111 protein-coding genes, 4 tRNA genes and 1 riboswitch (2 of these 116 only partly in view) are annotated in these 110,874 nt (G+C 68.8%); of the genes, 53 read left to right on the forward strand and 62 right to left on the reverse strand.

Annotation, left to right across the window (positions count from 1 at the left end; all coding sequences use genetic code 11):
- The 5 genes from Pmi06nite_RS09175 to Pmi06nite_RS09195 all read right to left on the reverse strand — a co-directional run.
- On the reverse strand, positions 1-806 hold the 5' portion of the coding sequence (locus Pmi06nite_RS09175; RefSeq protein WP_203952472.1) for a M48 family metallopeptidase. It extends 661 nt beyond the left edge of the window; the window shows 806 of its 1,467 coding nt (coding positions 1-806); its start codon is at positions 804-806; its stop codon lies off the left edge, out of view.
- Between the two features lie 231 nt (positions 807-1,037).
- Entirely contained in the window at positions 1,038-1,778 is a 741-nt protein-coding gene (locus Pmi06nite_RS09180; protein ID WP_203952473.1) for a hypothetical protein, read from the reverse strand.
- Between the two features lie 47 nt (positions 1,779-1,825).
- Positions 1,826-2,485: an RNA polymerase sigma factor gene (locus Pmi06nite_RS09185; RefSeq protein WP_239113775.1), complete on the reverse strand. Its 660-nt coding sequence runs from the start codon at positions 2,483-2,485 to the stop codon at positions 1,826-1,828.
- A gap of 413 nt (positions 2,486-2,898) precedes the next feature.
- Positions 2,899-2,971: transfer RNA gene (locus Pmi06nite_RS09190), tRNA-Arg, on the reverse strand.
- 163 nt (positions 2,972-3,134) lie between these two features.
- The gene (locus Pmi06nite_RS09195; RefSeq protein WP_203952475.1) at positions 3,135-3,593 is read right to left on the reverse strand and encodes a MaoC family dehydratase; all 459 of its coding nucleotides are present in this window, start codon (positions 3,591-3,593) and stop codon (positions 3,135-3,137) included.
- Between the two features lie 96 nt (positions 3,594-3,689).
- Between Pmi06nite_RS09195 and Pmi06nite_RS09200 the strand changes: the two genes are divergently transcribed.
- The gene (locus Pmi06nite_RS09200; RefSeq protein ID WP_239113776.1) at positions 3,690-4,883 is read left to right on the forward strand and encodes an esterase-like activity of phytase family protein; all 1,194 of its coding nucleotides are present in this window, start codon (positions 3,690-3,692) and stop codon (positions 4,881-4,883) included.
- A 311-nt stretch (positions 4,884-5,194) separates the two neighbouring features.
- Positions 5,195-5,317 (forward strand): hypothetical protein, encoded by a 123-nt coding sequence (locus Pmi06nite_RS42555; protein ID WP_275409553.1) that lies wholly within the window; start codon positions 5,195-5,197, stop codon positions 5,315-5,317.
- Between the two features lie 43 nt (positions 5,318-5,360).
- Here Pmi06nite_RS42555 and Pmi06nite_RS09205 read toward each other — a convergent pair whose 3' ends face one another.
- Both Pmi06nite_RS09205 and Pmi06nite_RS09210 read right to left on the reverse strand, forming a co-directional pair.
- Positions 5,361-5,897 (reverse strand): DUF6886 family protein, encoded by a 537-nt coding sequence (locus tag Pmi06nite_RS09205; protein WP_203952476.1) that lies wholly within the window; start codon positions 5,895-5,897, stop codon positions 5,361-5,363.
- Between the two features lie 67 nt (positions 5,898-5,964).
- A complete protein-coding gene (locus tag Pmi06nite_RS09210; protein ID WP_203952477.1) occupies positions 5,965-7,512 on the reverse strand; it encodes a long-chain-fatty-acid--CoA ligase in 1,548 nt (515 codons plus the stop codon).
- Between the two features lie 337 nt (positions 7,513-7,849).
- Between Pmi06nite_RS09210 and Pmi06nite_RS09215 the strand changes: the two genes are divergently transcribed.
- Both Pmi06nite_RS09215 and Pmi06nite_RS09220 read left to right on the forward strand, forming a co-directional pair.
- Positions 7,850-8,263, forward strand: coding sequence for a ribonuclease domain-containing protein (locus Pmi06nite_RS09215; protein WP_203952478.1), 414 nt, complete (start codon positions 7,850-7,852; stop codon positions 8,261-8,263).
- A 7-nt stretch (positions 8,264-8,270) separates the two neighbouring features.
- On the forward strand, positions 8,271-8,648 hold the full coding sequence (locus Pmi06nite_RS09220) for a barstar family protein (protein ID WP_203952479.1): 378 nt from the start codon (positions 8,271-8,273) through the stop codon (positions 8,646-8,648).
- A 129-nt stretch (positions 8,649-8,777) separates the two neighbouring features.
- Here Pmi06nite_RS09220 and Pmi06nite_RS09225 read toward each other — a convergent pair whose 3' ends face one another.
- From Pmi06nite_RS09225 to Pmi06nite_RS09260, 8 genes are all read right to left on the reverse strand, one after another.
- Positions 8,778-12,422: a CARDB domain-containing protein gene (locus Pmi06nite_RS09225; protein ID WP_203952480.1), complete on the reverse strand. Its 3,645-nt coding sequence runs from the start codon at positions 12,420-12,422 to the stop codon at positions 8,778-8,780.
- Between the two features lie 396 nt (positions 12,423-12,818).
- A complete protein-coding gene (locus Pmi06nite_RS09230) occupies positions 12,819-13,271 on the reverse strand; it encodes a hypothetical protein (RefSeq protein ID WP_203952481.1) in 453 nt (150 codons plus the stop codon).
- Positions 13,272-13,412: 141 nt separating this feature from the next.
- Positions 13,413-14,441, reverse strand: a complete 1,029-nt coding sequence (locus Pmi06nite_RS09235) for a CU044_5270 family protein (protein ID WP_203952482.1) — start codon at positions 14,439-14,441, stop codon at positions 13,413-13,415.
- Positions 14,438-15,055, reverse strand: a complete 618-nt coding sequence (locus Pmi06nite_RS09240; RefSeq protein WP_239113777.1) for an RNA polymerase sigma factor — start codon at positions 15,053-15,055, stop codon at positions 14,438-14,440. Before Pmi06nite_RS09240 ends, Pmi06nite_RS09235 begins: the two co-directional genes overlap by 4 nt.
- A 293-nt stretch (positions 15,056-15,348) precedes the next feature.
- The gene (katG, locus tag Pmi06nite_RS09245) at positions 15,349-17,580 is read right to left on the reverse strand and encodes a catalase/peroxidase HPI (RefSeq protein WP_203952483.1); all 2,232 of its coding nucleotides are present in this window, start codon (positions 17,578-17,580) and stop codon (positions 15,349-15,351) included.
- 24 nt (positions 17,581-17,604) lie between these two features.
- On the reverse strand, positions 17,605-18,051 hold the full coding sequence (locus Pmi06nite_RS09250) for a Fur family transcriptional regulator (RefSeq protein WP_203952484.1): 447 nt from the start codon (positions 18,049-18,051) through the stop codon (positions 17,605-17,607).
- A 192-nt stretch (positions 18,052-18,243) separates the two neighbouring features.
- Positions 18,244-18,852 carry an HAD family hydrolase gene (locus Pmi06nite_RS09255; protein ID WP_203952485.1) on the reverse strand — a complete coding sequence of 203 codons (609 nt, stop codon included), beginning with the start codon at positions 18,850-18,852 and terminating at the stop codon, positions 18,244-18,246.
- 157 nt (positions 18,853-19,009) lie between these two features.
- Entirely contained in the window at positions 19,010-19,618 is a 609-nt protein-coding gene (locus tag Pmi06nite_RS09260; protein ID WP_203952486.1) for an SIMPL domain-containing protein, read from the reverse strand.
- Between the two features lie 92 nt (positions 19,619-19,710).
- Here Pmi06nite_RS09260 and Pmi06nite_RS09265 point away from each other — a divergent pair, with 92 nt between their 5' ends.
- The 4 genes from Pmi06nite_RS09265 (at position 19,711) to Pmi06nite_RS09280 (ending at position 23,718) form a co-directional block, all read left to right on the forward strand.
- Positions 19,711-20,907, forward strand: a complete 1,197-nt coding sequence (locus Pmi06nite_RS09265) for a hypothetical protein (protein WP_203952487.1) — start codon at positions 19,711-19,713, stop codon at positions 20,905-20,907.
- A gap of 95 nt (positions 20,908-21,002) precedes the next feature.
- Positions 21,003-21,437: a hypothetical protein gene (locus Pmi06nite_RS09270; RefSeq protein WP_203952488.1), complete on the forward strand. Its 435-nt coding sequence runs from the start codon at positions 21,003-21,005 to the stop codon at positions 21,435-21,437.
- Between the two features lie 266 nt (positions 21,438-21,703).
- The gene (locus tag Pmi06nite_RS09275; RefSeq protein ID WP_203952489.1) at positions 21,704-22,297 is read left to right on the forward strand and encodes an ArsR/SmtB family transcription factor; all 594 of its coding nucleotides are present in this window, start codon (positions 21,704-21,706) and stop codon (positions 22,295-22,297) included.
- Positions 22,294-23,718, forward strand: a complete 1,425-nt coding sequence (locus Pmi06nite_RS09280; RefSeq protein WP_203952490.1) for an MFS transporter — start codon at positions 22,294-22,296, stop codon at positions 23,716-23,718. The genes Pmi06nite_RS09275 and Pmi06nite_RS09280 overlap by 4 nt, the downstream gene beginning before the upstream one ends.
- 321 nt (positions 23,719-24,039) lie before the next feature.
- Here the strand turns inward: Pmi06nite_RS09280 and Pmi06nite_RS09285 are convergent, their stop codons facing one another.
- Entirely contained in the window at positions 24,040-24,963 is a 924-nt protein-coding gene (locus tag Pmi06nite_RS09285; protein ID WP_203952491.1) for an RNA polymerase sigma-70 factor, read from the reverse strand.
- Positions 24,964-25,120: 157 nt separating this feature from the next.
- A complete protein-coding gene (locus tag Pmi06nite_RS09290; protein WP_203952492.1) occupies positions 25,121-25,594 on the reverse strand; it encodes a carboxymuconolactone decarboxylase family protein in 474 nt (157 codons plus the stop codon).
- A 108-nt stretch (positions 25,595-25,702) separates the two neighbouring features.
- On the opposite strand from Pmi06nite_RS09290, the gene Pmi06nite_RS09295 reads away from it, so the two are divergent.
- Together Pmi06nite_RS09295 and Pmi06nite_RS09300 are read left to right on the forward strand one after the other, a co-directional pair.
- Positions 25,703-25,939 (forward strand): tyrosine-type recombinase/integrase, encoded by a 237-nt coding sequence (locus Pmi06nite_RS09295; protein ID WP_275409558.1) that lies wholly within the window; start codon positions 25,703-25,705, stop codon positions 25,937-25,939.
- 51 nt (positions 25,940-25,990) lie between these two features.
- On the forward strand, positions 25,991-26,254 hold the full coding sequence (locus tag Pmi06nite_RS09300; protein WP_203952494.1) for a hypothetical protein: 264 nt from the start codon (positions 25,991-25,993) through the stop codon (positions 26,252-26,254).
- Between the two features lie 51 nt (positions 26,255-26,305).
- Here Pmi06nite_RS09300 and Pmi06nite_RS09305 read toward each other — a convergent pair whose 3' ends face one another.
- Positions 26,306-26,797, reverse strand: a complete 492-nt coding sequence (locus tag Pmi06nite_RS09305; protein ID WP_203952495.1) for a hypothetical protein — start codon at positions 26,795-26,797, stop codon at positions 26,306-26,308.
- 337 nt (positions 26,798-27,134) lie between these two features.
- Here Pmi06nite_RS09305 and Pmi06nite_RS09310 point away from each other — a divergent pair, with 337 nt between their 5' ends.
- Positions 27,135-27,338: a hypothetical protein gene (locus tag Pmi06nite_RS09310; protein ID WP_203952496.1), complete on the forward strand. Its 204-nt coding sequence runs from the start codon at positions 27,135-27,137 to the stop codon at positions 27,336-27,338.
- A gap of 361 nt (positions 27,339-27,699) precedes the next feature.
- Positions 27,700-28,245, forward strand: a complete 546-nt coding sequence (locus tag Pmi06nite_RS09315) for a dihydrofolate reductase family protein (RefSeq protein WP_203952497.1) — start codon at positions 27,700-27,702, stop codon at positions 28,243-28,245.
- 319 nt (positions 28,246-28,564) lie between these two features.
- Here the strand turns inward: Pmi06nite_RS09315 and Pmi06nite_RS09320 are convergent, their stop codons facing one another.
- Entirely contained in the window at positions 28,565-29,302 is a 738-nt protein-coding gene (locus Pmi06nite_RS09320) for a Pr6Pr family membrane protein (protein WP_203952498.1), read from the reverse strand.
- Positions 29,303-29,497: 195 nt separating this feature from the next.
- On the opposite strand from Pmi06nite_RS09320, the gene Pmi06nite_RS09325 reads away from it, so the two are divergent.
- Both Pmi06nite_RS09325 and Pmi06nite_RS09330 read left to right on the forward strand, forming a co-directional pair.
- Entirely contained in the window at positions 29,498-30,925 is a 1,428-nt protein-coding gene (locus Pmi06nite_RS09325; protein WP_203952499.1) for a helix-turn-helix domain-containing protein, read from the forward strand.
- Between the two features lie 321 nt (positions 30,926-31,246).
- Entirely contained in the window at positions 31,247-31,486 is a 240-nt protein-coding gene (locus Pmi06nite_RS09330) for a site-specific integrase (RefSeq protein ID WP_203952500.1), read from the forward strand.
- A gap of 201 nt (positions 31,487-31,687) precedes the next feature.
- Here Pmi06nite_RS09330 and Pmi06nite_RS09335 read toward each other — a convergent pair.
- A tRNA-Ser gene (locus tag Pmi06nite_RS09335) sits at positions 31,688-31,779 on the reverse strand.
- Between the two features lie 240 nt (positions 31,780-32,019).
- Entirely contained in the window at positions 32,020-32,583 is a 564-nt protein-coding gene (locus Pmi06nite_RS09340; protein ID WP_203952501.1) for a YceI family protein, read from the reverse strand.
- A gap of 100 nt (positions 32,584-32,683) precedes the next feature.
- On the opposite strand from Pmi06nite_RS09340, the gene Pmi06nite_RS09345 reads away from it, so the two are divergent.
- Positions 32,684-33,163, forward strand: coding sequence for a MarR family winged helix-turn-helix transcriptional regulator (locus Pmi06nite_RS09345; RefSeq protein WP_203952502.1), 480 nt, complete (start codon positions 32,684-32,686; stop codon positions 33,161-33,163).
- A gap of 71 nt (positions 33,164-33,234) precedes the next feature.
- Here Pmi06nite_RS09345 and Pmi06nite_RS09350 read toward each other — a convergent pair whose 3' ends face one another.
- Entirely contained in the window at positions 33,235-33,732 is a 498-nt protein-coding gene (locus Pmi06nite_RS09350; RefSeq protein ID WP_203952503.1) for a SigE family RNA polymerase sigma factor, read from the reverse strand.
- A 300-nt stretch (positions 33,733-34,032) separates the two neighbouring features.
- On the opposite strand from Pmi06nite_RS09350, the gene Pmi06nite_RS09355 reads away from it, so the two are divergent.
- Together Pmi06nite_RS09355 and Pmi06nite_RS09360 are read left to right on the forward strand one after the other, a co-directional pair.
- Entirely contained in the window at positions 34,033-34,971 is a 939-nt protein-coding gene (locus Pmi06nite_RS09355; protein WP_203952504.1) for a hypothetical protein, read from the forward strand.
- Between the two features lie 3 nt (positions 34,972-34,974).
- On the forward strand, positions 34,975-35,793 hold the full coding sequence (locus Pmi06nite_RS09360) for a MauE/DoxX family redox-associated membrane protein (RefSeq protein WP_203952505.1): 819 nt from the start codon (positions 34,975-34,977) through the stop codon (positions 35,791-35,793).
- A 105-nt stretch (positions 35,794-35,898) separates the two neighbouring features.
- On the opposite strand, the gene Pmi06nite_RS09365 is transcribed toward Pmi06nite_RS09360, so the two are convergent.
- Positions 35,899-37,080, reverse strand: coding sequence for an ATP-binding protein (locus Pmi06nite_RS09365; protein ID WP_203952506.1), 1,182 nt, complete (start codon positions 37,078-37,080; stop codon positions 35,899-35,901).
- A gap of 368 nt (positions 37,081-37,448) precedes the next feature.
- Between Pmi06nite_RS09365 and Pmi06nite_RS09370 the strand changes: the two genes are divergently transcribed.
- From Pmi06nite_RS09370 to Pmi06nite_RS09395, 6 genes are all read left to right on the forward strand, one after another.
- On the forward strand, positions 37,449-38,201 hold the full coding sequence (locus tag Pmi06nite_RS09370; protein ID WP_203952507.1) for a M15 family metallopeptidase: 753 nt from the start codon (positions 37,449-37,451) through the stop codon (positions 38,199-38,201).
- A 740-nt stretch (positions 38,202-38,941) separates the two neighbouring features.
- Entirely contained in the window at positions 38,942-39,193 is a 252-nt protein-coding gene (locus tag Pmi06nite_RS09375) for a hypothetical protein (RefSeq protein ID WP_203952508.1), read from the forward strand.
- A gap of 39 nt (positions 39,194-39,232) precedes the next feature.
- Positions 39,233-40,105: an NUDIX hydrolase gene (locus Pmi06nite_RS09380; protein ID WP_203952509.1), complete on the forward strand. Its 873-nt coding sequence runs from the start codon at positions 39,233-39,235 to the stop codon at positions 40,103-40,105.
- Positions 40,106-40,301: 196 nt separating this feature from the next.
- Positions 40,302-41,315: a permease gene (locus tag Pmi06nite_RS09385; RefSeq protein WP_203952510.1), complete on the forward strand. Its 1,014-nt coding sequence runs from the start codon at positions 40,302-40,304 to the stop codon at positions 41,313-41,315.
- Positions 41,316-41,320: 5 nt separating this feature from the next.
- Complete coding sequence (locus Pmi06nite_RS09390; protein ID WP_203952511.1) at positions 41,321-42,100, forward strand: TIGR03943 family putative permease subunit; 780 nt, start codon at positions 41,321-41,323, stop codon at positions 42,098-42,100.
- A 123-nt stretch (positions 42,101-42,223) separates the two neighbouring features.
- Entirely contained in the window at positions 42,224-43,297 is a 1,074-nt protein-coding gene (locus Pmi06nite_RS09395) for an MFS transporter (RefSeq protein ID WP_239113778.1), read from the forward strand.
- Positions 43,298-43,300: 3 nt separating this feature from the next.
- Here Pmi06nite_RS09395 and Pmi06nite_RS09400 read toward each other — a convergent pair whose 3' ends face one another.
- The 6 genes from Pmi06nite_RS09400 to Pmi06nite_RS09425 all read right to left on the reverse strand — a co-directional run bounded on the left by Pmi06nite_RS09400 (position 43,301) and on the right by Pmi06nite_RS09425 (position 47,456).
- Positions 43,301-44,143 (reverse strand): MBL fold metallo-hydrolase, encoded by an 843-nt coding sequence (locus Pmi06nite_RS09400; RefSeq protein ID WP_239113779.1) that lies wholly within the window; start codon positions 44,141-44,143, stop codon positions 43,301-43,303.
- Positions 44,144-44,262: 119 nt separating this feature from the next.
- Positions 44,263-44,892 (reverse strand): DUF305 domain-containing protein, encoded by a 630-nt coding sequence (locus Pmi06nite_RS09405; RefSeq protein ID WP_203952512.1) that lies wholly within the window; start codon positions 44,890-44,892, stop codon positions 44,263-44,265.
- 216 nt (positions 44,893-45,108) lie between these two features.
- Positions 45,109-45,384: a putative quinol monooxygenase gene (locus Pmi06nite_RS09410; RefSeq protein ID WP_239113795.1), complete on the reverse strand. Its 276-nt coding sequence runs from the start codon at positions 45,382-45,384 to the stop codon at positions 45,109-45,111.
- Positions 45,385-45,541: 157 nt separating this feature from the next.
- Positions 45,542-46,453, reverse strand: coding sequence for a CHAP domain-containing protein (locus tag Pmi06nite_RS41825; protein WP_239113780.1), 912 nt, complete (start codon positions 46,451-46,453; stop codon positions 45,542-45,544).
- Positions 46,450-46,620 (reverse strand): hypothetical protein, encoded by a 171-nt coding sequence (locus Pmi06nite_RS09420; protein WP_203952514.1) that lies wholly within the window; start codon positions 46,618-46,620, stop codon positions 46,450-46,452. The genes Pmi06nite_RS41825 and Pmi06nite_RS09420 overlap by 4 nt, the downstream gene beginning before the upstream one ends.
- A gap of 143 nt (positions 46,621-46,763) precedes the next feature.
- Positions 46,764-47,456, reverse strand: a complete 693-nt coding sequence (locus Pmi06nite_RS09425; protein WP_203952515.1) for a class I SAM-dependent methyltransferase — start codon at positions 47,454-47,456, stop codon at positions 46,764-46,766.
- 366 nt (positions 47,457-47,822) lie between these two features.
- On the opposite strand from Pmi06nite_RS09425, the gene Pmi06nite_RS09430 reads away from it, so the two are divergent.
- Positions 47,823-48,929, forward strand: coding sequence for a DUF5919 domain-containing protein (locus Pmi06nite_RS09430; RefSeq protein WP_505881100.1), 1,107 nt, complete (start codon positions 47,823-47,825; stop codon positions 48,927-48,929).
- Here the strand turns inward: Pmi06nite_RS09430 and Pmi06nite_RS09435 are convergent.
- From Pmi06nite_RS09435 to Pmi06nite_RS09455, 5 genes are all read right to left on the reverse strand, one after another.
- Entirely contained in the window at positions 48,919-50,778 is a 1,860-nt protein-coding gene (locus Pmi06nite_RS09435; protein ID WP_203952517.1) for an AfsR/SARP family transcriptional regulator, read from the reverse strand. The genes Pmi06nite_RS09430 and Pmi06nite_RS09435 overlap by 11 nt on opposite strands.
- A gap of 70 nt (positions 50,779-50,848) precedes the next feature.
- On the reverse strand, positions 50,849-51,466 hold the full coding sequence (locus Pmi06nite_RS09440; RefSeq protein WP_203952518.1) for an FMN reductase: 618 nt from the start codon (positions 51,464-51,466) through the stop codon (positions 50,849-50,851).
- A complete protein-coding gene (locus Pmi06nite_RS09445) occupies positions 51,463-52,539 on the reverse strand; it encodes an LLM class flavin-dependent oxidoreductase (protein WP_203952519.1) in 1,077 nt (358 codons plus the stop codon). The genes Pmi06nite_RS09440 and Pmi06nite_RS09445 overlap by 4 nt, the downstream gene beginning before the upstream one ends.
- Before the next feature lie 110 nt (positions 52,540-52,649).
- A complete protein-coding gene (locus Pmi06nite_RS09450) occupies positions 52,650-53,660 on the reverse strand; it encodes an aldo/keto reductase (protein WP_203952520.1) in 1,011 nt (336 codons plus the stop codon).
- Positions 53,661-53,834: 174 nt separating this feature from the next.
- Complete coding sequence (locus Pmi06nite_RS09455) at positions 53,835-54,281, reverse strand: MarR family winged helix-turn-helix transcriptional regulator (RefSeq protein WP_239113781.1); 447 nt, start codon at positions 54,279-54,281, stop codon at positions 53,835-53,837.
- A gap of 60 nt (positions 54,282-54,341) precedes the next feature.
- Between Pmi06nite_RS09455 and Pmi06nite_RS09460 the strand changes: the two genes are divergently transcribed.
- Complete coding sequence (locus tag Pmi06nite_RS09460) at positions 54,342-54,716, forward strand: hypothetical protein (RefSeq protein ID WP_203952521.1); 375 nt, start codon at positions 54,342-54,344, stop codon at positions 54,714-54,716.
- Between the two features lie 19 nt (positions 54,717-54,735).
- Complete coding sequence (locus Pmi06nite_RS09465) at positions 54,736-55,071, forward strand: YrdB family protein (RefSeq protein ID WP_203952522.1); 336 nt, start codon at positions 54,736-54,738, stop codon at positions 55,069-55,071.
- 52 nt (positions 55,072-55,123) lie between these two features.
- Here the strand turns inward: Pmi06nite_RS09465 and Pmi06nite_RS09470 are convergent, their stop codons facing one another.
- Positions 55,124-56,032: a tetratricopeptide repeat protein gene (locus Pmi06nite_RS09470; RefSeq protein WP_203952523.1), complete on the reverse strand. Its 909-nt coding sequence runs from the start codon at positions 56,030-56,032 to the stop codon at positions 55,124-55,126.
- 199 nt (positions 56,033-56,231) lie between these two features.
- On the opposite strand from Pmi06nite_RS09470, the gene Pmi06nite_RS09475 reads away from it, so the two are divergent.
- On the forward strand, positions 56,232-57,905 hold the full coding sequence (locus Pmi06nite_RS09475; RefSeq protein ID WP_203952524.1) for a M16 family metallopeptidase: 1,674 nt from the start codon (positions 56,232-56,234) through the stop codon (positions 57,903-57,905).
- Here the strand turns inward: Pmi06nite_RS09475 and Pmi06nite_RS42560 are convergent.
- From Pmi06nite_RS42560 to Pmi06nite_RS09485, 3 genes are all read right to left on the reverse strand, one after another.
- Positions 57,877-58,002 (reverse strand): hypothetical protein, encoded by a 126-nt coding sequence (locus Pmi06nite_RS42560; protein WP_275409554.1) that lies wholly within the window; start codon positions 58,000-58,002, stop codon positions 57,877-57,879. The two genes, Pmi06nite_RS09475 and Pmi06nite_RS42560, sit on opposite strands and share 29 nt — an antisense overlap.
- A 29-nt stretch (positions 58,003-58,031) precedes the next feature.
- Positions 58,032-58,322: a hypothetical protein gene (locus Pmi06nite_RS09480; protein WP_203952525.1), complete on the reverse strand. Its 291-nt coding sequence runs from the start codon at positions 58,320-58,322 to the stop codon at positions 58,032-58,034.
- Between the two features lie 89 nt (positions 58,323-58,411).
- Positions 58,412-58,864 (reverse strand): carboxymuconolactone decarboxylase family protein, encoded by a 453-nt coding sequence (locus Pmi06nite_RS09485; protein ID WP_203952526.1) that lies wholly within the window; start codon positions 58,862-58,864, stop codon positions 58,412-58,414.
- A gap of 94 nt (positions 58,865-58,958) precedes the next feature.
- On the opposite strand from Pmi06nite_RS09485, the gene Pmi06nite_RS09490 reads away from it, so the two are divergent.
- The 8 genes from Pmi06nite_RS09490 to Pmi06nite_RS09525 all read left to right on the forward strand — a co-directional run bounded on the left by Pmi06nite_RS09490 (position 58,959) and on the right by Pmi06nite_RS09525 (position 68,409).
- Positions 58,959-61,775, forward strand: a complete 2,817-nt coding sequence (locus Pmi06nite_RS09490) for an AfsR/SARP family transcriptional regulator (protein ID WP_203952527.1) — start codon at positions 58,959-58,961, stop codon at positions 61,773-61,775.
- A gap of 196 nt (positions 61,776-61,971) precedes the next feature.
- Entirely contained in the window at positions 61,972-62,868 is an 897-nt protein-coding gene (locus Pmi06nite_RS09495) for an ABC transporter ATP-binding protein (protein ID WP_203952528.1), read from the forward strand.
- Positions 62,865-63,854, forward strand: a complete 990-nt coding sequence (locus Pmi06nite_RS09500; protein ID WP_203952529.1) for an ABC-2 membrane transporter-related protein — start codon at positions 62,865-62,867, stop codon at positions 63,852-63,854. Before Pmi06nite_RS09495 ends, Pmi06nite_RS09500 begins: the two co-directional genes overlap by 4 nt.
- A gap of 119 nt (positions 63,855-63,973) precedes the next feature.
- On the forward strand, positions 63,974-65,218 hold the full coding sequence (locus Pmi06nite_RS09505) for a VWA domain-containing protein (protein ID WP_203952530.1): 1,245 nt from the start codon (positions 63,974-63,976) through the stop codon (positions 65,216-65,218).
- 2 nt (positions 65,219-65,220) lie between these two features.
- Positions 65,221-66,099 (forward strand): hypothetical protein, encoded by an 879-nt coding sequence (locus Pmi06nite_RS09510; protein ID WP_203952531.1) that lies wholly within the window; start codon positions 65,221-65,223, stop codon positions 66,097-66,099.
- 543 nt (positions 66,100-66,642) lie between these two features.
- A complete protein-coding gene (locus tag Pmi06nite_RS09515) occupies positions 66,643-67,656 on the forward strand; it encodes an RNA polymerase subunit sigma-70 (protein ID WP_203952532.1) in 1,014 nt (337 codons plus the stop codon).
- Positions 67,657-67,661: 5 nt separating this feature from the next.
- Positions 67,662-67,970 carry a hypothetical protein gene (locus Pmi06nite_RS09520; RefSeq protein WP_203952533.1) on the forward strand — a complete coding sequence of 103 codons (309 nt, stop codon included), beginning with the start codon at positions 67,662-67,664 and terminating at the stop codon, positions 67,968-67,970.
- Complete coding sequence (locus tag Pmi06nite_RS09525; protein WP_203952534.1) at positions 67,954-68,409, forward strand: DUF6069 family protein; 456 nt, start codon at positions 67,954-67,956, stop codon at positions 68,407-68,409. Before Pmi06nite_RS09520 ends, Pmi06nite_RS09525 begins: the two co-directional genes overlap by 17 nt.
- Before the next feature lie 207 nt (positions 68,410-68,616).
- On the opposite strand, the gene Pmi06nite_RS09530 is transcribed toward Pmi06nite_RS09525, so the two are convergent.
- A tRNA-Ser gene (locus Pmi06nite_RS09530) sits at positions 68,617-68,705 on the reverse strand.
- Positions 68,706-68,816: 111 nt separating this feature from the next.
- On the reverse strand, positions 68,817-71,219 hold the full coding sequence (locus tag Pmi06nite_RS09535) for a MinD/ParA family ATP-binding protein (protein WP_239113782.1): 2,403 nt from the start codon (positions 71,217-71,219) through the stop codon (positions 68,817-68,819).
- Positions 71,220-71,334: 115 nt separating this feature from the next.
- Here Pmi06nite_RS09535 and Pmi06nite_RS09540 point away from each other — a divergent pair, with 115 nt between their 5' ends.
- Both Pmi06nite_RS09540 and Pmi06nite_RS09545 read left to right on the forward strand, forming a co-directional pair.
- Positions 71,335-72,297 carry an NAD(P)H-quinone oxidoreductase gene (locus Pmi06nite_RS09540; protein WP_203952535.1) on the forward strand — a complete coding sequence of 321 codons (963 nt, stop codon included), beginning with the start codon at positions 71,335-71,337 and terminating at the stop codon, positions 72,295-72,297.
- Positions 72,298-72,413: 116 nt separating this feature from the next.
- Positions 72,414-72,941: a bacterial proteasome activator family protein gene (locus tag Pmi06nite_RS09545; protein ID WP_203952536.1), complete on the forward strand. Its 528-nt coding sequence runs from the start codon at positions 72,414-72,416 to the stop codon at positions 72,939-72,941.
- A gap of 27 nt (positions 72,942-72,968) precedes the next feature.
- Here Pmi06nite_RS09545 and Pmi06nite_RS09550 read toward each other — a convergent pair whose 3' ends face one another.
- Positions 72,969-73,763 (reverse strand): HAD family hydrolase, encoded by a 795-nt coding sequence (locus tag Pmi06nite_RS09550; RefSeq protein WP_203952537.1) that lies wholly within the window; start codon positions 73,761-73,763, stop codon positions 72,969-72,971.
- A 242-nt stretch (positions 73,764-74,005) separates the two neighbouring features.
- On the opposite strand from Pmi06nite_RS09550, the gene Pmi06nite_RS09555 reads away from it, so the two are divergent.
- A complete protein-coding gene (locus Pmi06nite_RS09555; RefSeq protein ID WP_203952538.1) occupies positions 74,006-74,209 on the forward strand; it encodes a cold-shock protein in 204 nt (67 codons plus the stop codon).
- Between the two features lie 224 nt (positions 74,210-74,433).
- Here Pmi06nite_RS09555 and serS read toward each other — a convergent pair whose 3' ends face one another.
- The 4 genes from serS to Pmi06nite_RS09575 form a co-directional block, all read right to left on the reverse strand.
- Complete coding sequence (gene serS, locus Pmi06nite_RS09560) at positions 74,434-75,711, reverse strand: serine--tRNA ligase (RefSeq protein ID WP_203952539.1); 1,278 nt, start codon at positions 75,709-75,711, stop codon at positions 74,434-74,436.
- Between the two features lie 80 nt (positions 75,712-75,791).
- Positions 75,792-76,712 carry a prephenate dehydratase gene (gene pheA / locus Pmi06nite_RS09565; protein WP_203952540.1) on the reverse strand — a complete coding sequence of 307 codons (921 nt, stop codon included), beginning with the start codon at positions 76,710-76,712 and terminating at the stop codon, positions 75,792-75,794.
- Positions 76,713-76,780: 68 nt separating this feature from the next.
- A complete protein-coding gene (locus Pmi06nite_RS09570; protein WP_203952541.1) occupies positions 76,781-77,221 on the reverse strand; it encodes a DUF4446 family protein in 441 nt (146 codons plus the stop codon).
- A 22-nt stretch (positions 77,222-77,243) separates the two neighbouring features.
- On the reverse strand, positions 77,244-78,518 hold the full coding sequence (locus tag Pmi06nite_RS09575; protein ID WP_203952542.1) for a glycosyltransferase 87 family protein: 1,275 nt from the start codon (positions 78,516-78,518) through the stop codon (positions 77,244-77,246).
- Positions 78,519-78,715: 197 nt separating this feature from the next.
- Between Pmi06nite_RS09575 and Pmi06nite_RS09580 the strand changes: the two genes are divergently transcribed.
- A complete protein-coding gene (locus Pmi06nite_RS09580; RefSeq protein WP_203952543.1) occupies positions 78,716-80,926 on the forward strand; it encodes a hypothetical protein in 2,211 nt (736 codons plus the stop codon).
- Here Pmi06nite_RS09580 and mptB read toward each other — a convergent pair.
- From mptB to Pmi06nite_RS09595, 3 genes are all read right to left on the reverse strand, one after another.
- Positions 80,817-82,226, reverse strand: coding sequence for a polyprenol phosphomannose-dependent alpha 1,6 mannosyltransferase MptB (mptB, locus tag Pmi06nite_RS09585; protein ID WP_203952544.1), 1,410 nt, complete (start codon positions 82,224-82,226; stop codon positions 80,817-80,819). The two genes, Pmi06nite_RS09580 and mptB, sit on opposite strands and share 110 nt — an antisense overlap.
- 509 nt (positions 82,227-82,735) lie before the next feature.
- Positions 82,736-83,500, reverse strand: a complete 765-nt coding sequence (locus Pmi06nite_RS09590; protein ID WP_203952545.1) for a glycosyltransferase family 2 protein — start codon at positions 83,498-83,500, stop codon at positions 82,736-82,738.
- 6 nt (positions 83,501-83,506) lie between these two features.
- Entirely contained in the window at positions 83,507-83,857 is a 351-nt protein-coding gene (locus Pmi06nite_RS09595; RefSeq protein WP_203884330.1) for an STAS domain-containing protein, read from the reverse strand.
- A gap of 291 nt (positions 83,858-84,148) precedes the next feature.
- On the opposite strand from Pmi06nite_RS09595, the gene Pmi06nite_RS09600 reads away from it, so the two are divergent.
- Positions 84,149-84,535 (forward strand): hypothetical protein, encoded by a 387-nt coding sequence (locus Pmi06nite_RS09600; protein WP_239113783.1) that lies wholly within the window; start codon positions 84,149-84,151, stop codon positions 84,533-84,535.
- On the opposite strand, the gene Pmi06nite_RS09605 is transcribed toward Pmi06nite_RS09600, so the two are convergent.
- Positions 84,527-85,645, reverse strand: a complete 1,119-nt coding sequence (locus Pmi06nite_RS09605) for a sensor histidine kinase (RefSeq protein WP_203952546.1) — start codon at positions 85,643-85,645, stop codon at positions 84,527-84,529. The two genes, Pmi06nite_RS09600 and Pmi06nite_RS09605, sit on opposite strands and share 9 nt — an antisense overlap.
- A complete protein-coding gene (locus tag Pmi06nite_RS09610) occupies positions 85,642-86,340 on the reverse strand; it encodes a response regulator transcription factor (RefSeq protein WP_203952547.1) in 699 nt (232 codons plus the stop codon). The genes Pmi06nite_RS09605 and Pmi06nite_RS09610 overlap by 4 nt, the downstream gene beginning before the upstream one ends.
- 768 nt (positions 86,341-87,108) lie before the next feature.
- On the opposite strand from Pmi06nite_RS09610, the gene Pmi06nite_RS09615 reads away from it, so the two are divergent.
- The gene (locus Pmi06nite_RS09615) at positions 87,109-87,276 is read left to right on the forward strand and encodes a hypothetical protein (protein WP_203952548.1); all 168 of its coding nucleotides are present in this window, start codon (positions 87,109-87,111) and stop codon (positions 87,274-87,276) included.
- A gap of 5 nt (positions 87,277-87,281) precedes the next feature.
- On the opposite strand, the gene Pmi06nite_RS09620 is transcribed toward Pmi06nite_RS09615, so the two are convergent.
- Together Pmi06nite_RS09620 and Pmi06nite_RS09625 are read right to left on the reverse strand one after the other, a co-directional pair.
- Positions 87,282-87,734, reverse strand: coding sequence for an ATP-binding protein (locus tag Pmi06nite_RS09620; protein ID WP_239113784.1), 453 nt, complete (start codon positions 87,732-87,734; stop codon positions 87,282-87,284).
- Between the two features lie 122 nt (positions 87,735-87,856).
- Entirely contained in the window at positions 87,857-89,758 is a 1,902-nt protein-coding gene (locus Pmi06nite_RS09625; RefSeq protein ID WP_203952549.1) for a PAS domain S-box protein, read from the reverse strand.
- 100 nt (positions 89,759-89,858) lie between these two features.
- Between Pmi06nite_RS09625 and Pmi06nite_RS09630 the strand changes: the two genes are divergently transcribed.
- Positions 89,859-90,455 (forward strand): methylated-DNA--[protein]-cysteine S-methyltransferase, encoded by a 597-nt coding sequence (locus Pmi06nite_RS09630; protein ID WP_203952550.1) that lies wholly within the window; start codon positions 89,859-89,861, stop codon positions 90,453-90,455.
- Between the two features lie 65 nt (positions 90,456-90,520).
- Here Pmi06nite_RS09630 and Pmi06nite_RS09635 read toward each other — a convergent pair whose 3' ends face one another.
- Entirely contained in the window at positions 90,521-91,078 is a 558-nt protein-coding gene (locus Pmi06nite_RS09635) for a CGNR zinc finger domain-containing protein (protein WP_203952551.1), read from the reverse strand.
- A gap of 81 nt (positions 91,079-91,159) precedes the next feature.
- Here Pmi06nite_RS09635 and Pmi06nite_RS09640 point away from each other — a divergent pair, with 81 nt between their 5' ends.
- Complete coding sequence (locus tag Pmi06nite_RS09640; RefSeq protein ID WP_203952552.1) at positions 91,160-92,086, forward strand: DMT family transporter; 927 nt, start codon at positions 91,160-91,162, stop codon at positions 92,084-92,086.
- Here the strand turns inward: Pmi06nite_RS09640 and Pmi06nite_RS09645 are convergent.
- From Pmi06nite_RS09645 to Pmi06nite_RS09665, 5 genes are all read right to left on the reverse strand, one after another.
- Positions 92,016-93,377 (reverse strand): purine-cytosine permease family protein, encoded by a 1,362-nt coding sequence (locus Pmi06nite_RS09645; protein WP_203952553.1) that lies wholly within the window; start codon positions 93,375-93,377, stop codon positions 92,016-92,018. The two genes, Pmi06nite_RS09640 and Pmi06nite_RS09645, sit on opposite strands and share 71 nt — an antisense overlap.
- Positions 93,367-93,489: riboswitch (TPP riboswitch) on the reverse strand. (Overlaps the previous gene by 11 nt.)
- Positions 93,490-93,535: 46 nt before the next feature.
- Positions 93,536-93,859 carry a rhodanese-like domain-containing protein gene (locus tag Pmi06nite_RS09650; RefSeq protein ID WP_203952554.1) on the reverse strand — a complete coding sequence of 108 codons (324 nt, stop codon included), beginning with the start codon at positions 93,857-93,859 and terminating at the stop codon, positions 93,536-93,538.
- Positions 93,860-94,060: 201 nt separating this feature from the next.
- Entirely contained in the window at positions 94,061-94,939 is an 879-nt protein-coding gene (locus Pmi06nite_RS09655) for an Fpg/Nei family DNA glycosylase (RefSeq protein WP_203952555.1), read from the reverse strand.
- 91 nt (positions 94,940-95,030) lie between these two features.
- Positions 95,031-95,636 carry a TenA family protein gene (locus Pmi06nite_RS09660; protein ID WP_203952556.1) on the reverse strand — a complete coding sequence of 202 codons (606 nt, stop codon included), beginning with the start codon at positions 95,634-95,636 and terminating at the stop codon, positions 95,031-95,033.
- Positions 95,637-95,727: 91 nt separating this feature from the next.
- On the reverse strand, positions 95,728-97,209 hold the full coding sequence (locus Pmi06nite_RS09665; protein WP_239113785.1) for an LCP family protein: 1,482 nt from the start codon (positions 97,207-97,209) through the stop codon (positions 95,728-95,730).
- Positions 97,210-97,502: 293 nt separating this feature from the next.
- On the opposite strand from Pmi06nite_RS09665, the gene Pmi06nite_RS09670 reads away from it, so the two are divergent.
- Both Pmi06nite_RS09670 and Pmi06nite_RS09675 read left to right on the forward strand, forming a co-directional pair.
- Entirely contained in the window at positions 97,503-98,948 is a 1,446-nt protein-coding gene (locus Pmi06nite_RS09670; protein ID WP_203952557.1) for a hemolysin family protein, read from the forward strand.
- A complete protein-coding gene (locus Pmi06nite_RS09675; RefSeq protein WP_203952558.1) occupies positions 98,945-99,949 on the forward strand; it encodes a hemolysin family protein in 1,005 nt (334 codons plus the stop codon). The genes Pmi06nite_RS09670 and Pmi06nite_RS09675 overlap by 4 nt, the downstream gene beginning before the upstream one ends.
- Here Pmi06nite_RS09675 and Pmi06nite_RS09680 read toward each other — a convergent pair.
- On the reverse strand, positions 99,909-101,102 hold the full coding sequence (locus Pmi06nite_RS09680; protein WP_203952559.1) for an MFS transporter: 1,194 nt from the start codon (positions 101,100-101,102) through the stop codon (positions 99,909-99,911). The genes Pmi06nite_RS09675 and Pmi06nite_RS09680 overlap by 41 nt on opposite strands.
- Before the next feature lie 371 nt (positions 101,103-101,473).
- Positions 101,474-101,556 (reverse strand) — tRNA-Leu (locus tag Pmi06nite_RS09685).
- A 158-nt stretch (positions 101,557-101,714) separates the two neighbouring features.
- Here Pmi06nite_RS09685 and Pmi06nite_RS09690 point away from each other — a divergent pair.
- From Pmi06nite_RS09690 to pknB, 7 genes are all read left to right on the forward strand, one after another.
- On the forward strand, positions 101,715-102,455 hold the full coding sequence (locus Pmi06nite_RS09690) for an FHA domain-containing protein (protein ID WP_203884345.1): 741 nt from the start codon (positions 101,715-101,717) through the stop codon (positions 102,453-102,455).
- A gap of 17 nt (positions 102,456-102,472) precedes the next feature.
- Positions 102,473-102,937 carry an FHA domain-containing protein FhaB/FipA gene (locus Pmi06nite_RS09695; RefSeq protein ID WP_203952560.1) on the forward strand — a complete coding sequence of 155 codons (465 nt, stop codon included), beginning with the start codon at positions 102,473-102,475 and terminating at the stop codon, positions 102,935-102,937.
- Complete coding sequence (locus Pmi06nite_RS09700; protein ID WP_203952561.1) at positions 102,934-104,217, forward strand: Stp1/IreP family PP2C-type Ser/Thr phosphatase; 1,284 nt, start codon at positions 102,934-102,936, stop codon at positions 104,215-104,217. Before Pmi06nite_RS09695 ends, Pmi06nite_RS09700 begins: the two co-directional genes overlap by 4 nt.
- A 26-nt stretch (positions 104,218-104,243) precedes the next feature.
- Entirely contained in the window at positions 104,244-105,587 is a 1,344-nt protein-coding gene (locus tag Pmi06nite_RS09705) for an FtsW/RodA/SpoVE family cell cycle protein (protein ID WP_203952698.1), read from the forward strand.
- Positions 105,584-107,041 carry a peptidoglycan D,D-transpeptidase FtsI family protein gene (locus Pmi06nite_RS09710; protein ID WP_203952562.1) on the forward strand — a complete coding sequence of 486 codons (1,458 nt, stop codon included), beginning with the start codon at positions 105,584-105,586 and terminating at the stop codon, positions 107,039-107,041. The genes Pmi06nite_RS09705 and Pmi06nite_RS09710 overlap by 4 nt, the downstream gene beginning before the upstream one ends.
- A 40-nt stretch (positions 107,042-107,081) precedes the next feature.
- A complete protein-coding gene (locus Pmi06nite_RS09715; RefSeq protein ID WP_203952563.1) occupies positions 107,082-107,225 on the forward strand; it encodes a hypothetical protein in 144 nt (47 codons plus the stop codon).
- Between the two features lie 125 nt (positions 107,226-107,350).
- On the forward strand, positions 107,351-109,201 hold the full coding sequence (pknB, locus tag Pmi06nite_RS09720) for a Stk1 family PASTA domain-containing Ser/Thr kinase (RefSeq protein WP_203952564.1): 1,851 nt from the start codon (positions 107,351-107,353) through the stop codon (positions 109,199-109,201).
- Between the two features lie 239 nt (positions 109,202-109,440).
- On the opposite strand, the gene Pmi06nite_RS09725 is transcribed toward pknB, so the two are convergent.
- Positions 109,441-110,019: an anthranilate synthase component II gene (locus Pmi06nite_RS09725; protein ID WP_203952565.1), complete on the reverse strand. Its 579-nt coding sequence runs from the start codon at positions 110,017-110,019 to the stop codon at positions 109,441-109,443.
- 224 nt (positions 110,020-110,243) lie between these two features.
- Here Pmi06nite_RS09725 and Pmi06nite_RS09730 point away from each other — a divergent pair, with 224 nt between their 5' ends.
- Positions 110,244-110,489, forward strand: a complete 246-nt coding sequence (locus tag Pmi06nite_RS09730; protein ID WP_203952566.1) for a cell division protein CrgA — start codon at positions 110,244-110,246, stop codon at positions 110,487-110,489.
- A gap of 151 nt (positions 110,490-110,640) precedes the next feature.
- On the opposite strand, the gene Pmi06nite_RS09735 is transcribed toward Pmi06nite_RS09730, so the two are convergent.
- On the reverse strand, positions 110,641-110,874 hold the 3' portion of the coding sequence (locus tag Pmi06nite_RS09735; protein ID WP_203952567.1) for a rhomboid family intramembrane serine protease. Its footprint extends 657 nt past the window's final position; 234 of the gene's 891 nt are visible here — the last part of the coding sequence; its start codon lies off the right edge, out of view; its stop codon occupies positions 110,641-110,643.

The following is a 110,874-nucleotide window of genomic DNA, read 5'->3' on the forward strand; positions in this document are numbered from 1 at the left end:
ACGTGGGCGTCGACGAGGGCGTGGAAGCCGCCGAACAGGTTCGCCGGACGGCTTGCCGCCATGCCGGTCATGCCGACGTACCGGTCGATGAACAGGTTCCACACGTCGGCCGTGCCGTGCACCTTGCGCAGGGCGTTCCCAGCGGCCTCACGTCCCGCGATAGCGACGGCGAATTCGTCGGCCTCCAGTTCCTGGTTACGCGAGACGGTCTGGGAGACGCGCAGGAAGAGCTTGGCGTAAGCGAAGAAGATCTTCTGGATCCAGGCGTGGTTGCCGAGCGATTGGACCGCCGCGAGCACGGCGATGCGACCCCGGTACACCGGCGCCCCCAGACGGGTGTGCGCACCGCTGTAGTGGCCGAGTTCGTGCCCCAGCACCGCGCGCATCTCGTCCGCGGTGAGCGTCATCAGCAGAGGCATGCCGATGTACATACGGCGGCGGCCCGCCCGCAACCCGAGCCAGCTCGTGTCCTCACTCACCGCCGCGTTCACCTCGGCCACAAACCGGATCTCGTCCGGAGGACGGGTGCGCACCACCGCCGCCAGTTCCTCGACCGTACGCCAGAGCACCGGCTCCTGCTCACGGATTACGGCGACGCCCGGCTCCGCGTGCGACCTGCGCCTGTTGACCAGGATGAGGCCGCGCAGCAACGCCAGAGCGGCCAGCGTGAGAACAATGGCGATCTTCAACGCACCGGAGGAGAGGTGCTGGACGGCGAGGACGTCGAATACCGCAGCGACTCCGAGGACGGCGGCGACGAGCACGTAGAACCCGGCCAGAAGGCCGAATGCCAGCGCTGCTCGCATCGCGGTGACCATGTCAAAGCTCCCTTGAAGGACGTTAAGAAGCGTCCGAAATAATAGGTTTGATACACGTTGGACCGGAGTCCGGCTGTTCAGAGCAGTACGGCTCGATCCGGTAGGGCCGGAGTGCCCGAAGGCACGGGTTCGGGGATGTATCCCATGCTTCAGGAACGTCGGCCTTGGCCGGATGGCGGCGGCCGAAACGAGGAGGCCGATGCCCGTCCGTGGTACGGGCTAATGGCCGGGGCGGGTGGACGGCGCGCCGGTCGGGTGGGTCTTGGGCGCCCCGGTCGGGTGGATCTTGGGCGCCCCGGTCGGGTGGGTCTTGGGCGCCCCGGTCGGGTGGGAGGCCGGAGCCTTGCCGGCACGGGTCTTGAGACGGTCCGCGCAATAGGCCGCGACCTTGTCCTTGCCGCCGGCGACGGTGATCAGGTGGGTGAAGGCCGGGTTGTCGAGGGCCTTGCCAGGGTTGTCGCCGGCACCGGCCTGGTAAGCGCGGCAGAGGCCGACCAGAGACGGGGACGGCGACGGCGACGGCGACGAGGACGAGGACGAGGACGAGGAAGCGCTGGGGTGTTTGTCGCCAGCCGTAGGGGCCTTACCGGTGTCGTGAGTTGCAGTCGGCCGGACGCTCGGCGCGGGGCCGCCCAGAGATTCGGGCAGGTGACCGGTGCCGGCGGCGAGCGCGACGCCGCCCACGGCGGTGGCGCTGAGCGCCGCGGCGGCCACCTTGAGCGTGACGAATTTCAGCAATGCCGTCTTGATCATTGATCGTTTCCTTGGCTGAAGGGCAGGGACGAGATGGGCCTCCCGGAAGGCCGCCACGGCCGCCTCCTCGCCGGCCAGCTCGCCACGCTCGGCCGGGGCGGCCGCGGCGGCGAGCAACTTGGCCAGCTGATCCGGACCGGCCGTTTCACCGCGCAGCAGGCGCTCTGCGGTGAAACGGTCGATTCGGTGGGATCGGTGAGTGCTCATCTCATGTCCTTCAGCGTCGAAGCCCTCGTTTGTGTCACTCCTCCCGTTCACTGCGTCGTGTCGCCTTCTCCATCGGCTCCAGTGACGCCCCAGCCGGACCCCTCCGGACGGGCCGTACCGGAGCGTTCAAGGAGTTTGGCGAGCTTGCGGAGCCCGCGGTAGGCCGCCGTCCGAACCGCCCCGGCCCGCTTGCCCAGCACCTGCCCGGCCGTCTGCGCGTCCAGCCCCATCACCACGCGCAGGAGCACCGCCTCGGCCTGGTCACGAGGCAACCGCGCGATCAGCGCGAGCGCCGCGTCGGACGCCAACGCGTCGAGCGCGGACCTAGCGGTGTCGTTGTCGCTTGGTCGGTCCGCCATCTGCTCGATCGGCACGCTCAGGCCGGACCTGCGACGCTCACGGCGCAGATGGTCCAGGGCGCGGTGACGGGCGATCGTCGCCGCCCAACCGCGGAACCCGTCGGAGTCCCCCCGGAACGACCCGAGGTCGCGGGCGATCTGCAGCCATGCCTCGGACGCCACGTCCTCAGCGTCCTCGCCCACCAGGACCCGCAGATATCGCAGCAGGCCAGGTTGGACGACCTGGTAGATCACGCGGAAGGCACCCTCGTCGCCGCGCTGCGCGGCGACCACCGCAGCCGACACGTCGACCGGGTCCGCCCAGAGTCGCTGAACCCCGGTCGGTTCCTTCGCCGACTCGAATACCACGAGTCCCTGTCGCCGCGAATCGACGCCGGTAGCCAGAGCATCGCTCTCACCTGACCCGACTGCATCACGCACCGGCGAAATAATGGGGCATACAGGCTCGTAACGGAAGTCATACGCGCCAATTCGTGGCGGCGGCAGCCCCCTGGTAGTCGGCGCCTGCTCGAAGGTGCCGATGCCTTCCAGCGCCTTGCCCTCGTGCCGCTTCCGGATACCCGCCTTCCTCATCCCCCTGCGGGCCCATGATTCCCAGCGGCCGGGCTCGGGCCCACAGCCTCCATGCCGAACGGCTTCGCGTGTCGTAGACACCGCAAGCCACCCCTGTTAGCAAGGGTGTTAGCAAACTGCCCAAATGATCTAACGCACAAGAAGGCCCCTGACGGCGTATTGCCTGTTCAGGGGCCTTCTTTGCTGGGTGCGGCCGGAGGTACTCGAAACCCCAACCTTCTGATCCGTAGTCAGATGCTCTATCCATTGAGCTACGGCCGCGTGTCTCGATGCCCTGACCTGCAAGGCAGTGCGACGACAAGAACTCTACCAGACCCCGTACCCCTGCCAGAGCCAATAACTTTGCCGTCCGGCAACCCCCGGGCCGGCCCAACTCAAGATCCTTCCGGCTCCCAAGCCCCCGATCGAGCAGGAGGCGAAGCGGTCAGGACTCCGCGACGAGCAGGGAGAGGGTCTCGGCGATACATGCGGGTTTGTCGAGGCCCTCGACCTCGATGACGACCCGCAAGCTCGCCAGCGTCCCGGAGGGGGTGCCCTTCACGTCGATGATCTCCGCGCCCGCCCGGATCCGCGAGCCGACCGGCACGGGCCGGGCGAACCTGACCTTGTTCAGCCCGTAGTTGATCCCCATCTTCAGTCCGTCGACGCGGAACAGTTCGCTGGTGAACGAGGGGATCAGCGCGAGCGACAGGTACCCGTGGGCGATCGTCGAGCCGAAGAGACCCTCCTTGGCGCGGTCGACGTCCACGTGGATCCACTGGTGATCATCGGTGGCGTCGGCGAAGCCGTTCACCCGCTCCTGCGTGATCTCCCGCCAGCCCGTGTATCCCAGATGTTCGCCCTTTGCCGCCTTCAGTTCGGCGAGGTCATTGAAGATCCGCATACTTCCGTACCCTAACCGCGACGGCCGGGCCACGGTTCGGCCTCCCGTCGCCTCATGTTGGAGCGCCCGTCATCCGGCCTTTCTAACGTGCGCCACATGAAACGAATCTCGATCATGTTTGGCGCCCTCGCGCTGGCTGCCGGGCTCGCCACCCCCGCCGTGGCGGACTCCTCTCACACGGCGCACGGCCGGGCCACGCTGACCGGTTTCGCATCGCTCCCGGCGCAGACCTACGTCCCCGGCAGCCTGCCCTCCGGCGCGCTCGCCGGACCGGGGCCGGTCAACGGCGTCCCCGTGCCCTTCCCCGGGCAGCCTGTTCAGGGCTTCAGCGGGGTCATCGACAACCACGACGGCACGTACAACGTGCTGTCGGACAACGGCTACGGCAACAAGGCCAACAGCGCCGACTTCCTCCTCCGCGTCCACCACATCAAGCCCGACACCAGGACCGGCAAGGTCAAGGTGCTCGGCGGCTTCAACCTGAGCGACCCCGACCACAAGGTGCCCTTCGCGCTCACCCGGTCCGACCGGGTGCTGACCGGCTCCGACTTCGACGTCGAGTCGATCGTGCGCGCCTTCGACGGCACGTACTGGATCGGTGACGAGTTCGGGCCGTTCCTCCTGCACTTCTCGCGGACCGGCAAGCTCCTCCAGGCCCCGATCCCCCTCGAGGGTGTGAAGGCTCCGGAGAACCCGTACCTGAACGGCGGGCAGCCGAACCTCAACAGCAGCAAGGGCTACGAGGGCATGGCCCGCGGGATCGACGGCCACTACCTCTACCCGCTCCTCGAGGGCACGGTGGCCGGCGACACCCCCGGCGACCTGCGGATGAACCAGTTCGACCTGCGCAAGGGCCGCTACACCGGCAAGCGCTTCATCTACCGCCTCGAGGCTCCCGGCAACTCCATCGGCGACGCCATCTCCATCGACGACCACCGGTTCCTGATCATCGAGCGGGACAACGAGCAGGGCGACGCCGCCAAGCTCAAGCGCCTGTACGTGGCCGACACCCGTGACCGTGACCACGACGGCGTCATGGACAAGACCCTGGTCGCGGACCTGCTCGACCTCGCCAACCCGAAGGGCCTCGGCGGCTTCGGCAAGACGTTCCGGTTCCCGTTCCAGACCATCGAGGACGTGACCCTGCTCGACGACCAGACCGTGGCCGTCCTGAACGACAACAACTTCCCGTTCTCCTCCGGCCGCACGCCGGGCCAGGCGGACAACGACGAGTTCATCACCGTACGGCTCTCGCAGCGTCTGCACGCCGACCGTCGCGCGTTCCTGTGAGCACCACTCGGTAAACGGTTCCTCAGGCGTCCGCTCCGACGCCGACAGGCTCCCCGCGCCCCCCGGCGTACGGCATGTGCCCGTACGCCGGGGGGCGCTCGCGCGTCACGCCGCGATCCGGCACTCGGCTCCGGCTCCGGCTCCGGCTCCGGCTCCGACAAGAACGTTTTCGCACGTCCGATCGGGTGCTGCGGCGATCCAGACCTGACCGATACACCTTCATGCATTTGTGCCGTCGCGCGTCACCGAGGATCACGGAGGGGTATCAGGCAGTCACAAGGATCGACCCACTGCCCTGCCGTGGAGCATGAGTGAGCAACGAGTCCGACCCACCCGGCAAGCGATACCGCCTCCGCGGTCTCATCGCCGTCACCCTCGCGGGGATCGCCTCCTGGGTGCTCATCATCTGGGTCGTCGTGAAGCTCTTCAGCTGACCGTGGCCGGTTCGCGTCTCGGGAACGCGGCTGGGCGATCGGGTCAGGGACGTGGCCGCCCGTTGCGCATCCGGATCGCGCTGAAGCCGAGAGAGGTGGTGGTGACGGCGTCCCAGAACGGCCAGAGATTGTTGAGCACGCGTAGTTGGATGCCCGCCTCCTCGTGCAGTCGAAGCAGGTCGCCGACCGGCTCGGCCGGCCCGAGTGGTCGAACCGGCCGGGTGGCGACGTGAGCGTGTGGCACGGGGGTGCCGAACGGCTCGAAAACGGCCGCGGGAAGCCGATAGGCGAACAACTCCACCGTCTGGAACGCCTTGAGCCAGCCGTACTCGATGGCGTGCACCCGGTCTCCGCCACCGGGGCCGAGAACGCGTTCCCGGTCTGCGTCGGTCGTCGACGTTGTCGCCCAGGCCATCGCTCTGGGGCAGTCGCGCGGAAACCAGTAGTCAGGCGCCCGTTCCGCGTTCACCGCCCAGACGTAGGCCTCCGGCTGCCTCGCACTGGCCGCGACGTGCGGGACGAAGCGCGCGATCGTCGGATCCTCCGAGAAGTGCAGCACCTGACCCGGTCTCGGTCGCATGCCACCTGTCTAGCAGGCCCGCCCCCGGAACGGGAGCGGGCCGTCGCTCGGCTGTGGACCTCGTCGCCTACGACGAGTACCTGGCGACGAGTTCGCGCTTGAGCACCTTGCCGCTCGGCCCGAGCGGAAGGGTCTCCACGATCTCGAGGCGACGCGGGTACTTGTAGGCGGCGAGCTGCTCCTTCGCGTACGCGGCGAGTGTCGCGGAATCGACGTCGGCGCCCGGTGCGAGCACGACGCAGGCCATGATCTCTTCTCCGTGGACCTCGTCCGCGACGCCGAACACGGCGGCGGTCGAGACGGCCGGATGGGCGGTCAGCAACTCCTCCACCTCGCGCGGGTACACGTTGTAGCCGTTGCGGAGGATCATGTCCTTCTTACGGTCGACGATCCAGAGGTATCCGTCGGCGTCCTTCCTCCCGAGGTCGCCGCTGCGGAACCAGCCGTCGACGATGGCCTTCGCCGTCTCCTCGGGCAGGTGCAGGTAGCCCTTCATGATGTTGTGGCCGCGAATCACGATCTCGCCCAGTTCGTCGACGCCGAGCAGTTCGATGTGGTCGTCGACGTCCGCCTTGGCGATCTCCAGGTCCACTCCCCAGATCGGGGTGCCGATGCTGCCGGCTCGGGGCGTGCGGCCGATGTGGTTGAAGCATGCGACCGGCGAGGTCTCGGTGAGTCCGTACCCTTCGTAGATCTCGACGCCGAACTCCTTGCGGAATCGCTCGATGACGGCGAGCGGGATGGACGCGCCGCCCGAGATGGCGTACCGCAGTCTCGGTCGCTCGGGGATGGTCTTGGCGGCCTCGAGCAGCGCGACGTACATCGTCGGGACGCCCATCATGATCGTGCACTCGTTGTCGATGAGGCTGCGCAGCGCGGTCTCGCCGTCGAACCGGGGCAGCAGGACGACCTTCGCCTGCGCCCGGAAGCCGGCGTTGAGCGTGCAGGTCTGGCCGAAGGTGTGGAACAGCGGAAGAGCGCCGAACACCACGTCGTCCGGTCCCATGTCGAAGGTGCTGAGCAGCAGGGTGTTGGTCTGCTCGACCAGGGCGAAGTGGGAGCCCATCGCCCCCTTGGGCTTGCCCGTCGTCCCGCTCGTGTAGAGGATGGTCGCGGTCGCGTCCGGCAGGCACGGCTCGTAGGTGATGATCGGCTCGGCCTCCGCGGCGAGCTTCTCGAGTTGCGGGATGCCCTCGACGGGCTCGGGGGAGAGCACCGAGATCACGGGGATGCCGGCCTGCTCCGCGCCCTTCGCCCCCTCGCCGAGCAGCGGCGCCGCGCAGACGAGGACGGTGGCCCCCGAATCCCTGAGCACGTACTCGATCTCGCCGGCCTTCAGCAACGCGTGGACGGGGACGACGATGCCGCCGAGGCTCAAGATCGCGTAATACACCCGCGGGAAGTCGGCGACGTTCGGGATGAGGATCGCGACCGCGTCACCGGACTTCACGCCCTGCGCCCTGAGAGCGCCCGCGTAACGGCGCGTCTGATCCCACAACTCCGCGTAGGTCAGCGTGGAGGAGCCGACGACGATCGCGGTCTTGTCGGGCGCGCGGTCGGCGGTCTCTTTGAGGATCGCGGCGACGGAGAGGGTGGCGTTGCTGGGGGCGCTCATGGGTTTTCCTCATCTCGCAGGCGGCGAACTTCAGCCGGTCCTGCGCCTCTCCCCCCGGCCAGCGCGCAGACCGTGGATCACCAGAATGCCAGCGATGACGCCCGGGAAGAAGCCCTCCGCCTGGCGAGATCGGCTCCGATTCCGGGACAGGAACGGGGCCGGCATGGTCGCCGGTCCGCCCGTGTGGCCGACGACTCGAAGACGGGCCCGCGCAAGGGCCCGGTGCCGCGAAGAGTTCACCGGAGCTTTGGCGATCTTCCCCTATATCTGACCCGAGTTGACGGTGATCCTGACAAGTGTTCGTCCCTCTCCGGCAGTCCCCCCAATAGGAGGCTTCGTGCACACCCTGCAACGCCCCCGCGCCTCGTGGCCGGCACGGCTCATCGTCATGCTCGCCGCCCTCACGTCCCTGATCGGCCTCGTCGGCATCACCCCCGCCAACGCGTCGGTCTACAACTCCTGCACCATCTCGCGGTGCGCCGACGCGCGCTCGGCCGACGCGATCTGGGAGTCCAAGGGCTACCCCACCACCGCCGGCTGGTACACCTGGTCGGGCGGCAAGTACAACTACACTGGCGGACGCTTCCAGAACCGTGAGGGCCAGCTCCCCAGCGGGGGCACCTACTACGAGTACGACGTGTACTCCCGGGCACGAGGCGCGGCACGTGACGCGTACCGGATCGTCGTCAACCGCAGCACCGGCGTGACCTGGTTCTCCCCGAACCACTACACCGACTTCTACCGGCTCTAGGAACTCCATGACATCCGCCGCACGTCCGCTGCCGCCATGGCTGACGGTGTCCACCGGCCTGGCGCCGGCGGTCGTCGACGGGAGCGCATGCCGGACCCGCGCCGCCTTCTTCGAGGAGGCGGCGCGGGCTCTGCGCCTTCCCGGCTACTTCGGCCGCAACTGGGACGCGCTCACCGACTCGCTGCGCGATGTGATCCGTACCGGGATCGTCGCCCTGATCGTGGAGCACGCCGAGGAACTCCTGAGCGACGAGCCCCCCGAGCAGTTCGCCACCTTGCTGGCCGTCCTGGCCGGCGCAGCCGACGCCGGGCTGACCGTGACCCTGTGCACCGAGCCCGGCCAGGAAACCCTGCTCCGCCGTCGGGTCGCCGCCGCCCTGGCCTGACCCCCGGACGGCATCGGCGATCTGACCCCTGCACACAGAAGCGATACGGCCGGCCACGAGCGTGCTCCGGTTCCCCGGAGCACGCCACCTGGCCGGCCGTTCACACGCCGGACCGCGTCCGGGCCTCGATCAGGGGCCCGTGATCGTGAACTGCGATCCCGGTTGTTTCACGATGTCGCCGTCGGCCGAGTTGGTGATGGTCACGTTCGTCAGCGTCGCGTTGCCGCGGGCTCCGCTCATGGCCAGGATGCCGGCGCCGTTGTTGGATTTGTCGATCTTCACATTGGTGATCGCGACGTTCGGCATGTTGCCGCCGCCCGTCTTGAACTGGATGCCGTCATAGGTCGAGTCGGAGATGTCGGTGTCGCGGATGGTGACGCCGGTGATGTCCCTGCTCGACGGGAACAGCGTGATGGCGCCGAACTCCTGGTCCTCGTTCCAGAAGACGCCGCCGCTGCGGTAGATCCCGTTGTTGGCGATCAACGTGGTCCCCGAGAAGGGCAGGGGGCTGTGGTCGGTCGCCAGCATGATGCCCGGGTAGTTCATGGTGTCGTAGATCAGGTTGTTCTCGATCGAGTTGTCGTAGCCGCCGTAGATCGCGATGCCGTTCGCGCGCCAGGGCAACTGGACGGTGTTGTTGATGAAGTGGTTGTCGTGCGTGTTGTCGACGACCTGGTCCTTCACGGCCTGGTTGGCCCAGACCGCGAGGGCGTCGTCGCCGGTGGTGCGGAACGAGGAGTTGAACACCTTCGAGTTGCGTGTGCCGTTGGTGAAGTTGATCCCGTCGGCGTAGGTGTCGCGGACGCGCATGCCGCTGAACTCGAGCCCGTCGGCGGGTCCCCAGAGGGCGGGGATGTTGTCGTAGTCACGACCGACCCAGACGCCCACGTTGGCATGCTCGATCCAGACGTTGGAGATCTTGGTGTTCTTGCCGAACCGCCCGTTCAGGCCGACGCCGCCCTCGTCGTTGCCGTCACCGCCACGGATACGGCCTGAGCCGAAGATGGCGATGTCGGAGATCTGGACGTTGTCGTCGATGTCGAAGCCGAAGTTGCCCTCGTGCGGGTGGTTGATGCCGCCCACCACGTCCTGCGGCTCGGTCAGGGTGTACAGCTGGGAGTGCCACATGCCCGCGCCGCGGATCGTGACGTTGCTGATGCCCACCTGGTTGTACTGACCCCGGTTCAGCGGGTCGTCGGTGAGGATCTTCTGCTCCTGCCGCCACTGCCCCGCCGGGATCCACACGCAGCTGATGACCCCGTTCTGGTCGTCGGTCACCGCCCGCTGGATGGCGGCCGTGTCGTCGAGCCCGTCATTGGGCACCGCGCCGTAGGCCGTGATCGAGGTGCAACCGGCCGGCTGGCTCGCCGGTGGCGCCACCTGCTCCAGGTCGATCAGGTCGATGATGTAGAAGGAGGCCGTGTCGGTCGCATCGCGCTGCAACCGGAACTTGGTGCCGGCCGGGTAGCTCTGCGTGAGCAGCGCATTCGACTCGTCGAACAGCCGCCTCGCGTCGCCCTGCGGGGTGTTCGTCAGCGCTTCGGGGCCGTCGGTGTTCCCGTACAGCCAGCTGTGTCGTGAGGAGAGGGTCAGTTTCCGGGCGAAGGTGCCGTTGATGTAGAGGCTGATGCTGGCCTCGATGCCGCCGCCGTTCGGCGCGTCGGGGATGGAGTTGCGCACCACGATCGAGTTGGAGGGGCTGGTGGAGGTGAACTCGACGAACTGTCCCGTGCTGTTCAGCCGCACCGACTTCCGCCCGGAGGATTCGGTGGCGAAGTTGGTGTGCCCGAAGGTGCGCAGCGGGTCGGCCTCCAGCAGCGTGCCCTGATAGGTGGCGGATTCGGCCTCGTACTCGACCCACGGAACCGCCGCCCCGCGGCCGACCACGATCGCCTGCGAGAACGTGTTGTTGGTCTCGTTGGTCTCGGCGACGACGTTGGTAGCGTCTGCGGTGGCGGTGATGGTGGCGCCGCCGCTGGTGGCCGTCCAACTGCCGCTGATGGCCACGTCGGCCGTCGCACCCGCCGCGATCGACGGCGTGTTGGTGTTGAGCGTGGTGCCGCCCACCGCCACACGGGTGACCGTGGTCGCGCCGGAAGCGGCGGTTCCGCGGTTCTTCACCGCCACGTTGAACGTCACGGCCGCTCCGACGGCCGGGTTCGGCGGATTGGAGCTGACGCTGAGGACCTGCAGGTCAGGGCCGGGCGCCTGGGCGACGACCAGCGACGACGACGCGGTGAAGGTGTTGTTGTTCTCGTTCTGCTCGAAGACCGTGTTGTCCGCGTCCACCCGGGCGCTGACGGTGTAGGTCCCCTCGCCGCGGGTGCCGATGTTCTGGGTCACCGTGGCGGTGCCGTTGACGGGCAGGCCGGGGATGTTCGCGGTGCCGACCAGAGTGCCGCCGAGGTAGAGGTTGACGTCGTCCGCGGCGGAGGCCGCGGTTCCCGAGTTCCTGACCGTAGCCGACAATGTGATCGCGTTGGTCTCGTTCGGGGAGGCCGGGGTCCACGTGAGGTTGGTGACCGCGAGGTCGGGGTTGGGTGCCGGGACGCCGATGACCTGGAACTCGGCGGCCTGGCCGGCGGGGGCGCCGGTGTTGGAGGTGATCCGGAGCTGGACGTCCGCGACCCGGCCGCTGACCGGGATGGTCACGGTGTTGCCGGAGGACGGGCTGAAGTTGTACGCCGTCGCCCCGGACAGACTGGAGAAGGTCGTGGCGCTCTGCTCACGCCCGAGGACCTGGATGGTCTGGGTGCGGGGGCCCCAGGAGCTGTCGGGGTTGAGCTTGACGACGACCTGGTTGACGTCGGCGTTCGACCCGAGTTGGACAGTGAGCGTGTTCGGGTAGCTGCCGCCCGCGCCTTCCCAGTAGGTCGCGGTGCTGTTGTCGTTGGCGTTGGCCGGCACGAAGGTGAAGACCGAACCGGACGCCGTGATCGGCTTGCCGACGGCGAGGTTGGAGCCTCCACCACCACCGGTGCCGGTACGCGTGACGGTGTTGCTGTCCGCCGACTGCTTACCCGAGGCGTCCTTGGCCTTCACGTAATACGACACCGTCGCCGTGGCCGGCTGGGTGTCGGTGTAGGTCAAAACGTTGCCCGCCACACTGCCCCGCAGCGCGTTGTTGGCATAGACGTCATACCCCGTCACCCCCACATCGTCGGTGGAGGCGCCCCAGGTCAGCCTGATCTGACCCGATGCCGGCTCGGTGTAGGCCAGGTTCGACGGCGCACTGGGAGCCTGGGTGTCACCACCCGAGACCGGGCCGTACACCTCGAACTCCGAGATCTGACCGGCCGGCCAGCCCGTGTTCCCCGTGATGTTCAGCCGCACGTACCGCGCCGTCGTCGCGGTGAAGTTGATCGTCACCGTGTTACCGGTCGCCGGGTTGAACGTGTACCCCGCCGACCCCACGGTCGTGGTCGAGGGAGGAGAAGAGGTCCCGGTCACAACCGACAGCGTCTGCGTCCTGGTCGCCCACGCACTCGGCGACGGAACCTTCAACACGACCTGGTTCACGCTGACCGCGGACCCCAGGTCCACCTGAATCCACTGTGGGAAGGCGTTGTTGGCGCTCTCCCAATAGGTGTTCTGATTGCCGTCACCGGCGTTGCCCGCTCCGTAGACGTCCGCGAAACTGCTCGCCGACATCGTCTTGCCGGCCGCCAGGTTCGGGCCCGCGGCCGAGGCCGGAAGAACCGGTCCCGCCAGAACGAGCAGGCCGGCCGCGAGCATGGCCGCGACCAGCCGTAAAACAGGGTGCTTTTTGCTCATCACGTTCTCTCTCGTCAGGGACGCAGGGTGCGGCGGGGGGCCGTCCCGGGGGGTGCTGATCTCAACGCAGAGGAAGGAAGGCGCTGGTCCGTGCCGCTTGGGGCGGCGCCCGACCGCGCAATGCGGTAGCCGACATCACCTGGGGCCTCCATGAGGGATGGGGGCGGGGCCAGGCGCACGGACGCAGTGCGCTCAACCAGAACTTGCGGAGAATAGAGAGAAATGAACAGTGATTTGCAAGAATCTTGCAGGACGTTGCCCAAAGGTTACTTTTACACTACGGTCACGTCAACTGTTAGGAAGCGGCTTTCTGAACACCGCCCCACGCACTTACACGGCCACCGGGTTCGCGTGGCACTCGCCGGACTCGCGCAGCCGCCCCGCGATCGGCGGCGCTCAGCGATCCTGCCGGAGCCGCCTGGCACGGCGGAGAACGACAATGAGAAGCGCTACGAGAACCGCTCCGGCGAAGATCTCCAGCGGGCCGAGCAGGAAACCCTTCGACGGCACTTCGATGGTGTATCCGTCTGCGGGCTGAGCTTCTTGCAGGATGTCGTTCAGCTCTTGTGCCCGGCCGGAGTCATCCCACTCGGCATGGAAGCGCCGACCATCAGTGGTCGTGATCTCGATGCGCCGTTCCTCGTCCTTGATGGTGGCGCTGGAGACCTTGTGCTCCTGGATCTGCCCGGTGACGAAAGAGAGGTCGGCCTGCTCGTAGTCGTCGCGGTCGAGGAGGACGAACCCGGCGACGAGCACGACGGCTGCGAGCAGCGCCCAAAGCAACGGCCAGAGCAGCGGCACACGCGACAGGCGCTTCCGCTTCGACCCTGGTGCGGACATCTCGGTCATTCGACTCCTTTGGCGATCTCCTAGGGAGTCTGGCGGTTTTCGGGCGAGAAGACCACGAAAAGGCACTCACCTGTCTCGACCACTCCGGCGGCGCCGCGGACGCTCGCCGGAGTTCGGAGTCGTTCGCCCCCGGAACAACCGCTAGGCCCGCTGGCCGGCCCTGTCGACGATGGTCGCCTTGAGCAGGCCGCCCCAACCGAGAATCTGGCCCTTCTTCGTGTGAAGATCCATGTCGAGACCTGTGGAGACGTGGTCCTTGACGGCGATGGAGCGGAACCCCATGTACTCGTAGGTCTTCGGATTGACGATGATTTCGTCGCGTAGGTAGCCCTCGACGATGCGGTAGAGGGTGACGCCCGGCCGCCCCTGGATGTCCGCGGCCTTCGCCTCGTACTGCACACCAGGGATCCTCGCGAGCGCCCCGTACATCGCGGCCCGCAGCTTGGACGGCAGGGCGCTGTCCCGCATGTAGATCTCGATGACCTGGAACGCCCTGTCCGCCCGCGCCGTGCCGGACTCCTTCTCACCGCCGTTCTCCTCGTCCACCACCTTGTACACATGGTCGAGGAGCGCATCCGCGTCTTCGGGCAGCGACAGCAGATACGGGTAATCGCTGCGAGGCGAGGCGCCCGCCCCCGCGGCATTCTGTATCTGGAGTTTCCCTTCCTCGATGGTCGCCGACTGCTTGCCGTCCGCGCGGCGCCACTGCTCGACCGTGAGACGCCTGTCGGGCGGGCCGAACAGCGAGCCGCCTGTTCCCTTCGACGACATGGCCAAGACCGTCTTCGCGTAGGACCACTGGTCCGGGCGGGGTCGTGCGTCGGGCTCGACGGCGGCCTGCTGAGCCGCCGCCTGCGCCAGGTCCTCGGCGTTGGCGACCGGACCCAGCAGAAAGGGCCTTCGCGACTCACCCGGCGTGGCGGGGTTACCCGTGGGACGGCCGCTCAGATCGATGTTCTGTACAACGGTGATGCCGGCCACGAGTGCGGCGGTGAGCACCCCGACCGTCACGAAGCGGCGACGCGCCGACCGCCTCCCGAGCGGACGCGCGTGCGGCGCCGCCGTGGCCTCGTCGACCAGCCGGGCGCGCAGGCGGGCCCTCGCTCCGGGGTCGTACGGCGTCGCCTCCGGGCGGGCATCGCGGAAGGTGGTGATCTCGTCGGTGCTCATACCGCGGACTCCTCGTTCGTCGCCATCGGATCGGTGCCGCCGAGTGCACGACGCACCTTCGTACGGATTCGGTGCAACCGGGACCGGACCGTCCCGATGGGGATCCCGAGCGCCTGGGCCGCCTCCTCGTACGTGAGGTCCGCCCACGCGATGAGCAGCAGCAGGTCGCGGTCGGCCGCCGACAACCGGGCCAGCACCGCGGCGAGCCTGGGCTGCAGCCGCTCGGCGGTCACCCTGGAGGCGCTGCGCTCGTCGAACGACTCGACCGCGCTGTGAGCCTCACTGCGGGCCAGCGCCTTGTTACGCCGGACCTCCGCCCGCCGGTGCTCGCGTACGGCATGGGTCGCGATGCCGTACAGCCACGGACGGGCGTCCGGGCGCTCCGCGTCGTACGTGCCACGCTTGCGGAAGGCCGTGAGGAAGGTCTCGGCGACGACGTCCTCGGCCGTCTCCGGCCCGAGTCGCCGGACGGCATAGCGATAGATCTCATCGTTGTGCCGGTCGAAGAGTGCCGCGAACCGCTCTGGCTGTTTCAGCGACTGTTCGAGCAGGGCCGCGTCGGTCAGGCCTTCCGCGAAGGCGTACGGTCCCGCGTCGGGAGGGGCGATCAACACCAACCACGTCCGTCCATGGGGGTCCTTTCCAAGTGGATTTCACCCCGTACTCGACAGACCCGGGACTTCCGGTTCCCTCTATTTCGTCACTCGGCATCTTCGTCACCCGGCCATCGAGGACCGCGTCAAGAAAATCGGCCACGTCCAAGGCCGGTTACCCGGTGGACGTGGCCGATGTCACGTTGGGGGACTGTGCCCGCAGGGACGACGTCGCCCTGGAGGCGGACGACGTCGAGATCCTTCTGTCTGAGGGCGTTCAGGCCGGCCCGTGCGGACCGGCCTGAACGTCATGATCAGACCAGGTCGAACCGGTCGAGGTCCATCACCTTGTTCCACGCGGCGACGAAGTCGTTCACGAACTTCTCCTTCGCGTCATCGCTCGCGTAGACCTCCGCGAGCGCACGCAGCTCGGAGTTCGACCCGAAGACGAGGTCGGCGCGGCTGCCGGTCCACTTGACGTCACCTGTGGCGGCGTCGCGACCCTCGAACGTGTTCGCGTCCTCCGACGTCGCCTTCCACGTCGTGCCCAGGTCGAGCAGGTTGACGAAGAAGTCGTTGGTCAAAGACCCGGGGGTCGTGGTGAAGACGCCGAGCGGCGACTGCTGGGAGTTCGCGCCCAGGACGCGGAGGCCACCGACGAGGACCGTCATCTCGGGGGCGCTCAGGGTCAGCAGGTTCGCCCGGTCGATGAGCAGGTACTCGGCCGGCAGCCGGTTGCCCTTCCCGAGGTAGTTGCGGAACCCGTCAGCGGTCGGCTCGAGCGCGGCGAACGCCTCCACGTCGGTCTGCTCCAGCGACGCGTCCACGCGGCCCGGCGTGAAGGGGACCTCGACGTCGAAGCCGGCGTCCTTGGCGGCCTGCTCGACGGCAGCACCGCCGGCGAGCACGATCAGGTCGGCGAGCGAGACCTGCTTGCCGCCGGTCTGATCCGCGTTGAAGGTCTCCTGGATGCCCTCCAGAGTGCGCAGCACTGTCGCCAGCTGGTCGGGGCCGTTGACCTCCCATCCGCTCTGCGGCTCGAGGCGGATGCGCGCACCGTTGGCGCCGCCGCGCTTGTCGCTGCCGCGGAAGGACGAGGCCGACGCCCACGCGGCGGACACGAGCTGCGACACCGGCAGGCCCGAGGCCAGGATCCGGCCCTTGAGGGAGGCGATGTCCGCAGCGTCGACGAGCTCGTGCGTCACCGTGGGGAGGGGGTCCTGCCACAGCAGCGTCTCGGCCGGGACCTCCGGGCCGAGGTAGCGCACGATCGGGCCCATGTCGCGGTGGGTCAGCTTGAACCACGCCCGGGCGAAGGCATCCGCGAACACGTCGGGGTTCTCATAGAAGCGCCGCGAGATCTGCTCGTAGACCGGGTCGACGCGGAGCGCGAGGTCGGTCGTCAGCATCGTCGGGGCGTGGCTCTTCGACGCGTCGTGGGCGTCGGGAACGGTGCCCGCCCCCGCGCCGTCCTTCGGCCGCCACTGGTTCGCGCCGGCGGGGCTCTGGAACAGCTCCCACTCGTAGCGGAACAGGTTCTCGAAGAAGCCGTTGCCCCAGGCCGTCGGGGTGCCGGTCCAGATGCCCTCGAGGCCGCTGGTGATCGTGTCGGCGCCCTTGCCGGTGCCGAAGGCGTTCTTCCAGCCGAGGCCCTGGTCCTCGATCGAGGCGCCCTCGGGGGCGTCGCCGACGTTGTCCGCCGGGCCCGCGCCGTGCGTCTTGCCGAAGGTGTGACCACCCGCGATCAGGGCGACCGTCTCCTCGTCGTTCATCGCCATCCGACGGAACGTCTCACGGATGTCGCGTGCCGCGGCGAGCGGGTCCGGGTTGCCGTTCGGGCCCTCCGGGTTGACGTAGATGAGGCCCATCTGGACCGCGGCGAGGGGGGTCTCAAGCTCCCGGTCGCCGGTGTAGCGCGCGTCGTCGAGCCAGACGGACTCGGGGCCCCAGTAGACGTCCTCGTCGGGCTCCCAGACATCCGCACGACCGCCGGCGTAGCCGAAGGTCTTGAAGCCCATCGACTCCAGGGCGACGTTGCCGGTGAGGATCATGAGGTCGGCCCACGAGAGGCTCTTGCCGTACTTCTTCTTGACCGGCCACAGCAGGCGGCGAGCCTTGTCGAGGTTGCCGTTGTCCGGCCAGCTGTTGAGGGGGGCGAAGCGCTGCTGACCGGCCCCGGCGCCGCCGCGGCCGTCGCTGATCCGGTAGGTGCCCGCGCTGTGCCACGCCATCCGGATCATGAACGGGCCGTAGTTGCCGAAGTCGGCCGGCCACCAGTCCTGCGAGGTCGTCAGCACCTCCGCGATGTCCTGCTTCACGGCCGCGAGGTCGAGGGACTTGAACGCCTCCGCGTAGTCGAACTCCTCGCCGAGGGGGTTGGCCACGGCGGGGTTCTTGGCGAGGATCTTCAGGTTGAGCCGCTCCGGCCACCACTGCCGGTTTCCGCCGCCCTGAGTCGGGTGCGGGGCGCGCCCGTGCGCGACCGGGCAGCCACCTCCGCCCTCCGACTTCGCGTCTACGACGATTGCATCATTGTTCTCAGACATGGAAATCCTTCAGAACTAGGCGGATCACAGTGCTAGGGAACTGCGGGTGGGGGAACAGTCGGGGCACAGGCCCCAGTAGATGACCTCGGCCTCGTCGATCGTGAAGCCGTGGTCGTCGGATGCGGCCAGGCAGGGCGCATGGCCGACCGCGCAGTCGACGTCGGCGACGACACCGCACGACCGGCACACGATGTGGTGGTGGTTGTCCCCGATGCGTCCCTCGAACCGGGCCGGGCTGCCCGCGGGTTCGATGCGCCGTACGAGTCCCGCCGCGGTGAGCGCGTGGAGGGCCTCGTACACGGCTTGGAGGGAGACATGGCCCACGCGATCGCGCACCCCGGAGGCGATCGCCTCGACGCCGAGGTGGTCACCGTCCCGGACGGTCTCGAGTAGTGCGACGCGGGCGGCCGTCACCCGCAGGCCGACACCGCGCAGTTCCTCGGCGATAGTCGGAGTCTTGGGTGCGGTCATGACGCCCAAACCTACCTTCATAAACACGAACAATCCAAGTGAATGAATGGTACAAGTCTTGGCGTCGCCGCGTCGGCCAATGTTCGCCTCGTTGTGACGTGACATCGCCTGATGCGGCGCCGGAAAGCTGGGTCCACGGGCCGGATGATCTCGAGGACGTGCGGCTACCCGGCGGAAGGCGTGGTGATCACGTCACCTGGTGAGATCGCGGCCGAGGGATGGCCGCACATCGATGACCCGCATGCCCGCGGCCCGCGCCGCGGCGATCCCCTCGTCCGTGTCCTCATAGGCCACGCAGTGCGCCGGGGCGACGTTCAACTTCTCGGCCGCGAGCACGTAGACGTCGGGGGCGGGCTTCCCGTATCGCACGTCGTCGCGCGTGATGACCGCGTCGAACAACGGGCGCAAACCGGTGACCCGGAGGCTCTCCTCAACGCCGCGCCGCGAACCACCTGAGGCCACGGCCATCGGCACCTGCCCGTGGTGGGCCCGAGCTACCGCCACCACGGCCGCATGCGGTTCCACCGTGTCGACGAGCCTGCTGTAGGCGTCTTGCGCGGCGGCACGCACGGCGGCATCGTCGAACTCCCGCCCGGTCTCTGCCTTCAACTCGGTCATCAGAAGGTCTCCGGGCAAGCCGGTACGGGCGCGATACCACCCTGAGTCGAGGTCGATCTCCCACTCCGCCAGCGCGGTGCGCCAAGCGCCTTCGTTCGCGGCAGTGGTGTCGACCAGGGTGCCGTCACAGTCGAAGACCAACGCGGCGTACGGCGGAGCCGGATGGAGGGGAAAGTCGAGCATGCGCACCTGTTCGGCTGCGGGAAACGTGCCGGCCTCAGCCTATGTCACCCCTCCGCGTAGTCCTCGGCCTCGCAGTGCAGGGTCAACGAGAGTGCGGCCGTTCAGATCAGCTCGGTGAGGTCAGCTCGATGAGGTCAGCTCGATGAGGTCAGCTCGGTCAGGTCAGCGAGAACCCGAGCACCACGGCAGCAGAGACGACCACGTGTCCAGGAGCAAGATCTTCTTCCGAGGTGGTGCCGCCTGCCCCATGACCCCGGTAGCGCTCGTTACCCACTGATTCCGGGTCGACATCTTGGATGTGCACGACCTGACCGAGCTGGACACCGGCTGCCTCGGCGTACAGCTGCGCCTTTGCCCGGGCGGCTTGAACAGCTGCGCGCCGGGCCTGGGCTCGCAGTTCTCCCTTGGAGCGGACGTCGAAGTCGACTTCGTCGACGCGGTTGACTCCGGCGTCCACCACATCGATCAGCAACTGCTGGAGACCATCGAGGTTCGCGGATTCGATCGTGAACGAGGCCTCGCACTTGTATCCGAGAAACTCGCGACGCTCGCCGTAACCATCCCAGGCGCTGCTCAGTCGCAGACGGGAGGCCGACACGGCTGCGTCAGAGACGTCGTGACCGCGCAAGACGCCACGCAGAGCGATCACGTTGGCCTGGCCTGCCTCGAAGGCCTCCCTGGGGGAGGGCTCGACCCGTTCGACAGCCACCCGGATGCGCACCAGGTCAGGCGCCGCCTTGACGCTTGCCGCTCCGTAGGCGCTCACGCCCCAGGGGGAAGTGATCTGTGCGTCTCGCCACATCGAGGTCTCCAACCGTGAGGGGTATTTGATCCCATCCTGTCCTAGGAGATGTATCAATGCCGCCGATCATCGGAGCCTCTGCAGAGCGGATGGATACCACCGCCGCCACGGGCAAATGCGAATGCGGCGCCGCCACCGGCAGTGGCAGTATCCCCGGAATGGATGCGATTTTGCGCGCTGCGAGTGACCTGTTGGGTGGCGCGCTGTTCGATCCGGTCGACCTCGGCGGCAGTGCGCGCAGCACCGTGCTGCGGTGCCGAACGGCCGCGGGCGGCAGTGTGATCGTCAAGTCGTACTCCAATGAGCCGGAGGGTTTACGCTCCTTCGCCTCTGAGGCGGCCGGGCTCTCGTTGCAGCTGGCCGGTCCTGAACTGCTGGGCGTGGATGCGGATGTACCGCTGTTGGTCATGTCCGATCTGGGCCATGCCTCGACCTTGGCGGATGTGTTGCTCGGGGATGATCCGGAAGCCGCGAGGGAGGGCTTGCTCGCCTGGGCTCGCGGGCTCGGACGATTGGCCGCCGAGTCGGTGGACAGGCGCGCCGACCTCGCCCGGCTGTGGGCGCATTACGACAAGGGCATTCCGTCATGGGAAGACGAACCCTGGATCGAGCAGAACGCCGCCGATCTGCTCATGTCGCTTGAACAAGCCGAAGTCGCGGTGCTGCCCGGACTGGCTGAAGAGTTGGCTGAGATCGGGAGGGCGGTGAGGAAGGAGTATCCGGCGTTCACTCCAGGAGACACCTGCCCGGACAACAACCTGCTCACCACCGACGGGCTGCGCCTGATCGACTTCGAGGGCGCGTGCTTCCAGTCGGTCTTTCTGACGGCGGCCTACTGTCGCATGCCGTTCTCCACCTGCTGGTGCGTCTTCAGACTGCCCTCAGGGTTGGCTGAGGAGATCGAGGACGCCTTCCGCATGGAGATCGTTGCGGCGTACCCGGAGCTGACCGAAGACGCGGTGTGGGAGACCGGGATGCGGCGAGCACTCGCGGTCTGGACAGTGGACGTGACGGTAGCCCTGCTGTCCAGTGCTCTGACGGAGGACAAACCCCTGCACCGGACACGCCGACCGGTCCCGACAATGCGGCAACTGCTACAGCATCGCTGGGAGATGGCGAGCACAGTGGAGGAGTTTCCAGCGCTCGCGAGAACCATGCAACTGTTGCTGCGGGAGGTCGCCGGAGCGTGGGAGGTGGCTCCGCTGCCCGGATACCCCGCCTTCAGGGATCGAGGGGCCGGCTTCGGGAACTGAGCGGAGTGCACGAACACGTGCCCGAGGCGCGCGCTTGGAGGATCTGGAGGCGGACACGGCTCTCCTCCGAAGTGAGCGGGGAGACAATTTCGGACGTGTCCTACACCGAGCAGGGCGAAAGCGCCACCGAGCAGTTAGCCGTCCAGATCTACCGTGGGCTGCGTGAGGGCGGCCTTCACGCCGAGCCGGTAGTCGAGCTCGCTTGCCTGATGGGGGAACACGACCTGAGCTGCCCTGCCGTGCAAGAGATCCTGGAACGCCGTACGGCGGAGCTGACTCCTGAGGAAGTCGCCCGCCTCGGGCAGGACCTGCTCACGGAAATGGGCTTCGAGCCAGGCTTCGACCTGGAGCCCGGACTGTGGACCACGCTGGAGACAGCAGTGAAGGTGGTGGAACGCGACGTCCGTGCGTCAGGAATCGAGGCGGTGCTGGGCCTCGCGATCCCGGGCTGGGGATCGCGACAGCGGCTGCGCTCGGGTGGAGTTCCACGCCAGTTGCGAGGGACCTGCCATCTGGCCGCGCAGCGGTAGAGACGGGAACGTCGCGCTCGCCGACATCGCTGACGCAGTTCAGGAGATCGTCATGGAACACATTTGGGGCGTCTGGCCCACCTGTCCCGAGCATCAGCTCGGCGTACATGCTGCTCTGGTGCAGGGAAGCGCTGTATGGCGATGCGCGGGCGCGGGCACCCACACTGCAGCCGCGATCGGCGACCTTGGCGCGAGCTCGGCCGGAACACTCGAGCAGCGAGGAATGGGGGGTTGATCGCGTCAATCTGAGAGACTACTTTCGAGACATGTCTCTCACGAATCCGTACGGAGATATGGAGCTGACCTCTCCTCAGGCGCTGCGGGCATTGGCTCATCCGGTACGGCTGGCCTTGCTTGATCGGCTACAACGACACGGCCCCGCGACGGCCACCCAGCTTGCACCACACGTCGGTGCCACGCCATCGGTCGTCAGCTGGCACCTGAGGCACCTCGCTTCCTTCGGTCTCGTCACCGACTGGGACGGAGCGACGAGTAAGCGAGAGCGGTGGTGGCAGGCGGCGGGTAAGGGCTTCCGGTTCACCATGCCCGACGATGCAGAGGGTCAGGACGCTGCGCGGCAGCTGCGCGCCGCGATGTTCGCCCGATCCGCGGAGGCGCCCGTGCAGTGGTCGCTGCGGGACGAGCCGCGGCTGGATCCGGAGTGGCAAGCCCTGGCGGGGCTGGCCGATACCCGGATCGCCGTTACTGCTGAAGAGTTGCGGCAGCTCGAAGAAGCGATCGAGGCACTGCTCGCGCCGTACGTCCGGCGTAAGGGTGGCCAGTTGCCGGACGGTGCGCGGCTCGTCCGGATGCTGCGCTATCTGCTGCCTGAGCCCGACGACGACCCGGCGACGTCATGACCGCCGCCGGCACGAGGCCCCCGGCGATCCTGCGCGACAATCGGCGTTTTCGAACTTTCTGGGTCGGGGAAAGCATTTCCCAGTTCGGCGACCGAATCAGCGAGCTGGCCCTGCCGCTGATCGCTGTCACCGTACTCTCCGCGACGCCCGCACAGGTCAGCATCCTCACCGCACTGATCTGGCTACCCAACCTGCTGGGCATGTTCGTCGGCGCGTGGGTGGATCAACGGACCCGCAAGCGCCGCCTGCTGATCGTGGCCGACCTGGTCCGCGCGGCGGTGCTGCTCAGCCTTCCGGTGGCCTACCTGCTGGACGCAGTCACGCTGACTCATCTCTATTCGGTCGCCCTGCTCACCGGGGCCGGTGCGGTCCTGTTCGGCATGGCGCGCCAGGCGTTCTTCGTCGCTCTGGTCCCGCCGTCGGCATATGTAGAGGCGAACAGCAAGCTGAGTCTGAGCCGGGCAGCCTCGTTCGCGGCTGGGCCGGCCCTTGGCGGCGGTCTGATCCAGGCCCTCACCGCCCCAGTCGCGGTCCTCGTCGACGTGGTGTCCTTCGTCGGCTCCGCGCTGTTGATCGGCCGAATTCCAGTGGACGAGGCCCGGCCGGCGCCACAGCGGTCCTCGACCCTTGGTCTGGTCCGGGACGGGCTCGTCCTGGTGATGCGTCATCCGGTGATGCGCGCCGTTCTCGGCTGCACCAGCACCGTCAACTTCTTCACCCTCATGACCAGCGCACTGCTCGTCCTGTATGCAAGCCGTGAGCTTGGTCTGTCGGCCGGCGCCATCGGCATCGCGTTCGGCGTCGGCGCGGTCGGTGGGCTGGCCGGTGCGGCACTGGCACCTCGGGTATCCCACACCATCGGGCTGGGCCGCACCGCGATAATCGGAGTGATTCTCTTTCCTGCTCCCTTGGCGCTGACAGCGTTCGTGTCCGGCCCGACCTGGGCCCGAATCGCGGCGCTCGCGGCTATCGAGATGGTCTCCAGCGTCGGCGTGATGCTGATGGACGTCAACCTCAACGCCCTGCTCACCTCGGTCACGCCCGACGACGCGCGGGGACGGCGGGCGGGCGCGTACAGCGCCGTCAACTACGGGATCAGGCCGCTTGGAGCGCTGGTCGGCGGCTGGTTGGGCACCACCATCGGCCTGCGACCGACACTGGTCGTCGCCGGCCTTGGCGGCGTCCTCGCCGTACTGTGGCTACTCACCTCACCGGTGCGTCACATCACCGCCATCGACGAGCCGGCGACTGACACCTCGGCTGCCGAAGGGCGGCAAAGCACGCCATCGCCCGGGCCGCGCAACCGACCAGACTCCTCTCCTGCATCAGCTGGACCACCTCATCGGGATCAGATGGCGTCTTCCGAGGAAGGGCCCCATGCCGCTGCGCAGAATGAACTCGGAGCAGGAAGCGTGAGGTAGATGCTGTCGCCGATCCATGGAGGACGGTGGCGAGCGAGCGCATGGGGGCCGCTCTCTGGGACGACGCCTGACAACTGCAACTAGAACTGCAACCTGGCCTTCCCTCAGCAGCAGGCAGCCGTCCGGGCCTCGACGCTCTGGCCAACGCCTGCGGCAGCTGCTGGTAGGTCCTCTCAGCCCGGCTGCATCTGGGGAACGCCCACGGAGTGCGGGTGTTCCCCAGCAGTCCGCCTTGCGTCATACCCCGAGATGGCGAAGTGCTCCTGCCGGTGAAGGTGTTGAGCTGCTTGTAGGGGTTCGAGGTGCGGTCGGATGTTGCGGTTACTCCGTGGGCCGGCGTGCCTGCCTTACTTCGCGGTCGATTGCCCATGCGTCCGCCACTGGGCCCACATGCCCGAGCTTGTCGGGGTTGATCACCGAGCGGATCGTCTGGATCTGCCCGTCGAGTACATCGAGCGCTATGGTGTGGAGCACCTTGCCGTCCCGGTCGCGGAAGATCGCGCCCGGCTGGCCGTTGATCTCGTGCGGCTCGAACGTCACGTCGATCCGGGCCATCCGGAGGAAGACGGAGGCAAGCAGCCGGGCCACGTTCTCGGCGCCGATGACGGCCCTGGCCAGCTGCGGGGCCTTGCCGCCGCCGTCGCCGACCACCGATACGTCGGCGGCGAGCAGTTCCTGCAGGCTGGCGACGTCGCCTTCGCGGAGGGCGCCGAAGAACCGCGACGCCAGTTCCTCCCGCTCTTTGCGGACTGCTTCGAAGCGCGGCCGCCCGGCCTCCATATGCCGCCGCGCCCGCACCAGCAGCTGCCGGCACGCCGCCTCCGACCGCTCCACCGCCGCGGCGACCTCGTCGAACCCGAAGCCGAACACCTCCCGCAGCACAAACACCGCTCGCTCCAGCGGGCTGAGCCGCTCCAGCAGCAGCAGCGCCGCCATCGACACCGAGTCGGCCAGCTCCACCGACCGCGCCGGATCCTGATACGGATCGCTCAGCAGCGGCTCGGGAAACCACGGGCCCACGTACTCCTCCCGCCGCACCCGCGCGGAGCGCAGCACATCGATCGAGATCCGCGTCACCGCGGCGGACAGAAGAGCCTTGGTCGACGTGGGCCGGGTCGCCGAGCCGTCAAAGCGCAGCCATGTCTCCTGCACCGCGTCCTCGGCCTCACTCACACTGCCGAGAATCCGATAGGCGATCGAAAACAGCAGCGGTCGCAGCTCCTCGAACTGTTCGACCTTGCTCACGCGGGATCCCCTCCCCTGGAAGCCCTCTCACCCGGCCATACTCGCTGGCGCAGGCATCTTCTGTTGAAGATCCGGGCCACCGGCAGGCCAGAGTAACGCCCCCGAGCCCGGGGGCCCGGAGCCCGTAGCCGGACCCCGAGCCAGTTGCTGATGCCGTTCAGTGGAACTGCCCGGGTTCGTAGTTGCCGGCCGGCTGCTGGGTGATGATGTTCAGCCGGTTCACCGTGTTCATGAAGGAGATCAGGATCACCAGGGCGGTGAGCTGCTCCTCGTCGTAGTGCTTGGCGGCGTACGCCCACACCTCGTCGCTGACCCCACCGGCCGCATCCGCGACCCGGGTCCCCTCCTCCGCCAACTCCAGCGCGGCACGCTCGGCCTCGGTGAAGACCGTGGCCTCACGCCACGCCGCGACCAGGTTCACCCGGACCGAGGTCTCGCCGGCAGCGGCGGCCTCTTTGGTGTGCATGTCGATGCAGACTGCGCAGCCGTTGATCTGACTTACGCGAAGTGCCACCAGCTCCTGCGTGGCGGTCGGCAGCGGCGAGTCCTTGAGCGCCTTGCCCGCCGCCATGAAGTACTTGAGGACCTTGCTGGCGGTCGGGTCGGCGAAGTAGTTCAGTCGCGCGTCCATGGTGTGCTCCTCTGTGGTCGTCTGTGGCTACACCCCCTGAGACGAGGTAGCCCGACCCCCTGTGACATGGAATGCATGTGACCCGCGGAGAGCAGCGAGGACTACAAGATATGGAAAGCGCTCCTGAGGCGGCCGGTGTCAGGGAAGCCAGGCTCCACGCTCCACGACGCCCGCCACACGGCGGGCACCCTCCTCGTCGAGCAGGGCGTCCACATCCGGGTGGTCCAAGAGATCCTCGGCCACGCCCGTATCACCACGACCGAGCGCTACACCCACGTGGCGAGCCTCCAGGTGAAGGACGCGAGCGAGCGCATGGGGGCCGCTCTCTGGGGCGATGATGTCTGATGCGGTGACCATAAAAATTCGCGGTGGTTGGTCGAAAGATAACCTCGGCAAATGACCGAGGGAGACTTCGCGATCAAGTTGACGCGAGATCAGGCGTTGGTGCTCTCTGACTGGCTCTACCGCGTGATCGGTACTGCGGAGTTCGACAGCTTGGTGGGCCAGGACCGCGCCGTCTGGTCGCCGCTACACCGGATCGCCGGAGGGCTGGAGACCTCACTGGCGGAGGTTTTCATATCGGACTACGAGGACCGCCTGAATACCGCCCGGGAGAGGCTCTTGGACACCCTTGGCGAGGTGGGTCGACCGGTGGACTAGCCGCGTGGCCGCAACCCCGGTGAACGTTTGTGATCAGCTCTCGGGCAGGCCCTAATCATGGTCGAGAACCGCGACCAACTCCTCAAGGATTCCGACGAACTCCCCCGCCTGGAGTTCGGCCACAAAGACCCTCCCCGCATGCTCGGGATGCTCCGACAGGTGATCCTCACGCCAGAACTCCGACGTGATCAACAACTGGTCACCGTCGCGGAAGAGGAAGGCCAGCACATTGTCGGTGGTGGGCCCCCAGTCGTTGAAGATCCAAAATCGCCCATAGTCCTCTTCGGCGCCCCGGGTCGCATCGACGAGCCGTTGATGCGTGGCCACAGGAGACACGGCGAAGGCCAGAGGCAAACCCCCGCCGGAACGCACCCTGTCCGCGGTAGCCGCCACAGAAAGACGGAACTGCGCGACGAAGACCGCATTGTCATCACAGGTCAACCACTGATCGGCAACCCACAGATCCACTCGACGCAGTGCCGGGCCGACCCACTCGCCGACCTCAACAGCGAACCTGTGCTTGTCACCCAGAAGTACAGCCATCCGAGCACCGTCGCAGACGCATCGCCCCACGCACAAACAGAATCCGGCCCTGCGCTTCGCACGGAAGCCAGGATCATGGGGAGCGGCCCAACTGCAACCCAAACTGCAACCCTGAGGCCTTGAAGATCAGAAAAGCCCCTTCCCTGATCAACGGGAAAGGGGCTTTGATCTGGCGGAGGCTGGGAGATTTGAACTCCCGATGGGCGCGAACCCAAACCGCATTAGCAGCTCGGGGCATGACCGTTCAGGACGGTTCCACCTGGACCAACGCTCCTCGGTGGTCCTTCTGGAACGGCCTGGTACGGCGGTGAACTGCAACCCAAACTGCAACCCGTGCATGGTCCGAGCTGCATGCCACGTAAGCCCTCCTCAGGCTGATCATCCTGTCTGCCGCGACCCACAGGTCGAGGAGCAGGGCCTGGCCGCCATGGAGAAGGTCGGCCAGCCTGCCGCCGCCGAAGAGCTCGAGATCGGGTGCCATGCGGCCGACCAACGGGTGGTCGCCGTCGAGGTCGTAGTGCTGCCAGAGAACCAGCAGTGACAGGCGGGGATGCATCGCGGACGCGCCGAGCGCACTGGCGGAGGCCGCACAAGGAGAAGAGCCTTGAAGGCTAATGGCATGAGCGCCCCGTCCACGATCATCTGACTGCGAGAACCATACGAGTTCGGACCATCGTCCACTCGTGTCCCGGCGACTCACCAGCGGTGCCCCGGGTGGACCGCCCATCCCGCACCACCCGGCCGCCTCCGGCAGCAACCGCTCCCGCTGCTCCTACTGGGCGGGCGTGTACCCGCCCCCTTTGCTCGTACCGCATGCGCCCACTTTTCCGACGCCGCGGTGTCTGCATCATCGACGGCTCGGACGACCGGGACGCCGGCGGATGCAATCGAAGGAGACTCAGATGAGAAGAGTGGTCGTTTCGACTTATGTGACGCTGGACGGGAGAGTGGACGACATCCGGGATTGGGCGGTCGCGTATGACGACGACGGGGCGGCCGAGTATCACACCGACCTCCTGAAGAAGAGCGATGGTCTGCTCCTGGGCCGCAAGACGTACGAGATTTTCTCCGCCATCTGGCCATCGCTGTCAGGACAGCTCCCCTACGTCGACAAGATGAACCGCATGGCCAAGTACGTAGCGTCAACCACGCTCAAGGACCTGAAGTGGGAGAACTCTCATCTGATCGAAGGCGATGTCGCGCAGGGCGTCGCCGAGCTCAAGCAGCAGCCAGGTCAGGACCTGATCATGTACGGCTGCCACGACCTCATGCACAGCCTGTTGGAACGCGATCTCATTGACGAGTATCGGCTCTTGGTCCACCCGGTCGTGCTCGGTAAGGGGAGAAGCTTCTTCAGGGACGGCATGGAGCGAATGAACCTGGACCTCGTCGACACCACCACGATTTCACGCGGGGTGGCCATTCTCACGTACCAGCCGATGCGCTAGAAAGGCAGCCACTCGCCTGCCGCCGGTCGGTGATCGGCTCCAGGCAGCGGTGCAGGTCGCCGGGGTTGAACAGCCTGGTCCGCGCGTATACGCCAAAGGCCAGGTTGTACCCCTGCCCTGGATGACCGGAAAGGTCTCCTCTGCCCACAGAGTCCAGCGCGTCGCTGATCCAGGGTGGATGGCTCCTGACGGTGGCTGCGATCCTGGTGCTGACCGTGGTCCGCAGCCGCCGCGGTGGCACGATCTGGCGCACCGTCGCGATGACCGCGGTCTTCCTGGCGGTCGGCGTGGCCCCGTCGCGGGTTGCCGAATTGATCGGTCAGTTCATCCGCTGCGCCGCAATCGTCGGGCTGACCGGATCCGACGTGCCCCCTTCCGGGTGCTCTTCGCGCCACAACGCTCGCCACACGCCGCCTGACCACCGTGCCCTGCTGGCGAGCACGGCACCAAGACCGAGTACGGCGATCACGAGGTGGATCGCAGCCACGAACACGGCGACACCGCCCCATCCGCCTGCCTCAACGGGATCGAGAAAGAAGTACGGGTACCAGTGGTCGCTCGACTCGGCCGCGTAGGTGAGGGCCATGGCCGTCCAGATGGCCGGGTGGACAAGCCACAGCGCCGCCGCGGCGACGGGCAGCGGCCGGGCGGGCGGCACGACGATCCACCACGCGACCATGAGGACCGGCACCGCCTGGTGGAGCACGAAGTCGGAAAGGCTCCATGGCGACCCCGGCTCAGCGAGCAGGGCGTTGGCGACGAGCCCGGTGATGGCCATGTCCACCACGGCGAGCCCGCGCAAGTACTCGGCCGCCTGGCCCGGATGCCGGCCACGCACCAGCGCGACCCCGAACACCACGCAGGCGGTGACGGCCAGCAGGTTCGACTGGGTCGTGAAATACAGGAACAGTCGGCCGCGGCCGAGGAGCGGGTTGGCATCGTCCCAGGCGAGCAGTGGATCGATGACGACGAAGGTGATCGTCGCGAGCAGCAGCAGCGCGACCGCGACGAGGACGGGCAGGATCGGACGAGGGCGGGCGGGAGAAGCAGCGACCACGGGATACCTCTCTGATCGAGTATGTGTTGGGGTGCCTCCGAGCAATCTCGCGTGCTGAGGTCATGGCCGGTATCCGGAGCAGCCCTGACATGGCCTCTGCGGTGTACGGGGTAGCCCTGAATCTGGGCCTGGCATGTCTTGTCCGGATAAACTCGCTTCCGGATAGGCGCCGGAGGAGAACTCCCTGGAGGGCCGATGCACGACGCACGCATGTGGCCCGACGTTCTGTGGCGGTGGCGGAGTCTCGTGCCCGTCCTATTCATCGCGGGACTCGGGCTGTGCTCGGTGGTCATACTCGCCTTCGCGCGTGCCAGTGGTACCGGCGGTTACGCGACCCACCCGATCTCGACGGTAGCCCTCGCGGGCGGTGCGACGGGGATCGCGCTGCTATCTCGACGGCTGGCCGACCGGGGTGACCGTACCGGCGGCGGTTGGCTCCTCGCGCTGGCAACCGCCGTCCTCATCTACCTCGTGCTCGGCGCACTCGCCGTCGTCGCGGTCACCGCTGATTCCGGCCTGGCTCCTCTCCTCCTCGGCGCCTGGGGTGGATGGTGGCCCGTACCGCTCGCCGTACTGCAGCTCGCGGCGCTGCGCGCCGAGCCGCGTGCCCGCCGGTGGTCGATCGGGTTCGGCGTCGTCGTTACCGGCGCCGCCGTCTGCATGGCGCTGGCACTGGAGCCCGTGAAGCCGTTCGCCGGCCACCCGCCGGCGGCACCGGAGGGTTGGCGCACACCCGCTGCCACAGCCGCCTCCACCATCCTCATCAGCGTCGTGATGCTCGCCGTCGTGCTGTTCCTGGCAAGTCGCGCGGCCCGCGTCCCAGCGAACGAACGCGCGAGCGCCACGCTGGGCGCGTCCGCCGCGGCTGTGGGACCCCTGTTGATCGTCGTATGCATGGGCACGGCCGTAGCCAGCGGTCCCGGCGACATCGCGCCGACGGACGGCAGCGTCGCATACCTCGTCTCGCTGGCCGCGGGTTGCCTCGTCGGGGCGTGGGCGCTCATCGCGTCCGCCAGCGCGGCCCGTCCCGCGGCGGTGCGCCGGCTGCTGTATGGGGTGCTCGGTGGATACGCCGCGATCGGGATGACCCTCGCGGTGACCTGGACCGGGACTGTGCTCCGCCCCGTAGGCCCGTTGATCTCCGGTCTCGCCGTGGCCGCTCTCACCGCCGTCATCGGGGTCGCCTGGTGGCGGGCGTCCTCCGCGCTGACGGGGTTCGCCGTACCCCTCGTTCCTCAGCCCGCCGAGCCACCGGCACCGTCAGTCGTACCACCGGCGCCACCGCGGCCGGGCACGGAGTCGCCCCCTGGGCTCGAAGTGCTCAGCCCTCGTGAGCGCGAGGTTCTCGCCCTCGTCGCCACGGGCGCCCGCGACGCGGCAATCGCCGAGCATCTGCACCTTTCGCAGCGCACCGTCGAGACACATCTGCGGCGTATCTTCACCAAACTCGGGCTCGAGAGCGACGACGGCCGCAACCGCCGGTTGCTCGCCGCCCGGGCCTGGCTGGAGGCCATGGGCACCGACGCAGCAACCGACCGCGGACCTATCAGTGCGATGCACCGTCCAGCCGGAACCGGGTCAACTCGATACGGGGACGTCCCCACCCGTCGCACAGCAGGTTGACGACGTCCATCGCGTTCGGCGCATGAGCCGTACGGCGGTCTTCCGGCTGATCAAGAGCGGTGAGCTTCGCTCAGTCAAGTACGGGGGGTACCGGTTGGCGCCTGCTGGCGCTCTTCAGGAGTTCGCGCGACACCTGGAAGAGGCGGCGTGATGGGCACCCGAAAGCCAAACGATCGCTCCACGATCTACCTCGGGAGAGACGGCCTCTGGTACGGCTACGTCACCGTTGGGGTCAAGCCGGACGGCTCGCCCATCGACGGCACCGCAAGGCGAAGACCGAAGCAGAGGTAACCCGCAGAGTCCGCGAATTGGAAGATCGCGATGCGACGGGACAAGGTCACGCGGAATGTCGCCACACTGATTGACGCGCCCGTGGCGGATGATCCTGACCTAGAGCCGCTGACCCGCGACGAAGCCCGCAAGATCCTTGAAGCCGCCAAGACTCGCAGGAACAGCGCGCGCTGGTCGGTCGCTCTGTCCCTCGGCATCCGCCAGGGTGAAGCGCTCGGCCTCCGGTGGTCGTTCGTCGACCTGGACACTGGAGTGATCAAAGCCTGGTAAGCAGCGCGGACGTTCAGCCACCTGTGGCACTCGACGAGGCCGCGGACGGGGTCGAGCCAGAGCATGTTGAGTGTGCCGGCTTCGCACACCTGGAGCCAGGCGCACGGGGCACGGGCCCTAACTGCAACTAGAACTGCAGCTAGAGCGCCTTTGAAGATCAGAAAAGCCCCTTCCCTGATCAACGGGAAAGGGGCTTTGATCTGGCGGAGGCTGGGAGATTTGAACTCCCGATGGGCGCGAACCCAAACCGCATTAGCAGTGCGGCGCCATAGACCTGACTAGGCGAAGCCTCCTGGTTGCCGAGTGGCTCAGGACAGAGTACCGGCGATTGTGTGAGGCGGCAAAGCGGAATCCCACCCGAAGGCGGGCCTCGACCCTTCTCCGGCGTGTACCGCCGCGAGGACGCCCCTCGCTGACCATATGCCCAGATCGGGCGGGATGTGGCAAGCGAGACACGCGACTTTTCCCCAGGACGATGCACAGCCCTCGTCCACAGGCTGTGGACAAGGGCTGGGTCTGTGGAGCGGGGCCGATCAGCCCTGGCGGACGGCTTCGCCCTCGATCTCAATCTTGATCTTCTTGCTCACCAGAACGCCACCGGCCTCCAGAGCCACGTTCCAGGTGAGGCCGAACTCCTCACGGTCGATCTCCGTAACGGCGGAGAAGCCGAAGATCTCCTGGCCGTAGGGGCTCGTGCCCGCGCCGCCGAACTCGACCTTGAGCGCGACCTCCCGGGTGACCTCACGGATCGTCAGGTCGCCGATCAGGGTGAACTCGTCGCCGGCGTGGTCCTTCACGCTGGTGCTGCGGAAGGTGATCTCGTCGTGCTTGTCGGCCGCGAGGAAGTCGTCGCTCTTCAGGTGCCCGTCACGGTCGGCGACACCGGTGTCGATGCTGCCACTCTTGAGAACGACGTCGACGCTGGAGTCGAGCGGGTTCTCCGCGATCACGATCTTGGAGTCGAAATCGGCGAAGTGGCCCCGGACCTTGGACACCATCATGTGCTTGGCGACGAAACCCACCCGCGTGTGCGTCTTGTCGAGGGCGAACTCGCCGGCCGTCGGGATCTTGAGGCCTTCCCACTCACGAATGCTCATTGTTGCCCTCCTGGGCTGGTTTGCTCTGGGATGCTTGCGGCAACAACTTTCTACACGAGGATTATTCCAATCGTCAACTATCGTCGCGTAGACTTTACCCATGGATCCTTTTGACGACCCGCGGCTCACCGCGATGGGCCTGCTGGCCGAGGTCTCAACGGGATTGGCGGCCGAACTCGGCAAGACCTTCTCCGCCGCCGGTCTCTCAGAGGTCGACTTCGAGACACTGATACGCCTGGCCCGATCCCCTCAGCACAGACTCAGGATGAGCGACCTCGCCGGGCAGACGTCGTTGTCCACAAGCGGGATCACTCGTGTCGTGGACAGACTCGAACGCGAGGGCCTCGTCCAGCGCAGCCCGTGCAGCACCGACCGGCGCGCCTCCTATGCCGTGCTCACCGAGGCGGGCGTGAACCGGCTCACCGCCCTGATACCGCAGCACCTTGAGGACATCGACACCTGGTTCACCAGCCTGCTGACCCCTGAGCAGTTGGCGACCTTCCTTGAGACCCTTCGCACCATCCGCGACGTCGTCCGGCCATGCGCCACCGCCGGCGTGGAGCGCGTCCCGACGAGTTGAGCCGCAAGGCGCCCCCTGGGAATGCCACGACCCCTCCGTGGCACCCCCGGGTACCCCCGCCGGAAGAGCTCTCAGTTCATCGCCTCCCGGCCCACGGGAACCAGGTCGCCGCGGAGCTTGGCCATCCCCCTGGACACCGTGCTCTTCACCGTTCCCACGCTGATCCCCAGAGTCCTGGCGATCTCCATCTCGGTCATGTCCTCGTAGTAGCGCAGGACGATCGCCGTACGCTGCCTGGCGGGCAGGCGGTCGAGCGCCTGCTCCAGTTCGTCGAACTGATGCCGCGGATCATGCTGCGTCGGGATGTCAGGCAGATCTTCGGACGGGTACTCCTCCAGCTTGCGCCGCCTCCACCACGAGATGTTGATGTTCACCATCGCCCGGCGCACATAGCTGTCCAGCGAGGACCGATCCTGGATCCGATCCCAGGCGAGATAGGTCTTGGCGAGGGCCGCTTGAAGCAGGTCCTCGGCGTCGCAGGGGTTCCCGGTCAGCTGATGCGCGACACGCAACAGGGCTGCTCCCCGGGACACCACATACGTATGGAACTCCTCATGGTTCACGATCATGCGATCACCGACCTGGCCTGAGAGGCATCTCGTGCCAGAATGGCAGCCTCATTCCAGAATCCGGCTGAACCGGAAACAAGGTTTCGTGCAGTCAAGCGCAAAGATCGCGCAAGCTCGGTGGCGAAGCCCTCCTCGACCACTGCCGATACGGCGCTCGCCCCGTAGGCACTGATTTGCCCGGACTAGGGCGATACGCCTTCCACCTGGGGTGGGATTATTGCTCCGGAGTCCGCCATCGACGGCCATTCCTCTCCTGTCAGCATTCGCGGCATGTGAGGCTAGAAGGCGTGGGGAGGATCGATGCCGTACCGAACTGTTGATCGCAGGCGCACGCTCGCCGCGGCGGTGCTCGGCCGCGACACCGAGGCGCCGCGGCTGACCGCCGACGACGGGATGACGCTGGACGCCGTCAGCGGCGAGATCCTCGACGTCAGCCCGCATCTGATCATCGTCGAGGACGACGACGGCGAGGAGCGGCGGATGGTCATCGCCCCCTGGGCGACCGCGTGGCACGGGGCGTCCGTCGCCCCGGCCGATCTGCCCGTCGGGGCGCGGGTCGTCATCCGCGCCTTACGCTCGGGCACGGTGGTCGACCGCATATGGGCGAACATCACCCGGATGACCGGGGTCATCCTCGGCATCACGGGAAAGCGGGACCTCACCATCGAACTCGACTGCGGCCCGCACCGCGGGCGGCGAACGGTGGTCGTCCCTTATCGGACGTCGGGGCGGATCCGGGTACGGCATCCGCAACTCGAGCCGGGATATCTCTTCGACGCCATCGGTCTCATGGACGCCGGAACGGCTCTCGCCCACATACCCGCGACGTCACAACCTCCCTATCGGGCCAAGGCCGTCCCCCCACCGCCCCCGGCCTTCCGCGGGGTCCAGTCGAAGATCTCCGGCGCCGCCGCGTGGGGGGACTTCACCGAACCGGGCGTGACCTATCCGATGCTGGAGTCCGCGGACGCCGACTGCGAGGACACCGGGCAGTCCTGCGCCGGCCTGCCGTACCTGGCGGTCGGGTCCATGCTGTTCGTCCGCAACGTCTGCGACGGCCGGGCGAACGCGCTGCCGATCATCGGCTGCGGCTGCATCGCCGGACGCTTCTGCGACCGGTGCCTGGAGTGCGGCACCTCACCTCGCGGCAGGCTGGTGGAACTGTCCGCCACGTCGTACGTCGAGCTGGGCGGGGATCTGATCAAAGGCTGCTTCAACGCGCGCGTCGGATTGGGGTGACTCATGCTTTCGACCATCGCGGCAGCGGCCCTGCCGATCCTCATCGCGATGCTGCTGCTGGGTGGCGTCGCGAAGCTCGCCACGGCCGATGGTGACGCCGAGATCGGCGGCCTCGGCCGGCTCGGGCCCGCCGTGCTCGCTCCGCAGCGCTTCCGCAAGGCCGCGATGATCGGCTGCGCGCTGGGCGAGTTGGGCCTGATCGCGGTGCTGCTCCTGCTCCCCGATCAGGCGGTCGCCCGCTGGATGCCGGTCGCGTTCTTCTCCGTCGCCACCTACGTCCTGTGGGACCTGCGCCGTCGCCGGCCCGATGTGGGATGCGGCTGTTTCGGCGAGGTCAGCGCGGCGCCGATCGGGATGCGCTCCATCGGCCGAGCGGCGGTCCTGGCCGCCATGGCGGTCATCGTGGCGATCGAGAGCCCGGGATACGCGGCCCTGTCCAGCTGGTCGTGGATGACGACGGCATGGCTGGCGGGTGGCATCGCACTGGTCTTGCTGCTGTCCACGGAGATCGAGGAGACGGTCTCCCGCCTCCGCCATCGTGCCCCCTGTGAGCAGCGTGCCATTCCCGCCAAACGAGCTCTGTCCCGCCTTCAGTCCAGTTCGGCGTGGCGGTCGCATGTCCCGATGCTCGTCTCCGACGAACCCGCCGACATGTGGCGGGAGCTCTGCTGGCGGTTCTTCGTCTTCCCTGCGCGAGACGGCGCCGATGTCGTCTTCGCCGTCTATCTGAGCGGACGGCGACCCGCGGTGAAGTCGGCGATCGTCAACGCCGACGGTCGCCCGATCACCCCTCTGCAGGAATCTATGCATGTATCGGCCTGACGCTATACAGGCATAGATTCCCGCATGAAGGAGTCATGCTTAAGCTCTCTACGGCTCTCTAGCTTCCCCTCTAGAAAGCCGTAGAGAGGTCAATGGGAGGGACGGCTACAGCGGCTGGGCACGCAGGAACCTCCCGAAGTGAGGGACCGTGAATCCGATCACGCCGCGTTCCGCGCTGTAGATCAGGCCTTTCTTGATGAGGCTGTCCCGGGCTGGAGACAGGCTGGAAGGCTTGCGGCCCAGCGACTCGGCGACGTCGGAGGTCGGCACGGGATCATCCCCGAGCTGGGCCATCGCGTGCATGTAGTCGCGCTCGGCAGGGGTGGCGCGTTCGTAACGACTGCCGAAGAAGCCGACGGCGAGCTCCTCCTCGGCCTCCGGCGCCGACACCTTGATGTCGTCGACGGTGATCGGGCTGCGCGGGGCGAGATCCCAGGCGACCTTGCCGTACGCCTGGACGAAGTAGGGGTAGCCGTCGGCCGCCTCGTAGAGGGCGTCGAGCGCCTCAGGCGTGAACTCGACGTCCTCGCGCTCGGCCGGTGCGATCAGCGCGAGATCGGCGGCGTCCCTGTCGAGCCGATCGATCCGGGCGTACCGGAAGAGGCGCTCCGAATAGCTCTTGCTGGCCGACAACACGCTCGGCAGGTGGGGCAGCCCGGCCCCCACGACGATCAGCGGACCGCCGGTCTGAGAGAGCTCGTGGCAGGCGGCGCACAGGGCCGAGATGTCGGGTGCCTGCACGTCCTGCATCTCGTCGATGAACAGGGCGATGCCGACGCCGAGATCGGTCGCGACGCCCGCGGCGTCGACGAACAGCTCGGTCAGGTCGATCTCCAGGTCACCGGAGTCGGCTCGGCCGCGTGAGGCCGGGACGTCGATGCCGGGCGACCAGTGAGAGGTGCCCTTCGCCGCCGCGGGATCGCGCATGGCGAAGGCCTTCAGCACACCGAGGAACTCCTCGATGCGCTCGGGCGCCCGATGGCGGGGGGCGAGCTCTCTGATCGCCATGTGCAGTGACGCGGCGACCGGCCGGCGGATCGACTGGTCGGGACGAGCCTCGATCTTGCCCGTGCCCCACAGCCGCTGCATGGCCATCGACTTGAACGTGTTGAGCAGGACGGTCTTGCCGACGCCCCGGAGACCGGTGAGCACCATGCTCCGCTCCGGGCGGCCACGGGCCACCCGCTCCAGCACGACCTCGAACTGCTGCAGCTCGCGGTCGCGCCCGGCGAGCTCCGGGGGGCGCTGGCCCGCGCCGGGGGCATAGGGATTGCGCACGGGGTCCACGCTCTCGGACTTTATGACGGGATATAGCGGCCGTCGTAGATTTCCGTAGAAAGCGCTACGGCGTGTCGTCCGCGAGCGGAGCGGAACACACCGGGCGACCAAGGAGGCGTCTGGGACCGTCGGCCCGGGCGAAGGGGCCAGGACGGGTTCGGGAGCCGCGAGAACTGTCATTGCACACCCCTCACCTGCCGAGACGGCGACCGAACCCATGTTCGATCCGATGGCCAGAACTGTAGCGCGGCATCGAACATGTGCGCGAGGTTTTCACGAGAAAAGCTCCGGCAAAGTCCCCGCGAGACCGTGACGGACCCGCTCCCGGAACGCCGGAAAGTCGACGGGGACTTGCGTCGCGCAGGTACTCTGCGCGTATGTCGTCCATATGGAAGCCCAGGTCAGCGATAGTGACGGTCGCCGTCCTGGGTCTGACCGCCTGTGGCGGGACCCAAGCCGTCACGCCGGCTCCGGCCGCCTTCCAGACGGAGGCATCGGTCTCACCCTCGCCACCGGCTCCGAGCACCCCCACGCCATCGCCCTCGCCCACGCCGGCGGGGCCGCCGAAGTTCTCGGCGAAGGTCCAGAAGGTCTCCCGCGCCGACGTGCCGCACTCATGGCATTCGGGTTGCCCGGTGTCCCCGGGCGACCTACGGAAGATCACGATGACGTACTGGGGTTTCGACGGCAAGCCGCACACCGGGCAGTTGGTGGTCAACCAGTCGGCCGCGAAGGACATGATCACGGTCTTCGCCAAGCTGTACGACTACCGCTACCCCATCCGCCGGATGCAACCTGTCGACGTCTACAAGGGAAGCGACAACGACTCGATCGACGCGGACAACACCTCGGCCTTCAACTGCCGCAACGCCACCGGGTCGAGCAGTTGGTCCGAGCACGCCTACGGCCTGGCGGTCGACGTCAACCCCCGGGAGAACCCCTACGTCTACGCCGACGGGTCCAACGCCCACCGCAACGCCGACGCCTTCGTCCGCCGCCCGCTCAAGAAGCCGGGCGTGATCAACCCGGGCGACCGGGTGGTCAAGGCATTCGCCTCGGTGGGCTGGGGCTGGGGAGGCTCCTGGTCCGGCGACAGGGACTACCAGCACTTCTCCGAGAACGGCCGGTAGGTCCCCGGCCAAGCCAGGTCCAGGTGGCCCGCCGCCTTCTGCCGCGTGCCCACGCACGCGATCAGGTGCGACCGCTCGGCCGGTTCCACCATGCGCCTTGACAGGTTTGTACGGTTTCACAAAAGCGCAAATGAGCACGATAAAGATCGCCACTTGCCTTTGCCGTCAAAAACTCACATAAGGCGGCAAATCGCCTTAAAGGTCATTCATCTAGATCGCCGATCTTCGACCTGGGGCCGACGGCGGTGTCGCATGTCTTAACAAACCGGTGAATCGACGATCCGCGGAAAGATCGGCGATCTCGGCCCACTCCCATCTGATGATCGAACACCTTCCCTGAACGACCGCCCGGCGAATGCGGCACGGACACCGAACGATCGCTGAGCGCCGCCGCCGGACGCCTTCGCTCCGATGCCCAGGTGAGACGATCTCTCATGCCGAACGAATCGATCGTTGACGGCGGACGTGAGACCCTGTCCGAGAGGCCGGAAAAGAACAACGCCCGCTCCTCCAGCTGAAAGGAAGCGGGCGTCTTCTGTACTCTGATATGAAATCTCCCGATTCTCCCAAAATGGGGGAATCACGAGTCAGGGGTCACACGTTAGTAGAACTGCGGGAACGGGCCGGGAAGGATCGCTTACCGGTTCATAACGATCGGCCATCGGGCCCGTCACATCACGACACCCGTGGCCCCGCACCCAGATCAACTGCCCCTCCCAGTGCGGCGTGACAGGAGAACGATGTCCGACTGGCTCCATTCAGGTCCCGTATCTCCCATCTGGCCGGTCGACCGCTACGAAGTGCGCTCCATCCGGCCGAACCCGGGTTTCGGGGCCGCCGACCGCTACGCCTCCGCGACAGCCGCCCACGAGGCGGCCATGCGCATGAGGGACTCCGGCCTCGCGACGCAGATCCAGGTGATCCGCATCGAAGACGGGGTCGTCCTCTTCGACCTGACGTCGGGAGTGGAGATGCCGCTGGAGGCCTGGTGATCAGGGGCTCCGCGGCCCCCGCTGCGGCAGGATGAGGCCATGACGGCGATGGACGGGGACGGCTGGGCGTTGTGCGACCGCGGGCACCAGCACTGGGGGATCCACGGAGCGGCCGGGCTCCTCGCCGTCCACCACACGCTGGACGGCATGCCGTACGTCCTGATGCAGAAGCGCTCCTGGTGGAGCCATCACGGCGGGACCTGGGGGCTTCCAGGAGGCGCGCGCGACAGCCACGAGGACGCCGTCGCGGGCGCTCTGCGTGAGGCGCGGGAGGAGGCGGCGCTCACGCCCGATCAGGTCCGGGTCCAGGGCGTCTACGTCGACGACCACGGTGGCTGGTCGTACCACACCGTGATCGCCGAAGCCGCGGGCCTGCTCGAGGCCAGCGCCGCCAGCGGCGAGAGCGCCGACATGCGCTGGATCGCGGCCGACGAGGTCGCGGCCAAGCGGCTCCACCCGGGGTTCGCCGACACCTGGCCGAAGATCAGGCCCGCGCTCAGTCCCCTCGTCCTGGTGCTCGACGTCGCCAACATCGTCGGCGCACGGGCCGAGCACGGCTGGTGGAAGGACCGGGCGGGCGCCGCCAACCGGCTGCTCAACGACATCCTCCCGCTCGTGTCCGGCGGCCTGGGCCGCCGGCCGGAAGACCTGCCGGAACTCACCCTGTGGTTCCCGCGGATCATCGCGGTCCTGGAGGGGGCCGCCGCCCGCGGCGCCGACCCTGTCCCCGACCCCGGCCTCGACGTCGTCGTGGCGCCGGCCAGCGGGGACGACACGATCGTGGACGTCGTCCGCGACGCCCGGCCGTGGGAGAGGGTCCTCGTCGTCACCGCGGACCGAGGGCTGCGTGAGCGCGTCGCCGAACTCGGCGCCCTCGTCACCGGCCCGCGCTGGCTGCTCGGCCAGCTCTGACGACGCTCCCCACGCTCTCGACGCTCCCATCCTCTCGACGCTCCCCATCCTCTCGACGCTCTCCGAACACGTCCTCCACGCTTCCAGCGCCTCCCCGGTTCTCCACGGGGCGATGTTTTCCACAGGGACGGTCCCGGTTGTCGTCGTCTTCCACAGGGCGATCCCGGCTGTCCTCGCGGGCTGCCAGGATTGGCCCATGCCCGACCGAGCCGTGGCCGACCGAACGGTCGAGATCCCCCCTGACGCATGGGGCCGCAGGTCCGCCGTCGCCCCCGTGATGCCGTGGGTGTTCGCCCTCGTCGTCGTCCTGCTCCTGCTGGGGCGGTTCGTGCTGACGCCCGTGCTGAGGGCTCCGGCGTTGCAGACCTGGGCGACCGTCTTCGTGGCGATCTGCGTCCAGGCCCTGCCCTTCCTGGTCTTCGGCGTGTTGTTGTCGGCCGCCATCACCGCCTTCGTGCCGCCGTCGTTCTGGACCAGGGCGCTTCCCCGTCATCCGTACGTGGCGGTCCCGGTCGCCGGAGCGGCGGGCGCGGTCCTCCCCGGTTGCGAGTGCGCGTCGGTGCCGGTGGCGTCCGGTCTGATGGCCCGGGGCGTCACCCCCGCGGCCGCGCTGGCGTTCCTGCTGTCCTCGCCCGCCATCAACCCGGTGGTCGTGGTCGCCACCGCGGTCGCCTTTCCCCAGCAGCCGCTCATGGTCGTCTCCCGGTTCTGCGCCTCGCTCGCCGTCGCGGTGCTGGTCGGCTGGGTCTGGCTCCGGTTCGGCAGGTCCGGCTGGTTACGCGTCCCGTCGCGTCCGCCCGCCTCCGGCTCGTCCTGGGTGGCCTTCCGCGACGCGATGCGCCACGATCTCCTCCACGCGGGCGGGTTCCTCGTGGTGGGAGGCCTGACGGCGGCGACGCTCAACGTCGTCGTGCCGCGCACCTGGCTCTCCTCCGTGGCCGGCGTCCCCGTGTTGTCGGTGGTGGTGCTCGGCCTGCTCGCGGTTCTGTTGTCCATCTGCTCGGAGGCGGACGCGTTCGTGGCGGCGTCGCTCACCGCCTTCTCTCCCACCGCCAAGCTGGCGTTCCTGGTGGTGGGACCGATGGTGGACCTGAAGCTGATCGCCCTGCAGGCCGGGACGTTCGGGCGCTCGTTCGCGATCCGGTTCGTCCCGCTGACCTTCCTGCTGGGCATCGTGACGAGCATCGCGGTCGGAGAGGTCCTGCTGTGAACCGGATGTCCCAGAGCCTGATCCTCGTGCTGCTCGGCGGCGCGGTGTTGCGGGTCACCGTCCTGTCGACGACGTACGTGAACTACGTCAAACCGGGATTTCGTCCCTTCCTGATCGCGGCGGGCGCCGTCGTGCTCGTGCTCGGCGTCGTCGGCCTGGTTCAGGAGTGGCGCAAACCCCACGTCACGGAGACAGGCCCGGCGCAAGGGGACGAAGACACCGAGTCGGGCTCCACGCACGCGGCCGCGGGAGACCACGGGCACCATCACGGGCATGACCATTCCCGGGTGTCGCGGGTGGCCTGGCTGCTGTGCCTGCCGGTGTTCGCCATCTTCCTGATCGCGCCTCCCCCGCTGGGCGCCTTCGCCGCCCGCTCGGAGGAGGCCCCGCCTCCGCCGCCCGCCCTTCCCGCCGACGCGTACGTCCCGCTGGCCGCGGACAGGGCCACGTCGATGGAGCTGGGCGAGTTCATCGGCCGGGCATGGGGCGACTCCAGGCATTCGCTCGCGGGGAAGAAGGTCACGCTGACCGGCTTCGTGGTGCGCTCCAGCAAGAAGGACCGGTGGTACGTCACGCGCATGCAGATGAGCTGCTGCGCCGCCGACGCCATCGCTCTGAAGGTCGCCGTCCTCGACGCCGAGCGCCCTCCGGACGACACCTGGGTCGAGGTCACGGGCACCTGGGTCGCCCCGAAGACCGACAAGATCCCAAACGGCACGGTCGCACCCGAACTGGCCGCGACCGAGGTCGCCGAGATCCCTCAGCCGTTCGAACCGTACGAGTGATGCGGGGACTGTCACGATCACGAGGTGTCGATTAGAGTCCGGGGCATGACTTGGCGACATTGACGCTCACCTGAATCCCCACTCACGGCCCGGCTCTATGCCTACGCATTCGTCGAGCACTGCGTGCTGCTCTATCCCGTGTACGCGGTCCTGTTCGCCGAGACCGGGCTGTCTCCCGGCGAGATCTCGTCCCTGTTCGTGATCTGGTCGGTCACCAGTGTCGCGGTTGAGGTGCCGTCCGGCCTGTGGGCCGACGTCTTCTCCCGCCGGCGCCTGCTGATCATCGCGCCGCTGTTGTCGGGCACGGGTTTCGCACTGTGGACCTTCGTTCCCTCCTACCTCTCCTTCGCCCTGGGTTTCGTCCTGTGGGGTGCGGGCGGCGCCCTGCGTTCGGGCACGATGCAGGCGCTCGTCTACGAGGAACTCGACCGCCTCGGCGCGTCCGACCGCTACGCCCGGCTCATCGGCCGCTCGGAGGCGATCAGCACGACGGCGGTGATGACCGCCTCCGCACTGGCGGGCCCGGTCTTCGCCGTGGGCGGTTACCTCGTCCTGGGGCTGGCCAGTGTGGGGGTGACCCTGATCACGGCCCTGGTGGGCAGATCCTTCCCGGAGTCCAGGGCCCCGGCTGAGGATCGCGAAGAAGAGACCTTCATGGGAGTCCTCCGCGGCGGTCTCAGCGAGGTACGGCAGGCCCCGCTCGTGCGCCGTCTCTTCCTGCTCCTCGCGGTGATCTCCGGTGCCGGGGCGCTCGACGAGTACCTCCCGCTCCTCGCGAGCGCGACCGGGGTCACGACGGCCGTCGTGCCCGTGCTGGTGCTGGTGGTCACCATCGGGGTGACCATCGGCGGGTGGCTCGCCGGGCGGGCGCCCCAGGCCCTCGCCCCGGCCCTGGCGGTCGGCGGGCTCTGCCTCGCAGCGGGGGCGGCGAGCGGACGGCCCGCCGGGTTCGCCCTCATCGCCGTCGCGTTCGGGATCTTCGAGTGGGCCACCGCCGCCGTGGACGCACGGCTGCAGGACCAGATCACGGACCGGTCCCGCGCGACCGTCACGTCGATGGCCGGCCTCGGCATCGATGCCATGGCCGTGCTGGTCTTCGCCTCCTACGCCCTGGGATCGGTCTGGGCCGAGCCCTGGCTGATCTTCACCGTGGCCGCCGTGCCGTACCTGCTGGTCGCCATCGTGGTGCGGCGATGAGGTCTAGCGCGGACCCGGCGGCGGCTGCGGGTGCGTGCCCGGGCGCCGGATCGGCAGGTGGTAGGTCTCGCCGCGCCCGATGTAGTGGACGAGGTGAGAGAGCCTGGCCCGGTTGACCTGCTGCTGGAAGTCGTCGATGCCGGAACTGAAGGCCTCGTAGTCGTCGTAGTGGACCGGGAGCACGGACGCCGGCTTGATCAGCTGGATCCAGTCGGCTCCCTGCCAGCCGTCCATGGTGACGAGCAGGCCGGCGATTTTGGTCCCGCCGAGGTGGACGATGCCCGCGTCGATGTCGGGGAAGCGCTGCGGGATCTCCGACAGGCACGGGTCCATGATCGTGTCTCCGCTGATGTGCAGGCGCAGGTCCATCTCGCCCTGCCTGGCGAAGTCCAGCATGCTGCCCATGCAGGGCGGCATCAGCATCTGCGCCAGCCCCGGCGCGTGGCGTGCGGGCGTGGCGGTGATCGTGAGCGTGCGGTCGCCGCGCTGGATCCGGTGCTCGTCCCAGGTCTCCAGGCCGAGCGCGTTGCGGAAGCCCTGCCGCCTGAGCCGCCCGGCCGCGTGGTGGGTCGTGATGATCGGCACGTTCTTGTCCAGGCCGCGCCGGGCGACCCGGTCCCAGTGGTCGCCGTGCATGTGGGACAGGACGACCGCATCGAGCGGCGGAAGCTCATAGACGTCCATCGCAGGCTCGGTACGGCGCTTCGTGGTGATCCCCCAGCCGATGTGGGCCCGCTGGCCGCGGTGGAGGAAGTTCGGGTCGGTCAGCACCGTGAACCCGTTGCAACGAATGATCGTGGTCGCGTTGCCGATGAAGAAGACGCTCGCATCCATTTGATCGCTCATGTCTTCCTCCCCTCTCGCACTTTCAGGCTACGCATATGGGCACAAATCACCCATGCGTGGGGGTGGTATCGCTCCGGCCGCCGGTCAGAAGCCGAAGGACTCCCGGTGGATACGGCGGCTCAGTCCCCGAGCCCGGCGAGCCGCGCGAGTTCGCCCGTATGGGTCTTCGCCATGGCGGCGGCGAAGGCCTTGGTGTCCGCATCCGCCCCCGACCCCTGCTCGCCCTGCGCCACGAGCACCGACTGCTTCAGATAGTCACGCGTGTGGTCGGCGAACAGCCGGTCGAACGCGGCACCCTCGGCCTCGGTGATGACCTTGAGCTCGTCCGTGGTGACCATGCCCGGGATGTTGTGCCCTTCGTGCACGTTGACGTACGGCACGCCTGATCGGTCCAGCAGGCCGTGCAGTCGCCGGAGCTCCGCGCGGTGATCGGCGCTGAGGGATTCGGCCAGGCGGGTGATCCGCGGGTCGGCGGTCTTGTCCGGCGCCAGATCCAGCAACCGTACGGCCTGCTCCGTCATCGGGATCATCAGTTGCAGCCAGGCGACGTCCGTCGCGTTGAAAGAGCCGGACGGCGTGGTGACGGGGGTGGAGACCGCACTCACGGGGGTGGAGACCGCGCTCGTTCCTTCTTGCGGGTGATGGTGGTGGCTCGCGACCGACTGGGCCGGCCCGGCCGCGACGCATCGAGCGACCAGTAGTGCGGTGATCACCGCGAGGAGAGGTGCCCCGATGGTGACCGCTCTCATTCCCGTCCCTCCCGCTTGGGCCGCTCAGATCTCAGACCCGCGGATCTGAGATCTCGGAGAGGCGGAGCCCAGCCGGGCGGGGCCCCGCCTCAGGGTAAACGGAAGGTGTAAAGCTGCCCAGGAGAATCTGTAAACCTTCTTGTCCACTTATATGAGGATGTGCCCGGCCTCCGCCTGGACAAGGGGAGGGTTCGCACGTCGACCGGCAGACACGAACTAGGGGGCCTCGGATGCGGCGACGTGGTGCTTGGCCACCTGCGCCTCGTGGATCGCGGCCGCCTGGTCCGGCTCGGGTCCTGCCCCACGGAACCGTTCCAGGTGCGCGTCGGACTCCCACTGCTCGTACACATTGATCCGTCCCGGCTCGACCGGATCCGCCGCCAGCACGAAATCGAGGCAGCCGGGGGCCGTCCGCGCCTGCTCGATGACGCTCAGGCAGCCCGCCAGATACTCATGGCGGGCCTCGGGATCCACGTAGAGCTTCCCGGACACGATGATCAAGGTGACCTCCACCGGTCTGTCGGCGACGACACCGACACCGTACGTCGCCGCACCGACACTTTCCGGCGGGACCGCGACGAGCCGCGCCCGGGAAGACCGATCGCGTCGGCCTTCCCGGGCCGCGGCACACGGCCGGGGACCACGGCGGTCAGTGCTTGAACAGCGAGACCTTGGCCATGGTGGCCTTCTCCACCACGGCCACCCGAGGGCTGGCGTTGATGATCCTCAGGCGCAGTTGGTTGTCGGCATCCAGGGCGAACTGGCCGCCGACGCTGACCTCGATGCGCCCGTCCGGGCCGGCATGACAGGTGAGCCGCCACGCGTCGTCGAGGAACTTCTTTCCCGCCCGGTCGTAACGGGCCCACGACACGTCCAGTTCGTCACCCGGCTGCAGACCGCCGATCCTCACCAGGGCGTCGCAGAGGCACCAGCGCTCTCCGGACGCGAGCACAGCCACCTCACCATCACCGTGGGCCTTGGGGTCGTCCACATACTCGGTCCCCCACCGCACCACGATCTCGCCGTTCGCGGCGACCTGCTGGTCCGCGCCGGCTCCCAGCGAAACCACCTCGGGCACGTCGTCCTCCTCCACGCTGTAGTCGGGATTCCAGAAGCCGGCGATCACCGGAGCGGCACGCACGCGCCGCTTGCAGGCGTCCCCGGTGTTGGCTTCGATCGTCTGGACGCGGCCGTCGCCCAGGTTGCGCTCGACGACGCCGACGTGATCGACCCCGCCGACGGCGTCCCGCCCCTCCCAGTCGAAGAACACGATCGCGCCGGGCTTGGCGTGCGCCCTCACGTTCGCCACGGTCCCCTTGAACCAGCGGCCCAGTTTCTGGCCGTCCTGGGCGTGCCAGACCGTGTAGGCGCGGTCCCCTTCGGGCAGGACGGCCGCGGCGTTGCCGCTCTTCCTCGCCCAATACGTCACCGCCTGGTCGCACCAGGCGGCCTTCAGGAACTCGTCGCCGTGCCGTTTCGCGTAGTCGCGGGTGATGTAGTTCGGCCGGCCCGCCAGGCCGAGGGAATCGCGGGCGGCCGCCAGCATGCTCTGCACGCTCATACGTCACCGTCCACGTGGCCCTCGCCTTCGTAGACGCCGGTCACGGGGTTGAGCACGTAGCCGAGATCTCGGAGGATCTGCTCCTCGTCCTCCTCGGTCGGCCCCCAGTCATGGATGTCCACCTCGGCGGCCACGAGATCGGCCTCGGATGGTTCGGGTTCGGACATCGGTCCCTCCGGTTGCAGATCTTCGTATTAGATCCTGCAACGTTCGGATTGATCCGTTAGCAACCAATTCGGTCTCGGTTCAGGGATTCGCGTGGAATTACGGACCGCCCGATCCACGCGTGACGAGACCAGCCGTCCGTCTCCTATGCGCGGACCGGCACCGCGCGGACCCACTCGCGGTCGTCGTCCAGGAATTCAGCGATCGTCAGTCCTGCGCCGTTCAGCGCCGTCTCGAGGAACGCGTCGTCGAGCCGTCTGCTCAGGAAGGTGTGCGTCCAGGTCCGGCCGCCGATCGTGTACTCCATCGTGGACAGGAGCAGGTCGGGTCCCGGCCTGCTGACCTCCGTCATCCTGAGCAGGCGGCCGTCCGCCGCATGCCGTTCGAACGGCTGGACGGTGTCGTACCACTCCGGCGGCTTGCGCTGCAGGATCACGCACCCGTCGGCGGCGACATGCCGCCGGCAGGTTTCCAGGAACGCCCGGCGCAGGTCGTCGTCGGCCGTCTCGATCACGAAGGACATGAGCACGACGACGTCGAACGTCCGGTCGAGGGACAGGGACTGGATGGACGAACAGACCGTCTCGGCACTCTTGATGTGCGCGAGCATCTCGGGCGACTCGTCGACGGCGACCACGTCATGCCCGAAGGCGACGAGACTGTGCGTGATCCGGCCGGCGCCCGCGCCGAGTTCCAGGATGGACGCCTCCTCGGGTACGGCCGCGTGGATGAGTTCCGGCTCACCGTTGGGCACGAGCGTCGCGTAGTAGTCGACCGCGCAGCCGTCCGGCGTGATCGGTCCCGGTCCGGTGCCGCGATAGAGCTGTGGAGTGGTCATATGCGTCATCCTGCATCGCGGACGCCCCGCCTGGGCTGCGCGTCGACGCCTCCCGCGTGACACGGGGGCCCCGCCGGCCCCGACATGGACGTCGACGTCGTCCGGGAGTCCCGGTGATCATCGGGGTGGTTCGCCGGTGACGTCCGATGCTCTAATGACTCCATGCGCCGCAGTCTCATGAAGTCCTTTGTTAATGCCCTTCGTGATGAAAACCTGGACCTTTACATCCTCGTGTTCGCCGCCCTTGTTTTCACCGTGCTCGGCGCGGTGAACATATCCAGCGTGGCGACCCTCTCATCCGTCACATTAGGGGCGCTCGCATTCTTGGCATTGTCTCAAGTCCGGTCGCGGAGATATGTCGCTGAGATGGCGAGGTCTCGTGAGATCGATCCCTTGGCGATCCTGCGTACGGAGTTTCCGGCCGACCTCGTCCAGCGTCGTGCGTCGGCCACGCAATATCTGTACATCGGCGTTTCCATGGCCCGGACCGTTCAGACGATGCGAAACGATCTCCGCCGACTGCTCCTCAACGGCGCGAAGGTCCGCGTCCTCCTCCTGGACCCCACCGATGAGACGTCGCTTCGGCACGCCGCCGCCCGGGCCGGGAGCAACGCGGACCCCACGCGCCTGGCGGCGAGGATCAACGGATCCATCGAGGAGATCACCTTTCTGCGGGACGAGACCCACGGCGACGTCGAGATCCGCGTGCTGAGGAACATGCCCGCCATGAGCGTGAACGCCATCGACACGCAGAGCCCGAGCGGCACCATATGCGTCCAGCACTATGAATTCCGCGCGCCCGCCGAGGCTCTTCCGATCATCCAACTCGAGGGCAGGGACGGGTTCTGGTATCAGCACTTCGTGCTCGAGGCGGAGAGGATGTGGGAGGGCGGAAGCCCCTGGCCGCCTCCTCCGGGGCTTCAGCCCACCCACGCACAACGCCCGCAGTTCACGGAGACATTCGACGGCGAGCTGATCACGGCCATGGAGTCGGCGGACGAACTGCTCATCACCGGCGTGACCAGGAACACCCTCGTCCACACCAACTACGGGAACTTCGAGAAATGGCTGACGAAAGGCTGCAGGATTCGATTCCTGTTGGTCGACCCTGAATCGGAGGCCGCGGCGACGGCGGCCGACAGATATCACGCCGGGCGATCTCCGGAAAACCTGCGGGAGCGTGGAAGGAATACACTGCGCCTTTTGAGCGAACTTCGGCGTTCCACCGGAGGAGACCTCGCGGTACGGCTGACGGCACACCCGCTCGCCATGGGCCTGGTCGCCGTCGACGCACCTTTGAGCACACGCGGACAGGCGTCAGCGCTCTTCATGGAGTACTTCACGTACCAGGCGTCAGGCGAGCCGAAGTTCGTGGTGCTCCCCTCGGACGAGCGGTGGTTCGCGCATTTCGCCGAGGAGGCGGAGTCGCTGTGGCGTGCCGCGTCAGACCACAGGCTCGACCTCACCGAATGACAGCGGTCACCCGTCCGCCGAGGCCGATCCGGCCATCTTCGGCGCTGGAGAACTGGACCAGCCTGGTCAGCGCCTCCTGGCTCGCCTCGGGTCCGTCATCGACGTACGCGCGACTCTGGGCGAATCTCCGCAAGGGCTCGTGGTAGTAGTACCGGTCCAGGTCACCGGACTCCAGCAGGTGCAGGTCCACGAGGGACTCCAGCAACATGTCGGTGTCTTCGAGCGAAAGGCCGAGCGCCGCCGCGGCGGCGCCGAGCGAGACCTCCGGCCCCGCCATGGACAGAAGCCGGAACGCCCGCGCCTGCTCAGGCGACAACTGCTCCATCAGCGACATGTACGGCCGCTCGATGGCCCCGCACTCCGACGGGAGCACCGGCGAGCCGGGGGCGGGCCTGCTGAGCCTCCGCTTCGCCTCGGCGATGCTCCAGCCCGGTCGTGAGGCGATCCGCGCGCCGACGGCCTGCAGCACCTGCGGCAGGCCGGCGCTGCGCTGGACCAGCTCACGAATGTCCGCGAGTTCCGGGCGCACCCGGTCGGCGCCGATGAGCCTCTCCAGCAACGCGATCGAGTCGTCCTCGCCCAGCCCGACCAGCTTCAGCCAATGGACGTGGGCCAGGCCGTACAGGCGCTGCCGCGCGGTGACCACGACCGCGGACCCGCCGGAGCCGGGCAGCAACTGCCGCACCTGCTCGGGGTCGCGGGCGTCGTCCAGCACGACGAGCAGCCGGCGGCCCGTGGTCAGGGTCCGCCACAACGCCATCCGCTCGCTGAACGACTCGGGCAGCCCCGCGTCCAGCACGCCGACGCCGCGCAACAGCTCGGCCAGCGGCTCACCGGCCGTACGGAGGTCGACGAAGAGCTGGCCGTCGGGGAAGTTCGCGGCGACCGCGTGCCCGAGGTGTACGGCGAGAGTGGTCTTGCCGACGCCGGCGAGCCCCTCGACACCGACCACCGGCACGCTCGCGTGGGACGGGGTCAGTGCGCCGGCCATGAGAGACCGCTCCTCGTCGCGGCCGACGAAGTCCGGCAGGTCGGGAGGCAGCTGGGTGGGGCCGCGCGACGCGATGGCGGCGGTGGCCGCCGGCGCGGCGGGGGCGAGCAGCGCCGGGTCGGACGAGAGGATGCGCCGCTGCATCTCCCGCAGGTCCGGGCCGGGGTCCAGGCCCAGTTCGTCGGCGAGGAGCCGCTGTACCTGCCCGAACACCGCGAGCGCGTCGGCCTGCCGGCCGGAGCGGTAGAGCGCCAGCATCAGCAGCTCCCGCGGCCGTTCCCGCAGCGGCTGCTCGGCGATCACCTCCGCGAGCTCGGCGGCCGCTTCGGCGTGCCGGCCCGACTCGATGTCGGCCGCCGCCAGGTCCTCGATCGCCGTGAGCCGCAGTTGCCCGAGCCGTACGCGCTCGAACTCGGCGTAGTCCCCGTTGACGCCGGCGAGCGGGGTGCCGTGCCACAGAGCGAGCGCGCCGCGCAGCGCGGTCGCCGTCGCGGGCGCGTCACCGGCACGGCGGGCCTCCCTGGCGGCGCCGAGCCGCCGCTGGAACTCGGTCAGGTCGAGGTGCTCGGTCCGCAGCGCGTAACCGCCGCCGACCGACTCGATCACCGCTGCCGGGTGGCCGGGGTCGAGCGCCCGCCGCAGCCGCGACACGTACGAGCGGACCACGCCGACCGCGGCGCGCGGAGCGGCGCCGCCCCAGATCGCGGCGATCAGCTGGTCGGGCGAGGCGGGCAGGCCGGCCTGCAACAGGAGGATCGCGAGGATCGCCCGCTGTTGCGGGGAGCCCAGCTCGATCTCGTCGTCGCCGCGCCACGCGCGCACCGGACCGAGCACCTCGAACCGCAGCCGCTCGCCCACCAAGGACTCCCTCCGGAACCGACCGCATGCTCAGATCGGGCAACGGCCCAGGTCCGGCGGGTATTCCGGGTCAGCCCGCACCGAGGAGGTCGGCGAACGGCGTCGGTTCGAACGGGTCGCGGGCGACCGGCGCGTCCCGTCGACGGATCTCTCCGGCGAGCTGGGCCGCCGCCCGGTCGACCCGGTGCGCCAGAAGGTCCGGTACGGCCGCGCCGCCCCAGTCCTCCGGCGCCGCGAACACCGACGTCGGCACGACCACGCTCCGCAAGTAGGTGAACAGCGGCCGGATCGTGTTCTCCAGCACCAGCGAGTGCCGCGCGGTGCCGCCGGTCGCGCCGATCAGCACCGGTTTGTCCGCCAGCGCGTCGCCGTCCAGCAGGTCGAGGACGTCGAAGAACGTCTTGAACAACCCGCTGTAGGAGGCGGTGAACGTCGGCGTCACCGCGATCAGCCCGTCGGCCCCGATCACCGTTTCGAGCGCGCCCTTGAGGTCCGCGGCCGGGTAGCCGCTGACCAGGTTGTCGACCAGGTCGTGCGCGTGGTCGCGGACCTCGATCACGCGCACCTCGACCTCGTCGCCCAGCTCACGCACCTCGCGCTCGGCGGCGGCGGACAGCCGGTCGGCGAGGAGCCGGCTCGACGACGGGCTGCCGAGCCCGGCGGACACCACGGCGACGGTGCGCCTCACCGGTCCTGCACCGCCTTCAGCGACTCGTGCGTCGGCGGATCGGGGATGTGGGACGGGCGCAGCGCCCCGAACTCCTTGCGGAGCACGGGGACCACTTCCTCACCGAGGAAGTCGATCTGCTCCAGGACCGCCTGGTGCGGCAGGCCCATGCCGTCCACGTTGAACAGTTGGCGCTGGTAGTCGCCGAAGTGCTCCCGGAACTGGAGCGTCCGGTCGATGATCTCCTGTGGGCTGCCGACCGCCAGCGGCGTCTGCTCCATGGTCTCCTCCAGCGACGGCCCGTGGCCGTACACCGGAGAGTTGTCGAAGAACGGCCGGAACTCGGCGATCGCGTCCTGTGATCTGCGCCGCATGTACACCTGCCCGCCGAGCCCCACGATCGCCTGGTCGGCCGGTCCGTGCCCGTAGAACTCGAACCTGGTGCGGTACAGGTCGATCATCCGCCGGGTGTGCTCCTTCGGCCAGAAGATGTTGTTGTGGAAGAACCCGTCGCCGTAGTAGGCGGCCTGCTCGGCGATCTCCGGGCTGCGGATCGAGCCGTGCCAGACGAACGGCGGCACGCCGTCGAGCGGACGCGGGGTCGAGGTGAACGACTGCAGCGGCGTGCGGAACCTGCCCTGCCAGTCGACCACGTCCTCACGCCACAGCCGGCGCAACAGCGCGTAGTTCTCCACAGCGAGCGAGATTCCGTCGCGGATGTCCTTGCCGAACCACGGATACACCGGACCGGTGTTGCCCCGGCCCATCATCAGGTCGACCCGTCCGTCCGCCAGGTGCTGGAGTGTCGCGTAGTCCTCGGCGATCTTCACCGGGTCGTTCGTGGTGATCAGCGTCGTCGAGGTGGACAGAAGGATCTTGCTGGTCCGCGCCACGATGTAGCCGAGGACCGTGGTCGGTGAGGACGTCACGAACGGCGGATTGTGGTGCTCGCCCATCGCGAAGACGTCGAGGCCCACCTCCTCCGCCTTCAGCGCCGTCTCGATCATCCGCTTGATGCGCTCATGTTCGGTCGGCGCGCGCCCGGTCGCGGGATCGGGCGCGATGTCGCCGACGGTGAAGATGCCGAAGTGCATGACGTCATGAAAGCGCCGCGGCATTGACACCTTCTGCACGTCCGCATCACGTGCCGTTCATGCCTGCCGCGCCACGGGTCGGAGGGCGACCTCCCGCGAGCCGGGTGTGGTCAACCGGTGGGCACCGGGGCGTCCGGGGCGATCAGCTTCTCCTCGCGCAGTGCCGCCCAGAACGCCGCCGGGACCTTCTCCCCAAGCGCGGCGACGTCCTCGGCGACACGGCTCGGCCGTGAGGCGCCGGGTATGGCCGCCGCCGTGACGGGGTTGGCCAGGGAGAACTGCAGAGCCGCCGCCTTGATGGTGATGCCGTACTGCTCGGCGAGGGACTTGAGGCGCTCCACCTTCGCGACGATGTCGGCAGGCGCCTTCTGGTACTCGAAGTGCGCCCCTCCCGCGAGGATTCCCGAGCTGTACGGCCCGCCCACGACGATGTCGACGCCCTGCTTGGCCGCGGCGGGGAACAGCCGCTGCAGAGCGCGCTCGTGGTCGAGGAGGGTGTAGCGGCCGGCCAGCAGGAAGGCGTCCGGCTTCGGCTCGTCGAGGTCCAGGGTCAGCTCGCACGGCTCGACGCGATTGACGCCCAGGCCCCAGCCCTTGATGACGCCTTCGTCGCGCAACTTCTGCAGGACGCGGAAGGCCCCGGTGCGGGCCAGGTCGAAGGCGGCCAGCCACTCGTCGCCCCAGAAGTCCGGGGAGACGTCGTGCACCCACACGATGTCGAGGCGGTCGGTGTTCAGGCGTTCGAGACTGTCGGCGATCGATCGACGGGCGCCGTCCGCACTGTAGTCGTAGACGATCTTGTTCGGGCGGCCGTGCTCGAACAGTCCGCCCTTCTCCCCGAGGTCACGGGCCGACGGATCCTCGGTCTCATCGAGGATGAGCCTGCCGACCTTGGTGCTCAGGACGTACTCGTCGCGAGGATGCGCGGCCAGAATCTCGCCGAGCCGGATCTCCGCCAGGCCCGCACCGTAGAAGGGAGCCGTGTCGAAGTAGCGGGTGCCCCTGTCCCAGGCGGCCTCGACGGTGGCCGCGGCCTCGTCGTCCGGGATGGCGCGGTACATGTTGCCCAGCGGCGCGGTGCCGAAGCCCAAAGGGCCGGGCAGGAAGGACCTGATGCCCATGGTGGTGAACCTTTCCGCACGTTGAGAGGCTGGATGCCCCTTTCCACGTTCCATCCGCCTGCCCGTCCACGTGCGGACCCCTGATTCAGACTTTGCTCCGTCCTTGGCCTCATTTGAGCTCGTTTAGTCGCTTGATCTACGCCCGACGGGAACCAGAGGCGCGGACGCCGCCACCTAGGGGAGCCCGGCCTGCGCGGTGAGGATCCCGAGCGCCTGCTGGAGCGCGGAGATCTGATCAGGAGTGAGGGCGGCCGTGAACTCCTCGTCGAGGGCGCGGGCCGCGGCCGCGCATTTGCCCAGCAGTTCACGGCCGTGCTCGGTGAGGGTGAGCACCTGCCGGCGCCGGTCCTGCGGATCGCGGACGCGCTGAATCGCCCCGAGTGCTTCGAGGTGGTCGGCCAGGGAGACCACGAGGCTGGGAGCGACACCCATCTTCGCGGCCAGGTCCTGCTGCGAGATGGCGGGGCCGAGGGAGAGCGCCGTCATCATCCCCGCGTGCTTCAGCTTGAGGTCATAGGCCTCGATCTTCTCCGCGAACCGCTCGCCGGCCAGCGAGCCCAGGGTCCCCAGCCGAAACACGACCGTCGCCGGCAACCCGGTCGCCCGCTTGACATCGTCCATGAACGTAATGATACCTTCCCATTATCATTCAGAGTCTGAACGATTCAGAGAGAGATTGAATTGAGCACCTTCCTCACCGCTCACAACGTGATCGCCGTCGCCAACGGGGCCGTGGCGCTCTTGTCGGGGGTCTCCTCCGTGGCGGGCGTCATCAAGCCGGGGCTGGGACTGCCGAAGGGTGCGCCGATCACCGCCGGGGTCGACTTCTACGTCAGGGCGTACGCGGTCCGCGCCCTCCCACTCAGCGTGGTCGCGCTCGTGATGCTGGCGAGCGGGAGTTGGGCCGGGCTCGCCGCCATGCTGATCGTCCTGGGCCTGGCTCAGGTCGGCGATTCGGTGCTCGGCGCCATGCGGCGCAACCTCGGGATGTTCCTCGGCCCAGCGGTGAGCGCCCTCATCCATCTGCTCTCAGCCGCGTGGATCATCACTCACTGACCGGCCAAGGGAGCCTGAGATGTTGTGGACCGCCGTCAAGGACGTCGACCTGTTAGTGGCCCTGCTCCTGGAGTTGGCCGTCTACGCCTCGGCCTGCTACTGGGGATTCACCCGTAGCGCCGACTGGCCGATCAAGCTGCTGGCCGGGCTCGGGACGCCGGCCGTCTTCGTCATCGTGTGGGCGCAGTTCGGCGCCCCGAGCGCGAGCCATCCGCTGCACGACCTCGCCCGTGCCGCGCTGGAGATCTGCTGGTACGGCGGCGGGGCGGCCGCCCTCGCCGCCTCCCGAGGCCGCCGCCCGGCGATCGTCTTCGTCGCCCTCTACCTCGTCAGCACCGTCATCCAGCACCTCTGACCGCACACGAACCCCGAGGCCAGTGGTCGGGAGTGACCTCGGGTCCCGCGGGTCACCCGCGTTTACGGGCCTCCGCCCGCATCTTCTGGAACATCTCAACCGGGTCGCCGTACATCTGCCACGGAGAGGACGTTATGGATTGCCCGATGATGTCGAAATGCTCTCGAGCCGCCGTGAAGTCACCAGAAAGACTGAACGCGAAGGCGAACCAGTTATGCGAAACCTGCCCGCCGAGCCTCGGCCGGTAATCGGCATGCCGTACGGAATGGTTCGCGGCGGCGTGCAACTCGTCCCGCACCTTCGACCGGGTCATGTGGTTGTCCGGCCCGTTGCCGGACCAGAATTCGAAGTGGGCCACGGCGACCAGATGGCCGAGCGGGTTTCCCGGCGGCGATTTCGTGACCGCCTGGCGGGCGAAGGAGAACATGTCCTTGTCGCTGCCGAACCACTTGGCGCACAAACCCTGCAGCATCTGGTCGTGCGCGTATATGTGCAGGGGATGGCGGCGCGTCACCTCGTCGAAGCGCCGCCGCGCCTCAGGCTTTCCCAGTTCGAGCCCGCGAGCGGTGGTGACGAGGCCGGACCATGCGTCGACGTCGTCAGGATCCCGCCGGACGACGTCACGGAGATGGTCCTCCGCGACTTTCAGCCGTCGATGGAACTCACGGAACTGACGGGCCGTCGTCTGGGCTGAGCCCGCCCTCCCGCGTGCGTCCCACGCCCATTGGATGCCGTTCGCACCCTGCACCAGGACCGGAAGTGTCGTGTCCGGCTCGGCCGCGGTCCACTCGTCGATCCACTCCTGGACGCCGGGCGTCGTCTGACAGATGCCCAGATAGAAGGCCCGGTCGTCGGGGTCGGTGACCGTGTTCAAGAAGTCGCGGACCGACCGCCAGTCGCGTTTCTCCAATGCCTCCCGGAGCCGTGACGCGTCCGCGTCTCCGAGGCATGGGTCGAGCACCGGTTTCCGGGAGATTTTCGATCGCAAAGCGGAGAACACGCCGATATGTTACATAAGTGCACAATGTTGCTTTTGTGGCTGATGTAACAATAGCGCGTCCTTCGGTCGTACGGCCGGTTAACACCGCCGCAGCTCCCGCTTAGTCACGCCGGCTGCCGCAGCGCCGCTTCCCATTGCCGCGACCGAATACGGAGGAACAGTGAACATCGAGCGTGCCGAGATCGACGGGATACCGGTCGTCTGGACGCCATCGGGCGACAAGCTGACCGCGGGCCTGGCGTTCCGTGTGGGACGCGCGGACGAGGTTCTCGCGCGAGCGGGCATCACCCACCTGATCGAACACCTCGCGCTCTACCCGGTCGGCCAGGCCGAGCATCACTACAACGGCCAGGTGGACGCGACCACCACGCTGTTCTTCACGCACGGCGAGGCCGAGGAGATCGTGACCTTCTTCGATGTCGTCTGCGGAGCCCTTCGTGACCTGCCGCTGGAGCGCCTGCCGGTGGAACGTGGCATCCTGCGCACCGAGGCGGCCGGACAGTCGCGCGGAGTGATCAACCGGTTCCTGATGTGGCGATACGGCGCGCAGAACTACGGTCTTCCGGCCTACGACCAACTCGGCCTGGACGAAATCACCCCCGACGAGCTGACCGGCTGGGCGAGGCGATGGTTCACACGCGGCAACGCGGTCTTCTGGGTCGCCGGGGGTCCGCCGCCCGCCGGGCTGCGACTGGACCTGCCCGACGGGCCCCGCATGCCCGTCCCGGCCGCGAGCGATCTGCTGATCCGCACGCCGTCGTTCTTCCCCGGCGCCGCCGACGGCATCGGCCTGCACTCGGTGGTCACCCGTTCCGCCGCCGCGGCCGTGTACGGCCAGGCGCTGGAGCGGCGGCTGACGCGCACGCTGCGGCACGAACGCGGGCTCACCTACACGCCCGCGATCGGCTACCACCCGCGCGAGGCCAATACGGCTGAGCTGATCGCCTGGGCGGACGGGCAACCGGAGCAGATGCCCGCACTGATCGAGGCGTTCCTGGCGGAACTCGACAGACCTTTCACCGAGGACGAGTTGTCCGCGGCCACGGACGCCGTTCGCACCCAACGGAAGGAGCCCGGCGCCGAGGTCGGCATGATCGCGACCACGGCATGGGACGTCCTGCACGGAAGGGAGTGGAAAGATCCCGAGGACCGTGCCCGTGAACTCGACGCGGTCACCCTCGACTCACTGAACACCGTGGCGACGGAGGTGACGGCCAACGCCCTGCTTCACGCGCCGCATGGGCATCCGATCCCTTACAAGCGCTTCGCCCTGGCCCCGGCCAGCTCTCAGCCATGGGTGGAGGGCGTCACCCATCTGCCGGTGGATCACCCGGTCGATCCGTCCCGCTTGGTCATCGGCCCAAAGGGCGTCTCGTTGTTCGCCGCCGACGACGAGTGGACCGTGCGGTTCACCGCGGTCGCCGCGATGCTCAGCCGGCCCGACGGAGCGCGGACGCTGATCGGACTCGACGGCGTGAGCCTCTCGATCGAACCGAAGTTGTGGCGGAACCCGGCCGTTCTCATCGAGCGGATCGACGCCGCCGTGCCCGCCTCCCTCGTCGTCCACATGCCCGCCCGGGACGACAAGGAGATCCCGAAGCCGCGCACCCGGTGGCATCAGCGCGCCTGGGCACACGTGCGAGTTCTCCCGCGCCGCGCCCTCGGCCTTCTCACCCTCACACGTCTCACCGGGAGGGCTCGCCGTATCGCCATAGGGCTGCTGGTCGTCGCCGCGCTCGCCCTGCTGGTGATCTCGGCGCCCGCGCAGTCGCCCGCAGTCCTCGCGATCTCCTTGGCGGTGCTGATCAGATCCAGGAGGCGCCGGCGCTTCTGACCGCGACGGTGACGGCCGTCGGCACGTCGAACCCGAACGGCAGCTGCGCGAGCCCCCAGCCGACCACGATGACGACCGTCGCCGGCCAGAGCGACATCTGTCAGTCAGGCCGGCGATCACCGGGTCTCAGCGCTCGTCGACGACCTGGCCGTTCAGGGCGGTGGCGTCCTTGGTGAGGGCCATGGCCAGCGGCGCCTCCGGGAAGGTGGGGAGGGCGGCGAGCGCGGCGCCCAACTGCTCGGCGGTCTCCCAGTGCCAGGTGTCGGTGTAGGTGCCGTCCTCGAGCTGGATGAGCACGACGTGGGTGAGCCCGGGATGTCCCTCCCGGACGGTCGCGATCAGCGAGCTCCGGCGGGCCACGAACTCCTCCAGGTCGGCGTCGGCGATGGAGTAGCGATGCGAGCGGACGGCGGACATGTCGGTGTCTCCTTCTGCGCGTGGGCGTGCGCGTGCGCGTGCGTGAACGGGGTCGGGGGTGGGCGGGGGGTCAGGGTCGGCGGCGGGGATTACCAGCTGCCGGCGATCTGCCGGATCGGGGCGTTCAGGCGGTTGAAGAGGTTGGTGACGGCGGTCATCAGCAGGATCGAGGCCAGCTGCTGCTCGTCGAAGTGGTCGGCGGCGTTGTTCCAGACCTCGTCGGAGACGGCGTCGGCGTGGTCGGCCAGCCGGGTCGAGGCCTCGGCCAGCTCCAGCGCCGCCCGCTCGGTGTCGGTGTAGTACGGGGCCTCGCGCCAGGCGGTGACCAGGCCGATGCGCTCGTCGCTCTCGCCGAGCTTGCGCAGGCTCTTCAGGCCGGCGTCGACGCAGAAGCTGCAGCCGTTGATCTGGCTGACCCGCAGATGGATCATCTCCATGAGCTCCTGGGGGAGACCCTGCGACTGAGCGGCCTTCATCAGCTCCTGGATCGGCTGAATCGCGGCGGGGATGATCGTGGCGGGGTTCTTCATCCGGGCTTCCATTGCGTTTCCTTCGTCTCGGTTCGTGTGAGATCAGATTGACTGCCCGGATTGATAGATTCGCTATGCGCGCGCGATGCGTGGTGATGGAGGAACGATGCTGCGCTTCACCCTGCTCGGCCCCATCCAGATGATCGTCGACGGTGAGCCGCTGACGGGCATCGCCCCACGTCACCGGGCCGTTCTGGCCTACCTCCTACTCAATGCCGGCCGGGTGATCAGCATCGAGCGGCTGATCGACGCGATGTGGGGCTACGACCGGCCCGACACCGCCCGATCGCAGATCCATGCCTCGATCACCGCGATCCGCAAGGTGCTGCGCGGTGCGGGAGCCGTACGGCTCCTCGAGACGCGTGCCGGCGGCTACGTCGCGCAGCCGGAGCCCGGGCAGGTCGACGCGCAGGAGTTCACCGAGCTGGTAGCCGCCGGTGAGCTGCGCAAAGCCCTGGATCTGTGGAGCGGCGAGGCACTGGAGGACGTGCACGCGCATTACGTCACCGGCGTCCGGGAGCTCTGGAACGACCGGCGGCTGTCGGCGTACGAGCGTCTGGTGGAGGGCGAGCTCGCCGCCGGGCGGCACGGCGATCTGCTCGCCGAACTCGCCGCCCAGGTGACCGCCGACCCGCTCCGCGAGAAGCTCAACGGCCACCTCGTCCTGGCCCTGCACCGCGCGGGGCGGCAGGCCGACGCCCTGGCCGCGGCGCGTTCTTACCGTACGGCTCTCGCCGACGAACAGGGCCTCGACCCCGGGCACGCCTTCACGGAGTTGGAGCAGGCGGTCCTGGCGGACGATCCGGCCTTACGCCTGGCCGACGCGGCCCCGGTGAGTTCCGGCCCGCCGCGTCGCTCCACCTTCCTGCCCTACGACATCCCCGATTTCTCCGGACGGACCGCCGAGCTGGAGCGGCTCGTGGGCGAGCACCACGGGTCGGCGGTCGTCACGATCGACGGCATGGCCGGGATCGGCAAGACCACGCTCGCCGTCCACGTTGCCCACCGGCTGGCCGCCCGCCATCCGGACGGCCAACTCTTCATCGACCTGCAGGCCCACACCGCAGGCAGGGCGCCAATCGACGCCGCCGCCGCGCTGGAGGCCCTCCTCCGCCAGCTCGGGGTGCCCGCCGACCGCATCCCGGTCACACTGGTCGAGCGGAGCGCCCTCTGGCGCGCCGAGCTGGCCGGTCGCCGCGTGCTCGCCGTACTGGACAACGCCTTCGACGCCGAGCACGTGCGTCCCCTGCTGCCGGGGCACTCCGACACCCTCGTCCTGATCACCAGCAGGCGGCGGCTCGTCGACCTGGACGGCGCCCACGCGCTGTCGGTCGACGTGCTGGGCGAGGAGGACGCCGCCGAGCTGTTCGAGCGGATCGTGGGCGAACGCGCTCACCACGAGCCGGACGCCGTGCGCGAGGTGCTGCGGCTGTGCGGGCACCTCCCGCTCGCCATACGGATCTCGGCTGCCCGCCTCCAGCACCGCCCACGCTGGACCGTGTCCTACCTGGCGGGCCGACTGCAAGACCATCGCCGGCTCCTGGACGGAGTTTCGGCGGCCTTCGCCCTCTCCTACGAGCAACTTGACGAGGCCGAGCAGCGCATGTTCCGCCTGCTCGGGCTGGCGCCCGGGCGCGACATCGACCCGTACGGCGCGGCCGCGCTGGCCGGGATCGCGCAGGACGAGGCGGAGGAGCTCCTCGAAGGCCTCCTCGACGCCCACATGCTCCTGCAGCTCGAACCCGGCCGTTACACCTTCCACGACCTGCTCCGCGAGCACGCGCGCTCGCTCGCCGAGGACGACGACGCCGTCCTGCGGCTGCTCACCTACTACCTGCACCGCTCCCGCGCCGCGATGGACCAGCTCTTCCCCGACAGCCTCAGCCAGCGCGAAGGCATCCCCCAGCCGACCGCCCCGATCGCGCCCATCCGCGACGCCGAACAGGCGATCGCCTGGCTGGACACCGAACGCTCCAACATCATCGCGACCGCCGTCCACGGACCCGAGATCTGCCTGGGCATGCTGGCCCTGACGATGCGCCCCTATCTCGACCGGCAGGCACACCACGACGACGCGCTCACGCTCCACACCCTGGCGCTCCAGCGCAGCCGCAAGCTCGGCCACCTCCACCGCGAGTTCGAGGAGCGAGCGCTCGCCGACCTGGCGTGGACCTACTGGCGGCTCGGTGAGTACGAGCAGGCCGAGGAGCACGCCCACCAGGCCCTGGAGGCGTGCGAGCAGGCCGACCAACGGGCCCGGGCACTGCTCACGCTGGGCAACGTGGCCCTGCGCCGGCGGCAGGACACGCAATCGGAGCAGTACCTCAAGCAGGCACTCGACCTCACCAGGATCGGCGCCGACACCTGGGGCGAGGCCCACGTGCTCGGCATCCTCGCCCTCGTGCTCGACCGGGCCGCCCGTCCGGAGGAGGCCCGGCGCCATCTCGACCTGGCGCTGGCGCTCCACCGCAAGGTCGGCAACCCGGCCGGGGAGGCGGCGATCCTCAATCACCTCGGCGTCGTCCTCCGGCACCAAGGCGAGCTCGCTCAGGCACGCACCCGCCACGAGCAGGCCGCGGCCGTCTACCGCAAGCTCGGCAACACCACCGACGAGGCGGCCGCACTCAACGGGCTGGCCGAGGCGGCGGACGACCCGGTTCGGGCGATCGAGGAGCACACGGCCGCGCTCGCACTCGCCGACCTGACGCGCAACCGGCCGGAGCAGGCGCGTGCTCACGACGGGCTGGCGCGCGCCCACCTCGCACTCGGGCACTCAGAGCAGGCTTGTGAGGATGGGCGGCTGGCCCTCGGCCTTTACGGAGAGCTCGGTGTTCCGGAGGCCGAGGAGGTCCGCACCTTCCTGGAGCATGCCGGAGAGTCCGCAAGCCAGGGCAGTCCTCACCCTGTGAATCACCGGGATTAGCCCGGGGCATCGCGTCGGCCACGATCCGGGCCGGCCGATCCCGAACGTTCACACCGCTCAGGCTACGAAACCGCGGCCCGCGCACGAACCGGCCGAAAGTACGTCCCGAACCGTTCTTTCGCCCGATGTCCGGCCTCCGGCGGACTTACAGGATGAGCCTCGTGCCTGCCTCCCGACCTGCGTTGGAGTGAAACCCATGAGCTTGATCTTGAAAGCCCGGGCACTGGGCAAGAAGTACCGGCGGCGATGGGCGCTGTCGAACTGCACACTGGACGTCCCCGCCGGGCGCGTCGTCGGGCTCGTCGGGCCCAACGGCGCCGGCAAGTCGACGCTGCTCAACCTGGCCTCCGGCATGCTGACACCGACCTCCGGCGACATCGAGGTGTGCGGCGGCCGGCCGGCCGGCGGGACGGCGCAACTGGCCAAGGTCGGGTTCGTCGCTCAGGACACCCCCACCTACGCCGGGCTGACCATCGGCGAGCACCTCCGGCTCGGCGACCGACTCAACCCAGGATGGGACGCCGCGCTGGCCGAACGCCGGATCCGGCGGCTGGGGCTGGACCCTCGGCAACGGGCCGGGCGGCTCTCCGGCGGCCAGCGCGCCCAGCTCGCGCTGACCCTCGGCATCGCGAAACGACCCGAGCTGCTCATCCTGGACGAACCCGTCGCCGCGCTCGACCCGCTGGCGAGGCGGGAGTTCATGCGGGACCTCACGGATGCGGTCGCCGAGCACGGGCTCAGCGTCGTGTTGTCGTCCCACCTGGTGTCCGATCTCGAACGCGTCTGCGACCACCTGATCGTGCTGGTCGACTCGCGTGTGCAGGCGGCCGGCGACGTCGACGCGCTGCTGGCCACCCACCACCGGTTCACCGGCACCCGCCGTGACCCCGCCGGTCTCCCCGCGGACCACCACGTCGTCTCCGTCCATCACAGCGGCCGGGACACCACCCTGCTGGTCCGCGCGGACGCACCCGTCGACGACCCCGCCTGGACGGTCAGCCGGCCGGACCTGGAGGACGTCGTCCTCGCCTACCTGGGCCGGCCCGCCACCGACGGCCACAGTCCCCGATCCGCACTGGAGGCCCTTCGATGATCTGGTTGACCTGGCGGCAACTCCGCACCCAGGCCGGGGCAACATACGCCCTGCTCGCCGTTCTCGCCGTCATCCTCGCGACCACCGGATCGCAACTGCTGCACCTGTACGAGACCGCCGGCGCCGACTTCCTCACCCGGCTCACGGAGGCCGACAACAGCCTGTACCTCGTCGGCGCCCTGGCCGTGATGGCCCTTCCGGCTCTGATCGGCATGTTCTGGGGAGCCCCGCTGATCACCCGCGAGCTGGACGCCGGCACTCACCGCCTGGTGTGGAACCAGGGCGTCACCCGCACCCGCTGGCTGATCACCAAGCTGGGCCTCACCGGTCTGGCCGCCATGGCAGCGGCCGGGGCTCTCAGCCTCGCGGTGAGCTGGTGGGCCGGCCCCATCGACGCGACCGCCGACGGCAGCAGCGTCCTGGCGGGCTTCTATTTCCCCCGGCTCTCACCCTTGATGTTCGACGCGCGTGGCGTCGCCCCCATCGGGCACGCCGCCTTCGCCTTCACCCTGGGCGTCACCCTCGGAGTCCTCATCCGCCGCACCCTGCCCGCCATGATCGTCACCCTGGTCGCCTTCATCACGGTGCAGGTTGCCGTGCCTCTGTGGGTACGGCCGGCGCTCATCGCTCCTGCCCGGCTGACCACGCCCATCAGTGCCGCGAACTTCAGGCTGTGGGACGGCGAGAACGTGAAGGTGCTCATCGACAAGCCGGGAGCGTGGACCATCGGCCAGCACACCATCGACGCCGCAGGCCGGTCCGTCGCCGCTCCTTCCTGGATCCCCGATTGCCTCGGGCAGGTGCGCGCGGAACTGGACACCGGATGCCTGGACAGGCTCGGCCGGCTCGGCTACCGGCAGCTCGTGTCGTACCAGCCCGCCGGCCGCTTCTGGACGTTCCAGTGGTACGAGCTCGGGATCTTCCTCGCCCTCGCGGTGCTGCTGGCCCTGTTCTGCGCCTGGTGGATCCGCCGCCACGTGTCCTGACGTCGCTTCGACGGTTTCCAGTCCGCGACGGCACGGGTGCCGAGGAGCGGACGGAACGGCTAAAAGGCCGGGCAAGGACGGTGATCCGAGCGTCGTCTGATGATCACTAAGATCGCCGAGTGATCTTCAGACGACGCCCGGCCGCAGCCCTGCTCGGGATGCTGGCCGCACTCTCCTTACTTGGTGTGCCCCCCGCGCACGCCGACGAGACCACCCCGAAGGAACCGCCCAAGGTCGAGCTGGTCCTCGACATCAGCGGCTCGATGCGGGCGCGCGACATCGAGGGCCACAGCCGGATCTCGGTGCTCCAGCAGTCCTTCAACGACGTGCTGGACGCGCTGCCCTCCGAGGCACAGGTCGGCATCCGCGTCCTCGGCGCCACCTATCCCGGCAACAGCAAGGCCGTGGGCTGCAAGGACACCCAGCAGCTGGTGCCGATCGGCCCGATCGACAAGCTGGAGGCCAAGACCGCCGTCGCCACCCTGCGCCCCACCGGCTTCACCCCGGTGGGCCTGGCGCTGCGTGCCGCCGCTCGGGACCTGGGAACCGGCGAGACCACCCGCAGGATCGTCCTGATCACCGACGGCGAGGACACCTGCGCCCCGCCCGACCCGTGCGAGGTCGCCCGGGAGCTCGCCGCGCAGGGCACCCACCTGGTGGTGGACACCCTCGGCCTGACCCTCAACGACAAGGTGCGCAGGCAGCTCACCTGCATCGCCTCCGCCACCGGCGGCACCTACACCGCCGTCACCAGCAAGACCCAGCTGACGAACCGGATCAACCAGCTGGTGGACCGCGCCGCGACCACCTACACCCAGACCCCGGCTCAGGTGGACGGCACCGACAATTGCACCGGCGCCCCGCTGCTCAGCCCCGGCGCCTACACCGACCGGGAGCAGTTACAGGAACACCGCTGGTACCGGGTCCCGGTCCGCGACGGGCAGGAGCTGCGGGCCTCCGTCAGCGTCTCCCTGGACCGCGCACTCAACCGCGACTACGGCGTGCTGCTGCGGGCCGTCTCCCAGGACGGCCGGGAACTGGTTCGCGGCACCGACGCGGGCAGCGACCGCACCGATGTGCTCTCCACCGGCCTGCGCTGGTCCGCCGAGCAGGACGCTCCCGACCAGACCGTCTGCCTGGTGGTCAGCAACTCCTTCTCCTCGCCCACCGCCACCACCGCCGCAACACCCGGTATGCCGCTGGAGCTGATCGTCGGCGTCGTCGACTCATCCCCCGCCCCGAACGGCCCGGACCTGGGCCGCGGCTGGGGGCTGCTCGGCCTGCTGGCCCTCGCCGGCCTGGTGGGTGGTCTGCTCTTCGGCTGGCTGGCGCGCTGGCGGGTCTCTATCTGGAGGGCGAACTGACGATGCGTACAACTTCCGTCCGCCGCTGCGCCGGGGCGCTGTCCGCCGCTGCGGCCGCACTGCTGCTCTCCGCCGGCCCGGCCGCCGCCGACACCGCCTCACCGTCGCCGTCCCCGTCGGAAAGCCTGGCGCCGGTGACCACGGCCGGATCCTCCTTCCTCACCGCGACCGCCGTCCAGCCCGAACAGCCGGTGCAACTGGCCGGCTCCACCGGCGACTACCTCTACTGGTCGTTCACCGCCGAGGCCGGGCAGACCGACAAGATCGCGATCACCGTCACCCTGCCGCCCACAGCCTCCCGGCACGGCGCGTCCAACTGGGCCGTGGACGTCTTCGACGGGCTCCGCCGCCGCCAGGCCTGTACGGCAGGCGCCCAGACGCCGACCGCTGCGGCCGGCGCCGCATCGGTCACCCTGGGCTGCACCCTGCGGCAGGTCCGCGCGTGGGCCGAGCCGTGGTCCGGCGACCCGCTGCCCGGCACCTACTACGTCCGACTGGCCGTCACCGGACTGCCCGAGCAGGATCTGGGCCTTCCGATGCAGGTGGCGATGCGGATCACCGCCCATGACAGCGACGACATCCAGCCGGAGGGCGGCGAACTCAAGGCCCCGCTGACCCAGCCGGTCAGCGCCGGCGCAGTGCTGACCTCGGCGCCGCCGGTCGCGGTCGAGGAGGAGAAGGACTCCGGCTGGAACTGGGACTGGCTCCCCGACTTGTCGGCCCGCTGGGCCTGGACCGCCATCGGCGGTGCCATCGCGGCCGTCACCGGCGTCGGCGGCTACAGCCTCACCCGGCATCCACGTCGGCGCATGTCGAATCCCGACGGCTTCAACCGCCCTTCGTCGACCACACGCCAAGAGCATCCCGTGAATATCACGTGAACAACGGCCGAGGCCTCCTCAAGGCGGCCTGCGACTGACTCGCTGGGGGGAGGCGCATGATGGTGGTCATATCGCACTCCCTGTGTCGTTGCGCCCAACCGTGTGCGATGGACGGGCGTCCCATGGGGTACGAACCCTCCCCCCCAGCCCCCTGCAGCAATCGTGGCCGACGAGCCGGACGGTCGGCGGGCCTAGCGTATCCGCCGATCCGATAACGCAACAGCGCCGGGGTTCGAATCTCTTCGGGCGCATCTCCCCAGGTGAGCCGGGTCTCGGCTCCAAGATCAAGCCAATCCTTTTCGATGGACCTCGTGCCGTGCCCGTGCGTCCATGACCGCCGCGTCATCGTGAACCAGGCGACCCCGGCACGCGCCAGGCGGTCGCGCACCCGCGCCCACTCTGGTGGACCCGCGCCCTCCTCGCCGGTACCGCGCGTCGTGCTCCGCCACTGGATCGGCCATGCCGACCGACCCTGGTGATGAGTTGTCGCGCCTGCACCCGTCACACCTACGACGGGACACGACGAGGCGGAAGGATGACGTGATGAGTGCGGACACGCGGCTGGAGGAGCTGGGCGTGAGCGGTTTGGGCGGCAGTGGTCTGGGCGAGGTCGACGAGCCGGCGTTCTCGGGGCTGGCTGAGCGGCACCGGCGGGAGCTGCACGTGCACTGCTACCGGATGCTCGGGTCGTTCGAGGACGCCGAGGACACCGTGCAGGAGACGTTCCTCCGTGCCTGGCGGCGGCGGGAGACCTTCGAGGGGCGGTCGACGTTCCGGGCCTGGCTGTACCGGATCGCCACCAACGCCTGCCTGGACCTGCTCGCCAAGTGCCGCCCGGAGCCTGCGACCGGCGGCGAGGTGCTGTGGCTGCAGCCCTACCCGGACCGGCTGCTCGACGAGTTGCCCGCGGGCGACGCGGACGAGCCGGAGACCGTCGCCGTCGCGCGGGAGACGATCGAGCTGGCGTACCTGGTCGCAGTCCAGCACCTCGCGCCGCGCCCGCGGGCCGTGCTGATCCTGCGGGACGTGCTCGGCTGGCCGGCGAAGGACGTCGCGGAGCTCCTCGGGGACTCCGTCAACTCCGTGAACAGCGCGCTGCAGCGGGCCCGCGCCGGCATGCGGGAGCACCTGCCCGCCGAGCGGCAGGACTGGACCGGCGGCGAGGAGGACGCCGGGACGCGCGAGCTGGTGCGCCGCTATACCGACGCCAGCGTGGCCACGGACGTCGTCGGGCTCGCCGCACTGCTGCGGGACGACGTCCGCTGCTCGATGCCGCCCACGCCGGGCCTGTACGTCGGCCGCGACACGGTGGTGAACGACTGGGTCGAAAGCGGCTTCGAGAGCATGAAGCACCTGCGCGCCGTCCTCACCTCCGTGAACCGGCAACCCGCCGTCGCCTTCTACCACTGGCAGAAGCAGGAGGGCGCGTACCTGCCGCTGACGATCGACGTCCTGCGCATCACCGGCGGGGCGATCACCGAGATCGTCACGTTTCACGACGACCAGTTCCCGCGGCTCGGGCTGCCGGAGCGCCTGCCGGCGGACGGCACGGAGTAGTCCCGGTGTGGACGCTCGCGCTGCGCGGTGGCGCGCGTGTCGCGGTGGTCGCGGCGGAGTGGTGCGACGCGTTCGGCGTCGTCACCCGCGGGCGGGTGCAGCTGGAGTTGCGGGACGGCGAGCCCGGGCCGGTCCTCGGACGCGACGCCGGGTTCTGGCTCCGCGGCACCGGCGTCCGCGCCCTGCGGAACCCCGGCCGTCGCACGGCGAGGGTGCGCATCGTCACCCCCAGGGCCAGGACTGTCACATGCCAGTCAACACACCCCGTACGCCAGCCCCGAATGACGGAGGAACGACATGAACAGCATGAATGACAGTGGGGTCGTCACAGGCCCGGCATCGGGCCAGACCCGCCACACCCGCCCACTCCGCAGGCTCGCCGGCACCGGCTTCATTGCCACGCTCGCAGCGATGGCGGCCACCACCCTCGCCGCTGCGCTTGCCCAGGCCGTTGGCGTCGACTTCGAGATCCCGGATGGTGGCGAGACGATCCCGTTGCCCGGGTTCGCCGTCGTGACCGGCTTCTTCTCGGTCGTGGGCACGGTCATCGCCGTCGCTTTTCTTCGTTGGAGCGCTCGCCCCGCCGAGCGATTCGTGTGGACGACAGTGTCGCTGACCGCGATCTCGTTGGTCCCGCCCCTCCTCTCCGGGGCAAACACCGCCACCACCACCGCCCTCCTCGGGCTACACCTCGTCCCTGCGACGGTGATGATCCCCACCCTGGCGCGGAGCCTCCGCACCCGGACCGATTGACGATCCCGCAACGGGACGACGTGCGGCGGTGCAGGCCCTCCGCGCGCCGCGTAACTAGCTAGATCGACCTCAAGATCATCCCGTGAATATAACGTGGCCAACGGCCGAGGGCCGCTCATGGTGCCGTACGGCTGCGCACCCCGGAAACGACGAACGGTGCCCGACCCAGGCGAAGCCACTGGTCAGACACCGTTTCGGGAGACAGAGCGGAGAGCGTGGGATTCGAACCCACGAGACCGGTCACCCGGCCTAGCGGTTTTCAAGACCGCCGCCATCGTCCACTAGGCGAGCTCTCCAGGTGACGCCCGCGAAGACGTCATGCTGCACCATACTCTCTCACCGCCTGTGTAATCCCCGCGACCGCATATCAAACGATCTTCCCCGGGCATCCGCGGCGGTGAGAGCGCCTACAGCTGGTCGGGGATCTCAGAGAACCTGCGCTCCCCCAGCGCGTGGGGCCCGGCGAAGCCGTCGCCCACGCTGGCCGCCAGCTTCAGGTACGCCTCCCGTGTCGCCTCCTGGAGACGCTCGAGGTCGATCTCGGCGCCCTCCTCCAGGTGCGGGTCGTAGGGCACCCGGATGACGGCACGGCACCGAGCGGTGAAGTGCGCCTCCAGCCTGTCCAGATCCACGGTCGACTTCGACCGCGGCCGGACGCTGCACAGCACCACGGTCGCCGCCCGCACCAGGTCCCCGTAGTTGTGAGCCTCAAGCCAGTCCAGCGTCGCTGAGGCCGCCCGGGCACCGTCGACGGACGGCGAGCTGATCAGCACGATCTGGTCGGCCAGCCCGAGAACGCCGGACATCGCGGAGTGCAGCAGCCCGGTCCCGCAGTCGGTGATGCAGATCGAGTAGAAGTTCTCCAGCACCTGCGAGACGGCGGCGTAGTCCTTCGCGCTGAACGCCTCGGACACCGACGGATCGCGGTCCGACGCCAGGATCTCCAGCCTCGACGGAGCCTGCGACGTGAACGCCCTTATGTCCACGTACCGCTTGATCTGCCCGCGCTCGTTGAGCAGGTCGCGTACGGTCGCCGCCGTCTCAAGCTCGACCTTGTCGGACAGGGTTCCGCGGTCGGGGTTCGCGTCGACGGCGATCACGCGGTCGCCGCGCACCTGGGCCAGCGTCGCGCCCAGTCCCACCGTCGTGGTCGTCTTGCCGACGCCGCCCTTGAGGCTGAGCACGGCCACGCGGTGGTGCCCTGTCGCGACGGGCGTCCGGGCCCGGTTGACCAGTTCACGGCGCCGCCGTACCTCTGGAGGCTCGCCCGGCTTGATCCACCCGGCCGACGCCTTGTAGACGAGCCGGCGCCAGCCGCCCTTGGGAGCGTTCCTGCGGCCCTTGAGGAGGCTGACCGGATCGAGGCTGTCCGCCGACGGCTTGTTGCCCGCGACGGACCGCGACGGAGTGTTGAACGCCGGCGGCGGGGCCTGACGGCGTCGCGGTTCGTACTGCGGGCGATCGTCGGTGTCGACCCCGTCACGCTCGTACGGCCGGCGCTCGTCGACGGCCAGATCCTCCCGGAGGGAGCCGGAGAACGGGTCGTCCTTGATCGGGGGCTTGGGCTCGACCGCCGGAGTCGTGACGTGGAACGTCGCGTCCGGGCCTGCGAAGCCGTCCGACCGCTCCCCGGGGAACAGCCGCTCCGTCCGGAAGGAGTGCTCCCCCGAGACCGAGGCGGAACGGTCCGCCGCGAAGGGATCCGCAGGAGCGGCCTCTCCGGGGAAACGCTCCCCAGGGAAACGCTCGCCGGGGAAGCGCTCGGGACGCGCCTGCTCTCCTGTGAAGGACTCGGCGCGCAGGGCCTCTCCGGGGAAGGACTCGAAGGGCTCCTGCGCCGCGGCCCTGCTGTCCGCAGGCAGCCGCTCGGGCATGCTCGGCCACTCAGAGTGCGCGGCCTTCTCCACCGAGGGGCGTGCATCCGCGGACTCCGCCGGGGCGATCTGGTCGACCGGTACGGCCGGCTCCAGCCAGCCCCGCAGCGGTTCCTCAGTCGCCGAGGCGGACGACGAGGCAGGCGACGAGGGAGAAGACGACTCCCCGGCAGGCGCGGGAGTTTCGGAAGCCGAACCGCCCGGCTTGCGGGGGTCGGCGTCGGCGAAGGCGCCCAGGCTGAAGGAGTCGGTGTCAGCGGGAGAGTCGTTGAAGGCGCCCTTGCCGAAGCCGCCCCCGAAGCCCGATCCCGAGGTGGACTCCTGGTCACTGCCGGACGGCTTGGCCGTCCCCATCGCGTCGACGTCCTCGTGGGTTGCGGCCCGCTCGGCGTCCTCCACCGTGGGCGCTCCGGCGACGGGGCCGCTCAGCGCGGACGTCCGGAACGCGGACCCGAACGGGTCGAACGGGTCGATGGCCGGCTCGGCCGGGCGTTCCGACGATTCGGCGCGGTCACCCCGAGTGGCCGGCTCCGACACGACCTCGGCGGGCAACGCGGCGGCCCCGAGGGCCGGTCCGGCCGCGGACTCCTTGCTGCCGGTGTCCTCACCGGGCGGAGCGGCCAGGGCGGCGTCGTCGGCCACGGCCACGGAGCCGTACATCGAGTCGACCGCGTTGCGGAACAGCGCGCCTGACGCGGGCTCCGACGGGACGAGGCTCCACGGGTCCTGGGGGTACGGCGAAGGGGCCTCGCGGCCTGCCGGCTGGGCGGGAGGACCCGCGGGGGAAGACGCGCCAGGAGACGCGGCGGACGCAAGGGTCGCCGAAGTGACCGCGCTCACCGCGATCTCCACCTCGTCGGGCATTTCCTTGATCGCGTCCAGCCATGCGAGCTGGTCCTCGAGAGAATGAGGATCCTCTCGATCATGTCTCGCCACCGTGTACCCCCTCGGGATGGGCTAAAAGGGCAGCAAACACATTGGAGATTAGCGTCCCGTATTACGCTGAATGCGGGCAACCGTTGAGTTCGACCGCCACGCTACTTTAGGTGACATGCGTGCGATTGTGATTTCCGAGCCCGGCGGACCCGACGTCCTGAGCTGGCGAGAAGTGCCCGATCCGCGTCCCGCCGCAGGTCAGGTCGTCATCGACGTGACGGCGTCCGCGGTCAACCGGGCCGACATCCTCCAGCGGCAGGGCTTCTATCCGCCGCCCAAGGGCACCTCCGACATCCTCGGCCTCGAGTGCTCGGGAGTGATCGCCGAGATCGGCGACGGCGTCGAGGGGTTCTCCGTCGGCGACCAGGTCTGCGCGCTGCTCGCGGGCGGCGGGTACGCCGAGCGCGTCGCCGTCCCGTGGCAGCAGGTCATGCCCGTCCCCGAAGGGCTCGCACTGGACGTGGCCGCCTCCCTTCCCGAGGTCGCCTGCACAGTCTGGTCGAACGTCTTCATGACCGCCAGACTGCGCAAGGGCGAGACCCTGCTCGTCCACGGCGGCGCGAGCGGGATCGGCACCATGGCCATCCAGCTCGCCAAGGCGTTCGGCTCGCACGTGCTCGTCACCGCCGGGTCCGACGACAAGGTGCGGCGCTGCCTCGACCTGGGCGCGGACGAGGGCGTGAACTACCGGGAGGAGGACTTCGCCGAGAAGTTCAAGAACCGGGCCGACGTCATCCTGGACATCATCGGCGCCAAGTACCTCCGCCAGAACGTGGACGCACTCAAGATCGGCGGACGGCTGGTCCTCATCGGCATGCAGGGCGGAACGGTCGGCGAGATCGATCTCGGCAAGCTGATGGGCAAGCGGGCCTCGATCTCCGCGGCCGGTCTGCGCGGACGCCCGGTCGATGAGAAGGGCGCCATCTGCCGCGGCGTCGTGGCCAACGTCTGGCCGCTGATCAGCGCCGGAGCGATCCGTCCCGTGGTGCACGCCGAGGTCCCCATGGCCGACGCCACCGAGGCTCACCGCATGCTCGAGGCGAGCGAGCACATCGGAAAGATCCTGTTGGTCCGGTGAGCTAGGTTGGATCGCGAGAGCAGGAAAGCGAGCCTGGCCGCTCAGCGAAGCAGGCCGCCGACGGCCGGCACGGGGCGGGGCGAGCCAGGAAGCGAATCAGGAGTGGTAATCGACCCATGAACGCAGACGAGAGCACCCCACAGATCGTGGTCGTGGGGCCCGAGGGCCTCTCGGTCTCCGGCGATGGCAAGGAGAGCGAGCAGGAGGAACGGTCCGTCGCCGAGCTCGTCGAGCAGCCGGCGAAGGTCATGCGGATCGGCAGCATGATCCGTCAGCTTCTCGAGGAGGTGCGCGCGGCCCCCCTTGACGACGCCAGCCGCAAGCGCCTCAAGGACATCCACCAGAGCTCGATCAAGGAGCTGGAGGACGGGCTCGCCCCAGAGCTCGTCGACGAGCTGGAACGGCTTTCGCTCCCCCTCACCGACGACAACGGCGCCCCCCCGAGCGACGCGGAGCTGAGGGTCGCTCACGCCCAGCTCGTCGGCTGGCTCGAGGGCCTGTTCCACGGCATCCAGACCACCCTGTTCGCCCAGCAGATGGCCGCACGGGCGCAGCTGGAGCAGATGCGCAGGGCGCTTCCCGGCGGCATGACCCAGCAGAGCCCCGACGAGGCGACCCACCGCGGCGGCGGCCCCTACCTGTAGGACTTTCGCACGACGCCCCCGAGCACGTCAGAACAGATCCTCAAGAATCCGGGCGACTCCGTCGTCGTTGTTGGCCGCCGTCACGTGATCGACGGCGGCCAGCACGTCTTTGTGGGCGTTCGCGACGGCGTACGACGTGCCGGCCCAGGTCAGCATCGGCAGGTCGTTGGGCATGTCCCCGAAGGCGACCACATCAGCCGGCTTGATCCCCAGATCGCCCGCGAGCGCGGCCAGCGCCGTGGCCTTGGTCACTCCGTGGGCGCTCATCTCGATCAGCCCCCGCCCACTCGAGTGGGTGGGCGTCACGAGATCTCCGACGATGTCGAGCGCCTCGCGGTGCAGGTCGTCCGGGTGCATCGACGGATGTAGGGCGAGCAGCTTGGCGCACGGCCGGGAGGTCAGCCTCGATGTCTCCACCCGCTGCCCGTTCACCCTCTGAGCGTCCCAGCCGCCCACCGGGAAGTCCGACTCGTGGGCGAAGCCCTGTTCGTACTCCACGGAGAAGGTCAGGCCGTCGATGTGGCCCCGCAACCGCCGGACGGACTCCTCCAGGACGTCAGGGGCGATCAGGTGAGACTCCACGATCGCCTCGGTGTGGAGGTCGTAGACGAGGGCTCCGTTGGCGCAGATCGCCAGCCCCCGATGTCGTACGGCTCCCGCGACGGCGTGCATCCAGCGGGGCGGCCGCCCGGTGACGAAGACCAGCGTGCCGCCGGCCTCCTCCACTCGCGCGAAGGCGGCGGCCGTCCGAGCGGAGACGCTGCCGTCGGAGCGCAGCGCGGTGCCGTCGAGATCCGTGGCGACGAGACGAGGGCTGGTCATGACGCGTTCCAGTTTGCACGCTGTTATGCGTTGGCACACCTTCGAGGGGTGCCTGGGAGAAGAAATCTCACCCAGAGATGGAACACCAACGCGCGCCATAGTGTTAGATGTGATGGCGTTGTATTAGCTGTTCCCGTAGCGAAAACCAGCTTGACTGTTATGAGCCACCCGGGGAGCTGTGCGACACACCGGGGCCCACGAGGTGTGGTGCCCCAAGATTCACTTCCTTAGGGAGAGCATTAATGGCTCAGGGAACCGTCAAGTGGTTCAACGCTGAGAAGGGCTTCGGCTTCATCGCACCGGACGGCGGCGAGCCCGACGTGTTCGTGCACTTCTCGGCGATCTCCGGCTCCGGCTACCGCAATCTGGAAGACGGCCAGCGGGTGGAGTTCGAGGTCACCTCGGGCCCCAAGGGTCCGCAGGCCTCCAACGTGCGGGCGATCTGACCCACTGACTCACTGAAGGCGGGGTTCGCATTGCGAACCCCGCCTTTGGTGTGTACGGGCCAGACCATTCGTCTACTCGTGAACGCTCTCGGGAACACGAAGGAACATGGCGAATCGGTTAGGTACACCGAGTAAACGTTTTTTCGGACCGCTCCATCCGGACACGGACCGCACTTTCCCCGCTTAGCGCGCAATCGCCGATTACGCGCTAAGCGGACAAGAAATCAGCGCGCGACCCGTCCCTTGACCGGCTCGAGGATGTCGAGCCCGACATACGGCCGCAGGGCCTTCGGAACGATGACCGAACCATCCGCCTGCTGGTGGTTCTCCAGAATGGCGACGATCCACCGAGTGGTCGCGAGTGTGCCGTTCAGCGTGGCGACGTGCTGGGGCTTTCCGTCCGCGTCCCGATAGCGGACCCGCAGCCTGCGCGTTTGGAACTCGGTGCAATTGGACGTCGAGGTGAGTTCGCGATAGCGGCCCTGGCTCGGCACCCAGCCCTCGCAGTCGAACTTCCTGGCGGCGGACATGCCCAGATCACCCGCCGCGACGTCGATCACGCGGTAGGGGACCTCGACCTTCTCGAGCATCTCCTTCTCCCAGGCGAGCAGCCTGAGGTGCTCCTCGTGCGCGTCCTCCGGCGGGCAGTACGAGAACATCTCGACCTTGTCGAACTGGTGGACGCGGATGATGCCCCGCGTGTCCTTGCCGTACGAGCCGGCCTCGCGGCGGAAGCAGGACGACCAGCCCGCGTAGCGCAGCGGCAGCGCACGGGGGTCGAGGATCTCGTCGGCGTGGTAGGCCGCGAGCGGCACCTCCGACGTGCCCACGAGGTAGAGATCGTCGTCGGGCAGGCGGTAGATCTCCTTGTCGTGGGACACGTGGAAGCCGGTGCCCTGCATCGACTCCGGCTTCACCAGCACGGGAGTGATCATCGGGATGAAGCCGGCCTCGACGGCCTGCTGCATCGCCATGTTCAGCAGGCCCAGCTGGAGCCGCGCGCCGACGCCCTTGAGGAAGAAGAACCGGGCGCCCGACACCTTCGCGCCGCGCTCCACGTCGATCGCGTCGAGCAGTTCCCCGAGCTCCAGGTGGTCCCGGGGCTCGAAGTCGAATTCCGGCTTGTCCCCGATCTCTTCGAGCACGACGTAGTCGTCCTCGCCGCCGGGGGGCGCCCCCTCCTCGACGAGGTTGGGCACGCTCAGGGCCAGCCGGTCGAGCTCGTCGCCGAGAGTGGCCGCCTCGGCCTCCGCCGTCTTCACCTGCGAGGCGAGATCCTTCGCACGGTCGAGCAGCGCCGCGCGCTCCTCGCCCGAGGCCCGCGACACCGACTTGCCGATGCTCTTCTGCTCGGCACGCAACGATTCGAAGCCACTGAGGGCGCTACGACGGCGCTCATCGAGGGAGAGCAGCGCGTCGACGACCGTGTCGTCCTCGCCCCGAGCGCGCTGCGACGCCCGGAAACGGTCAGGTTCCTCGCGAAGGGTACGCAGGTCAATCACGGATCAAGGCTACCGGAGCCGGTACGGCCACCGCCCGCCACCGGCCGTCCGGCCCTCGTCGATCTCCGGTCGGGGGGACGTCAGACCCGGCCCTCGCGGATGCGGCTCAGCCAGCCGGCGGCCTCGGAGAAGTCCGTGTCGGCCGTGCCGCGCTTGATCTGCGTGATGACCTGGTCGGCACGGGGATAGCTGCCGAGGAAGCGGACGTCGTCGGACAGGCGGCGCAGACCGGAGATGGCCTCGCCCACCCGCGCGTCGGCGATGTGGCCTTCACAGTCGAAGTGGAAGAAATACCGGCCGATGCCGTCGCCGGTGGGGCGGGACTCGATCCGGGTCAGGTTGACCCCGCGGACCGCGAACTCGCTCAGCATCTCCAGCAGCGCGCCGGGATGGTCGTCCCTGAGGTAGACGACCAGCGAGGTCCGGTCGGCGCCGGTCGGCTGGGGCAGCTCGCCGGGCGGGCTCACCTTGACGAACCGGGTGACCGTGTCGGACCGGTCGCCGATGCCGGCGGCGACCTGGACCAGCCCGTAGTACTCGCCCGCTATGGCCGGGCTGATCGCCGCGTCGTACGGCGAGCCGGGAGCGGCCACCTCCTGAGCGGCGGCGGCGGTGGAGGACGACGCGACCACCACGGCGCCGGGCAGTTCGCGCTCGACGAACCCGCGGCACTGGGTGTGCGCCGCCGGGTGGGTGATGACCCGCTTGATGTGCCGCATCTCGGTGCCGGGACGCGCGAGCAGATAGAACTCGACCGGCAGCAGCAGCTCTCCGGTGATGAGGAGCGGCTGTCCCCAGGCGAGCTCGTCGAGAGTCTGGGTGATCGCCCCCTCCACCGAGTTCTCCAGGGGGACGACGGCCCCTCCGGCCTCGCCACGGCGAGCGGCGTCGAGAGCGGCGCCCACGTTGGCGGAGGGCACGCCTTCGGCGTCGGGCGCCAAGATCCGCAGGGCGGCCTCGCAGAAGGTGCCCTGCGGCCCAAGATAGGCGAGTTTCGACATACGACCAGGTTAGCCGCACAGAGGAGTCGCAAGTCGCACCTTCGCAGACCCGCGCCGACCCTCTCCGATCAGCGGGAGGTGACCGTCCATTGACGGCGCGTCCGCTGGGGCTCGACCTCCGGGCCGAGGCCGAGCCGGGCCGCCCGCACGGCCTGCTCCTCCTCGGGCGAGAGCGGCTGGCCACCCTTGCCGGCGTAAACGGAGCGGACGTAGGTGCGCGTCTCGGACCGGCCGTTGATCGAGGTGAGCACGACGCCGTCACCGAAGCCGTTGATCAACGCCACGGAGAACGAGAGCCGCCCGGTCATCTCCTCGAGGGCGTCGTACCGGTACACCGCCACATCGCGGATGGCCCTGCTGTCGACGGCGCCCTCGACCGCGCTGCGCCGGGCCAGGGCGTCGAGACATTCCTCGACGGAGGCTCGCGCACCCCTGAGCGCGAGCAGGCCGATCGCCACACCGGTCGCGCCCGCGAGGACGCCGACCATCACCACCACGGTAACCAGCACGCCACCGAGCGTAACTACTCGGTCAAGGCGCCGTACGGAGAACCGGAGACCCGACTCGATCGGCGTTTCTCCGCCGCGGCAGCCAGGAGGCGAGCAGCCAGACGAGGCCGATCGCGCCGAGGCCGAAGGCGTCCTGCACGATCTTGCCGATGACCGGGCTCACGACCGGGATCTCCAGGGCCTTGATCGACACGCCCCACCAGGGAATGGGCAGCACGAAGTAGAGCCACGCGCCCGCGGCGACCAGTAGTCGCGTACGGTCCCTCCCCGAGCCCGCCAGCGCCGCGATCACGATGACGACCCAGGCCAGGTGGTGGATCCACGCCACCGGCGAGAGCAGCACGGCCATCAACCCCGTCAGCGCGACCCCCCTCATCGGGTCTCCGTCGCGGAACGCCCTGCGGGCGTGGCGGAAGCCGTACCAGCCGATCGCGGCGGCGGCGGCGAGCCAGATCGCGGCGGTCAGCCAGCCGGGCAGGTAGAGCCTGAGCAACATGCCGCGCAGCGACTGGTTGGTCGTGGCGGCGTTCGCCCCGAGCCGTTCCGAGTCGAGCAGCGCCGAGAACCAGAAGTCCTTCGCGTCGTCGAAGATGGCCAGGAACGGCAGGATCGTGAGCAGGCCGGCCGTGAAGACCGCCATGTAGAGGGCACGCCTGTGCTCGGGGTCCCCATCGCGCCGCGGAAAGCCCGTGACGGCCAGGTAGATCAGGAACACACCCGGCGTGAGCTTCACGGCGGTCGCCAGGCCGATCAGCATCCCGCGGGGCCACCACGGCTTGCGCACCACGCAGTCGAGCAGGCACAGCGCCACCAGGAAGAGGTCGACCTGGCCGAACCTGACCTGGTCCCTGATGGGCATCAGGTACATGCACGCGGCGGCCAGCAGGCCGAACAGCACGGGTACGGCCAGGCGCCCGCTGAAGCGCTCGAGCAGGGGCCGGAAGGAGTAGCCCACGGTGACGGCGAGGGCCACCACGATGCCGATCGTCCACACCCATTGGGCCGCGGGCCAGGACATCTCGCCCAGCGGAACCGCCAGCATCGCCGAGAACGGCGGATAGGTGAAGGGCAGCAACTGCGGCGCGGGAGTGATCACGTCGTAGACGGGCAGGCCGAGCAGGAGCGCCGATCCGCCCGTACGGTAGACGTCCAGGTCGACCAGGCGCTGGTCGGCGGGATTGCTCAGCCAGTAGGCGATCAGCGGGGTCGCGGCGACCGCGATGATCAGCAGCGAGACCAGGTACCGGGGCCACCCCCGCACCGACCTCGCCACCGCGGTCATCCGGCCAGTCGTCATGATGAGGGAGGCTACCGTGGACTCTGTCCTGTTCCTGTCTCTACGGCGTCCGATCGCCGGCGCGGATGGCCGCGGTGTTCCGCGTCCCTCCTCCGCCTGACCACCGCCCTCATTGTTCACTCGTCCAGCCCGAGATTGTCCGCCCGTCCAGCCGAGATTGTCCGCCCGTCCAGCCCGAGCCGAGGAGCCCGCGAACCGTGCACGGCGCTCAGCGATCCACAGCGGTCCGTCACCTGTTCTTCATCGCGGCCGCGCTCGTCGCGCTGCTGGCCGCGTTGGGAGCCGGGGTGACCGCCGCCCTGCCCGCCTCCGCGTCGTCCTCCGGCTCTCCCACGGGCCGCGTGGTCCTGATCGGAGTCCCCGGCCTGCGGTGGGACGACCTCGACTCGGCGCGCACGCCCAACCTGTGGGCCCTCGCGGCGAAGGGCGGCGTGGCGTCGCTCTCCACGAGAACGGTTCCTCCGGAGGGCCTGCCGGTGACCTGCCCGGCGGGCGGCTGGCTCACGGTGTCGGCAGGCCAGCGGGCGGGAACGGGTGGCGACTCGTGCACGCCTCTTCCCGCCCCCGTCGCGGCGCCGGACGGCTCGGCGACCGTTCCCGGCTGGGCCGGGCTGGTCGCGTTGCAGCGGGCGGGCTCATACAAGGCGGACATCGGCCTGCTCGGCCAGACGATCATCGGTGCGGGAGGACGTGTCGCCGCGATCGGGCCGGGGGCCGCTCTCGCGGCAGCCGACAAGTCCGGAAAGATCCAGAAATATGCTGCCAATCCGGGTGAGCTGCCGGATCTGACCCCGTACACCGTCGTGTTCGCGGAGGCGGGCGAGATCGCCCAGGCCTGGAACCAGGAGGGGGACGCCCGCCGGAGCGCGGCGGCCGCCGCCGATCGCACGGTCGGCTCGGTCCTCGCTCACGTGCCGGCCGGCTCGACGGTGCTCGTCGCGGGCCTGTCCGACTCCGGCGCCACCGCCCATCTTCACGTGGCCATGGCCACCGGCCCCGCCGGGCCCGCGGGCTCTACGGGCTCTACGGCGGGGCTCGAGCCGTACGGAGCGGGGTGGCTGACCGCGTCCTCCACCCGGCAGGACGCGCTGGTCACCCTCACCGACCTGACCGCGACCGTCACCCACGTCCTCGGGATCACCACCCCGGAGGGAGTCGTCGGCCGGCCGTGGCAACCGGACGGCACGGCGGACGGAACGGCGAAGGACTCCGTCGCCCGGCTCGCGGACGCCGATCTCGCCAGCCAGGTGCTCAAGCAGGTGCGGGAGCCGTTCTTCCTGGTCCTCGTGGTGGCGCAACTGCTCTTCTACGCGCTCGCCGCCGTCGTGATGCGACGGTACCGGCGGATGTTCGTGCCCGCCCAGATCGTCGCGGTGGTCAGCGCCGCGGTCCCGGTGTCGACCTTCCTGGCGCAACTCGTGCCGTGGTGGAGCCTGGCCCACCCGATGGCCGCGCTGTGCGGCACGATCCTGGTCATGGCCGGGGCGATCGCCGGGGTGGCCTTCGCCGGGCCGTGGCGGGGGCACGTACTCGGGCCGCTCACCGTGGTCGCAGGGGTGAGCTCGCTCGCCCTGCTCATCGACGTGATGACGGGGTCGAGACTCCAGGTGAACGCCGTGACGGGGTACGAGCCGGTGACGGGCGGCCGCTTCTACGGCTTCGGGAACATGGCCTTCGCCGTCTACTCGACCGGCACGATCCTGCTGCTGGCCGGGCTCAGTCAGGCTCTGCGGCGGTGGCGGGTCCCGGCGCTGGTCCTGTGCCTGGCCTACGGACTGCTGGCGATCGCCGCGGACGGCTGGCCGAACTGGGGGGCCGACTTCGGCGGCGTGCCGTCGTTCATCCTCGGGTTCGCCGTGTTCATGTTGCTGGTCACCGGCCGGAGGGTGTCCGTCATCCGGCTGGCGGTGATCGGCGCGGGCGGAGTCCTGGCCGTGGGACTGATCGCCGTCGCCGACTGGATGCGGCCGGCTGACCAGAGGACCCACCTCGGGACGTTCGTCCAGCAGGTCGTCGACGGCGAGGGCGCGTCGGTCGTCGGCCGCAAGCTCGGGGCGATGCTGCACACCCTGGGGAACCTGCCCCTGACCCTGCTCTCGCTGGTCGCCCTGGCCTTCCTGTTCCTTGTGCTCTCCCGGCCCTCGAAGTGGGGGGCGCCGGCGCTCAGTCAGGCGTACGGCCACGCCTCCGCGTTGCGGGCCGGTCTCCTCGGCACGCTCACCGCGGCCCTGGCCGGATTCCTCCTGAACGACTCCGGCGTCGCCATCCCGGCGATGGCCCTGACCGTGGCCGTCCCGCTCACGCTGGCCGCGTCCGTGCGCGCGCTCCAGCTCTCCACGCCCACCACGCCAGACCGATCGTCAGCGCAAGCAGACACCATGGCACGACCTGCGAACGGACCACGGTGACCGGCCAGTCCAGGCCCTCGGGCTGACCCATCTGCCTCGCCGGCAGATATCCGAGGGACAACACGGCCAGCCGTACGACGAGGAAGCCGTCGAGCGCCGGGCAGACCACCATCGCGAGCAGGGCGAAGGCCAGCCCGTCGTACCACGGCAGCACGTAGGGCGTGGCGAACAGCCAGGCCACGCAGAAGGCGAGAGCCACCCGTGGGGCGTCGAGCTCACCCTCCCGCCGGAAGGCCCTGACCAGCAGGAAGGCCAGGGCCGCGAGCAGGGCGTAGGAGCCGAGCTGGATCCACACCCGATAGGCGCCCGGACCGATGAGTGACTGGGCCGCGTGCTGGACGAGCTTCCAGGGCGTCGCCAGCGACAACGACTGACTGGCGTTGCGGACCTGGTCGAGCGAGTCGGGCCCCGCGAGCAGGTAGGCCACGAGCACGGTCAGCGTCGCCGATCCTGCGACGATCGCCAGCTTCCTCGGCGACCTCCGCAGCTCCCACGCGGGGCCTAAGGCGACGAGGCCGACCGTGACCTTCACCGCGATTCCGAGACCGAGCAGGACGCCCTTGCCCCTACCGAGGACGAGGGCGGCGACCATGAAGACGATCGCCAGAGTGTCGAGGTGCATGCCCGCCGCGAGGTGATAGACGACCAGCGGGTTGACCGTCCACAGCAGAGCCGCGCGGCGTCGCCGTACGGGATCATGCCGGGTGAACCGGTGCAGGAGCAACGCGGTCGCGACGAACGCGGCGGCATTGGCGAGTTCCATGACGAACACCGTCAACCGGAGCGAGTCGCCGCCGATGAGGGAGGCGAGCGCCTGTACGGCTGTCGCGACCGGCCCGTAAACGCTGGGCGTGTTCCGCCACTCCTCGACCCACCGGATGACGGGATCGGCGGGCAGATCAGCAGGAACGGTCACATAGGGGTTGTGTCCGAGCGTGACCATGCGCCCGTATGCCGCGTAGTTGAGATGGTCGGCGGACCCCGACGGCGGCAGGAAGGCGAGGACGACGGCGACGAGGCAGCCGGCGAGCAGGAGCCAGCGCGCGTCGGGCATCCGGTGAATGGAGCGCAGGCCCGCCGCCAGGCCGAGCGCGCCCAGGATGATGGCGGCTGCCGCCATGCCGATGACGAGACGGCCGTCGGGCATGACGTCGAGCGAGTAGGGCGGCTGCCACGGACGTCCCTGCAGCGGAGGCACCATCGCGGACGGCCCGAGCAAGCCGATCGTGATCGTCAGGAGAATCGACGCCGCCCCGGCCCCCAGCGCGACCCGCACCCCCACCCCTTCCCGCGTGATCATGCACAGGTTCCGGGATATGCCACCTGACCAGGCACTTCCCCCGGCGTGATCATGCACACATTCGGTGGCGGCATGCCTGACCAGGCATTCTTCTCGGCGTGATCATGCGCACATTCCTCTACAACCCCGCTGACCTGGCCCGATGGTATTCGTGATCTGGCAATCGAAGATGCGAGCGATCAACGGGGCGCCCCGAGTGACGCGGGTCGGGATCCTCACGCGATCGCATGCGGCGTTTCCGCCGGCGAGGGTAACACTAGGAGAACACGTGCATGATCACGACAGGCGTCCTGGCTGGTCGGCGCCGATACGCACGAATCCGTGCATGATCACGAACGGCATACGGCCTGATCGGAGCGGACGTCCACGAATCCGTGCATGATCACGACCGATGAAAGGGCAGGTCAGACATGCCAACACCGAAGGTGTGCATGATCACGCGCAGGGTTGTGGCACTTCAGGGCACACTTTCTCGAACCTGTGCATGATCACGGCGGGAAGGAAGGCGCTCAAGGGCGGGGGCGGAAGGCGTCCTTGCCTTGCTTGATGGCTTCCTTGCCATGCTTGATCGCCGGTTCACGGGCGGCCAGCGCGCGGCCGACGTCGCGGAACTGCTTCGCGCGGTGCATCTGGGCCCGCCAGTCGGTTCCCGTCGCCCGGTGGGCCATGTCGACCTCCACCTCGACCACGCGGAAGCCCTTGGTGAGCAGGTCGATGGTCATCCCGGTCTCGACACCGAATCCATGGGCGAGCGGCTGCGCGGCGTCGAACGCGGCCCGTGTCAGGCACCGCTGGCCGTTCAGCGGCTGGGCGGGCTCCCAGCCGGTCAGCCGTTTGATCCCGTCGCGGGCCAGCCGTACGACGATGCCGTGGCCCCCGAGCTTCACCCGGGTGGCGAAGACCGCGATGGTCATGTCGGCCGCACCGACCCGGACCGGCGTGATCAGCGCATGGGCCGCCGAAGCCGTCTCACCCAGGTCCGCGTCGAGGAAGAGCAGGTGCCGCGGAACATCCTCATCGAGGAGCTGTACGGCTTCCGCCCCGCTCTCCATCGCGGCGGCCTTGCCCTTGTTCCTGCTGTGCCGTACGACCCGGGCGCCGGCCGCCCTGGCCACCCGGCCGGTCTCGTCGGCCGAACCGTCGTCGACGACGACCACGAGATCCACGCCGGGCAGCTTCAGGGCGGCGGTCACGGTGGCGCCGATCCGGTCGGCCTCGTCCTTGGCCGGGATGACGACCGCGGTGTCCGGCGTCGGCACCACCAGTTCACTCATGTTCGGCTATCCCTGCTGCTCAGCCGTGAGCAGGTCCGCGGGCACCGTGTCGTGGACGGTGAAGACCGAGTCCAGGCCGGTGACCTGGAGGATCTTCCGTACCGCGGGTCGAGGCGCCGCCACCTCCAGGCTGCCGCCGCGTTCACGCAGCCGCTTGAGCGCTGACAACAGCACGTTCATGCCCGTGGAGTCGCAGAACTCCACTTCGGACATGTCGATGACGACCCGGTCCGGCCCGGTCTCCAGCAGTCGGGTGAACTCCGTCTGCAGCCGGGGAGCGGTGTACAGGTCGATTTCGCCGGCGACCGCCATAACGGCGTGACCGGCGTGGGATTGCGTCGCGACTTTGAGCTCCACGAGGCGCACACTAGCGCCGTACCGGCCCCGGGTCACGTTCCTCCGGAATTACCGATGAGTCGTCCGCCCTTTGTCCCCGATTCGGGCAGCGAGTACACGCAGAGTGCGCGAAGCTTGACCGTATGCGACACCGGCTTGGCCGGATGGGGGGCCCGGAACCTCCGCGTCTTGGTCGTCACTTCGCGAAGGAGGGCGGGCGCCGAGCACAGTGGGCCCGAGAGCATGATGAACAGTGAACTTCCCGAGGATCATCAGCGGCGAACGCTCAGGGAGCGGCTTGAGGTCATCCAGGTGCGCACAGAGAAGGCGACGTCGTGGCGTGACACGGCCGAACCGCTCCGCTCGCTGATCAATCGCGAGGGATATGTCCCGATCAGCGCGCGACTGGCCGGAGAGGATCTCGAGTTCCTCTCCGAGGCGCGCGATGAGCTGCTGAACTTCACGGAGCTGGGCATCCGGCTGCTGGATCTCCACCAACCCCGGGACGCCGGAGGGATCACGAGCGACGCCGCCAATCCGATCCTGCGGTGCAGAAGCTGTATGTGGCGGTGGCCCTGTCCCACGTTCCGCGCCATGGCCGAGGCGTTCACCTTCCGCGAGCCGGGCAGCCGCGGCTCGGAACGCGACAGCCATCCGGACACGGGTGCCGACGCCGGCCCAGGAGGAGATTCAGCCTGACAACGGCAACCTGATCTCGAAACGGCAACCGGGGCCCTCGTTGACCACGCCGATCATGCCCTGGTGCGCCTCCACGATGCCGCGGGCGATGGCCAGCCCGAGCCCCGCCCCGCCGTACGGGCCGGGAGTGCGGGCGGCCTCGCCGCGGAACGCCACGTCGAACACCCGCGGCAGGTCGTCCTCGGGGATCCCCCCGCAGCAGTCGAGGACCGACAGGCTGACCGTGTCGCCCTCGGCGACCGCCCGCACGGAGACGGTTCCGTCCGCGGGAGTGTGGCGGATCGCGTTGACCACTAGATTCCGTACGGCACGGCTCAGCTCACCCGCGTCCGCGTCGACGGGCAGGACTGCGTCCGCCTCGCCGGACAGGCGGACGCGCTTGGCCCTCGCGAGAGGCTCCACACCCGCAAGGGCGTCGGCGACCAGGTCCGCCAGGCCGACCTTGCTACGGGAGAGCCGCAGCGTGCCCGCATGGATGCGGGACAGTTCGAAGAGGTCGTCGACCATGCCGGAAAGACGGTCGACCTCGAGCCTGATCTGCGTGTGGTAGCGCTTGACCGTGTCAGGGTCGTCGGCGACGCCGTCCTCCAGCGCCTCGGCCATGGCGCGCATCCCCGCGAGCGGTGTACGGAGATCATGGCTCACCCAGGCGACCAGCTCACGCCGAGCGCTCTCGAGAGTCCGCTCGCGCTCCTGCCCCAGGCGCAGCCGCTCGTACGCCTGCTCCAGAGCCAGGCCGATGGTCTCGAGCTCGGCGGGCAGCGGACCCTCCGGAGGTACGAACCGGCCGGACGGCGAAACGTCGTCGAGCGCGGCGACCAGCCGTCTGCTCGCCAGCACCACCCACCGCGCGTTGACGAGCGCGACGCCCAGTCCCACGAGGCCGCCGATGGCGACGACGGTGAGCACGATGTTCCTCGGCCGGCCCTCGATGATCATTGCCAGCGTGACCGCGACCACGCCGGCGAGCGTCGCCGCAACCGTAATCACCGCCACGACCGCGAGCATCACGCCGATCGAGTGACGACGGAGAACCCGCAGCAGGGCGAGCCCCAGACCTGCGATGACCAGGCCCAGTCCCGCGCTCACGGCCATGATCTGGAGGATCATGTCAGCGGCTCGTATCGATAGCCGACCCCCCAGACGGTGACGATACGCCGCGGGTCGGTCGGATCCGGTTCGATCTTCTCCCGGAGTCTGCGCACATGGACGGTCACCGTCGACGTGTCGCCGAAGGACCATCCCCAGACCTGGTCGAGGAGGGCCATGCGGCTGAACGCCTGGCGGGGATTGCGCAGCAGGTAGGCCAGCAGGTCGAACTCTCTGGCGGTCAGGACGATCTCCTCGCCGCCGACCGTCACCTCGTGCGCGCCCACGTCGACCACGAGATCGCCGTCGCGCAACACGCCGGTGCCGGTAGGCACCAGCGCGCCGCGGGCGCGCCGGAGCACCGACTGCACCCGGAGGGCGAGTTCCCGAGGGCTGAAGGGCTTGGTGACATAGTCGTCCGCCCCCGTCTCGAGGCCCACGACCCGGTCGATCTCCTCACCCAGCGCGGTCAGCATGATGACCGGCACCGGCCACCGCTCCCTGAGCTTCCTGCAGACCTGGAGCCCGTCCATCTTCGGCAACATCAGGTCGAGGACGAGGAGGTCGGGCGGGTCGGCGAGCGCCCGCCGGAGCGCCTCGGCGCCGTCGCCCACGCATTCGACCTTGTGACCGTCGCGCTCCAGGTAACGGGCGACGACCTCTGCCACGGTCGGGTCGTCGTCGACGACCAGGACACGTGCGGGATTTCCAGTCATCGGACTCCTCGGGATGGCATATCCCCACGGTATGGCCGCCCCATCCCGCACTCCGAGGCCCGTCACCAGACCGTAAGAGTTGCCCCACCCCCCTTCCCCCCACCCCCCCACCTCTGCCGTGATCATGCACACATTCGGCGGCGGGGCATCTGACCTGCACAACAACGTTCCGTGATCATGCACAAGTTCGGTCATGTAATACCTGACCTGCAACTTCACCATCCGTGATCATGCACACATTCGGCCATGCCCCGTCCGACCTGCGCTTTCACTTATCGTGATCATGCGCAGACTCGCGTGGACACGCCACGACCTGGCCGTACACCCCTCGCGATCATGCACGTGGAGCATGCGACCCGCACGGCCCTCTACGGCAGCGCCGCCATGCATGATCACGGAGGACGTACGGCCAGCTCAACGGCGCCTGGCACGAAGCTGTGCATGATCACGGATCACGAACACGCACGTCAAAGCCCATATCGGCGAACCTGTGCATGATCACGGCGCATGAAGGTGCAGGTCGGATGCCACATTGCCGAATCTGCGCATGATCACCAACAAAGGGTGGGCAGGTCAGCGCAGGTGTTCACGAACCTGTGCATGATCACGCCCAAGGAAAAGGAAAGGGGGGTGGATCATGATTCACGTGAAACCCATGGGGCGGGAGTGATCGGCCAAGGGAACGGCCGTGCGTCACGGTTGAGACAAGGTGCCGGGTCTTCGTCGATCAACCTCGCGACGGTGGGCGTCAGACCGTACCGTGGAGGCATGGCCCGTACTGTGCTGACCGTCGTGGGCGTCATCCTGGCCCTCTGGCTGATCTTCGGATTCGTGATTCCCGCGGTGTTCGCGACGCTGAAGTTCCTTCTCGTCTTCGCGCTCATCGCCTTGGCGGTCGTCGCGGTGATCACCGTCGTCGGGAAGATGTCCCGCTAGGACCGTTATCCGACCTCACGCAGAGCCGGGGTTTCGGTCGTTCTAGGGGTTGCGTTTCGGGCCTGCCAGGAAACATGGACGACAGCCCAGACCGTGGTCGAGTCGCCCTCGTGACGGACCCCCCAGCGGTCGGCGATGTACTCGACGATGCCGAGTCCACGCCCGCCGAGTGACGAGAGCGTGGGGCGGCCGGCACGCGGCTCCGTGGTGGCGCCCCCGTCGCTCACCGACACCTCGACCTGATCGTCGGAACAGGTCCAGGCAACCCTGAGCTGGCCGGACGGCAGCGGGTGGGCATGTCGGAGGGAGTTACTCAGGAGCTCGCTCAACACGAGGACCACGTCGTCCACAGCGCCGATGAGCATTCCCCCCGCCAGCATTTCGGCACTGAGGCGTTGGCGTGCGGCGGCGACGCTGGACAGTGCGTAGGGCAACATCACGACGCTCGACGCACTCACCTCCCCGATTCCCGTTCCCCCTGCGGAGACGAGTCTCCCAGTAGGACCGAAATGCCCCGTTCGACAGTCCAGGAAACCGTGCCCCGATCACAGCTTGTGCACATTGGACAATAGATCAGCTCTTACGTGGCGACCTCGTTACCCCACCGGTGTGTCGGATCAGGTAATGGGCCGGCACCTGTCAGAGCGACCCGCATCCGGGTGCCTCCGCCGGGCCGGGGAAGTACGGTGACGTCGCCTCCCTGGGCTCTCGCCAGGCTGCGCACGATGTAGAGGCCGAGGCCGACGCCGCCGAATCTGCGCCGGTTTCCACTGTCCGCCTGGACGAACCGCTCGAAGACCCGCTCCCGGTCCGCCGGCGCGATGCCGACGCCCTCGTCGTCGACCACGAGGACGACCCGTTCGTCCTCGGCCCAGGCCTCGACCCGGATGAGCCCTCCGTCGGGGGAGTACTTGAAGGCGTTCTCCAGCAACTGGCCGAGGACGATGTCGGTCGCCAGCGCATCGCCGTAGACGGCCGGGAGGTCGACGGGGATGTCCACCTCGACCCGGTGCCGATCGGACAGGACCGGCAGGCCCAGGGTCGCCGCACGGACCCGTTCGCCCAGGTCGAAGACCTCCACCTTGACCTTCAGCTCGTCGGCGCCGGCGCGCGAGCCGAGCAGCAGGTGGTCCATGAGCTGGCCGAGCGATCTGGCACGTTCCGCGATGGTGTGTACGGCGGAGCGGCGTTCGCCGTCGGACAGGTGGTCCCACCGGGAGTCGAGCGTGCTGGCGAAGCCGCGCACGATCGTGATGGGAGTGCGCAACTCGTGGCTGGTGGTGGCGAGGAACAGGTCCTTGGCCTCCTCCAGCTCCTTCGCCCTGGTCACGTCGCGGAAGTCGACGACGCTCTCGCCGGTCTCGGGGATCTCCGCGCACAACACGTCGAGCCAGCGGCCCGACGACAGCTGGATGGTGAGCTTCTCGCCGGGGGCGGGCAGCGGGAAGGGCGGCGGACCCCCGATCAGCTCGCGCGCACGCAGGCCGGTCAACTCGGCGGCGGCGGGGTTCCACTGGATGACCAGGCCCGCTCCGTCGAGCACGGCGATGCCGTCGGCGCTCGCGTCGAAGACGGCACGCTCATGGGCGCGCTGCCGTACGGCGTCCTGGTAGGCCATCGCGTTGCCGACGGCGATGCCGGCGTGTCCCGCGAGCAGCTCAAGGAGCTCGAGCTCCAGATGGCTCGCCTTGTTCGAGGCGAACAGGGCGTAGAGCGCTCCATAGGGGCGCCCGCCGACGGCGGCGATGCCGACGGCGATGGTGTGCAGCCCGCCGAGGCGGGCCCAGATGAGGTCCTGGAATCCCTCGGGGCCCGTCTCCAGCAGCACGGTCTTGCCGGTGCGCAGGAGCTTGCCGACGAGGCTGGTGTGCAGGTCGGCGGTCATCCCCCGCATCGACTCCGGCAGTTCGTGCACGCCGACGAGCCGGAGACGGTCTCCTTCGATCGACACGAAACCACCCGCGTCGGCCCCGGTGAGCTCGGTGAGGCTGGCGGCGATGCGGTCCAGGACGACGGGCAGGTCCAGCTCGGCGTTGATGTCGCCGACGACGTCGGTCAGGCGGCTGACCAGCCTGGCCCGCCTCGCGACGCGACCGCGGGCGGCGTCGTCGTCCTGGGTGGAGTGGAACACGTTGACATAGCCGAGGAGCGCTCCGGTGTCCGTCCGCAGCGCGCTGGTGTCCACGCGCAGATCGAGGAGCCGGCCGTCCCGGTGGAACCGCCGGGTGCGTAGCGACACGGGACCCCCGGTGCGGACGCGCTCGAGCACCGCGTTGTGCTCGGCCATCAGCTCGGCGGGGACGATGGGCGCTCTCCTGCCCATGAGCTGGTCGGCCGGCCAGCCGAAGAGCCGCTCGGCGGCGGCGTTCCAGATCAGGACCGCCATGTCCCGGTCGAGGGCGACGATCGCGTCGGGAGAACTCGCGACGACCGCACGGGCGATCTCGTCGTCACCGCCGTCGTACGCCCTGGTATCACCCACGCCCCCATCGTGCCTTCTTTCACATCGTGATCATGGGCTTTTCCGCTGGGTCGGGACTCCTCCGATACGCTTCACCCACGTAGTGAGAGGAAGTGGGTCCATGTCCACTGGGGACCTTGAAGCCCTGCTACGCGTGACCGCGCCGGGGTACGTCGGCGAGGCCCCGCCGGATGTCGCCTTCGGCACCACCGACACCCCAGTGGGACGCCTGACCCTCGCGGTGGCCGGCCGCGGCGTGCTGGCCTGCAGCTACGACGACGAGCACGCGGTCTTCCTCCGCGTGTCGAGGGCCATCGGATCGTTCATCGGTCCCGACCCCCGGCGACTGGACCCGGTGAAGCGGGAGCTCGAGGCGTATTTCGCGGGAAGGGTGCGGGCCTTCTCGACCCAGGTGGACTTCCAGCTCGTCACCGGTTTCACCCGGACGGTCATGCAGATGATGCTGGCCGTGCCGTACGGCAGCGTCACGACATATCAGGAGATCGCCGATCGGATCGGGCGGCCACAGGCGCTGCACGCGGTGGCAAACGCGCTCACCGGCAATCCCGTGTGCGTCTTCGCCCCGTGCCATCGCGTGGTCGACTCCTCGGGCGCGCTCGGCTCCTACGCGGGAGGGGCCGCCGCGAAGGAGCACCTGCTCAGCCTCGAAGGCCTCTCCCCGCACTCCTTCGGCACCCCGGACCGCCCGCGCGCGTGACGTCGCCCCTGGCCGCGCGCGTGACGTCGCCCGTGGCCGGGCGCGAGACACGCCCGGCCGCGACCTCACTGGCCCGGTGGCCGCCGGCGGGAGCGGAAGGCGGCCGCCTTCTCCCGGTTGCCGCACTCGCGCATGCCGCACCAGCGGCGTGAGCCGCCCCTCGACGTGTCGACGTAGAGCCGGGTGCACGGCGCGCTCTCACACTCACGGACACGCGCGGCGTCGGGCCCGCCCAGAAGATCCGCCGCGGACCGCGCGAGGTCCGCGAGAACCTCGCCCATCGTGCCGGTACGGCTCAGCCGCAACTCTCCGATACCGCCCACGACAAGCTCCGGTCGCACCGGGGCGGGACCTGCGAACTCGTTGACCACCGCCACGTCCTCCGCCGTCCGCGCCCACCCCCGCAGCGGCGCCGCCGCGAGGCGATAGACCGCCTCGCGCAGCCGTACGGCCTGGGCGTGATCGTGTTCGTCCAGCACCGGCGGCTCGTCCAGGAGCCCGGCGGCCGTCACCCAGTCGGCGAGCAGCCCTGGGCTGCCGACGAGCTCCTGCCGATCGGTGTCGCGATGCCCAACCGTGCCCGCGAAGTCCAGGGCCAGGTTGCCGCTCCAGAAGGTGAACACGTCCCCATAGTAACCGGCTTGACAGGTTATCGACTGGGCCGACAGTGTAGTAACCACCTTGAATGGTTATTGGAGGACGGCATGGTCACCACGCGAAGCGTGTCCGCGGAACCCGGGACGCGCCTCGGCCGGCTGTCCGGGGCGACGACCCCCGGGGCGTTCGTCGTGTTGTGGAGCAGCGCGTTCATCGCGGGGGTGATCGGGCTCGGTGCCGCGCCGCCGCTGCTGCTGACCTTGTGCCGCTTCGCGCTCGCGGGCGTCCTGCTGGCCGTCGCGGCCCTTGCCGTACGGGCTCCGTGGCCCAGGGGAAAGGCGCTCGGGCATGTCGTCGTGGCCGGCCTGCTGCTGCAGGCGGTGCAGTTCGGCGCGTTCTACACCGCCATGTCGCTGGGCGTGACCGGATCCATGGCGGCCCTCGTCCAGGGCCTCCATCCGGTGCTCACCGCGATCCTCGCCGTGCCGCTTCTCGGCGAGCGCGTGAGCCTCCGGCAGTGGGCGGGCTTCGGGCTGGGAGCCCTGGGCGTCGTCCTCGCCGTGGTCGAGAAGTTGTCGTCCGCGGGTCCCGCGCTGCTCCTGTGCGTGGGCGGCCTGCTCGGGCTCAGCCTCGGCACCCTCTACCAGAAGCGGTTCTGCGCCGACATGGACCTGCGCAGCGGGCAGGCCGTCCAGTTGCTCGCGAGCGTGCCGGTCATCGGCGTGCTCGCGCTGACGGTGGAAAGCCCCCACGTTTCCGCGTGGGGGCCGTTCACCGCGGCGGTGTCGTGGCTGGCCCTGGTGAACTCGATCGGCGCGTTCTCCCTGCTCTACCTCATGCTGCGCAGGTCGCAGGCGAGCCGGGCCAGCAGCCTGTTCTTCCTCACGCCCTCGGTCACGGCCGTGATGGCCTGGGTGATCCTGGACCAGCCGTTGAGCCCGCTCATCGTGCTGGGCCTGGTGGTCAGCGGTTCGGGAGTCGCTCTGGCGACACGTTCGAGGTCCGCCGGCTCAGCCGCCCCAGCGCGATCGTGAACAGTCCGGCGACGAGGAAGGCGGCCAGCGCCGCGTTCATCCACGGCTGGTGGGAGAACCCGATGGCGGTGCGGACGTTCTCCCAGATCGTGTCCCACCAGCCGACCGTCGACGTCGCGGTGACGATCCAGTAGGCGCAGAAGCCGAGGATCCACGGCACCACCATGAGCCACCTCGACGGGGCGTCGGCCGCCGTGTTCCAGCGCGAGGCGCCCCCGAGGAGGAAGTAGTCGACGACGAGCACGGCGAACATCGGCACGAACACCGCGCCGATCACGCTCAGGAACGCGCCGTAGGAGTTCACGTCGACGAGAAGGGCGATCCCGGTCGTGAGCACGCCGATCGCCACCGAGATGACCCTGCGGTCCACGCGCGGCATGAGGTTCTGGAGCGACACCGTCGTCGAGTACACGTTGGCGAACGACTGGTCCGCCTCCCGCAACACGAGGATGCCGAAGAAGAACGCGCCCAGCGGCGCGGCCACGAACGGGTCCCACACCTTGTCCGTGTCGTTCCCGACCAGGGCCAGCGCGGCGATGCCGAGCGCGAGGCAGGCGACCTGCGCGATCGTGTAGCCGCCCACCACTCCGGCGAAGGCCGTACGGCTCGACTTGGAGTGCCTGGCGTAGTCGGCGGCCATGGGCACCCAGGAGACCGACAGCGCGATCACGTAGTCGACCGCCGGCGCGAAGGCGTCCCATGAGCCCCCGGTGAGCGAAGGACCACGGCTGAACAGCGCCACGGTCAACCAGATCATCGAGACCACCACGCCGGCCGTGACGTAGCGCCGCAGCAGCCGGACCGCCCCCAGCGGCCAGATCGTGAGCGCGATCGTCACCAGCCCGGCCAGCGTCGCCCAGACCCCGTACGGCACGGCCGTGCCGAACACGGCCTGCGCGCCGGTGGCGATGACCCAGAGTTCGAACGCCCCCCAGCCGAGCATCTGCACGATGTTGAGCACGGTCGGGACGTAGGACAGGCGTGCGCCGAACAGGCCTCGAAGGAGCACCATCGAGGGCCGGCCCGTGCGAACGCCGGGGATCGCGGCCAGGCCGACCATCGCCGTGCCGATGAGGCTGCCGACGACGGCCGCCAGGACCGCGCCCGTGAAGGTCAGCGGCTTGCCGCCCAGCGGATCGAGGAGGAACAGCGCCCCGGAGAATCCCAGAAGGCTGACTCCGAGGTTGGCCCAGAAGGCGCCCTGGTCCAGCAGGCCGAGGGTCTTCGGAGCCTCTTCGTCGAGGGTCAGCGGCACTTCCGCGTGCTGCGGATCGACAAGGGCGGACGTCATCGCACACTCCCTACGCCGGCATTATCCGGACAGGTTCATGCGGTCGGCGGCACGCCTCGTGGAGGAGCCGCCCTCTCAGCCCGGTATCGCCCGAGCTCCCGCGGTATTTAAATGTCGAACCGGATTATGACATCTGATCCCCGATTGTCCAAAGGTGCTCAGGCGACGTACGGCGGCTGAGCGGTCTCGCTCACCATCGGAAGGCCCGAGGCCGCCCAGGACTGCATGCCGCCGTCGACGTTGATCGCCTCCCAGCCGACATGGTTGAGCCAGGTGGTCGCATGGGCGGACCGGCCGCCCACCCGGCAGATCACGTAGACCGGCCGGCCCTGGGGCACCTCGCCGACCCTGTTCTGCAGATCACCCAGGGGAATATGCGTGGCTGTCGGGGCATGGCCCGCCCGCCACTCGTCGACCTCGCGCACGTCGAGCAGGTACGCGTCGTCGGGAACGGCTTTCGCCTCAACCTCAGGCATCGTCATGAGTTCATTGTGGCGCTTTGGGTGACGAGCTTGGGCCGCCTTGGCCCGACGGTCGCGCCGCAGCGCGAAATGGAACGCGCCAGGACCGTTCGTCCTCCCCATCGGACCGCCCGGAAACCCTGTCCGACCAGCTGGAGCTCCCGAAATGACCTACCGGAGCGCGGCGAGGAGCGTCGCGATCCGCCTCGTCTGCGCCGTGGCCTACTTGAGCAACTTGGACAGTCGGCGGTCCGCGAGCGGCTTGCCGCCCGTCTGGCAGGTCGGGCAGTACTGCAGGGACGAATCGGCGAACGACACCTCACGGATCGTGTCGCCGCACACGTCGCACTTCTCCCCCGTACGGGCGTGCACGCGTAGGCCGGACTTCTTCTCCGCCTTGAGGTCCTTGGCGGCGAGCCCCCTGGCCCGCCCGACCGCGTCGCGGAGGGTCGTCACGATCGCCTCGTGAAGACCGGTGATCTGCTCGTCGGTCAGCGTCGCGGCGATCTTGAACGGCGACATCCTGGCCACGTGCAGAACCTCGTCGGAGTACGCGTTGCCGATCCCCGCGATCACCTTCTGGTCGCGGAGCAGTCCCTTGATCTGCGTACGGCTCCCGCCCACGATCTCCTTGAGCGCCTCGGGGGTGAACTCCTCGGAGAGCGGATCGGGACCGAGGGCGGCGATGCCGGGGACCTCAGCCGGATCTCTCACCACGTAGACGGCCAGACGCTTCTGCGTGCCGGCCTCGGTGAGCTCGAACCCGGGCGCCTGCCCGTCCTCGCCGGGCGACAGCCGTACGCGCACGGCGAGGGGACCCTTGCCCGGGCGGACAGGTTTCGCGCCCGAGAGGTCGTCGCGCCAGCGCAGCCAGCCGCCGCGGGCGAGGTGCGTGATGAAGTGCGGGCCGTCGCAGTCGATGTCCAGGAACTTGCCGTGCCGGGTCACCCCGGTGACGGTCAGCCCGCCGAGCGCGCTCACCGGCGGATCGACCGTCTTCAGCGCCTGGAAGGCCACCACGTCGACGCCAAGGACGGCACGCCCGACGGCACGCTCGCGGAGGAACTCGGCGAGCGCCTCCACCTCGGGTAGCTCCGGCATGCCCCCACAGTAATCCGCGGACGTCCACGTCGGCGAGAACCCGGCGCACAAGCCCCGCTCCGGCGTACGCCGCAGAGCGGTCAGCCGGGTGTCAGGGGACGTCCCAGAAGGCGAGCTCGTGCCGCATGCCCTCGGTGAACAGGGCCGCCGCCCGGCCGGGATCGGGCGCCGCCTCGTCGATCATCACGGCGATCCGCGCGGTCAGCGCCGCGAACCCGGGATCGGCGTAGGTGTCCACCCAGGCCCGGTACCGCGGCTCGGCGGGCGGCTTGTCGGCCAGCACACGGCCCAGCGTCGAGTACCCCCACATGCAGGGATAGAGCGCGGCCAGGCCGTCGGCGTAGTCGGCGGCCGACCGCAGCAGGAAATCCGTGTACGCGGCGCAGGCGGGGCCCTTCGTCGCCGCTTCGAGGTCCGCGCCGAACTCGGCGGACATCGACCGGTGCAGGGAGAGCTCGTCGTGCCAGGTCGCGTGGGCGAGGTCCACGAGGTCGCCGAGATGGCCGTCGGGAGCCTGCCAGGCCAGCCGGGAGAACACCCTGACGTAGTCGAGCAGGAACAGGTAGTCCTGCTCCAGCCACGAGCGGAACACCGGCTCGGGGAGGTCGCCCGCCGCGATGCCCCGGACCGTGGGGTGTGCCAGTTGGGCGTCGAGCAGAGGTCGCCCGATCGCGTGCAGTTCCTGTGAGATCCCCATGATCACCGGGCCGTTCGTTCTCGCATGACGAAGAAGGACGTGCTTGCACAGGTGCGGGGCCGTCCCCGAGGGAACGGCCCCGCACCCCGCATCACTTGGTGATGGTGTCCTTCGGGATGGGCTTGTCCTCTGCGAGGGCGTCGAACAGGCGCACGGCCTTGGCCGTGTCCCACTTCACGACGGCCGCGCCGTTGATCGTGGGCAGCGAGCCGATGGGCACGGCCGTGGTCACCGGACCGCCCTTCATCGCGAGGCCGACCGAGAGCAGGTTGAACAGGCCCGTGTCCGGGTCGACGGCGACCGAGTCGGCCGCGCTCAGCGCCAGCGGGACGGACGTGAACGGGTTGAGGAGCGTGCCGGGGCTCGCCGCCTTCTGCACGACCGCGGAGAAGAACTGGCGCTGCCGCTGGGTGCGGTCGAAGTCGGGGATGGCGCCGGTCTTACGCGTCCGGACGAAGCCGAGCGCGGTCCCGCCGTCCATGTCCTGGCAACCCTTCTTCAGGTTGATCCCGGCCTTCTTGTCCTTGATGTTCTGCTTCACGCAGATGTTCACGCCGCCGACCGCGTCGACGATGCCGACGAACCCGCCGAAGCCGATCTCCATGTAGTGGTCGATCCGGATACCGGTGACCTGCTCCACGGTCCTGGTCAGCAGCTTCGGGCCGCCGTAGGCGTAGGCCGCGTTCAGCTTGTCGCTGCCGTGCCCGGCGATCGGCACGTACGAGTCTCGGGGCAGGCTCACGAGCGTCGGCTGGCCGCTGTCCGGAATGTGGAGCAACATCATGGTGTCGGTCCGCTTGCCCACGGCCTTGCCGGTGGCGAGCTTCTTCCGCTGCTCCGCCGACAACCCCGCCCGGCTGTCCGAGCCGACGAGCAGCCAGTCCTCACCCGGGGTGGCCGCGGGTCTGCCGCTGTAGTCCGTGAACGCCTCGACCGTCTGCAGCTTGGAACCGATCCAGAAATATCCGCCTACAGCGGCGACGATCAGGACGACCAGCAGAACGGCGACGGACCGGAGCACGATCTTGCCGATGTTCCTGGGGCGCCTGACGCCCCCGGAACCGCCGCCGCCCGGCGACCCCGGCACGTCTCCGCCGGGTGGCCCACCACGCTGACCGCCGAGCGGGCGGACGGGCGCCTGGCCCGATCGCGGCTTGCCGTACACCTTGGAGGTGACCCGGGGGGTGGTGTTCCCCAAGTCGTCGCTCTCCGCGTTCGAGGCGGTCCCGCGAAAGGCCTCGGGGACGCGGTGGGCGGGCTGCCCGGCGGACGTCCAGGCTTCGTCCGCGGGCTGTCGCGCCGCCGCCCACGGATCATCAGCGGACGGCGCGGGCTTCCGGGGGTCATTCGCGGTCGGTCCCGCCTGCCACGGATCGTCGGCGGGCCGCCCCGCCGGCCGGGGATCCGGCGCGGATCCCCCACGCGCCCACGGATCGTCCCGTCCCACCGGCCGGGGATCTTGAGGAGACCCGCCACGCGCCCACGGATCGTCGGCGGGCCGTCCCGCCGGTCTCGGACCGCCACCCCCGGGGCGGCGAAGCGCGCGAGTGGCGTCGTCGTCGTCCTCGGCCACGTGAATCCCCGTCCTTCAACTGCCTTGACCTCGATGTGGGCGGTGACCGCCCCTGACTTGAACGGTACGTCTCCATCCTCGCGGGAACGCAGATCGCTCACCAAGCTTTTCCCGCGAAAGGTACCCAGACCCTCTCGTAGCGACCAACTAACGAGACACCGGAAACACCTGAGCCGACGCAGCCGTTACGGTATTAGACCTCCGCTCGAAAGGATTACCGTGTCCGGCTCGGACCCGTGGAGTACTTGCCCGTGCGTGTGCACGGGGTCGCATGATCATTCGGTTGGCGCACGATGACCGCCGCCGCAGGCCTACTGGCCGTTCTCATCCTGACTTTCGCCACTGGTTACTTCGTCGCGCAGGAGTTCGCCTTCGTGGCGGCCGATCGCGGCACACTCCGTGACCAGGCGGCGAGTGGCGACGCCGCCGCCCAGCGGGCCCTCGAGGTCACCGGCCGCCTGTCCTTCATGTTGTCGGGCGCGCAACTGGGCATCACCGTGACCACCCTGCTCGTGGGCTTCGTCGCCCAACCGGCGATCGCCGACGTCATCCGGGGCCCGTTGCAAGACGTGGGGGTGCCGGACACGATGGTGACCGGCTTCGCCGTCGCCATCGGTGTCGCCATCGCGACGATCATACAGATGATCTTCGGCGAGCTCGCCCCGAAGAACGTGGGCATCGCCCGCCCGGAAGCGGTGGCGAAGTTCCTGTCCCGCTCGACGTTGCTCTATCTGAAGATCGCCGGCCCGGTGATCCACCTGTTCGACGCGGCCGCGACCAGGCTCGTCCGCCTCGTGGGCATCGAGCCCGTCGAGGAGCTCGAACACGGTGCGACGCCCGATGAGCTGTCCCGCATCGTGGCGGACTCCGCCACGGCCGGCGAGGTGCCGCCGCGGCTGGCCGAGCTCCTGAAGCGTTCGCTCGAGTTCGGCGACCACGTGGCCGAGGACGTCATGGTCCCCCGCCCCCGCGTGGTGTCGCTGCGCGCGGACCGGCCGATCGCCGACCTGCTCCACAGCCTGCGGGAGCAGGGCCACTCGCGCTATCCCGTGCTCGGCACCGGCACCGACGACGTGGTCGGCGTCACCGGCGTGCGGGAGTACCTGGAGGCCGGGTCTCCCGCGAACGGCCTGATCGGCGACCTCACCCACCCGCCGCTCCTCGTCCCCACGACGCTCCCGTTGCCGCAGTTGCTGCGGCGCATGTCCGCGTCGGGCAAGACGTTCGCGTGTGTGATCGACGAGTACGGCGGCCTGGCCGGCGTGCTGACCATGGAGGACCTCGCCGAGGAGCTCGTCGGCGAACTGGTGGACGAGAACGACCCCGAGCCGCTCGGCGTCGTCCGCCACCGGGACGGAACCTGGGACGTGCCGGGCACGCTCCGCCTCGACGAGGTCGAGCGCGCCACCGGCGTCGCCCTTCCCGAGAGCGAGGACTACGAGACGATCGCCGGGCTGGTGCTCGCCTCCCTCAGCCGGATCGCCGAGCCCGGCGACGAGGTCTCCACCGGCGTGGCCCGGGAGGCCGACCTGTTCGGCGACGACGAGCCGGACACCCACCGGGCAAGGCTCACGGTCCTGAGCGTCCACCGCCACGTCCCCGAGTGGGTACGGCTCGCGCTCCACGATGAGGAGCCCGGCGAGGGCCGGACCGGCGAGGAGACGGCCGGCGATCACCACGCCCGGGTCGACTACGCCCCCGAGCTCTTCTCCGCCCTGTTCCAGGGGAGGCCCGCATGAGCGAGTTCGGCTCGATCCTGCTCGGTGTGATCCTGCTGATCGCCAACGGCTTCTTCGTGGCCACGGAGTTCGCCCTGGTCTCGTCCAAGCGGCATCGGCTGGAGGAGGCCGCCCTCTCCGGCGGCCGGCTGGTCAAGGTGGCCGCGCGCGGGGCGGTCCGCGGCGGCCGGCAGCTGCCGTTGATGCTCGCGGGCGCCCAACTCGGCATCACGCTGTCCTCCCTGGGCCTCGGCATGGTCGCGGAGCCGGCCATCGAGCACCTGCTGGAGCCGGTCCTGGGGCTGCTTCCCGAGTCGCTGCGCACCCCGGTGACCTACGTGGTGGCGCTCGCCCTGGTGACCTTCCTCCACATGGTGGTCGGAGAGATGGCGCCCAAGTCGTGGGCGCTGACGCGCCCCGAGCGCGTGGCGATGGCACTCGCCCTGCCGTTCCGCGGTTTCACGTGGATCGTCCGCCCGGTGCTCGCCGTCCTGAACGGCGCGACCAACGGACTGCTGCACCTGTTCGGGGTCCGGCCACGCGACGAGCTGGCCACCACGCGCACGCCGCACCAGCTCGCCATGCTGGTCGCCGAGTCGGGCCGGATGGGCATGCTCGACCGGGACGAGCACGATCTGCTCACGCGGGCCCTGCGGGTCCAGTCCCAGTCGATCGAGCGGCTGATGGTGCCGCTCGACGAGGCGCCCGCGGTGCCCGTGGACGCGGACGACTTCCTGGCACGCGAGACGGCGGCCCGCAGCGGGCATCTCCGCATGTTCGTCGTCTCGCCTCAGGACGTGGTCGGGGTCCTGCACATCCGGGACGTCCTGGTCCAGCCGGGACGGCCCCTGGCCGAGCTCGCCACGCCCGCCCCCCGCCTCTCCGGCGGGACGACGGTGCCCGACGCCGTGACCGTTCTCCAGGACGCCCACGCGGAGCTGGGACTGGTGATCGACAAGAACGGCGAGGCGATCGGAATGATCAGTCTGGCGACACTGGTCGGCGAACTGCTGGCCGCCTGATCATCGGCACGCCGGGTGTCGCGACCGACGCGGCCAGCGCCAGCGCCCCGGCGAGGGCGAAGGCCGTGCCGAACCCGGCGTGCGTGATCAGGGCGCCGAGAACCGGGGGCGTGCCGGCGGCGATCAGGTTCTGCCCCGTGTTCTGCGCCCCCATGGCCCGGCCCGCCCAGGCCGGGCCGGCGAGCTCGGAGACGGCGGTGAAGGCGAGGCCGTTGCCGCTCATCGAGATCACCAGCGCCGCGACGAGAAGCGCGGAGCCGGCGGCGTTCCCGGCCTGTACGGCCATCGCCAGCACGAGCATGACCACGGCGTTGACCAGGGCGAGCCGCCGCATGGGACCGACCCGGCTCCCGGCGAGGTCCGACCACCGGCCGCACAGCAGCCTGCCCCCCGCGCCGGCGAGCTGGGCGGCCGCGATCACCTGACTGGCCGTCGCGGCCGCCCAGTGGCGCTCGGCCACCAGGTAGGTCAGCGCGAAGGCGGCCGTGGCGAACTGGGGGACGACGAGCAACATGCTGGCCGCGTGCACCCGCCAGAGCGCCGGCTCGGTGTACGGCGACGCGGAACGCGTGCCGGCGGACGTCTCCGGCCGGGGTGGATCCACCACCATCAGCCCGACACAGCACGTCGTGACAAGACAGATCGCGGTCATCGCCAGAAGGGCGCCGCGCACGCCTCCCAGGTGGAGGGCGGGCGGGGCGATCACTCCGGCGAGCGCCACGCCGAGAGGCTGGGCGGTCTGCCGCCAGCCCATCGCGACCCCGCGCCGCTCCTTCGGGAACCAGCCGAGGACGACCCGGCCGCTCGAGGCGTTCGCCGAGGCGCCGGCCGCTCCGGCCAGCCCCAGCAGGACCGCGAGCACGGCGGGATGGGTGGCGAACGCGGCGGATCCCAGGAAGACCGTGGCCAGAGCCAGTCCGCTGGTCATGGCGATCCGCTCGCCGTACCTGTCGGCGACCCAGCCCCACGCGATGAGGGTGAAGAGCATGCCCGCGCTGGGCGCCCCGACGATGACGCCGGCCTCGGCGAGCGTGAGCCCGTGTTCGGCCTCGAGAGCCGGGAGCAGGAACGGCAGGCCGTACATGAACACACATCCGGCGCCCTGCGCCGCCACGCCAAGGCTCAGCATGGCCCAGCGATTCGGTCTCCCCATGCCGGGCATGTTAGACCGTATCTCTCATATTAAGACGAATCAGATCATATAGTGAGACACATGGAAAAGTGATCTAAGCGCCCCGCTGGGGGTAAGGGAGATCGCAAGCCAGACGAAAGTGAAGTGAAAGGTGGGTCAGGAGAATCGTGAGCGCACGCTGGCCGGACACCGAGGAAGGGACGATGATGATTGACAAGAGCGCGGTCCCCTCCTGCCCGGACTCGTCCGGTGGGCTCGCTCAGCAAGGGATCTCAGCGGCCGCCACCATGGAACCGATGAAAACAGGACCCATGTCACACGATGTGATCCAAAAGAAAGGGCCTCAGTGCGGAAGCTTCGCTTCCGGCCACCTGAGGCCACTGATATTTCTGTGGGCAAGGGGGGAGTTGAACCCCCACGTCCTTTCGGACACACGGACCTGAACCGTGCGCGTCTGCCATTCCGCCACTTGCCCTTTGCGGGTGCTCCCATCGCTGGGTGCCTGGAAAGGTTAGCACGCAACCGCTGGTGCTACCGAACCCGGATACGATCCTTCTAGACGACGGAGCGAAGGAGCTCGCTGCAGCGCCGGAGCGGGTCGCGACCATAGACAGAATGGAAGGGAGGTAGCCGGTGGGAGTCCTTCAGCGCTTCGAGCGCAGGCTCGAAGGCTTGGTTGAGGGTGCCTTTGCGCGGGCCTTCAAGTCCGACCTCCAGCCGGTCGAGGTTGCCAGCGCCGTGCAGAGGGAGATGGACGAACGGGCGGCGATCGTCGCCCAAGGTCGAACTCTCGTGCCGAACGACTTCGTGGTGGAGCTCTCGACTACCGACAGCGAGCGCCTAGAGGTGTACGCCGACAGCATCGGCCACGAACTGGCCAACCTCGCGAGGGAATACGCCACGGAACAGGGCTACTCGTTCGTGGGGCCGGTCCGGATGCGGTTCGAGACGGCCGACGACCTCGCGGTCGGGCTGTTCCGGATCCGTTCGGGCGTCATCCGGGGGGCGACGGTCGAGCAGGACGAGATCCGCCAGCCGGTGAGCGACCTGCCCGCGGGCCGTCCCGGCGCGTTCGGCGGGCGTCCTCGGCTGCTGGTCTCCACCCAGGACGACCCGCAGGGCCAGCGGTCCTACGAACTGACCACGCCGGTCACGCTGCTCGGCCGGGGGACCGATTGCGATCTGCGGTTGGTGGATCCCGGCGTCTCGCGGCATCATGCCGAGCTACGAGTTGAGGGACAGCAGGTCGTTCTCGTCGACCTGGGTTCCACGAACGGCACCTTCATCAACGGCCAGCCGATCCGCAGGATCGAGATGCAGGACGGCACGAGGGTGACGTTGGGCCGCACGACACTGGTGTTCCGGCGCGATTAGAGGTAGACAAACCGTCCATGTCCGAGCTAACGCTGCTGCTGATCCGGCTCGCCTTTCTGGCGGCGCTGTGGTTCTTCGTGATTGCCGCGGTCGGCGTCATCCGGACAGACTTGTTCGGCCCCCGTACGGCGCCCGCGCCCGCACGGAAGCCTGCCAAAGTGGTCAAACCCCCGTCCCGGGCCAAGAAGGGGGATCCTCGTCAGCTGATCGTCACCGGTGGCCCCCTGCAAGGGACCATCATCAACCTCACGGAGACTCCCATCACCATCGGCCGAGCGAACGACGCCACGCTGGTTCTCAGCGATGACTACGCTTCGAGCCGGCACGCCCGGCTCTTTCCCCAGGACGGCCAGTGGATCGTGGAAGATCTCGGCTCGACCAACGGCACGTTCCTTGAACGCTCTAAAGTGACCCGCCCGACCCCGGTGCCTCTCGGAGTTCCGATCCGCATCGGCAAGACCGTCATCGAATTGCGCAAATGACAATCGCACTCCGCTACGCCGCCCGCTCGGACGTCGGACTCCTCCGCGAAGGCAACGAGGACTCCGCGTACGCCAGCGGCCGCCTGCTCGCCGTCGCCGACGGCATGGGCGGGCATGCTCACGGCGAGGTGGCCAGCTCGGTCGCCATCGCCGCCATGTCGTCCCTTGACCAGGACGCATTCGGGGGTGACCTGCTCACCGAAATCGAGGCGGCGGTCCGTGACGCCAACCATCAGCTGCACGCGATGGTGGCCCGGGACCCGAGCCTCAAGGGCATGGGCACCACCCTCACCGCGATGCTCTGGAACGGGCCCCGGTTCGCGCTGATCCACGTGGGCGACTCCCGCGCGTATCTGCTGCGCAACGGCGAGCTTTACCAGATCACGCACGACCACACCCTCGTGCAGTCGTTGGTGGATGACGGCCGCATCACCCAGGAGGAGGCCGCCAACCACCCGCAGCGGTCCATCCTGCTGCGCGCCCTGGACGGCAGCGGCGAGGTCGACCCCGACCTGCAGGACCGGGAGGCCCAGGTGGGCGACCGGTATCTGCTGTGCTCGGACGGCCTGTCCACCGTGGTCAGCGCGGAGACCCTGCACCACACGCTCAGCACGGTCGAGGATCCGGAAGAGGTCGTCCGCCAGCTCATCGACCTGGCGAACAGGGGCGGCGGGCCGGACAACATCACCTGTGTGCTGGCCGACGTGGTCGAGGTGGACGAGACGCAGCCGCCGCTCGCGACGGCGGCGGTCGTCGGAGCCGCCGGGTCCGGACGCGTGCGCGGCGTGCCGCCCGACACGCCGGCGGGCCGAGCCACCGTCGTCACGGCTCCGCAACCCGTGATCGTGGACGAGGACCTCGACGGCGAGCCGCTGCCCGAGTCACGGGCGGCGGCGCGCCGCCCCAAGAAACGCCGGTCCTGGCCGCTGGTGACCACGCTGGTCGTGATCGTGGCCGCCGTGCTCGGGGCCGGCGGCTACTTCGGCTACCAGTGGACCCAGGACCAGTTCTACGTCGGCGCGAGCGGGGGCGAGCTGGTGGTGTTCCAGGGCCCCAACGCGCAGCTGGGGCCCTTGACCCTCAGAAAGGTCGCCTACACCGAGCACGTGAAGCTCTCCTCCCTGTCCCCTGTGCAGCAGGACCTGATCCATACCGAGATCTCGGTCGACACCCTCCAGGCCGGCATCGCCAGGCTCAAGGGCTTCGCCTCCGGGACGGCCACGAGCACGACCCCGCAGGACGCCGGCACGACGCCGACCCCGTCGAGGTCCGCTAAGTGAGTGCTGTCGACGGCGCTCCCGTCCCCATGACCGCGAAGCGGCGCGGGGCCCAGCTGGCGATGCTGGCCTTCGCCGTGCTGATCGTCATGGGCGCCTATGCCAGCGTCGGTCTCGGACTCAAGGACGAGATCCCCTCCGGCATGCTGACCTACGGTCTCGGTCTCGGCGCGCTGATGCTCGCCGCCTACCTCGTGCTCGCGAAATTCGCCCCCTGGGCCGATCCGCTCCTGCTTCCCCTCGTGACCCTGGTCAACGGCATCGGGATCGTCATGATCTACCGGCTGGAGCAGGCCCCCATGCCCGGCGCCAACGCCACGACCCAGCTGATGTGGACGGCACTCGGCGTCGTGATGTTCTCCGCCACTTTGATCGTGTTGAAGGACCAGCGCGCCTTGCAGCGCCTGACGTACACCGCCGGTTTCGCCGGAGTGATCCTTCTGGCGATCCCCGCCGTTCTGCCCTCCAGCCTGAGCGAGGTGCAGGGCGCGAAGATCTGGATCCGCCTGGGCGAGTTCTCCATCCAGCCGGGCGAGTTCGCCAAGCTCGCGCTCGTCGTCTTCTTCGCCGGGTACCTCGTCGCCAAGCGCGACGTTCTCGCCCTCGCCGGCCGCCGTCTGCTGTTCATCGACCTGCCCAGAGCCCGCGACCTCGGTCCCGTTCTGATCACGTGGGGATTCGCGATCGCCACCCTGATCCTGGAGAAGGACCTCGGCACCTCGCTGCTGCTGTTCGGCACGTTCATCGCGATGTTGTACATCGCCACCCAGCGCACCTCGTGGGTGCTCATCGGGATCCTGCTCTTCGCCGGCGGCGCCGTACTGGCCGGGATGGCCTTCAGCCACGTCGAGGCCCGCTTCGACGCCTGGCTGCACGCGGACTCGCCGGAACTCTACGAGACCGCCGGTTTCCAGCTCATGCAGGGCCTGTTCGCCATGGGCTCGGGAGGCATCCTCGGCACAGGTCTCGGGCAGGGTCACCCCAACCTGATCCCGCTGGCGTTCTCGGACTTCATCTTCCCCGCGACGGGCGAGGAACTCGGCCTCACCGGCCTGATGGCCCTCCTCCTGGTCTACGCGCTGATCGTCCAGCGCGGGCTGCGGACGGCGATTGCGGCCCGCGACCCGTTCTCCAAGCTGCTGGCCGGCGGCCTGTCCTTCATCCTCGCCTGGCAGGTCTTCATCATCGTCGGCGGCGTGACCAGGCTGATCCCGCTCACCGGCCTGGTGACGCCGTTCATGTCCGCGGGAGGATCGGCCCTGCTGGCTAACTGGATGCTTATCGCTGTTCTGGTACGCATGTCGGACGCGGCCCGCCGGCCGCCGCCACAGGCCATCCAGGACGAGGGGCTCACCCAGGTGATGCAGCGATGAACGGCACGCTCAAGCGAGCCGCGGTGGCCTGCCTGCTCATGTTCGGCCTCCTCATGGCCAACGTGACCTATCTCGGGGCGGTGAAGGGCGACAGCCTGCGCCACGACAACCGCAACGTGCGGTCCTTCTACGAGCGCTACGCCGTCGACCGCGGATGGATCACCGCCGACAACGGCAAGGTGACGCTGGCCAAGACCGTCGACACCGGGGACCCCACGTACCGGTTCGAACGGAGGTATCCGCAGGGCAAGGCGTTCACCCACGTCGTCGGTTACTTCGCGCCCGAGAGCGCCACGGGGATCGAGGGCGCGGAGAGCAAGTACCTCGACGGCAGCCACCCCGACCTCGTCGTCCGGCGCGCGATCGACCTGATCACCAACAAGCCGGCCAAGGGCGCCAGCGTCGACCTGGCGCTCAACGTCGCCGCCCAGCAGATCGCGTACAAGGACCTGGCGAACACGGGCAGGCGCGGAGCGGTCGTGGCGCTCGACCCCCGGTCGGGGGCGATCCTGACGATGGTCTCGGTCCCCTCCTACGACCCCAACCCCCTCGCGGTGGCCAACAAGGACAACGTCAACAAGGCCTACGCCAAGCTCGACAAGGATCCGAACAAGCCGCTGCTCGACCGGGCCATCGATCTGACCTACGCGCCGGGCTCCACGTTCAAGACGATCACGTCGGCGGCCTTCCTCAGCGACAACTCGTCCAGGAGCGCCGAGACCATGGTCGACGCGCCCGACTCGAAGACCTTCAAGGACAGCAACACGCCGCTGGTCAACTACCACGGTGAGTCCTGCGGTGGCCGGGCCACGCTGCTCGATGCGCTGACCATCTCCTGCAACACGGCCTTCGGCATCATCGGCGTCGGACTCGGCTACGACAAGCTGAAGGAGCAGGCGGCGAAGTTCGGCATCGGCACGAAGCTCGCCATCCCGTTGAGCGTCGCGGGAAGCAGCATCGGTCCCGACGAGGGCGAGACCGCGCTCGCCCAGACCTCCATCGGGCAGCGCAGCAACCAGATGACGCCGATGCAGATGGCCATGGTCGCCGCCGGGATCGCGAACAAGGGCACGGTCATGAAGCCCTACCTCGTCAACAAGGTCATGGGACCGGACGGCAGCGAGGTCACCGCCGCCGAGCCCGAGGAGTTCTCCGAGGCGACCAGCCCCGAGGTGGCCGCCGAGCTCACGAAGATGATGGTGAACGTGGTGCGGTCCGGCACCGGCACCGCGGCCCAGTTGCCCGGCATCACGGTGGCCGGCAAGACCGGCACCGCCGAGACCGCACCCGGCCAGGCGGCGCACGCGTGGTTCATCTCGTTCGCGCCCGCGGACAACCCACGGGTGGCCGTGGCCGTCTTCGTCGAGTCGGGAAGCGCCGGAACCGACGCGTCGGGCGGAACCGTCGCCGCCCCGATCGCCCGTGACGTCATGCAGGCGGTACTCAAGAAATGATCTCGATGAAATCGTTGTCGGACAGGTCCCCAGGCAGGACGTGCGCGATCGCCACTCACGTGACGTCGGCACTCCCGTACGGGACGCCTTCGGCTATGGTAAGCACCTCGGCACCATCCACCCGGACGCCCACACCGGCTCCTACCCCCAGTCAGACGCCCGCCTCAACCGCGACGCCAGGTGACACTCCCGGTCCCCCGGGGTCCCCAATCGGCACAAGACCTCTGATTGAGGAGACGTGATGGGGAAAGGGGCCGATGATGGACAGCGGTGGCACCCCAAGATGAACGGCAAGGGACAGTGCAGGAAATGACTCAGCCACGACTTCTCGGTGGACGCTATCAGCTCGACGGTGTCGTCGGGCGGGGCGGCATGGCCGAGGTGTATCGCGCCCGGGACATCCGGCTGGACCGTATTGTCGCGATCAAGACGCTCCGGTCCGACCTGGCGAGAGACCACACCTTCCAGGCGAGGTTCCGCCGGGAGGCCCAGTCGGCCGCCTCGCTGAACCACCCATCGGTCGTCGCCGTGTACGACACGGGCGAAGACATGATGGAAGCGACGCCGGTGCCGTACATCGTCATGGAGTACGTCGACGGGCGGACGCTGCGCGACCTGCTGCGCGCCGACAGGCGGCTGCTGCCCGAACGCGCCACGGAGCTGGTGGACGGCATCCTCAGGGCCCTCGACTACAGCCACAGGGGCGGCATCGTCCACCGGGACATCAAACCGGCGAACATCATGGTGACCCGCAACGGCGAGGTCAAGGTCATGGACTTCGGCATCGCCCGCGCGATGGCGGACTCCGCCGCGACGATGACGCAGACCGCCCAGGTGATCGGCACCGCGCAGTACCTGTCCCCCGAGCAGGCCCGCGGCGAGCGCGTCGACGCCCGCAGCGACATCTACTCGACCGGCTGCGTGCTCTACGAGCTGCTGACCGGCCAGCCTCCCTTCACCGGCGACTCGCCCGTGGCCATCGCCTACCAGCATGTCCGTGAGGACCCGATCCCGCCGTCGCGGATCGACCCGGAGATCCCCAAGTGGGCCGACGCCATCGTGCTCAAGGCCATGGCGAAGGACCCCGTCCAGCGCTACCAGAGCGCCGAGGAGATGCGCCAGGACATCCAGCGCGCGATGTCCGGCATGCCGGTCGACCCGCAGACGATGGCGATGGCCAGCAACTACGGCGCGTACGGCGGGGCGGACCGCACCCGGACGATGTCCACGGGGGCGGGGCCCAACGGGCAGGGCACCCGGGGCATCCCGCAGTACAACTACGGGCCGGAGGAGCGGGGCGGCCGCTATGACGGTCACCGGCGCCAGGCCGACGACAACAAGGCGCTCAAGACGACCCTGTGGATCGTCATCCCGCTGCTGATCATCGGAGCCTTCGTCGGGGTCGGGTGGCTCGCCTTCGGCGGCGGCAATGACACGCCCGCCGCGAAGATCAAGGTTCCGTCGGTCGTGGGCCAGACGAAGGAGGCCGCCGAGCAGGCGCTGAACGCGGCCCCGCTCAAGTTCACCTACGGAGACGATGCGTACAGCGACGAAGTGCCGAAGGGAACGGTGATCAGCACCGACCCGGCGGCGGACACCGAGGTCGACCCGAACTCCTCCGTCACCATCGTCTTGTCCAAGGGCCAGGAGCAGATCGAGGTCCCGGACGATCTGATCGGCAAGTCTCCGGATGAGGCCCGGGCGGAACTGGAGGACCTCGGCCTCAAGGGCACCGTGGTGCCCGCGCAGTCCAACGCGCCGCAGGACCAGGTCTTCAAGATCTCCCCGAGGGCCGGCAGCAAGGTCGACAAGGGCTCTCCCGTGAAGCTCTACGTGCCGAAGGCGATGACCGACGTTCCGCCCGTCATCGGACTGACGCAGCAGGACGCGAGGAACACGCTCACCGGGGCGGGCTTCAAGGTCAAGATCGTCACCCAGGAGAGCGATTCGGTGCCCGCCGGAAACGTGATCGACCAGTCGCCGCAGAGCGGCAAGCTGGCTCCTGGCACCACGATCACGCTCACGGTCTCCAGCGGAGCGCCCGCGGCTCCGCCGCCGCCCCCGCCGACGACGCCCGACCCGGGCCAGACGCCCGACCCGGGCCAGACGCCCGATCCGGGTCAGACCCCGGACCCGGGGACCGGAGGCACCGGCCAGTAGATCCTCAGCGCGAGAGGGCCCGTCAGTTTTCTGACGGGCCCTCTCGTCGTTCCGGTCACGATGGGGAACGGCGGTCCCGGCGTCGGAGCGCACCGTCCGAAGGGGGAAACCGTGATCGCGGGCGGTGCCGTCGCGGGAGAGCCTGACCATGTGGCCGGGGACAGCAAAAGAGAGCCTCCGCCACTCGGGGGCAATGGCGGAGGCTCTCATCTGTATGTTCGCCGGGCGGCGGGAAAGCGTTACACGATTTCCCGAAGCCAGTTGCCGAGCAGTCGGTGGCCGTGCTCGGACACCACCGACTCCGGGTGGAACTGCACCCCTTCGATGGGCGCGCTCCGGTGGCGCAGCCCCATGACGACACCTTCGGGAGTGGTCGCGGTGATCTCGAGGACGTCCGGCACGGTCTCGGGCACGACCGCCAGCGAGTGGTAACGGGTCATCGTCACCGGTGAGGGAATGGCCGCGAAGACGCCCCTGCCGTCGTGGGAGATCAGGCTCGTACGGCCATGCATCAGCTCGGGAGCCCGCGTGACGGTCCCGCCGTAGGCGACCGCGATGGCCTGGTGGCCCAGGCAGACCCCCAGGAGCGGGAGCCCACGTTCCGCGCAGTGCCGTACGAGGGGGACGCTCACCCCGGCGGCCTCGGGAGTGCCCGGTCCGGGAGAGATCAGGACGCCGTCGAAGCCGTCCGCGTCCTCGACCGTGACGTGGTCGCGTGGCCGGACGTCGCATTCGGCGCCCAGTTCACGGAGGTACTGGACGATCGTGTGGACGAAACTGTCGTGATTGTCCACCACGAGGACACGGATCGCGGTCATGTCTCCCCAGGGACCGAGAACTCGATGGTCACGACGCCAGACTATGGCAATTCAGGCATCTCACTGCGGAAAGGTCTGGATCATCCCAGATCAGGCAGGCCTGGTGTGCGGGGATCGCCCTGGAACGGCCACGCCGACTATTCTTACTCCGGACTCCGTCCGAACAGCGGTTACGCTACTGACAAAGCCCGCACAACCGCGCGGGTGCCCACCAGGAGAACTCCGTGCCCAAGTCCAAGACCCGCAAGAAGGCCGTCTACACGGCGCCGCAGAAGACGCAGTCGGTCAAGGTCAGCCCGCGCTGGCTCGCGCCGGTCATGGTCGCCTCCTGGCTCATCGGCATCGTCTGGATCGCAACGTATTACGTGGTTCCCGACATGCCGGGCCTGTCCACGCTGTCGAACTGGAACCTGCTGATCGGGTTCGGGTTCATCATCGTCGGCGTGGTCCTGTCGACCAGATGGCGCTGATCCAGGCCTGCCGGGCAGCGCGCCCGAAGCCGTCCGGCGTCCAGGCCTCCGGGAGGCCGTGACGCCGCCGGCCTGCGCGGCGACCATCTCGGCACTTCCCGGAGAGTTTCTTTCCACAGGCTTTATCCACAGCCTGTGGGCAGGACGAATCTCACAGACCTGGTATGGCGAGTGGGGGCAACTGGGTCACGAGCAGGACGAGGACCACGAGGACGGCGGCCGCGGCGCCGAACTGCACCACGGTGCGGTTCTTCGCCGGAGCGTAGGCGAACGCGGCGGCGACCAGCGTTCCGGTCACGAGGCCGCCCAGGTGCCCCTGCCAGCTGATTCCAGGGAACACGAACGTGATGGCGACGTTGATGGCGATCAGCCACAGGACGCCGCG

This window comes from Planotetraspora mira (genome assembly GCF_016863275.1).
In the GTDB taxonomy this organism is placed as follows: Bacteria; Actinomycetota; Actinomycetes; order Streptosporangiales; family Streptosporangiaceae; genus Planotetraspora; species Planotetraspora mira.

What these genes read in the sequence shown, in the direction of transcription:
- Pmi06nite_RS09180 (WP_203952473.1), bottom strand. Translation starts at nt 1,778, where the DNA reads ATGAGCACTCACCGATCCCACCGAATCGACCGTTTCACCGCAGAGCGC.
- Pmi06nite_RS09195 (WP_203952475.1), bottom strand. Translation starts at nt 3,593, where the DNA reads ATGCGGATCTTCAATGACCTCGCCGAACTGAAGGCGGCAAAGGGCGAA.
- Pmi06nite_RS09200 (WP_239113776.1), top strand. Translation starts at nt 3,690, where the DNA reads ATGAAACGAATCTCGATCATGTTTGGCGCCCTCGCGCTGGCTGCCGGG.
- Pmi06nite_RS09205 (WP_203952476.1), bottom strand. Translation starts at nt 5,897, where the DNA reads ATGCGACCGAGACCGGGTCAGGTGCTGCACTTCTCGGAGGATCCGACG.
- Pmi06nite_RS09210 (WP_203952477.1), bottom strand. Translation starts at nt 7,512, where the DNA reads ATGAGCGCCCCCAGCAACGCCACCCTCTCCGTCGCCGCGATCCTCAAA.
- Pmi06nite_RS09220 (WP_203952479.1), top strand. Translation starts at nt 8,271, where the DNA reads ATGACATCCGCCGCACGTCCGCTGCCGCCATGGCTGACGGTGTCCACC.
- Pmi06nite_RS09225 (WP_203952480.1), bottom strand. Translation starts at nt 12,422, where the DNA reads ATGAGCAAAAAGCACCCTGTTTTACGGCTGGTCGCGGCCATGCTCGCG.
- Pmi06nite_RS09230 (WP_203952481.1), bottom strand. Translation starts at nt 13,271, where the DNA reads ATGACCGAGATGTCCGCACCAGGGTCGAAGCGGAAGCGCCTGTCGCGT.
- Pmi06nite_RS09235 (WP_203952482.1), bottom strand. Translation starts at nt 14,441, where the DNA reads ATGAGCACCGACGAGATCACCACCTTCCGCGATGCCCGCCCGGAGGCG.
- katG (WP_203952483.1), bottom strand. Translation starts at nt 17,580, where the DNA reads ATGTCTGAGAACAATGATGCAATCGTCGTAGACGCGAAGTCGGAGGGC.
- Pmi06nite_RS09250 (WP_203952484.1), bottom strand. Translation starts at nt 18,051, where the DNA reads ATGACCGCACCCAAGACTCCGACTATCGCCGAGGAACTGCGCGGTGTC.
- Pmi06nite_RS09255 (WP_203952485.1), bottom strand. Translation starts at nt 18,852, where the DNA reads ATGCTCGACTTTCCCCTCCATCCGGCTCCGCCGTACGCCGCGTTGGTC.
- Pmi06nite_RS09265 (WP_203952487.1), top strand. Translation starts at nt 19,711, where the DNA reads ATGCCGCCGATCATCGGAGCCTCTGCAGAGCGGATGGATACCACCGCC.
- Pmi06nite_RS09275 (WP_203952489.1), top strand. Translation starts at nt 21,704, where the DNA reads ATGTCTCTCACGAATCCGTACGGAGATATGGAGCTGACCTCTCCTCAG.
- Pmi06nite_RS09280 (WP_203952490.1), top strand. Translation starts at nt 22,294, where the DNA reads ATGACCGCCGCCGGCACGAGGCCCCCGGCGATCCTGCGCGACAATCGG.
- Pmi06nite_RS09290 (WP_203952492.1), bottom strand. Translation starts at nt 25,594, where the DNA reads ATGGACGCGCGACTGAACTACTTCGCCGACCCGACCGCCAGCAAGGTC.
- Pmi06nite_RS09300 (WP_203952494.1), top strand. Translation starts at nt 25,991, where the DNA reads ATGACCGAGGGAGACTTCGCGATCAAGTTGACGCGAGATCAGGCGTTG.
- Pmi06nite_RS09305 (WP_203952495.1), bottom strand. Translation starts at nt 26,797, where the DNA reads ATGGCTGTACTTCTGGGTGACAAGCACAGGTTCGCTGTTGAGGTCGGC.
- Pmi06nite_RS09310 (WP_203952496.1), top strand. Translation starts at nt 27,135, where the DNA reads ATGGTCCGAGCTGCATGCCACGTAAGCCCTCCTCAGGCTGATCATCCT.
- Pmi06nite_RS09315 (WP_203952497.1), top strand. Translation starts at nt 27,700, where the DNA reads ATGAGAAGAGTGGTCGTTTCGACTTATGTGACGCTGGACGGGAGAGTG.
- Pmi06nite_RS09325 (WP_203952499.1), top strand. Translation starts at nt 29,498, where the DNA reads ATGCACGACGCACGCATGTGGCCCGACGTTCTGTGGCGGTGGCGGAGT.
- Pmi06nite_RS09330 (WP_203952500.1), top strand. Translation starts at nt 31,247, where the DNA reads ATGCGACGGGACAAGGTCACGCGGAATGTCGCCACACTGATTGACGCG.
- Pmi06nite_RS09340 (WP_203952501.1), bottom strand. Translation starts at nt 32,583, where the DNA reads ATGAGCATTCGTGAGTGGGAAGGCCTCAAGATCCCGACGGCCGGCGAG.
- Pmi06nite_RS09345 (WP_203952502.1), top strand. Translation starts at nt 32,684, where the DNA reads ATGGATCCTTTTGACGACCCGCGGCTCACCGCGATGGGCCTGCTGGCC.
- Pmi06nite_RS09350 (WP_203952503.1), bottom strand. Translation starts at nt 33,732, where the DNA reads ATGATCGTGAACCATGAGGAGTTCCATACGTATGTGGTGTCCCGGGGA.
- Pmi06nite_RS09355 (WP_203952504.1), top strand. Translation starts at nt 34,033, where the DNA reads ATGCCGTACCGAACTGTTGATCGCAGGCGCACGCTCGCCGCGGCGGTG.
- Pmi06nite_RS09360 (WP_203952505.1), top strand. Translation starts at nt 34,975, where the DNA reads ATGCTTTCGACCATCGCGGCAGCGGCCCTGCCGATCCTCATCGCGATG.
- Pmi06nite_RS09370 (WP_203952507.1), top strand. Translation starts at nt 37,449, where the DNA reads ATGTCGTCCATATGGAAGCCCAGGTCAGCGATAGTGACGGTCGCCGTC.
- Pmi06nite_RS09375 (WP_203952508.1), top strand. Translation starts at nt 38,942, where the DNA reads ATGTCCGACTGGCTCCATTCAGGTCCCGTATCTCCCATCTGGCCGGTC.
- Pmi06nite_RS09380 (WP_203952509.1), top strand. Translation starts at nt 39,233, where the DNA reads ATGACGGCGATGGACGGGGACGGCTGGGCGTTGTGCGACCGCGGGCAC.
- Pmi06nite_RS09385 (WP_203952510.1), top strand. Translation starts at nt 40,302, where the DNA reads ATGCCCGACCGAGCCGTGGCCGACCGAACGGTCGAGATCCCCCCTGAC.
- Pmi06nite_RS09390 (WP_203952511.1), top strand. Translation starts at nt 41,321, where the DNA reads ATGTCCCAGAGCCTGATCCTCGTGCTGCTCGGCGGCGCGGTGTTGCGG.
- Pmi06nite_RS09400 (WP_239113779.1), bottom strand. Translation starts at nt 44,143, where the DNA reads ATGAGCGATCAAATGGATGCGAGCGTCTTCTTCATCGGCAACGCGACC.
- Pmi06nite_RS09405 (WP_203952512.1), bottom strand. Translation starts at nt 44,892, where the DNA reads ATGAGAGCGGTCACCATCGGGGCACCTCTCCTCGCGGTGATCACCGCA.
- Pmi06nite_RS41825 (WP_239113780.1), bottom strand. Translation starts at nt 46,453, where the DNA reads ATGAGCGTGCAGAGCATGCTGGCGGCCGCCCGCGATTCCCTCGGCCTG.
- Pmi06nite_RS09420 (WP_203952514.1), bottom strand. Translation starts at nt 46,620, where the DNA reads ATGTCCGAACCCGAACCATCCGAGGCCGATCTCGTGGCCGCCGAGGTG.
- Pmi06nite_RS09425 (WP_203952515.1), bottom strand. Translation starts at nt 47,456, where the DNA reads ATGACCACTCCACAGCTCTATCGCGGCACCGGACCGGGACCGATCACG.
- Pmi06nite_RS09430 (WP_505881100.1), top strand. Translation starts at nt 47,823, where the DNA reads ATGGCGAGGTCTCGTGAGATCGATCCCTTGGCGATCCTGCGTACGGAG.
- Pmi06nite_RS09445 (WP_203952519.1), bottom strand. Translation starts at nt 52,539, where the DNA reads ATGCACTTCGGCATCTTCACCGTCGGCGACATCGCGCCCGATCCCGCG.
- Pmi06nite_RS09450 (WP_203952520.1), bottom strand. Translation starts at nt 53,660, where the DNA reads ATGGGCATCAGGTCCTTCCTGCCCGGCCCTTTGGGCTTCGGCACCGCG.
- Pmi06nite_RS09455 (WP_239113781.1), bottom strand. Translation starts at nt 54,281, where the DNA reads ATGGACGATGTCAAGCGGGCGACCGGGTTGCCGGCGACGGTCGTGTTT.
- Pmi06nite_RS09465 (WP_203952522.1), top strand. Translation starts at nt 54,736, where the DNA reads ATGTTGTGGACCGCCGTCAAGGACGTCGACCTGTTAGTGGCCCTGCTC.
- Pmi06nite_RS42560 (WP_275409554.1), bottom strand. Translation starts at nt 58,002, where the DNA reads ATGTCGCTCTGGCCGGCGACGGTCGTCATCGTGGTCGGCTGGGGGCTC.
- Pmi06nite_RS09480 (WP_203952525.1), bottom strand. Translation starts at nt 58,322, where the DNA reads ATGTCCGCCGTCCGCTCGCATCGCTACTCCATCGCCGACGCCGACCTG.
- Pmi06nite_RS09485 (WP_203952526.1), bottom strand. Translation starts at nt 58,864, where the DNA reads ATGGAAGCCCGGATGAAGAACCCCGCCACGATCATCCCCGCCGCGATT.
- Pmi06nite_RS09490 (WP_203952527.1), top strand. Translation starts at nt 58,959, where the DNA reads ATGCTGCGCTTCACCCTGCTCGGCCCCATCCAGATGATCGTCGACGGT.
- Pmi06nite_RS09495 (WP_203952528.1), top strand. Translation starts at nt 61,972, where the DNA reads ATGAGCTTGATCTTGAAAGCCCGGGCACTGGGCAAGAAGTACCGGCGG.
- Pmi06nite_RS09500 (WP_203952529.1), top strand. Translation starts at nt 62,865, where the DNA reads ATGATCTGGTTGACCTGGCGGCAACTCCGCACCCAGGCCGGGGCAACA.
- Pmi06nite_RS09510 (WP_203952531.1), top strand. Translation starts at nt 65,221, where the DNA reads ATGCGTACAACTTCCGTCCGCCGCTGCGCCGGGGCGCTGTCCGCCGCT.
- Pmi06nite_RS09515 (WP_203952532.1), top strand. Translation starts at nt 66,643, where the DNA reads ATGAGTGCGGACACGCGGCTGGAGGAGCTGGGCGTGAGCGGTTTGGGC.
- Pmi06nite_RS09525 (WP_203952534.1), top strand. Translation starts at nt 67,954, where the DNA reads ATGAACAGCATGAATGACAGTGGGGTCGTCACAGGCCCGGCATCGGGC.
- Pmi06nite_RS09540 (WP_203952535.1), top strand. Translation starts at nt 71,335, where the DNA reads ATGCGTGCGATTGTGATTTCCGAGCCCGGCGGACCCGACGTCCTGAGC.
- Pmi06nite_RS09545 (WP_203952536.1), top strand. Translation starts at nt 72,414, where the DNA reads ATGAACGCAGACGAGAGCACCCCACAGATCGTGGTCGTGGGGCCCGAG.
- Pmi06nite_RS09550 (WP_203952537.1), bottom strand. Translation starts at nt 73,763, where the DNA reads ATGACCAGCCCTCGTCTCGTCGCCACGGATCTCGACGGCACCGCGCTG.
- Pmi06nite_RS09555 (WP_203952538.1), top strand. Translation starts at nt 74,006, where the DNA reads ATGGCTCAGGGAACCGTCAAGTGGTTCAACGCTGAGAAGGGCTTCGGC.
- pheA (WP_203952540.1), bottom strand. Translation starts at nt 76,712, where the DNA reads ATGTCGAAACTCGCCTATCTTGGGCCGCAGGGCACCTTCTGCGAGGCC.
- Pmi06nite_RS09575 (WP_203952542.1), bottom strand. Translation starts at nt 78,518, where the DNA reads ATGACGACTGGCCGGATGACCGCGGTGGCGAGGTCGGTGCGGGGGTGG.
- mptB (WP_203952544.1), bottom strand. Translation starts at nt 82,226, where the DNA reads ATGATCACGCGGGAAGGGGTGGGGGTGCGGGTCGCGCTGGGGGCCGGG.
- Pmi06nite_RS09590 (WP_203952545.1), bottom strand. Translation starts at nt 83,500, where the DNA reads ATGAGTGAACTGGTGGTGCCGACGCCGGACACCGCGGTCGTCATCCCG.
- Pmi06nite_RS09605 (WP_203952546.1), bottom strand. Translation starts at nt 85,645, where the DNA reads ATGATCCTCCAGATCATGGCCGTGAGCGCGGGACTGGGCCTGGTCATC.
- Pmi06nite_RS09610 (WP_203952547.1), bottom strand. Translation starts at nt 86,340, where the DNA reads ATGACTGGAAATCCCGCACGTGTCCTGGTCGTCGACGACGACCCGACC.
- Pmi06nite_RS09615 (WP_203952548.1), top strand. Translation starts at nt 87,109, where the DNA reads ATGGCCCGTACTGTGCTGACCGTCGTGGGCGTCATCCTGGCCCTCTGG.
- Pmi06nite_RS09630 (WP_203952550.1), top strand. Translation starts at nt 89,859, where the DNA reads ATGTCCACTGGGGACCTTGAAGCCCTGCTACGCGTGACCGCGCCGGGG.
- Pmi06nite_RS09640 (WP_203952552.1), top strand. Translation starts at nt 91,160, where the DNA reads ATGGTCACCACGCGAAGCGTGTCCGCGGAACCCGGGACGCGCCTCGGC.
- Pmi06nite_RS09645 (WP_203952553.1), bottom strand. Translation starts at nt 93,377, where the DNA reads ATGACGTCCGCCCTTGTCGATCCGCAGCACGCGGAAGTGCCGCTGACC.
- Pmi06nite_RS09650 (WP_203952554.1), bottom strand. Translation starts at nt 93,859, where the DNA reads ATGACGATGCCTGAGGTTGAGGCGAAAGCCGTTCCCGACGACGCGTAC.
- Pmi06nite_RS09655 (WP_203952555.1), bottom strand. Translation starts at nt 94,939, where the DNA reads ATGCCGGAGCTACCCGAGGTGGAGGCGCTCGCCGAGTTCCTCCGCGAG.
- Pmi06nite_RS09660 (WP_203952556.1), bottom strand. Translation starts at nt 95,636, where the DNA reads ATGGGGATCTCACAGGAACTGCACGCGATCGGGCGACCTCTGCTCGAC.
- Pmi06nite_RS09670 (WP_203952557.1), top strand. Translation starts at nt 97,503, where the DNA reads ATGACCGCCGCCGCAGGCCTACTGGCCGTTCTCATCCTGACTTTCGCC.
- Pmi06nite_RS09675 (WP_203952558.1), top strand. Translation starts at nt 98,945, where the DNA reads ATGAGCGAGTTCGGCTCGATCCTGCTCGGTGTGATCCTGCTGATCGCC.
- Pmi06nite_RS09680 (WP_203952559.1), bottom strand. Translation starts at nt 101,102, where the DNA reads ATGGGGAGACCGAATCGCTGGGCCATGCTGAGCCTTGGCGTGGCGGCG.
- Pmi06nite_RS09695 (WP_203952560.1), top strand. Translation starts at nt 102,473, where the DNA reads ATGTCCGAGCTAACGCTGCTGCTGATCCGGCTCGCCTTTCTGGCGGCG.
- Pmi06nite_RS09700 (WP_203952561.1), top strand. Translation starts at nt 102,934, where the DNA reads ATGACAATCGCACTCCGCTACGCCGCCCGCTCGGACGTCGGACTCCTC.
- Pmi06nite_RS09705 (WP_203952698.1), top strand. Translation starts at nt 104,244, where the DNA reads ATGACCGCGAAGCGGCGCGGGGCCCAGCTGGCGATGCTGGCCTTCGCC.
- Pmi06nite_RS09710 (WP_203952562.1), top strand. Translation starts at nt 105,584, where the DNA reads ATGAACGGCACGCTCAAGCGAGCCGCGGTGGCCTGCCTGCTCATGTTC.
- pknB (WP_203952564.1), top strand. Translation starts at nt 107,351, where the DNA reads ATGACTCAGCCACGACTTCTCGGTGGACGCTATCAGCTCGACGGTGTC.
- Pmi06nite_RS09725 (WP_203952565.1), bottom strand. Translation starts at nt 110,019, where the DNA reads ATGACCGCGATCCGTGTCCTCGTGGTGGACAATCACGACAGTTTCGTC.